The organism is Rhodococcus sp. D-6 (assembly GCF_040256695.1).
In the GTDB taxonomy this organism is placed as follows: Bacteria; Actinomycetota; Actinomycetes; order Mycobacteriales; family Mycobacteriaceae; genus Rhodococcus; species Rhodococcus pyridinivorans.
This window is the reverse complement of record NZ_CP132970.1, coordinates 401,013-513,248: the sequence shown is the minus strand read 5'-3', so window position 1 is coordinate 513,248 and position 112,236 is coordinate 401,013. Positions and strand designations below refer to the sequence as shown.

Below are 112,236 nucleotides of genomic sequence, written 5' to 3'. Positions count from 1 at the left end.
GTCCACCCTGAGCCGTGCGGTGATCGGACGGAACGGGATCACGCGGACCGTCCTGTGCGAGCGCGACATGGAGTTCCCGCGCATAGACGACCGGTCCACAACCCTCGGTCACCGCGTGGTAGCGACGATCGGCAAGAGCGGATCCTCGAATCTACCTCCTGGATCGGCCGATTCGTTGTGCTGGTTCGACGTACAGGCGGGTACGGAGTCGGTGTGGACGCACGACAGTCTCGCTCCCGGCGAGCCGATCCTGATGCCGGGAGACGCGGCGGACCACTGGGGCACCATCGCCACCGACCGCGCGGACATGTCGAGCTGGTTCCTGATCTTCCCCGCATCCGACCCGGCATCGGGCCCGATCGCGCGGGTCCGTCTGCCGATCCGTGTCCCGGCCGGCCTGCACGGAGCCTGGCTCCCGCCGGACTGAGCGTCGCTCCGGCTAGTTTGGATGGATGGGTTTCACACGAGCCGAACTCGAGTCCTTCCGCGATGCGGTGATCCCCGATCTCGTCGCGCCCGGTTGCCGCCTGTTGTTCGTCGGCATCAATCCGGGATTGTGGACCGCGGCGACGGGAGCCCACTTCGCGCGGCCCGGAAATCGCTTCTACCCCGCCCTGTTCCGTGCCGGCATCGTCGACCGGCCGATCGACGCGTCGTCCGGTATGAGCGACGCCGTCCGCGATCACCTGCTCGAGCGGGGTGTCGGCATCACGAACCTGGCGCCGCGTGCGACGGCCCGCGCCGACGAGCTCACCGACGAGGAACTGCGTGAGGGCGGACGCCATCTGGCGCACGTGGTGGCAGAGTTCCGCCCTCGCGCCGTGGCGGTCGCGGGCATCACCGCCTACCGCGCGGCCTTCGGCCGGCGCAAGGCGAAGGCCGGGCGGCAGGACGACACGATCGGCGACGTCCCGTTGTGGGTGGTGCCCAATCCGAGCGGGTTGAACGCCCACGAGACGGTGGAGTCACTGGCGCGGGCCTACGCCGAACCGGCCCGGGCGGCCGGCATCCTGTCCTGAACTACCGCTGAGCGCCGAACACCTTGTCGAGGAAGTGGGTGGCGCGGTAGCCGGGCGGTGTGCCCTGCACGACGACCGCCCATCCCTCGGAGTTCTCGGTGCGGAGCGGGAGGATCGCCTGGTACTCCGGGGATTCGTACCAGGACCGGGCACGGTCGACGTCGGGGAATTCGATGATCACGAGGTTCCCCTCGAAGGGTCCTTCCATCCCTTCGGGGTCGACGCCGTGGACGAGGAAGCGTCCGTCGTACGGGGCGAGGGTGTCGTCGATGGTCTCGATGTACCGGACGATGTCGTCGTTGAGGTCGACGTTGCGGAGATGAGCCACTGCGTATGCGTTCATGGGGACCACCCTGCGCCGCGTCGTGCACGGAATCGATTACCCCGGAAGTAAGCGCCCTGGCGAAACGCGGCCCGGCCCGGAGGCCCCCTTGATGGCGGGACCTGCGCGAACGCTCGACAGGAGATGACGCGGGCCGACCCGGCTCGAGCGCAGAGTGTGTCCAATCCGTGTCCACGGGGGCCGCTGTACGGAGCCAGCTCCGAACTGTACGGAGCCCGAGGTCCGTACACGGCTCCGAACACGACGAGGCCCCCACCTACTCCACCAACTCCACGAAAGGAGATCTCCCGGGCGAGGGACCAGTCCGCCCAGGTGAGGGGCCGTAGGGCATCGTCTGACCCCTCAATTCATCAAACCACCCAGGGCTCGCCCTCGGGAGGCAGACCCGGGGCCAAGGAGGCCAGCAGTCGCTCGGCCTGCTCGGGGTTCGGCTGCAGCGCTTCGAGCCAGTGGCCGCGACGGGCCGGGTGGACCCGGCCGTCCTTAATCGCCGCCGCGACGATCCGCTCGTGTCCAGCTCGGTTCGTCATGTCAGACCCCCGCCAAGCCCGTGAGCTTCTTGACACTGAGGGGACCGTTCACGGCGAAGGCCATGGAAACGAACGACTGCACCCAGTGCACCTGGTCGCGGTCGTCGAACCAAGTCTTGGTCTGCAGCGGCTCCTCGACGGCCGAGATGCCGACCGCTCCGGCCTGCACCACGTACGCGGTACCGGACGGGACCAGGTTCGAGGTCACCAGTTCGAGTCCGAACGACCCGAGCAGCTGCGACAGCCCGGACCCGTAGGCGGTGCGCAGGTGTGCGGCCTGGACGGGGTTCGTGATGATCGTGTCCAGGGTGACACCCATGTCGTCGCGGTCGGCGGCCAGCTGCGCGTTCGCGAAGTCGGCCTCGGGGCGCTCGTGGCTCGGGGTCAGCTCAGTCTCCGGACCGAGGGTCACCAGGGCCGACCAGTCGTTGCCCGGGACCACCGCGTCGGGGTTGTCCGCGATGGCGGCCTCGACTGCGGCGATGGCGGTTTCGTCGATGGCCCGCGCAATCCGGTTGGCCAGCTGCGTGGTGCGGGTGTTTATCGCGTCGACCGCGTCGCGCCGGACTTCCTCCCGGCTCAGACTGAATTTCCCCCCTTGATCGATGGTCGGCGCGAGCGCGAACTTCGGCTCCGGATTCGATACCACCGGGTACTCGCTGTAGGGCGCGCGATGCGAGATCGGACCCGACAGCAGGTCTTCGGCCGTCACGACCTGGTAGAGCAGAGCTCCACCTTCGAGGCGCTTCGACGGGTTCGCGAAGAACCGGGGCGCGACCAGCTTCGGCGCGACCAGCTCACTGATCCGGCGATTTACGCGTAGGGGCTGCTGGATTGCCTGTTCGACCGTCAGACGCTGGCCCGAAAGCGTGGGCTGCAGAAAGCTCATTTCATCCATCCTTCGTACTTCGTTGTTGCTCGTACTGCCGCAGAGACTCGATCTCGACGGCCCACCTCCCGCCGACCTTCGAGGCGTCGAGATGTCCTGCCCGGATCAACCAGCGGACGTTCTGCGGGCTGCACTCCAAAGAGGCTGCGGCGGTCGGGACGTCCACGAAATCGACCAGGCTCTGCGACGAGCAAATCAGCCAGTCGAGGTCCGTGGTTTGCGCGTTTGTGGCGACATCAGTAGGGGCGCAAACGGACCGGAGCTCGAGGATCCGGCGACCCACCGCGAACCCGTGCCTGCGACCCAGTGCGCGTAGTTGGTCGACCAGGGCCACGACGAGGGCGGCGTCCTCGTCAGTGAGGACGACCCCGGACACTCGGCCGGACCGGGGTTCAGACATCAGCGGTTCAGGCATCGTCGCCCTCCTGCTGGTCAAGGGGCGCTCCGGGTTCGTCGGGTTCGGGTTCGTCGGTGCCGAGGTCCGCGAGCTCGGCCAGCAACGCGGGGTGCGGGTCCGCGTCGATCCAGCCATCGTCAGCGGGGCCGCCGTCGACAGGTCGGCCGTTGAGGTATTCGCGGCTCACTCGGGCCGAGGGGCCATGGACCAACTGGGCCTGGAGGGTCTGGACGGGGTCGAGGTGCTCGAGGTCGGCCAACAAGGCGTCAAAATCGTTGAAGTCGTACATTCGTCGTGTTCCTTTGGGGTCGTTCTGGTGTCTCCGTTGGCTTCCTTCGGCCTAGTAGGACTTTGTTAGGTTGGGAAGGTGTGGTGGCAGGTCGGGCAGGTACCGATCCAATAGGCTAGTGCGCGTTGAAGTTCGCGCACGATTCCGTAGAGAGTCAGTCCTGCCCAATCGCTTTTGGGCCGGTCAGCCGCAGGGTGGTGATGAACAGGTGCGCGGCGGTGACGAGGGTGGCGTGATGATGCCACCCGAGCCAGGACCGGCCTTCGAAATGATCGAGTCCGAGTCCGGTTTTCAGTTCCCGGTAGTCGTGCTCGATGCGCCAGCGGATCTTGGCCAGCCGCACCAGCTCCGCGATCGGCGTGACGTCGGGCAGGGTGGCGAGCCAGAAATCGGTCGGTTCGGCAGCTCCGGTAGGCCATTCGGCCAGCAGCCACGCCTGCGGCAGCACACCGTCCTCATCACGGGGAATGGTGCGGTTGGCCGGGCGTATCCGCAGCGCCACGAACCTCGAGCGCATCGCCGCGGTCGGATTGGCGGGGCCGGTCTTGGTTCCGCGACGCCAGGTGACCTCGGTCAGCGCCGCGGTTCCGGCCGCCACGACAAGATCCCGGCAGGTGGCCGCCGCCGGGTAGCGTCGGGTCGGCGGCCGCCCGCGTCCGGAGTACGCGGCGGCGGCCGGGACCGCGTCGGCGGGGTGCGCGAGGGTGGCGCCCTTGACGGCGACGACGTAGACCAGATCGCGGTCGGTCAGGCCTTGCCGGAAGGTGGCCGAGTCGCCGTAGCCGGCGTCGGCGACGATCACCGGTGGGGTCCGGCCCCACGAGATCAGCTCGTCGAGCATCTCGAGGGCCTGCGCCGCCTTGCTGCGATACCGCTCCTCATCGGGAATCGCGTTGCGTCGCCGGCGGGCGGTGATCGAGGCAGCCGTCTCCGGATCCTGGGCGGCGGTGTCGTCCCAGCTCTCGGGCAGATACAGCCGCCAGTCCAGGGGTGCGGAGGCAGTATCGGTGGCGGCGTGCACGCTGACCGCGACCTGGCAGTTTCCGACCTTGCCCAAGGTGCCCGAATACTGCCGGGCCACGCACGGCGAGGCGTCGCCGTCCTTGGCGAATCCGGTGTCGTCGATGACCCATGCATCCGGTGCGATCAGATCACACGCTTTGCGGGACAGCGTTTTCCGTACCGGAACCGGATCCCATGGTGAGGTGGTGACGAACTGCTGTAGGCGTTGGTGATCGACCCCGAGTCGGTCGGCCATCGGCTGCATCGACTTGCGGCGCCCGTCGAGCATCAATCCCCGCGTATACACCCCTGCCGTCGCTCGCTGATCCTTGCGCTTGAGCGAGGAGAACACCTCGTCGATGAACACATCGAGGCGTTCACCGACATCGGTCAGGGCTGCGGCATCCACCTCGTTATCGTCTCGGAAACCCCGCCGAATCTCGAGTCCCCACCACAGGAAGTGGTGAACCTAACAAAGTCCTACTAGGAGACTGGAATCGGTATTTCAGGGGGGTGGAAACGGAGGAAAGGCCCGGGAAGTCTTAGGGGATATGGGGTGAAGACCCCATCTCGCAGCAAGTCTTGTTTTCTCTCCCCGTAACGACTCCGGGGTCTAATAAGGGGGTAACAGAGTAGTGCCGGCCCGGGTCCCTCGGGACCAGCACACGTGACGCGCTACCAGTCGAGGAGGGTCCACCGGGCGCGCTCGTCCGGATCCTCGTCCCGGCTGAATGGACGGTCCGTCAGCGCCGGTCGGCGGTCATCCCACGACCCGTCCCCGCGCTGGCTGTTGCAGGCCCCGTGCAGGAGCCGGGACGCCTTGATCCCGCCGTTCACCCGGGCCACGTCGTGGTCTGCGGCGAGGGCCAGGCCGTCCGGGTTGCTGGCCGCGTCGGCGTACATCGGTTCACCGCACCACCAGCAGGCGGACCCGTCCTGGTGCTTCGCCAGCAGACGCTTCCGGACCTGCTGGTGGGCGTAGCCGAGTTCCTGCTTTTTGTTGCGGGCCTTCGGCTTCGGTCTGTAGGTGCTCATTGAATATCTCCGATCTGTTGAAACGGGACTCTTCGTAGAGGAGGGGCCGAAGATCCGGCTCCCTTCGGTGCGTCGGATTCGCTCTCGCCTGCCCGGCAGGCGGCCTCCCAGTGGTCGTATTGGACGCGTGGACCCGGTCGGGTAGTAGAGGGAACTAACGGAAAGCCTGAGTTGGTCGCAGGTCGCGGGTGTGCGCACCCCGGGTTATTGGGCGACTTAACTAACGTTTCGTTTCAACTAACGCGCTATATGGTCGGGAGACCCGCTCAGCGGTTCACTTCGTTGTCCGTCCGGCAGTGTTCAATACCTGCATGGACGAGGACGAGCTCAACGAGAAGACACCGTTGTCCGACTGGATGCGCTCTCAGCTGCCGAAGGTCCCGGACAGTTTCAAAGAGAGCGTGTTGCCAGACTTCTCGGCCCACTTCCGCCAGAGCAGGGACCTCGAAGCACGATTTGCTCGGCAGCACGAGAAGGACATGCAGCTTTTTGAACAGTCGAGAATTGAGATCGAGAAGATCCAAGCCGAGAAAGCGGCGCAGAAGCGCGCCGACCACGAGGAACTCGCAGGGCTGAGCCGTGAACAGGTCGAGCGAATGAAGGAATACAAGAAGTCAGCCGACCAGCACATGCAGATTGCGGCGGACCACCTCCAGGTCGCTCAGGAACATCGCGCAGTTTCCGAGAAGCAGTTGGAGGAGGCAAAGAAACTTCACTCCACCGCTACCGAGCAGCTGGATGAGGCAAAGAAACTCTACGACGTGTCCGTGCAACAGTTGAAGGACGCGAAGAGCTCAGGGCGATGGGGATTCCGCGGCTTCTTGGTCGCGGTCGTTGCTGCGGTCATCGCACTAGCTGGTGCTGTTGCCGCATGGGTCCCTGTTCTCGACGAGGGTCCGGAGGACGCGCCCGCCCAGCCCACAATCGAAGCCCCGGCAGGGGAGGTGCCCGCGCCGGCCGAACAACTCCAGGACCCACCCGCTGGGGAGCGGCCCACCGAGTAGCGCGGCAGTTCGTCCTCGTATATCCAGGACGTGTCCTGAGGCGTTCTGGGAAGTAAATCCGTCGAAGGAGTACGGCGCCTCGGTTTGTGGTCCGGCCGGGAGGGAGGAGCGCCCCTCCTCTTGGTCTCGCGGCTGGATCAGCAGGGGGCGTCCGGGACGAGAGCGGCTCCGGAGACGCTCCCTGCTGGTCTGTTGGTCGGACCGCGTCGGAGGGGGGTGGAAGTACCGGAAGTACCTCCGGGGCAGGACCCGGCGGAAGTGCGCCCGGATGGCTTTTTCTTTTTCTTTTCCAAAGGAAGGGAGAGGGGTACTTCTAGTACTTCCAAACCGCTTCCGCACCCCTCTGACCTGCGGTGAAGGGGTGGAAGTACCCGGAAGTGAGGGGTACTTCCACGGAAGTACTTCGGTACTTCCACTTCCACTTCCAGGTACTTCCGGGAAGTACTTCGGGTACTTCCACTTCCGGTGTTGGAAGTACCTACCCCTCCTCGGGTACTTCCACTTCGGAGAAGGTCCAGCGGACGCCCTTGCTGCCACCCTTCGAGGTCTTCTCGACCTGCACTCCTACAGCCCGGAATTGGCGTTCCGACTCGCGCAGGCGGTTCCCAAGCTGCTTGGTCGTCACCGTGTCGCCGTCGAGGGTGAGCGTCTTCCCCATCCCGACCACTCGGTGGTCGCCGTGGAACTCCCCGAGGTTGGCCTGTCGCGCCAGGGCCGCCAGCAGGTCCGAAGGGCTGATTTCGGTCGTCTTCGACCCGGCCTCGCTCCGGAACCACTGGCGCACGAGCCGGACGATCAGGTTTTCCTCCGCGTCCGCCACGCGTGCGGTGCCCATCGCGTCCAAGTAGGCCGTCATCCGTGACCCTCCCGGCCATCCCTGGCTATCGAGGACGTGCAGCATGGACGCGTAGTCCTTGAGCCGCCCGAGGTCACGTTGTGCCGCCAGTTCCGGGCGGGGGGTGTCGTATTCGCCCAGCAGAACCACCAGCGCGTCCAAGACCACTCCGAGGACCTCCGACCGGAGCGACTCCGGCCAGCGCTGGCGAACTGCGGTCTTACCGGCCGGGTCGGCGTCGGCGGTCGCCCACTCGATCGCGACCAGTCGTTCCTTTGCGTCCTCCTTCATCGTGGGGACGTTGAGGCCGGTGAACATCGCGGGGGCCTTGAGCTTCCAACGGCTCACGCCGTTGGTGGTGTAGAGCTTTCGGCGCTTGGCCATGTAGCCCGTGACCAGCTTGCTGAACCAGTCCGAGAAGGTGTCGGTAAACGAGTTCCCGAGGTTGTCGAAAGTCACCACGTACGACTCGCGGCTGGTCACTTCGGCCGCCTCTGCCGTGGACACGCCGTCCAGCTCGTCGACCGGGTCCACCAACGACAGAACGAACTTCGACCGATCCGTCTTGCCGGACCCCGACGGGCCGTACATCCCGAGCCCGGGGCGGTCGAGGTCCGACAGAAAGACCAGGGTGGACCAGCCGGAGATCAGCAAGAACCGACTGTCGTCGACCCCGACCCCGAATGCCCTCGCCCAGGCCCGCACGATCCGGTCTCGGTCCTCGGGCGCGGTCCGCACCGGGCGCGGAAGAGGAGGGTTCTGGTTCTCCGACCGGGTGAAGATCACACCCCCCGGCCGATCCACGATCTCCCACCCGCCCGGGGTGATCTGGACGAACTCGTCGTCGTCGTTCTGCAGGTCGATAATCAGGGTCTGGTTTGCGGGGTCGTGGTAGGCCCGCAGTGCTACCGGAATCCGGTTCTGGTTCGGGCGTTGGCGTACTCGGCCCTTGGCGATACGCACTGCGGACGCCCAGGTCGTCGGCGGGATCGTGCGGTCTCCACGCAGTTCGTCATCGAACAGGGTGGCCGCTGCGTGGTCGTAGAACCGATCGTCGTCGAGGTCGTACTGGATCTTCGTGTTGCGCGGGTCGAGGGCGTAAATGTCCCCGTTGGTCGTCCACACGAGTTGGTGCCGCCTGCAGATATAGTCGACGATCTCGTGGACCGTGTAGGTCACGCGGTCGGGTTCGACTTCCGCCGCATGGGATTTCTTGGTCACTGGATAGCTCCTGCCGTGTGCTGCTCGGCCACCCAGTGGGCCAGCCTGCGGATGTCGTTCTCGTCTTTGCCGTGGACTTCGACGGCCGTACGGATGAGGGCCTCGATGGTCGGTTCGTGTCCGCCCAGGCGCTGGTGCACGCCGAACAGGTAGCCCTGCAGGGCGGCCCTGCGGCCGGACCCCGCCTGCCGGATCGCGAAGTGCCGCACGAGAGCCTGGCCCTCGCGGATGATCTCGATCTCGGAGAGCTCCGGCGCGGACGCCTTCGGGAACGCCCCATGCGGTTTGACCCGCGCAGGCCGCGCGAGGTGCTCGGCCCACGCGTCCGGCAGGGTCGCGACCGGGAGATCCCGGACCACGCGGTACACCCGGCCGGTTTTGGCGACCGAGCCCGGGGCAAGGACGTAGGACTTCGAAGACTTGCAGTCCAACCCCGGCAGTCGCGCCATCAAGGGGCGTCCCGAGAGTGCCGCCGGAACCTTCGCGTAGTAGTGGAAGCCTCCGGCGCGACCGGTTCGCACGGTCCGCGTCGGCGGGATCTCCAGACCGCGCTCGTCCATCCAGGCGCGGAACTGCTCCGCGTGGTCGAGGTCGAGCACAACGTGACCTTCCGAGGGCCGGAGGCCGATGTTGCTGTCCGGGTGCTGCCGAGCCCACCGCGCGACCACGGAGGGGTCGGAAGTGGCGTCGAGATGGCCGTGGCTTCCGGCCAGCGGTGCCTTCCCGCGAGGCGCGGTCGGGAACACCTCCCAGCCCTGCGTGGCCAGCGCTGGCGCGTGGCTTCTGAAGGGGTAGCAATGTAGCAATGTAGTACTCCTCAGTGAGGAGTCCTGGCATTAAACTGGCAGCGGACGCCCGTCCACCGAGAACCGCCAGGACTCGGGATTTTCGAAGGCCCCCTCGCTGCGAACGAGGGGGCCTTCGCCATGAAAGGGATCAGTTCGAAGCGCGGATCTTCGCGCGGACGGCCTCGCGGATGTGCTCCACCGCTTCCTCGAACCCGAACGTCTCGACAGGTTCGCCGTCCCGGTAGAGATCGAGGTCGCCGTCCGGCGCGAACTGCGCGTCGAACCGGATGCCGTACAGCGTGAGTCGGACTCCGGACTCGTCGGCATCGTCAGCCGCGTTGAGCGCTCGAACGAACCGTTTCACTGCGCGTCCGGCGAGGTGGCCGGGCGAATGTTTGCTCTTCACCGGGGTCGTCGCGGTCACTTGGGAACCTCCCGCACCGCCAGGATTCGGACGACCCGGTCGATCTTGTGCAGCGAACCGGTAATTCGGACACCATCGACGTCGATCTCGTACTGGTCGTCTTCCCAGGACAGCGCGCAAACGTGACCCTGAATCCGGAAGTCAATCGAGCTCTCACCACGCCCGCGCGCACCGGCCACCTTCCGGCGGACGGTGCGGGCTTCTTTCCAAGGTCCAGGGCTGCTCATGCCCCGGCCTCCTCGGCCTGCGCGGCCTTCGCGGCCTTCCGCAGGCGGTATCGCTCGTTCCGTCTGCGCTCGACCTCCATCTTGTGAGCGAGAAGCTTTGAGTCGGCCAGCAATCGGTCGAGGGCTTCTCTCGATATCGTCACAACCTCCATCGGAGGTCCTCCTTCAATCGGGTTCTGTAGAGGGGCACAACTCGGCCTCACGGACATCGAACCCTGCGAATACGTTTGCCAACAAGTCCAATTACGTAGGGTAGTAATGCTTTTCGTGTCCGGCCGTTCAAGAGGAGTCCCGGGCCACGCCGCCGGGAGCTCCCCTTTGCCTTGCCTCCACCACCCACACGACCCCGGTCGGACACAGACGAGACCGGCCCGCCTGCCACGAGGACGAACTCGCGTAGGCGGGCCGGGATATCAGGGCGTCTAGATTCGGAAGGTCACGTTTCGGCCCACCAGTCCGGGCGGCGGTATGGGCAGAATCACATGAGCGTGAGTGCCTCGGCGAGAGCAGCGCGGAGAACCTCGACCTCCGCGCAGTCAAGAGCGAACTCGGTACCGAGGACGTCGAATTCGAGCAGACCCGGGTGGGCTAGCAGGCGCAGGCCGTCGACGGGTTCGGTGTATGCGTCGGTGTGCAGGATGCTCATTCTGTCTCCTAAGCGTTGGTGTAGTCGGCGGTGGATGCGAACGCGGGCGACCGGAGGAACTGATGCAGGAGCTGATACAGCTCAGCCTCCCCTGGAGTAGCGAGCCAGGCTTCAATCCCGGCGATCAGGACCGCGTCGCGGTCGATTTCCTCCCCGGGCTCGGCCCCGTCCGTCTCGGTGACCCCCGCGATGGCCTCGTCGGAGTCCGCGTCCGGCCGGACGTAGGCGCAGGTGACGCCCCCGTCTTCGAGGTCGAAGTCGATAGCGGCCGGACCGATTCTGGCCGTCCATCCCGTCTCGCCCTTGGCCTCTCGCACGCGCCACTCAGCAACGATGGCGGTGATGGCCTCGACGGTCCAGTACTGCTCTCGGGCGGACCTCTCGCGCCATTCCTCGATACGGGCTTCGATGTCGGTGTAATTCATGGGTTCTCCTAAGCGCAGTATTCGGCGGTCGAGACGTAGCTCTGGGACAGGTACGCGGCGAGGTCGGCGCGGGCATACAGCACGCGGCGGCCGTGCCTGCGCCAGCGCGGCCCTCCGCCCCGGTACCGCATGGCCGCGAGCGCACCGGGCGTCGAGCGCAGCAGCGCGGCGGCCTCCTCTGTAGTGAGCAACTCGTGGGTCATCAGGTCAATGCGTAGGGCATCAGCGTTGGACATGCCTAATTGTCCTGGACTATCGGACGGAATGTCCAGTCGCATCGAATTGAGATATGTTGTCGCGGAGGGTATTTCGGAAGAAGACGACCCACACAGGGACGGCCGAAATCAGCCCCTGACGGCCACCGAGACGGCCTCGCGGGGGCAAATCGATACATCGAGACCCGCATCCACGCCGCGTCACGCTACAAGGAGGAAATCCGATGGCAGCAGCAGTGAAGTACGTCACATCGAAAGGTGAGCAACGCTGGGAGGTCCGCTACCGGGGACCAGACCGCAGAAGCACCCGTAAGCGGGGATTCCGGAGGAAGATCGACGCCCAACGCTTCGCCGATCAGGTCGCCGTCGACCTCCGGGCGGGGAAGTTCGTCGCCGCGTCCGCCGGGCGGGTCACGGTCGCAGAGCTGGTGGCCGCGCACATCGAACGACAGCGCGGCGTCGCCGCTCCCGCCTCGGTCCAGACCTGGGACTCGCACTACAGAAACTGGGTGCAGGGTTCGGCGTTCGGCGCGGCCCCGGTCGGCCAGCTCCGCCGGACTGCGGTGCAGGCATTCGTCGCGGAGATCGCCCAGCAGCGCGGCCCGGAGACCACCCGGGGCGTCTGGAAGCTCGTGTCGGCCACGCTTGAGAGTGCGGTCGAGGATGGCTTGATCGGAGCCAACCCGGCCCATGGCGTGAAACTCCCCCGGATCACCGCCGCGAGGAAGGCGGTCCTATCCGTGGACCAGGTGCTTGCGCTGGCCGACGAGGCCCCCGCCCCCTACCGCTCGTGGGTGTTGCTCGCCGGGTTCGGGGGCCTGCGGGCGGGCGAACTGGCAACCCTGCAGGCCGAGGACATCGACGGCCCCCGGGTCCACGTCCGGCGGAGCGCGTCCCGCATCGGCGGCGAGATGGTCGTCGGGCCGACCAAGGGGGGCCGGTCGCGGGTGGTGGTCGTCCCTCAGGTTGTAGCGGACGCTCTCGCGCAGCGGGCCACACAACTCGGCGGGACGGGCCTGCTCTGGCCAGCCCGCGACGGGGGGCCTCTCCGGCCGTTCGGCGGGGGCCGCTCCTGGCTCACTGCGGCCGTCGAACGATGCTGCCAACGTGACGCGGCGTTCCCCCGGCGGGTGAACCCCCACCTGCTACGCCACTCGGCCGCCTCCATCGCCATCGCGACGGGGGCCTCGGTCGTCGAGGTCCAGACGCTGCTCGGCCATGGGTCCGGGATGACCACCCTCGGCACCTACGTCCACGCGTTCGAGGGGGCCGGAGCGGCGCTGGCCGCACGCCTGGACGCGTCCATCGAGGGGGCCAAAACGGGGCCAAAACGGCTCCCGGACGTGCGCGCGGTGGCATGACCTGCGGGAACCGAAGCAGATCTATTACCCCGGAAGTAATGGTGACCGTTCCCCGCCGGCTCTACTGTCGGGTGCATGACCACGGTCGACACTCCCCACGCCGGCGCCCTGCTGCGGGCATGGCGCGAGCGCCGCGGCCTGAGCCAGCTCACCCTGGCCCATACCGCCGGCATCTCGTCGCGGCATCTCAGCTTCGTCGAGACCGGCCGGTCCCGCCCGTCACGCGCGACCGTGCTGAAGCTGAGCGACCGGCTGGACATCCCGCTGCGCGAACGCAACACCATCCTGGTCGCGGCGGGACATGCGCCTGTCTACCCCGAGCATCACCTCGGCGATATGCCGATGGCGGCGATCTCCGACGCGATCACGCGAATCCTGTCGTCGCACCACCCCTTTCCCGCACTCGTCGTCGACCGGCACTGGACGATGGTCGATTCCAACGACGCCGTCGGGGTGTTCGTCGAGGGGTGCGCTCCGGAACTGCTGGAACCGCCGATCAACGTGCTGCGACTGACTCTGCACCCGCGGGGACTGGCGCCGCGCATCGTCGATCTCGGGCAGTGGCGCGGTCATCTGCTCGCCCGGCTGCAACACCAGATCGGTGCGACCGCCGACCCTGTCCTGCTGCGCCTGTACGACGAACTCGCCGGTTATCCCTGCGACGATCCGGTGGAGGAGATCGAACCGCATTCGCTGGTCGTGCCGATGCGGTTGCGGACCGAGGCCGGCGAGTTGTCGTTCTTCAGCACGACCACCCTCTTCGGGACCCCGCTCGACGTGACGGTGTCGGAACTGGCGATCGAGGCGTTCTATCCCGCCGACGAGGCGACGGCCCGGGTCCTGAACGGATCGTGATCGCCGAATCGGCCGATCACGAACGGTTTCCGCGCTAACGTGGGAGGTGCGCGTCTGCCGAGCGGATCATGCGGAGGACACCGACATGAGCACTGCGAAATGGTGGGTTCTCGATCAGCGGGAGTCCGGCTTCGCCCTCGAACACCGCCCCAGCGGCGACCTCGTACTGATGAACACCGCGACGTCGGAAGAACACGTCCTGCACGGCTACGTGTGGAAGCACTGTCCGCACTTCGGCCTGCAGATCCAGAGCGAGGGCCCACCCCCGTACGGACCGTGGGTGGAGAACCCCGAGGAGTGAGTTTCCCTCACGGGATCATCCGTAGCGGCGTGTGCTCGCCGGTGGCGGTGTCGATCAGCACCGCGCGATCGAGTGTCGCTTCGATGGGCAGCACGTCGTAGACGACCGCGCCCAGACGGTCGAGTTCCTCGCGCCGGGTTCGGGGACTCAGCGAACAGTGCGGGGTCCAGCGTCCCGGGACGTAGTAGCGGTGCAGGTCCGCTCCCGTCGTCTCCACGACCCGCACGACGCGGTCCTGTCGCTGCACGAGTTCGGACGAGGGGGCGGGCACGAGCGACGCCCGGCCGCGCCGGAACAGCCCGAGCGTGTCGATGTAGACCGGGACCGGTCCCCCGTCGGGCATGTCCTCGAGGGCCGAGACGACGGCGCCCCGGTCGTAGGTCCGCAGTACCGCGTACGACAGGTGCGGCACGTGCTTGCGGTGCGTGTGGGTGAGCAGGGTCGGGATGCCGCTCTCCTCGAGCCGGCCCCACAGGCGCCGGATCGCGCGGTCGGTCTCGGTGTCGAACAGGAGACAGACCGCCAGCGCCATCAGTTGAGTGTGGCGTGCCAGACGAGCGCGGCGGCGAGGGCACCGGCGCCGTTGAGCGACCAGTGCAGGGCGATGGGCGCGAGGATGCTGCCGCTGCGACGACGCAGCCACGTGAAGACGAAGCCCGCGGCGGCGGTCGCGATCACCGCGCCGACGATGCCGGCGATCTGCGCGAGCAGCCCGGCACCGAGGAAGGCGCTGAGGCCGGCGTTACCCGCCGTGAGACCGAACGACGAGGCGACGTGCCACAGCCCGAACAGCAGGGATCCCGCGGCGAAGACCCCGCGTGCGCCCCACACTCGCTCGAGGGTTCCGTGGAGCACCCCGCGGAAGGCGAGTTCCTCGGGGATGACGGTCTGGAGCGGGATGATGATCATCGAGGCGACGAGGGCACCGGAGATCGTGGCGTAGCGCTCGGAGAGGAAGAACTGCCTGGTGAACGGCAGGGCGATGCCGATCGCCACCACCGCCAGGACGAGGGCCACGGCTGCTACCGAGTAGAGCGTCCCCTTCTTCCAGTGCCGGGGTGAGAGGCCGAGTTCCGACCAGCGCATGCCGCGTCGACGCATCATCGCGACCAGCACGCATGCTGCGATCGGCACGGTCGCGATCGACGCCCACGCCGTGGTGAAGTGGGCGATCAGGTTGGTGGTGACGAGCACCGCGATCACGACGGCGAGATCGATCCAGGCGTGGAAACGGGAAAGCCAGGCCAGCGATGGCAGGCGTCCGGTCTCGGGCGAGGGCAACCGTTCGATTTCTACGGTCACGTGCGATCCCTCCGGAAACTCTCGAACATCCGGTCAAGTGTACGGATCGGGGCCTGCCGGCCGCCGTGACGGCGAACACTCCGGCCTCGACTCCCTTGCGGGATTTCCGGTCGTCGGCGACATAAACACGCCGCCGAAATTCGCGAGACGCAGGTCACATCGAGTTTGCAGGTCGAGTCCGTCACATGCCCCGTTGTCAAGGCCTTGCGCCGGCGCCGCTAACGTGTACGGCGATCACCAGCCCTCTTCCAGGAGAAACAATGGCCGACTTCCTCTACGAGGACCTGCTGCCGATCGGGGAAGACCCCACCGAGTATCGGTTGCTGACCACCGAGGGGGTGTCCACCGTCGAAGGACCCGACGGCCGCACCTTCCTGAAGGTGGAGCCCGAGGCCCTGCGCCTGCTCACCGAGACCGCGCTGCACGACATCTCCCATTACCTGCGCACGGATCACCTGAAGCAGCTGGCGAGCATCCTCGAGGACCCTGAGGCGTCGAACAACGACAAGTTCGTTGCGCTCGACCTCCTGAAGAACGCGAACATTGCCGCCGGCGGCGTGCTGCCCATGTGCCAGGACACCGGCACCGCCATCGTCATGGGCAAGCGCGGCCAGCAGGTGCTCACCCCGGGTGACGACGAGGAGTCCATCGCGCGCGGCGTGTACGACGCGTACACGAAGTTGAACCTGCGGTACTCGCAGAACGCCCCGCTGACGATGTGGGACGAGAAGAACACGGGCAACAACCTGCCGGCGCAGATCGAGCTGTACGCGGACACCGCGAAGGGCCACGAGAACGCCTACAAGTTCCTGTTCATGGCCAAGGGCGGCGGATCGGCCAACAAGTCGTACCTGTACCAGGAGACGAAGGCCATCCTGAACCCGGACTCGATGATGCAGTTCCTCGAGGCCAAGATCCGGTCGCTCGGCACCGCGGCGTGCCCGCCCTACCACCTCGCGATCGTTGTCGGCGGCACCTCCGCCGAGTTCGCGCTCAAGACGGCCAAGTACGCCTCGGCGCACTACCTCGACGAGCTGCCCACCGAGGGTGCCATCACCGGCCGCGGCTTCCGCGATCTCGAACTCGAGAAGAAGGTCTTCGAGCTCACCCAGAAGATCGGCATCGGCGCGCAGTTCGGTGGCAAGTACTTCTGCCACGACGTCCGCGTCGTCCGCTTGCCGCGCCACGGCGCGTCGCTGCCCGTCGCGATCGCCGTCTCCTGCTCGGCCGACCGCCAGGCCAAGGCCAAGATCACGCCCGAGGGTGTCTTCCTCGAGCAGCTCGAGTTCAACCCCGGTCAGTTCCTGCCCGAGGTCACCGACAGCCAGCTCGACTCCGAGACGTCGGGCGTCTCGGGCACCGGCAAGGGTGCCGCGGTCAAGATCGACCTCACCCGGCCGATGCCGGAGATCCTCGCCGAGCTGTCCAAGCACCCGGTCAAGACGCGCCTGTCGCTCACCGGTCCGCTGGTCGTCGCGCGCGACATCGCGCACGCGAAGATCAAGGAGCGCCTCGACCGTGGTGAGGAGATGCCGCAGTACCTGAAGGATCACCCGGTCTACTACGCCGGTCCGGCGAAGACCCCCGAGGGTCTGGCGTCGGGTTCGTTCGGCCCGACGACGGCCGGTCGTATGGACTCCTACGTCGACCAGTTCCAGGCCGCCGGTGGCTCGATGGTGATGCTCGCGAAGGGCAACCGCTCCAAGCAGGTCACCGACGCATGCCACACGTACGGCGGCTTCTACCTCGGTTCGATCGGCGGTCCGGCCGCGCGTCTGGCGCTCGACTGCATCAAGAACGTCGAGGTCGTCGAGTACGAAGAGCTCGGCATGGAAGCGGTCTGGAAGATCGAGGTCGAGGACTTCCCCGCATTCATCGTCGTCGACGACAAGGGCAACGACTTCTTCGCGCACACCGGCGAGGTCACGCTCACGGTCGGCAAGCGCCCCGGTCTGTAGACCCGGCTCGCTGTAGACGCACTACTCCGAACGGCCCGGCAGGGTTCCAGCCGGGCCGTTCGTGATGTCAGCTCCGGGGTGCTGCTCCGGCCGGTTGCCGGATCGTGGCGTTGACCCGGTTCCACATGTTGATCGTCGCGATCTGCATGACCAGCGCGGCCAGCTGCTTCTCGTCGTAGATGTCGGCCGCGGCGTCCCACACCTCGTCGGAGACGGCCTCCGGCCGGTCGGCGATCCGCGTGACGGCCTCGGTGAGCGCGAGTGCGGCGCGCTCGGCCTCCGTGAATCGTCGCGATTCGCGCCAGGCCGCGACCGCCGTGAGCCGTTCGACGCTCTCCCCGTCATCCAGCGCTTCGCGCGTGTGCATCTCCACGCAGAAGCTGCACCCGTTGATCTGGCTGGCCCGCAGGTGCACCAGGTGGACCGTGAGGGCCGGGAGCCCGGTGTTCTCGTAGGTCCGGCCCGCGGCCTGCAACGCGTCGAGGGTGCCGGGCAGCACCATCACGGGATTGTTCATTCGTGCTTCCATCGCCTGCTCCTGTCACATCGGTTCTTCGGAATCCGTCACTTCCTTGACGGATCCCGACGGAAGAATGTGACGACCATGGACGAGGAATTTCTGGCGAGGGAGTTCGACGCGCACCGCGAGCGCTTGCGCGCGGTCGGTTTCCGGATGCTGGGGTCGGCTGCGGAGGCGGACGATGCGGTGCAGGAGACGTGGTTCAAGGTCGCCCGCGCCGACACCGAGTCCGTGGACAATCTCGGCGGCTGGCTCACCACCGTGATGAGCCGCGTGTGCCTCGACATGCTGCGCGCACGTTCGGCGCGTCACGAGGTCGTCGTCGGCGAACCCGTCGAACCGCCTCGACGGAGCGACAGCTCCGAGGCACCTGAAGACGAAGCAGTGCTTGCAGATTCGATCGGTATCGCGATGATGGTGGTCCTCGACGCGCTCGGTCCCGCCGAACGTCTCGCCTTCGTGCTGCACGACATGTTCGGCATGCCGTTCGACGAGATCGCGCCCGTCGTGGGCCGATCCGCAGCCGCGACGCGTCAGCTCGCCAGTCGTGCGCGGAGACGGGTGCGCGGTGCACGTACGACGTCAGCGGGGGCCGGGGATCCGCGTCGGGTGGTCGACGCCTTCCTCGTCGCGGCCCGCGAGGGCCGCTTCGAGGATCTGCTCGCGGTGCTCGATCCCGACGTGGTGCTCCGCGCCGACACTGTGGCGACAGCGAATTCCGAGACGGGCAGGCTGCACGGTGGCCCCGCACTCGAGCCGGAACTGCGCGGCGCCGACGCGGTGGCACACGCCTTCCACGGCCGCGCACGCGGCGCGGTGCCCGCGACGATCGACGGTGTGCCCGGGGCGGCGTGGGCGCCGGGCGGGATCGTGCGGTCGGTGTTCCGCTTCACCGTCGAGGACGGTCGCATCGTGGCGCTGGAGGTGATCGCGGATCCCGAGGCGATCACCACGTTCGACACGGCTCTGCTCTGACACCTGCTCCGATACGGGTCGAGCCCGGCGGGAGTGATCCCACCGGGCTCGAACGGTCGTGTGCTCGTCAGGCAGCGCAGGTATGCGTCCGCGCGAGCACCGCGGGCGACTGCACGACCACCTGCTGCAGGAAGTCGAGGACGATGCCTGGTGCCGGTTCGGCGCCGGGTGCGAGCACCGAGGCACAGTGCGCGGTACTGGTCGTCGCTCATCACGGGCGCGATACGGAAATGCGTGGTCATCGCGAGCGTGAAGTCGATCCCGAAGTCGCGGGCGCGGACCTGCAGCTGCGGGCCGTGCTCCCCCGCGATCAGGCAGACGTCGAAGACGGCCCGTCCGGCGGTGTGCTCGAACGATGCGGCCGGAACGTTGTTGCGGACCATCTGCCGGTAGAGAGGTCGCAGTCCGCCGAGCACGACCGGCGGAAGCGTCACTGCTCGAGGACGGTCGGCGGTGAACATGTGATCACTCCTTCAACCCTGCGACCCCACCCGGGTCGCCCACTTCTTCTGGAATAAATCCAATAACTGGAACTATTCCAGAAAAACGTTCAAGACGCAACCACCTCGTTGGCCGATCATCCAACCGGCGCACCCGCGGCGAACCGAACTCTGTAGCGCTTGCACCTCCCCCGCCGCACGCCCACCGGACAGTATCGAATGCACCGACGAAAGGAGGGTCCGTGCAGCTCACAACGGCCCGGTTCGATGCGATGCCCGAGGACGAGGCCGTCGCTCTGTTGCTCGACTGCTGTTCGAGCCGGACATGGGCACACTCCGTCGTCGCAGCGCGCCCGTTCGGTTCGCGCACCGTGCTGCTCACCGCCGCCGCTGCCGCGGCCGAGAACCTCGACGGTGACGACCTCACCGACGCCCTCGCCGGCCACCCGCGCATCGGCGAACGCAGCGAACACGCTGCTTCCCGTCGCGAGCAGTCCGCCGTCGCCACGGCCGACGCCGACATCCTCGACCGGCTCGCCGCCGGCAACCGTGAATACGAGGAACGGTTCGGGCACGTCTACCTCGTCCGCGCCGCCGGCCGCACGGCGCCGGAACTGCTGGAGATCCTCGAGCGTCGCCTCGACAACGACCCGGAGAGCGAGAAGGCCGAGATGCGTGCGGCGCTCGCCGAGATCACCCGACTCCGCCTCGAGCGGATCGTCATCGAGACCGCAGGGAGCCGCGCATGAACACCCTGAGTACCCACGTGCTCGACGCGACGGCCGGTGCCCCCGCGGTGGGGTTGCGCGTCGCCCTCACCGATACGCACGGAACCTCGTTGGGCGCCGGTGTCACCGACGACGACGGTCGTCTCACCGGTTTCACCGATCCATTGCCCGAGGGCACCTACCACCTGACCTTCGCCACCGGTGACTGGTTCTCGCGCCGCGGAGTCGCGTCCTTCTATCCGGAGGTGACCGTCACCTTCCGTATCCCGGAGGGCAGCAGCCACTTCCACGTGCCGCTCCTCCTGTCGCCCTATTCGTATTCCACCTACCGCGGGAGCTGACCACCATGACCGAACTGACCGGCAAGATCGTCCTCGGACCGCACCGCTACGGCAAGGCCGAGAATCGGGTGGTGCGCATCGTGCGCGACACCGACCGGCACGAGATCCGCGACCTGAACGTCTCGTCCTGCCTGCACGGCGATTTCGACGCCGCACATCTCGAGGGAGATCAGGGCACGGTGCTGCCCACCGACAGCCAGAAGCAGACCATCTACTCCTACGCCAAGGAGAAGGGCGTCGAGTTCGTCGAGGAGTACGGCCTCGCGCTCGCGCGGCATTTCGTCGACGACGTCGAACCCGTCCGCTCGGCGCGCATCGAGATCGAGGAGTACGCCTGGGAGCGGGTCGTCGTCGACGGCGCCGAGCACGACCACACCTGGACGCGCAAGGGATCCGAGGTCCGCACCGCCGCGATCACCGTCGAGGGCACCGGGACCGACCGACGCGAATGGGTGGTCGGCGGCCTGAAGGATCTCGTCGTCCTCAAGTCCACCGGCTCGGAGTTCCAGGGCTTCCTCACCGACCCGTACACGGTTCTCGAACCGGCGGAGGATCGCATCATGGCGACGAGCCTCCAGGCGCGCTGGCGGTTCGCATCGACCGACGTCGACTGGGACACCGTCTACGCGGGCGTGCGCGCCACCCTCCTCGAGGTGTTCGCGAACCTGCATTCGAAGGCCCTGCAACAGAGCCTGTACGAGATGGGCCGCGCCGTGCTCGAGCGGTACCCATCGATCGCCGAGATCCGCCTGTCCGCACCGAACAAGCACCACTTCCTCTACGACCTGGCACGTTTCGGAGTCGAGAACGCCGGTGAGGTCTTCCACGCCGACGACCGGCCCTACGGACTGATCCAGGCGAGCGTGCTGCGCGAGGACGCCCCCGATGCCGGCATCTCCTGGGAGCCCTACACCGGCGCCATGTGACCACTCACGCGGCACGACAACGGATACCGCTCACGCGAGAGCGGGTTCCAACGAACGCAGCGCGAGATACAGATCGAAGCGGTCACCGGTGCGCGCGAGGGAACGCCCGGTGAGCGCTTCGACTCGCCCGATGCGGTAGCGGACCGTGTTCAGGTGCACGTGCAGTCGATCGGCCGTGCGCCGCCACGATCCGTCGCAATCGAGGAATGCCTCGAGGGTCGCGAGCAGACCCGCGTCGGTGCGTCGGTCGTGTTCGACGACGCCCCCGAGCAGCCGGTCGGCGTACGCGCGACGCAGTTCGTCGGGCAGGGTCGACAACAGGTCGAGCGCCGAATCGAGTTCGGCACGTCGCACCGCCACCGGACCCGGATCGTTGTGTGCTGCAGCGCATGCCGATGCCGCCGCGCGGACCGCGCCGGCCGGGTCGTCGTCAGAACTCTGCCCGCCGACACCGACGAACATCCGGTCGCCGCGCAACGCCGGCGCGAGACGCCCGAGGCGTCGGCTCAACAGCCGTGCCACGTCGACGTCGCTGCCGATCGCCGGGGCGACCACCCTGTTCGCCGCGTCGATCGACGTGACCGCTCCGTCCAGGACGTCCTCGACGAGACCGCGTAGGACGTCCGGCGAGATCCGGCCCTCGGCTTCGGCCACCACCGCGACCCGCGAGTCCGCAGCGCGCACGGTCGGGGTCCGGTCGGTGATCTCCCATGCCACCCGGCGCCGTTCGTCGCGCCGGATCCGATCGAGAGCGACCACCGCGGCGAGTTCGGAGAACGCCTCGACGCACTCCGGTCCGCTCTCGTCGTGCCGGATCACCAGGAACCACGCGTCGATCCGGTCCGTCAGTCCGCGTCCCACCGGCAGGACGGTGAAGTCACCGTCGAGCCGCAGTGGAAAGCGGTCGGCGGTCAACGCTGCTGCGGTGATCCGGTCGAGTTCGGCGTCGTCGAGCTCTGCACCTCCTGCGACCGTCACGCCTGTGGAGGTGATCAGCGCCGATTCCACCCCGAGCTGCTGCGCGAGTCCGTCGAGCAGCTCCCCCACACTCCGACCGTCGGCGACGGCGGCGAGCCATTGCCGCTGCCGTGCCAGTCCCGTCTGCAGACGATCCATCCGGGCTCCGGCCATATGCCCGGTCATGTATTCGATGACTCGGCTGAACGGCACCTCGTCGGGCACGACCAGCAGCGGCATGCGATGTCGTGCACACGCCTCGATCACGTCGTCGGGTATCCGGCCGTGCAGGGCCTCGCCGGCGGCCATCGCCGTCACCCCCGCTCGGACGAGCCGTTTGACGAACAGGTCGGAGTCCTCGGCGGAGCGTCGCCACACCAGGCCGGTGAACACGAGCGAGCCTGCGCTGACGTAGCGCGTGGGGTCGGGCATGTCGGTGGTGCACGCGCGCAGCACGGGACGGCTCAGGGCCTCCGCGTCGCCGTGCAGTACACCGATTCCCAGCCCCGGCGCCTCCACCACATCTCGAAGAAGCACGATGTTCACCTCCTGGTGACGGTCTTGGACGATCGCACAGTACGAGCCGCGGATTTCCGAGGTGTTTCGTGCGTGCTGCCGCAGAGGTACATCTGTTCGGCGCAGTTGACTGAAGACTCCCGACGATCCGAGGAGTCGACTATGCACGCGCATCCCACCACCCGGCCGCTCCTCATCCGCGGCGCACATGTGGTGAGCATGGACGCCGCCCGCGCCGAACACCGCGACGGTTATGTCGTCGTCTCCGGCAACCGGATCGTCGCGGTCGGGTCGGGCGAACCGACCGGCTACGACGATGCGCAGATCGTCGACGGCACCGGTTGCGTGCTCACCCCCGGCCTGATCAATACCCACCACCACCTGTACCAATGGATCACGCGTGGGCTCGCCGCCGACCACACCCTGTTCGAATGGCTCACCACCCTCTATCCAGTCTGGGGTGGCATCGACGCCGACGCCGTGCACGTCGCGGCCAAGGGCGCACTCGCGCATCTGGTGCGCACCGGATGCACGACCAGCACCGACCACCACTACGTCGTGCCCCGCGAGGGCGGTGACGTCTTCGGCGCGGAGATCGCCGCAGCGGCCGAGGTCGGTATCCGCTTCCATCCCTGCCGCGGGTCGATGGACCTCGGTGCGAGCGCCGGGGGTCTGCCGCCCGATCACATCGTCGAGGACATCGACGCGATCCTCGAGGGCAGCCGCGAGGCCGTCGACCGCTGGCACGATCCGTCGTTCGATTCGATGTTGCGGGTCGCGCTCGCGCCGTGCTCGCCCTTCTCGGTGACCGGTGAGCTGCTGAAGCAGTCCGCGTTGCTCGCCCGCGATCTCGGGGTGCGGCTGCACACCCATCTCGCCGAGACCCTCGACGAGGAGGACTTCTGCCTCGAGAAGTTCGGATGCAAGCCCGTCCAGTACATGGAGTCGCTGGGCTGGACCGGACCCGACGTCTGGTACGCGCACGCCGTGCACCTCGACGACCGTGACATCGGTGTGCTCGCCGCGTCGGGTACAGGTGCGGCCCACTGCCCCACCTCGAACGCCCGGCTCGGTGCCGGCATCGCCCGCGCCGCCGACCTCTACGCCGCGGGCGTGCCGCTCGGCCTCGGCGTCGACGGTGCCGCGAGCAACGAGTCGTGCTGCATGCTCGAAGAGGCACACCACGCCGCACTGTTCGCCCGTGCCCGCAGCGGCCCCCGCGCCATGACGGTGCGGCAGAGCCTCGAGCTCGCCACCATCGGCGGCGCCCGGGTCCTCGGACGCGAGGACGAGATCGGATCGATCGAGCCCGGCAAGCTCGCCGATGTGGCGTTGTGGCGGATCGACGGCCTCGCCCACTCCGGCATCGCCGACCCGGTCGCGGCCCTCGTCCTCGGCAGCACACCGCCTCTCGAACTGCTGTTGATCAACGGCCGTGAGGTGGTCGTCGGCGATGAGGTCCGGACCGTCGACGAGGACGTCGTGGCACGGCAGGTCGCGGCGGAACACGCCGCGCTGGTCGCCAAGGCGGGGTGAAGGCGATGGATCTGCACAACATCACCGCCTACGACATCGCCCGCGACCGCACCGATCTGACCTTCGAGGAGGGCGCGGCCCCGCTCGGCGGTGGCACCTGGTTGTTCTCCGAACCGCAACCGCACCTCCACCGACTCGTGGATCTGTCCGGTCTCGGCTGGCCTGCCGTGACCCGGCACCCCGACGCTCTCGAGATCGCCGCGACCTGCACGGTCGAACAGATGGCCGCACTCTCGGACGAGGCGGAACATCCTGCGGCACCGCTGTTCCGGCAGTGCGCCGAGGCACTGTTGGCGTCGTGGAAGATCTGGAAGCGCGCCACGGTCGGCGGCAACATCTGCCTGTCCTTCCCCGCCGGTGCCATGATCTCGCTGGCGACCGCACTCGACGCGGACGCGGTGATCTGGACGATCGACGGCGGTGAACGGCGGATCCCGGTGGCCGACTTCGTCCTCGGAGTCGCCTCCAACGCCCTCGCACCCGGAGAGATCCTGCGGAGCATCCGGATTCCTCTGCGGGTTCTGAATTCCCGCACGGTCTTCCGCAAGATCGCCCTCTCTCCGCTGGGACGTTCGGGGGCCGTCGTGATCGGACGCCGCGACGACGACGGCAGTGTCACGCTGTCGATCACCGCGTCGACGGTGCGTCCCTGTCTCCTGCGGTTCACGGAAGTCCCGTCGGCACAGGCGTTGTCCGACGCACTGGCCCGTCTCGTCCCGACGACGAGCTACTACACCGATGCGCACGGCGCCGCCGACTGGCGACGTGCCGTCACCGCGGTTCTCGCCGAAGAGATCCGCACCGAACTGTCGAACACTGCACTGCCGAAAACGGAGGTTCAGCCGTGAAACTCACCGTCAACGGCCGCGAACGCGACGTCGACCCCCGGCCCGGCCAGTGCCTGCGTACCCTGCTGCGCGAGACCGAGCACTTCGAGGTCAAGAAGGGCTGCGACGCCGGCGACTGCGGCGCGTGCTCGGTCCTGCTCGACGGCGAACCCGTCCACTCCTGCGTGGTCCCGGCCGTGCGGGTCGAGGGTCGCGAGGTCACCACGGTCGCCGGACTGGGAACCCCCGACGACCTGCATCCCGTCCAACAACAGTTCGCCGACGCCGCCGGTTTCCAGTGCGGCTTCTGTACCGCAGGCATGATCGTCACCGCGTCCACCTTCACCGACGAGGATCTCGACGACCTGCCGAAACGCTTGAAGGGCAACCTGTGCCGGTGCACCGGCTACCGATCGATCGAGGATGCCCTGCGGTCGCGCACCAACGTCGAACAGGTCGATGGCCCGTCGTGCGGCCGCTCGCAGCGCGCACCCGCCGCGACGCGGGTCGTCACCGGCACCGAGCCGTACACCCTCGACACCACCGTCGAGGGTCTGCTGCACATCGCCGTCCTCGGCAGCCCGCACACCCATGCGCGGATCCTCTCCGTCGACGTCTCGGCCGCCGAGGCGTTCCCCGGTGTCCACGCGGTGTTGTACCACCGCGACGCCCCGGCCACCGCCTATTCGACCGCTCGCCACGAGAACCGCGACGACGATCCCGACGACACCTACCTGTTCGACCGGGTCGTGCGCTTCCGGGGACAGCGGGTCGCCGCGGTGGTCGCCGAGAGTCCGGCGATCGCACACCGGGCGCTCGCGTCGATCCACGTCGAGTACGAGGAACTGCCCTTCGTCCTCGATCCCGACGAGGCCCGGAAGCCTGGGGCTCCCCTGCTGCACGCCGACAAGTCCGCCGACGCGCGCATCGCCGATCCCGGACGCAACGTCGTCGCCGCGATCCACGGCAGCAGCGGGGACGTCGACGCGGCGGTCGCGTCCGCTGCGGCGGTGGTGCAGGGACGCTGGCAGACCCACCGCGTCCAGCACACCCACCTCGAAACACACGGAGCCATCGGTCATCTCGACGAGGCCGGGCGGCTCGTCATCCGCAGTTCCACACAGGTTCCGTTCCTGGTGCGCGACGAGCTGTGCCATATCTTCGGACTCGACCGGGACCGGGTGCGCGTGCACACCGCCCGGGTGGGCGGGGGTTTCGGCGCCAAGCAGGAGATGCTGGTCGAAGATGTCGTCGCGGCGGCGGTCCTGAAGACGGGGCGCCCGGTGCAGTGGGAGTTCACCCGCTCCGATCAGCTCACCGTCGCTCCGTGCCGGCATCCCATGCGGGTCGACGTCACCCTCGCCGCCGACGCCGACGGTGTCCTCACCGCCCTCGCGATCGACGTGCTGGCCGACGCGGGCGCCTACGGCAACCACAGCCCCGGGGTGATGTTCCACGGCTGCACGGAGTCGATCGCGGTGTACCGGTGCCCGAACAAGCGGGTCGACGCCGAATCCGTGTACACGAACAACCGGCCGTCGGGCGCCTTCCGCGGTTACGGCCTCGGCCAGGTGATCTACGCCGTGGAGTCGGCCATGGACGAACTCGCCGGCAAGCTCGGCATCGACCCGTACGAGTTCCGGCGCCGCAACATCATCGTGCCGGGAGAGCCGCTGGTCGCGGCGCATCCCGAGGGCGCCGACCTGACGTACGGCAGCTACGGACTCGACCAGTGTCTCGATCTTGCCGAACGGGCGATGGCGCGCACCGGCGGCCGGCCCGCGCCGACCGGTAATCACTGGCGGATCGGCGAGGGAATGGCGCTCGCGATGATCGCGACCAACCCGCCCAACGGGCACATCTCCGAAGCGTCGATCGAACTTCTGCCCGACGGCCGGTATCTTGCCCGGGTGGGCACCGCGGAGTTCGGCAACGGCACCACCACCGTCCACACCCAGATCGCGGCCACCGCGCTCGGCACCACTCCCGACCGCATCGTGGTCCAGCAGTCCGACACCGACGTCACCACCCACGACACCGGCGCCTTCGGGTCGTCGGGCACGGTCGTCGCGTCGAAGGCCCTGCTGGCGGCCTCCCACGAGTTGCGACGGCGGATGGCCAAGGCCTCCGCGGAGCTGACCGGCCTCGACCCGGAGCAGGCCGAGCTGCAGGCCGACGGCGTGCGGTGCGGCGATCGTCTCGTCACGCCTGGTGAGCTGCTGGAGGTCGCGGGTGGCCGGTTGCGCGCCGAGGGCCGGCACGGCGGTCTGCCGCGCTCGCTGTCGTTCAACGTGCAGGCCTTCCGCGTCGCCGTCGACACCCGTACCGGTGAGGTGCGGATCCTCCGTTCGATCCAGGCCGCCGATGCCGGCACCGTCCTCAACCCCGAGCAGTGCCGCGGGCAGATCGAAGGCGGCACTGCGCAGGCGCTCGGTGCGTCGATGTACGAGGAGATCATCACAGACGACGCCGGTCGTGTGACGACAGATGTGTTACGCAACTACCATATTCCGCAATTCGCGGACGTCCCGCGCACCGAGGTCTACTTCGCCGACACCTACGACGAACTCGGGCCGATGGGCGCGAAGTCGATGAGCGAGGCCCCGTTCAACCCGGTGGCCCCGGCGTTGGCGAACGCCGTGCGCAACGCCATCGGGGTGCGGCCGCACGAGCTGCCGCTGTCCCGCGACCGCATCTGGCGCCTCATGCAGTGAGACCCACCCATCAAGACCGATGTTGTGTGCGATTTCCGGCCGGATTTCGCACACGACATCGGTCTCGTTCGTTGTACGGCCGAGTACGCAACGCAGCCGTAACACGAAGTTGATGCGGCGGGGGCGATTCGACCCATCGCGTTGTGTAAAGTACTGAACCACATCGGGAATCGAACCGATGATGTCCGTCCGGCCCAGGGCCGGTGAACGATCCGGAGCTCCCCTCCGGAGGAGGACTCTCCGGTGACGGGCGCGAGGGCCGTCGCAGACGAAGCACCCCACGTCCCCGGAGGTTTCCATGCGATGTTCCCCGACACCGAGCCCCTTCCACGGCCGGCGCACCCACTGCTGACATGTGCGGCACGATCTCGTCCACCCTCACGCTGGTAGGACGATTCGATCCGGGTGCCATGGCGCACTTCGTCGCCGCCCGCGCCGATCTGCTGCAGGTACGTGCCACCGTCGTCACTGCGACCCGGCATCGCATCGAGCTGCGCACCGAGGGCGAACCCGACCTCGTCGACGCCCTCGAAACGGCCTGCGCTCTCGCCCCCGGCACCAATGTCGTCCTCGATCTCACTTCGACCGAGAGGAACCCGACCCCATGACCGTCTGGACTCCCGTCGCTCTCGCCCGCGACATCGAGCCCGGCACCGCGACCGGCACCACCGTCGACGGGGACTCCGTCGCGCTGTGGCGCGGCACCGACGGAGCCGTGCACGCGTGGGCCGACCGTTGCCCGCACCGCGGCATGCGCTTGTCCTTCGGATTCGTCCGCGAGGACCGCCTCGTCTGCCTCTACCACGGGTGGCAGTTCGACGGGGCCGGCGCGTGCAGACACGTCCCTGCCCACCCGCGGATGGAACCGCCGAAAACCGTGAAACCGCAGCAGGATCGGACCGTCGAGAGCGCCGGCCTCGTGTGGGTCGCACCCACCGATGCCGACGGCACACCCGACGTTCCCGACACGGCGATCACCCCGGTGCGATCGGTATGGATCGACGGTGACCGGGACACCGCCCTCGCCCTCCTCGGCTTGGACGGAACCGGTGCCGTCGCCACCGGCACGATCGACGGAACCGACGTGATCGCCGGCATCCAGACGATCGACGCGCACACCACGGCCGTGCACGTCGTCGCCGCCGGCGTCGTCCCGGCCGACACCGTGAACGCCCTCGTCCACCGACTGCACGAACTCCGCGACTCCGTGTCGTCCGCGCGAGAGGTAGTGGTCTCGTGAGCATCCCGGTCCTGCACGACTTCCCGCTCGACCCGCGGTGCTACTCCGTACGACTGGCACTGGCGCTGCTCGGCGTCGAGCATCGCGTGCAACCGGTCGACGTGTTCCCCGGTGGCGCCCACCTCGAACCGCCCTACCGCGAGCTGACCCCCACCGGCGAACTTCCGGTGTTCGAGACCGGAACGGCGACCCTCGTCGGATCGATCGACGTCCTCGTCCACCTCTCCGACGGAACCGCATGGGCCGCACCGTTCGACGACTGGATCGACTTCGCGACCGGACCGCTCGAACAGTTCTACTCCTGCCGGGAACGATCGCTGTACACGACGGATCCCGTCGACACCACGGCCGCTCGCGCGGTGGTGCAGTCGCTCGACGACCTGCTCGTGTCCCGCACGACGGACGACGCGTGGGTGGCCGCCGACCGGCCGACCGTCGCCGACATCGCCCTGTTCCCCGCCGCTGCCCTGAGCCGGGACATCGCAATCGACCACGACCGCTACCCCGCCCTGCGCAGCTGGATCCGGCGCATCAAGCAGCTTCCCGGCTTCGTGGAGATGCCCGGAATCCCCGTCTTCCCCTGATCTTTCCGACTACCCACATTCCGAAAGGACGCCACATGCAACAGTCCACCGTTGACGCGGTGATCCGCGGCCTGGAGAAGGCCGGCGTCACCACCGTGTGCTACCTGCCCGACTCCTTGTTCAAGGAGCTCTACCCCGCCCTCGACGCGCACCCCACGATCCGCACCATCCAGGTCACCAACGAGGGCGAGGGCGCCGCGATCTGCGGCGGAATCTCCCTGTCCGGCAAGCGTGCCGCGCTCATCATGGAGAACTCCGGCCTGCGTGCGTCCGTCGAACCCCTCGCCCGCATGGGCCTGGGTGCCGGTATCCCGGTGATCATGCTCATGAGCTACCGCGGCGAACTCGGCGAGAACAACTGGTGGGCCGTGCCGCACGGCATCACGATGGAGCCGATCCTCGACGCCCTGCGCATCCCGTACCGCATCGTGCGGGAGGAGGACGCGATCGAACGCGCCATCCACGACGCGTTCGAGTGGTCCTACTCCGCCTACCACCATTCCGCCATCGCCCTCGGAGGAGGACTCGTCCGATGACCACCATGCGCATGACCCGATTCGAGTGCATGCAGGCACTCGCCGCTCGGCTCGAGAACGAGCTCGTCATCCTCTCCCTCGGCGCAAGCGTCGACGAGTGGTACAACGCCGCCCCGCACATGCGCGAGGCCAGCCTGTTCCAGCAGCAGCTCGGCTGCGTGACCCCGCAGGCGTTCGGTCTCGCGGTGGGCCTGCCGCACCGCCGGATCGTCTCGCTCGACACCGACGGCGGCATGCTGTTCAACCTCGGCATCCTCGCAACCCTCGCCAACGAGCAGCCCCGCAACCTGTTCACGGTGGTGTGGGACAACGAGTGCTACCAGTCCATCGGTGGGCCGCCGACCCACACGGCGAAGGGCAAGGTCGACATCGCCGCGATCGCCCGCGGAGCGGGAATCGAGAATGCCTACACCGCGGAGACTCTCGAAGAGTTCGACAAGCACTGCGTCGCAGGGCTGTCCGCCGACGAACCGTACGTGCTCGTCGCGAAGGTCTCGAGCGTCGTGCAACCGGGCATCAAGCGCAAGCACAGCGACGGCCGGGAGGACAAGTACATCTTCGTTCGCCACGTGGAGGCGACGGAGGGCATCACCATCATGGGTCCCAGTGAACACAACTGAAGTGAACACAACCGACGGCTTCGACTACGTCGTCGTCGGCGGCGGGTCGGCGGGGTGCGTCCTCGCCGCCCGCCTCACCGAGGACCCCGACACCACCGTGCTGCTCCTCGAGGCCGGACCGGACCACGCCGGTCTCGCCCCGATCGACGCGCCCGCGACCTGGGCGGGACTGCTCGGCGGCGACTACGACTGGGGGCACAGCTACGCCCCCAACCCGTTGCTCGACGGTCGCGCCGTGCCCATCCCCCGCGGCCGAGTTCTCGGCGGATCGAGCAGCATCAACGCAATGCTCTGGTATCGCGGGCACCCCTCGGACTACGACGCGTGGGAGACCGCCGGCGCGAAGGGCTGGAACTTCGCGTCGCTGCTGCCCTGGTTCCGCCGTGCCGAGGACTGGGAGGGCGGCGCCACCGCCTTCCGTGGCGCCGGAGGCCCGGTGCGCATCACCCGACCCGCCGACCCGCATCCCATCGCCACCGGATTGCTCGGCGCCACAGCCGAGCTCGGCATGACCGTGCTGGACGACTGCAACGGTCCGGACATCGAGGGTGCCTCCCTGGCGAACCTCACGATCGACGACGGCCACCGCGTCAGCACAGCTCGTGCCTATCTCGATCCGGCGCGGACCCGGCCCAATCTCACCGTGCGGACCGACGTCGCGGTGTCGGGATTGGTGTTCGACGGCGACCGGTGCGTCGGTGTGCGGTACGGCAGTGAAGGCACGGACATCGTGGTCCGTGCCGACTCCGAGGTCCTGCTCTGCGCCGGTGCGATCTCGAGCCCGCACCTGCTGCTGCTCTCCGGGATCGGCGATCCCGCGCACCTGCAGGAACACGGAATCCCCGTGCACACCGCACTTCCCGGTGTCGGACGCAACCTCCAGGACCACCCCCTGCTCATGGGCGTGAACTTCCGCGCCCGCAACCCGCTCGGACCGGCCCGCGACAACGGCGGCGGGGCAATCCTGAACTGGCGCTCGGACCCGTCGCTGGACCTGCCCGACCTGCACGCCTTCGTCGTCCAGGGTGCGCACGCCACCCCGGAGGTGGCCGCACGCTACGACGTCACCGGCGACGTCTTCGCGATCTCCCCGGGTCTCATGCGCTCCTACAGCGTCGGACAGCTGAGCCTGCGGTCCGCGGATCCGGGCACAGCACCGATCATCGATCCGCGCTATCTGTCCGATCCCCGCGACCTCGACGCTCTCGTCGCCGGCCTCGACCGCATCTTCGACCTCGCCGAGACCTCCGCGTTGCAGGGCCTGGTCGAGGCACCCGTTGCACCGGACCGTCGTCTCGGCCGCGCCGACGCCGAAGCCTTCGTCCGTGCGAGCTGCGCGACCTTCTTCCACACGGGCGGCACGTGTGCGATGGGCGTGGGACCCGACGCCGTCGTCGACCCGGACCTGCGCGTCCACGGCGTGGACGGACTGCGCGTCGTCGACGCCTCCGTCATCCCGGTGCTCCCGTCGTGCAACACCAACGCCCCCGTGATCGCCCTCGCCGAGCGCGCGGCCGCGCTGATCACCGGAACCAAGAGGAGACTGTCGTGACGACCAGCATCACCGCCCGCTGCGACGACCCGGTCGTGCTGAACCAGTGGTATCCGGTCTGTTCCGAACAGGAGGTCGCCGAGGCCGTCGTGCACACCCGACTGCTCGGCGCCGACATCGAGTGCAGCGTCGACGCGGACGGCGAACCGACGGTGCGCGACGGCGACGCCGTGCTTCCAGTGCAACGCCGATACGGTTTCGTGTGGACCACGCTCGGCGCCCCCGAGAAGGACGTCTTCCCCATCGACGAGGCCGACGAACCCGACCGGCGCTACGTGCCGTGCGGGTGGGTCACGCTTCGGTCGTCCCCCGGCCGGGTGGTCGAGAACTTCCTCGACATGGCGCACTTCCCGTTCGTGCACACCGGCATCCTCGGAGGCGAGGCAGCCACGGAGGTCGCACGCTACAAATGGGAGATCCGCCGGGAGACGGACGAGGTGTGGGCCACCGACTGCACGTTCTTCCAGCCGCAGATCTCCGCGGCGTCCGAGGGCACGTTCGCGCAACTGACCTACCGCGTCCCGAATCCGTATCAGGTGATGCTCTACCGGGTCTCGCCCTCCGATCCCACCCGTCTCGACGCGATCGCCCTGTTCATCCAGCCGATCGACGAAACCCTGTGCCGCGCACAACCGGTGATGTACCTCGTCGACCCGGATTCCACGCACACCGAACTGGTGCAGTTCGAGCAGGTGATCTTCCTGCAGGACCGCATCATCGTCGAGAACCAGCGTCCGCTGCTACTGCCGCTCGATCCGCGCGACGAGATCCCCACCCGCGCCGACGCCTCGTCGGTCACCTACCGGCGCTGGCTCAAGGCCAAGGGACTGCGTTGGGGCGCCCTGCCGTTCCGTCCCGTCCATCCCCGAGGAGCAGACACGTGATCACCGCCGCCCTCCCCCGGTACTGTGCCGACTTCCTCCGCGACAGCACGAAATCGCTGCTCGTCGACGGCCGGTGGATCCCCGGTTCCGGCAAGCCCTTCGAGACGAGCGACCCGGCCACGGGCGTGCCGCTCGCGACACTCGCGTCGGCGGGAGCCGGCGAGGTGGACACCGCGGTCGACGCCGCGCGCCGCGCCCTGCAGAACGAGTGGGCCTCGTGCACGCCCGCGGCCCGCGCTCGCGTGTTGTGGCGGATCGCCGAGGCCATCGACGCCCATGCCGACGAACTCGCCGAGCTCGAGACCCTCGACCAGGGGAAGTCCTGGGCGACCTCTCGTTTCGCGGAGATCCCCTCCGCGGCGGAGCAGTTCCGCTACTACGCGGGTTGGGCCACGAAGATCACGGGGACCACTGTCACGCCCTCGATCACCTACGCGCCGCCGGGACGGAAGGTCGTCGCGCACTCCGTGCGCGAACCGGTCGGTGTGGTGGCCGCGATCGTGCCGTGGAACTCGCCGCTGCTCATGGCGGCGATGAAACTGGCGCCGGCGCTCGCCGCGGGATGCACCGTCGTGCTCAAGCCGGCCGAGGACACCTCGCTGACCGCCCTGCGGTTCGGTGAACTGCTCGCGGAGAGCGGAATTCCCGACGGGGCCGTCAATATCCTCACCGGTGGCGGCGAGGTCGGGCGCATGCTGGCCGAGCACTCGGGGGTGGACAAGGTGACGTTCACCGGGTCCACGGAGGTCGGGAAGAAGCTCGTCGCATCGGCCGGAGCCCGCAATCTCTCGCGGCTCACCCTCGAACTCGGCGGCAAGTCCCCGGCGGTCGTCTTCGGCGACACCGATCTGCCGCTGACGATCCCCGGCCTAGCGCGCGGCATCTTCGCCAACTGCGGCCAGGTCTGCGTTGCCGGTTCCCGGATCTACGCCGAGCGTGGCATCTACGAGCAGGTCGTCGACGGTCTCGCCGCTGCTGCGGACACCCTGCGGCTCGGCCACGGACTCGACGACGACACCGATCTGGGGCCGCTGGTGAGCCTGCGGCACCGCGAGACGGTGGCGTCCTACGTCGACGACGGAGTCCGCGCGGGGGCCACGGTGGTGACGGGTGGTCGCATGGTGGGCGAGACGGGCAGCTTCTACGAGCCCACCGTGGTGGTCGACGCGGCCCCGGATCTGCGGATGATGCGGGAGGAGATCTTCGGCCCGGTCGTGACGGTGACACCCTTCGACGATCCCGACGAAGTGATCGCCTGGGCCAACGACACCGACTACGGTCTCGCGGCGAGCGTGTGGACATCGGATCTGTCGCGTGCTCACAGGGTGGCCGACGCGATCCGCGCCGGCACCGTGTGGATCAACTGCCACTCCTACTTCTCCCCCGAACTGGTCAAGGGCGGCCACAAGCAGTCCGGCTGGGGTTACGAGAACGGCGCCGCCGGGCTGGAGAACTACTTGGAGACCAAGACGGTGTGCTTGTCGATCTGACCGTCGGTCGGGGCCCCGAGGTACGCGTGCGTCGCTTCGAACCGCGATTGCAGGTACTCGCCGGCCCCGATCGGTGGATGGATCGGCTCCGCGTCCGGTTCGACACAGGTCGGGATTGCCTCGATCACGGCGTGGTAGTCCGGGGTAACGAAATAGGGCAGCGAATAGCGGTGCCCGCGCGTGGGATTGAGCACACGATGACGGGTGGAGACGTAACGGTGGTTGGTCCACCGCGCGATCATGTCGCCGAGGTTGACGATCAACGCGTCGGGCGGGGTCACGACGTCGATCCACCCGCCACCTCGCGCGGCGACCTGCAACCCGCCGATGTCGTCCTGGGCGAGCAGCGTCAACGAGCCGTAGTCGGTGTGAGGCGCGATGCCGAGTGCGGTGTCGCCGACGGGAACGGGTGGGTAGTGCAGCATACGGAGCGACGCGAGCGGGTCGGTGAACATCGGCACGAAGGCGTCGGCGTCAAGACCGAGAGCGAGAGCGAGACCGCGCATGAGGTGGGCGTTGATGTCCAGGCACGCCTTCGCATACCCGTCGGCGACACTCTTGAAGCCGGGCATCAGCGAGGCCGGCCACTGCGCCGGACCGTGCAGCGGCGTGCCCGCGACCACCTCGGGATGATCGGCCGCGCGGTCGGTGGTGATGTCGAAGGCCTCCTTGCCGTCGGCTCCGACGGTGGGGTCGAGTGTCTCGGTCTTCGGCGGCACGTATCCGCTGTGGCAGGTGGATTTCGCGATGGCGATCTCCATCTTCTCCTCGAAGGGCAGCGCGAAGAAACGGCGTGCCTCCTCCATCGTCGCCGCCCGGAGGTCGGGGTCGAGTCCGTGACCGGTGACGACGAAGAAACCGAGGTCGGTACACGCGGCGTCGAGCGCGTCGGCGACGGCGTGCGGGTCGCTCCCGTCGCGCAACGGACGCAGATCGATGAGAGGCAGGGATTCCATGAGTGACTCCTGGCAGGAACGGACCGATGATCGCTCTGAGTTAATTCCTGCGATGCTGCGGGCCCGTCTCGCTGCGGTGAGGACCGTGTTACGGATCCTGGGAACGCGCTCCGACGCAGAGCACCAGGCGAGCCGGCACCGAACTCCGATGGCGCCACTGCATCTCGGTCCCCGCCGCAGCGAACAGGCAGTCCCCCTCCGCGAGTTCGACCGCCGGGCGTCCGCGTACCTCCACCTCGAGCCGTCCACCGGTCATCACCAGCACGAGATCGTCCGAGCGACGGAACCAACCGGCGATGTCGTCGTCCGGCCCGATCTCGTACTGGTACACCTCGGCGATCGCTCCGTTGCCGCGGGCCATCCAGGTCACCGGTGCCGCAGGGGTTCCCGTCACCGCCCGCGCGAGGCGCCCCTCGGCACGTACCACCAGCACGTCGTCGGCAGGCGCCGGATCGAGGAAGTCCGACGGCGACCGTCCGAGCGCGTCGGCGATCCTGTACAGCGTCGCGAGCGAGGGCGCGTTGAGGCCCCGTTCGACCTGACTGAGGAACGCCTGGCTGACCCCGGCGCGCGAGGCCAGCACCCGCGCGGTGAGTCCCTCCTGTCTGCGAACGGCGCGGATGACGCTGCCCACCCGGGCGACGCGATCCTGTTCCGGCCCTGCACTCTCCGTCGGCATCACGAATTTCATCCCCTCCCGCCGCCCGAAACACAATCGTCATGAATCGGACACGGCCGCTCAATTACAAACCTGGATCGTCTCGACTTAACACAGAGCGATTACTCGGAAGGTCCCACCGTATGGTGACAGCAACTTCGCCCGCGAGCATCACCACCGCTGCGGGAGCGACAGAATCGGTTCCCGCCGAGGGCGTCCTGATGCGCGGTATCCACCGGTCCTTCGGTGAGAACACCGTCCTGCGCGACGTGTCGTTGCATGTGCGGCCCGGCGAGGTCTACGCGCTGCTCGGGGAGAACGGCGCCGGCAAGTCGACCCTGATGCGCATCCTCACCGGGTTGCTCCCGCCGGACTCCGGTTCCATTGCAGTGGACGGAAAGTCGCTCGCCGACGGAGGACGGGAGCGGATCGCCATGGTCCACCAGCACTTCATGCTCGTGCCGAGCATGACGGTCGCCGAGAACTTCCTGCTCGGCCGGTCCCGCGGAGTGGTCGGCCGGAAACGTCTGCGGCGCACCGAAGCCGAGATCACCGCCCTCGCGGAGGACACCGGCCTCGCCTGCGACCCCACCGCACGCGTGGAGAACCTGTCGGTCGGCGAGCAACAGCGCGTCGAGATCCTGCGCGCCCTGCACCTGGGCGCCGGCTACCTGCTGCTCGACGAACCGACCGCGAATCTGGCGCCGGCCGAAGTGCATTCACTGCTCGCACAGGTCCGCCGACTCGCCGCCGAACGCGGCGTCGGGATCGTGCTCATCACCCACCATCTGGAGGAGGTCCTCGAGGCCGCCGACCGGGTCGGTGTACTGCGAGGAGGACGACTCGTCGCCGAACGCCCCATCCGCGGGGACGGCGCCGAGAGCGTCACCACCGCCGAACTCGCCCGCGACATGGTCGGCCGCGAGGTCGGGCTCGGTATCCGCCGTGCGGCCACCGAACCGGCCGGGAGTCGAATGCTCGAATTGGTCGGTGTGTCCGTCCCCGGTCAGTTGCACGACGTGACCCTGCGGGTCGCATCCGGGCAGCTCGTCGCCGTCGCCGGAGTCGAGGGCAACGGCCAGTCCGCCCTCGAGGACGTCCTGTCCGGACTCGCCCCCGACTCCACCGGCGCGGTGGTCGTCGCCGAACGAGAGATCGACGCCTCGTCCCCCCGCGCGATGCGCGAGGCCGGTGTCGGCATCGTCCCCGCCGACCGCTACACCCGGGGACTGATCAAGTCGCTGGGAATCGACACCAATCTCGCGATCGACAGCTACACCGATCCCCCGCTCGCCCGTCGCTGGGGCCGCCTGTCGCGGGCAGCCGTCCGCGAACGCGCCGAGCGCATCATCGCCGCCCTGTCGGTCAAGGCCCAGAGCCCGCGCACGCTCGCCGGCACCCTGTCCGGTGGGCACGCCCAGCGCGTGGTGCTCGGCCGGGTCCTCGACGGTGAGCCGGACGTCCTCGTCGTCGCCCAGCCCACCCGCGGTCTCGACATCGGCGCCACCGAGTTCGTCTGGGACACGCTCGTCGACCATCGCTCCCGGGGCGCCGCGATCCTGCTCATCTCGTCCGATCTCGACGAGATCTGCAGCCTCGCCGACAGGATCGTCGTGCTCTACCGCGGACGGATCGTCGCCGAGTTCGACGAAGGCCCGTTCGACCGCGAAGCCCTCGGCTCGGCCATGGGCGGATTCCAGGAGGCCGCAGCATGACCGCCACGCTCAGCCCACCGGTGACGACGCCACCCGAGCCGCCCACCGCGTCGCGGATCCGGAGTCTCACGACCACTATCGGGGTGCCGCTACTCGCCGTCGCCGTCGGTCTCGCGGCGGGCGGGATCCTCATCGTCCTCGCGGGCGGTGATCCGGGGCAGGCCTACGCGACGATGCTCGACGCCGCTCTCGGCGGCGATACGCAGCTCGGCCGCCTGCTCACGGGTATGACGCCGCTCGTCCTCATGGGTCTCGGCTACGCGATCGCGTACCGCACCGGCTTCATCACCATCGGCGCGCAGGGCCATTACGACGTCGGCGCGATCACCGCGACGGCCGTGGTGCTGAGCATGCCGTTGGGGACGAGCTGGATCGCGATCCCGATCGTCGCCGTCACCGCCGCGGCCGCAGGTGCGTGCATCGGCGGCATCGCAGGCGTGCTGAAGGCGCGGCTCGGGGTAAACGAGATCATCTCGTCGCTCATGCTCAACTACCTCGTCTTCTACACATTGGCGTGGGCGGTGCGCAAACCCCTCGCCAATCCCAACGGTTTCACCCCCGAGTCCGAACGCATTCCCGACTGGGCCGCACTCGCGACGATTCCCGGCACCCGCATCCACATCGGTGTGTTCGTCGCGATCGCGGCGGTGCCGCTGGTGTGGTGGCTCATGCGTTCGACCCGGTTCGGTTTCGCGTCGCAGATCGTCGGTGGGAGCCCGAGCGTCGCCGAGGCCAATGGCATCTCCGTCGCCCGCACCGTGGTCACCTCCGCTCTGATCAGCGGCGCACTCGGCGGTATCGCCGGCGCGATCATGTTGCTGGGCAGCGAGTTCCGACTGTCGCTGGCGATCTCCTCCGGGATCGGGTTCACCGCGATCGTGGTAGCACTGCTCGGGCGTCGCAATCCGTTCGGCATCGTGCTCGCAGCAGCATTGGTCTCCGGGCTGACCCTCGGCAGTCAGGCGGTGCAGCGTACCCAGGAGATCCCCGCGTCCATCGGCACCGTCGTCCAGGCAGTGATGATCCTGACGGTGCTGCTCGCCAACCGAATCGTGGAGCGTGCTCGATGAACTGGTCCGATGTCCTGGGCGCCGGTGCGCTCGTCCCGCTGTTCACCGCTGCGCTGCGGCTGGCGGTGCCGATCATCCTCGCCGCCGCCGGCGCGTGCCTCGCCGAGCGCTCGGGGCTGATGAACCTCGGTATCGAGGGACAGATGATGGTCGGCGCGATCATCGCGTTCGTGACGGTGTACTACACCGGGCAACCGATGCTCGGCGCCGCCACCGGCGCCGCCGCGGGCCTCGTGATCGCCGCGATCGTCGGCTACCTGACGATCACGATGGCCGTCGACCAGATCATCACGGGGATCTCGGTGGTGATCCTCGGGACCGGACTCGCGTCCTTCCTGTACCTGCAGGTGTTCGGCATGACCGGTACACCGCCGCGAATCCAGGGCACCATTCCCCTCGACCTTCCGGTGCTGTCCGACCTGCCGGTGCTCGGCCCGATCGTGTTCTCGCAGTCCCCGCTCGTCTACCTCGCGCTCGCACTCGTCGTCGCCCTGTGGTGGGTGCTCACCCGCACGGCCTTCGGCCTGTCGATCCGCGCGGCCGGGGAAAGCCCCGAGGCCGCCGACTCGGTGGGCGTCTCCGTCCCCCGCACCCGATGGAGCACGCTGCTGATCTCCGGCGCCGCAGCAGGTATGGCCGGCGCGCTCGTCATCGACAGCCTGGGCTTCTTCCAGGACGGCATCACCGGTGGTCGCGGCTGGATCGCGCTCGGTGTCGTCATCCTCGCCCGGTGGAATCCGCTCGGCGCCATCGTCGGTGGCTTCATGTTCGGTCTCGTCGACGCCTTCCAGCTGCGCGTACAGGCCGCGTCCGGTGGACAGGCCACGTCGGTACCGTACGAGCTGTTCCAGGCCATGCCGTACGCGGTGACGTTGCTCGCGGTTATCGCCACAACCGTGTGGTTCTCGCGCAGCAATTCCCCGAAGGCGCTCGGCATCCCGTTCGTGCCCGCGAAATAGCTTTCCGTCAGCTTTCCCGTCAGTCCTGGGGTTCGCAGTCGCGAGCCCTCCCTTCCCCGAGGAGAACCACGTGAAGAAATTGGGTACCGCTGTGGCGGCCGCCGCCGTCGTCGGAGCCGCCGTGACCGGGTGTTCGAGTTCCGACCCCGGTGGGAGCGGCTCGGCCGACGGGGTCGTCAAGGCCGCGATCATCACCTCGGGTCCGGTCAACGACGTCGGCTGGAACCAGGGCATGGTCGAGGGCGCCGAGAAACTCGAAGCGGAAGGTCTTATCGACCTGACCGTGGTGCAGCAGGATTCGGGCGCGACCTCGGAGCAGATCGCCCAGATCGTCACCGACCTCGCGGAGGACGGCAACCAGCTCATCGTCGGCCACTCGTTCAATTACGGCGAACCCATCAAGGGCATCATCGCCGACTACCCCGACGTGCTGTTCGCCTATCCCGGCGGCTTCGGCGACATCACCGCCAACCTCGCCGACTACAGCCAGCCGTTCTATCAGGGTTCGTTCCTCACCGGCATCCTCGCCGGCGACCTGACGGAGACCGGCATCCTCGCCGGCACCGCCGGTTTCGAGATCCCGGTGTGCAAGGCCCAGATCGAGGCGTTCGCCGACGGCGCGCGCCTGACCTACAAGGGCCCCGGTGAGATCCAGTTGCGTCCGTCCTACATCGGCGGATGGTCCGACGCGGCGGCCCAGACCATCGAGGCCGTCAACGCCCTCGTCGACCAGGGCGCCGACCAGTTCTCCACGTGCGGTGTCGACGCGGCCACCATCGAGGGCGCCAAGCAGCGCGGTGTCGGCGTCGCCGGCTACACGATGGATCAGACCCCGCTGGCACCCCAGAACGTCGTCTCCTCCGTCGTGTGGAATCTCGACGAGGTCCTCCGCGCGATGATCGCCGACGTCGAGGCCGGCAACGTCGACCCGGCGAAGTACTACGAGGTGGACATCACCGAAGGCGGCCTGGACGTCGTCATCAATCCGGCCTTCGCCGACAAGATCTCGCCCGAGGCGATGGCGCTGTTCGAGGAGTACCGCGAGAGGATCATGGCCGGCGAGTTCGAGGTCGAGTACAAGGGCGGCGACTGACCCGGAGCACCTCCTGTAGAACGAACGAGACCGACCTTGTGCGCGATTTCCCACCGGATTTCGCACACAACGTCGGTCTCGTTCCGTAGCTTCGACCTTTGTGAAGATCCGACCTATGTTCGGACGCGCTCCGCGCACCACTCCACCAGCGCCGCCGCGAGGTCGTCGCGGGCGGACAGCTGTGGCGCATGGTCGGACTCGAGCGACACGACCTGCGCACCCGGGGTGAGGCGTTGCATCCCCCGTTGGGTGACGAGGGGAACCGAACGATCCAGTGTCGCTTCGACGTACAGGCGTGGCAGGCGCCCGAATCGTTCCGGTGTCCAGCTGGGCGCCATGAGCCGGGTGGTCTCGAGTTGCGGCACGAGTCGGCGCGCGGCCCCGATCGCGTCGGCCGAATCCGCCTCGTGGAAGAACACCGCCGCACCGGCCTCCGGGGGCACGATCGTCCCGCGACCGTCCTCGGTGGGTTCGAGCCATCGCGAGATGCCCACCGGCGATTCGAGACCGATTCCGTCGCAGAGCATCCCGAAGTCGACCCCGGACGGAAGCATCATTCCCGCCACATAGGCGACCCCGGCGACACGCTCGGGTAGCATCTCCGCGACCTGCGTGACGACGATGCCGCCACCGGAATGGCCGACGAGGATCACCGGACCGTCGAGTCCGGCAACGTGGTCGGCCACGACCGCGGCGACGTCGTCGAGCGTCACGTCCTCGGCACCCCACGATCCGACACCGGGAAGCCCGAGCGGGTGTGGGACGTGCCCGGCCCGACGGAGCGGTTCGAGCAGTGTGTCCCACACCCAACTTCCGGCCCACGCGCCGTGCACGAGCACGACATGACTCACTCGCGGTTCTCCCCCGTCGCCGCCAGCACCCGGGCGGCTTCCCGCACAGCAGCGGTGTTGGCCTTACCGTGCCGCGACCCGGCGAGCTTCGCTTTGATGTGATCGCGGATCAGGATGGGTTCATAGGGTTCCGGGCCCGCATATTCGGGCAACGTGGAGACCACCGCGTCGACGTTGCCGTCGTGGAAGAACGCCACCGAACGACGGCGCCGGATCCTGCCGTCGACGATCGGCGGCTTGACGCGGTGCAGCGTCGACATCCACCGGTCGTCGGTGATGCGGGCGGTGAGATCACCGAGATTGACCAGCAGAGCGCCGGGCAGCGGTTCGACGTCGTGCCAGATGCCGTCGGAACCGAGCACCTGCAGGCCCGCAACCCGGTCTGCCCACAGCACGGTGACGATCCCGAAATCGGTGTGCTCGCCCATGCCGGTGAGGTCGCCGTCGAGGTCGACGGTGCCCTCGGGCAGCGCGTAGTTGTTCATACGCAGCACGTCGATCGAGTGGTCGGTGAGCCGTTCGAAGTAGTCGGGGGCCTGCCCGAGTGCGTCGGCGAAGATCCGGGTGAGGGTCCGCGCGACCCGCGAGGCCTCGGTGAAATAGGTCTGCACGCGGTCCTCGAAGCCGGGGACGTCGGGCCAGACGTTGATTCCGTAGTCGTCCTCCGACAGGTCCAGGTGGGGGAACGACCGGGCCTCCACGCCGACGTTGTAGGCCTCGAAGAAATCGTTCATACGGCTGGCGGATTCGACGCCGAGGCTCAGGCTCAGCGACTCGCTCTTCGGCGGGCTGTACCCGCGGTTCGCGCCGACCACCCGGTACTGCTGCTTGTCGTCCATCGGCAGACCGAAGAAGTCGTCGAGGGCACCGGCGAGACCGTCGACCACCGGATCGGGGATGCCGTGTCCGAGAATCTGAACGAATCCCACACGGCTGCAGGCTTCGTCGATCTCACGGGCGACACGAGCGCGTTCGGCATTGTCGCCGGCCCGGACGTACGGGCCGATGTCGACGGCAGGAACGACGAAGGCGTCAGACGGCGACTGGTTCATGGGCAACTCCGTGGGGAGAGGTGGTGCCGGCCGAGGTGACGGGGGCCGGTGTGCCGGACCGGGACGCGCGAGCCAGTGTCCCGAGACGAGTGTGGTTGAACAGCAGGTTCAACGAGAACGCCGCGACCGCGGCGAGGGTGATGCCGCTGCCGAGCAGGATCTGCGCCGCGGACGGGAAGCGCTCGAACATGCCCTCGGCGAGTTCGGGCAGCAGACCCACACCCACCGCGACGGCGGCGATCGTCGAGTTGATGCGGTCGGACAGGTCCACCGAGCGCAGCGTGTTGATGCCCACGAGGGCGACGGTGGCGAACAGGATCAGGCTGACACCGCCGACCACCGGCTTCGGCAGCGCCGCGACCACCGAGCTCACCTTGGGCAACGCCCCGAGGACCACGAGGATCGCACCCGACGTGGCGGTGACGTAGCGGCTGTAGACCCGGGTGGTGGCGACCGCACCGACGTTCTGGGTGAAGACGGTGTCGACGAAGGCGTTGAAGACACCCGCGAGCACAGCGGACGCTCCGTCGCCGGCGAGTCCGCGGGCGATGTCGCCCTTGCTGACGCGCTTACCGGTGATCTCGGCGACGGCGAGCATGCTCGCGGTGGACTCGGCGAAGACCACGGCCATGACGATGCTCATGGCGACGACCGCGGTGATGGGGAATTCCGGTGCACCGAAGTGGAAGGGCGCGGGCAGACCCACCCACGACGAACCGGTCACGCCGCCGAGGTCGATCAGGCCGAGCGGGACCGCGACGACCGTGCCGACGGCGAGGGCGATCAAGACCCCGAGCTGGGCCCAGATGCCGCGACCGAGGCACAGGAAGGCAACGGCGACGCCGATCACCAGCACGGCCAGGGCGATGTTGGTGGGCGAGGCGAAGGTGGGCGACGACGGGTCGGTACCGACGATCAACCCACCGGCCACGCCGATGAGCGAGATTCCTACGACGGTGAGAACGGCACCGGTGACGAGCGGCGGGAAGAAACGGATGATCCTAGCGAAAGGCCAGGCCAGGGCGAGACCGACGATGCCGCCGATCAGCATGGAGCCGTAGACGGCCTGCAGGCCGTATTCCTGCGCGATGAGGATCATCGGCGTCAGGCCGGCGAAGGTCGCACCGCAGACGATGGGTAGGCGGACACCGATGAGTTTGCCGACACCGAGGCTCTGGACGATGGTGATCAGACCGGCGATCAACAGGTCGGCGCTGATGAGCATCGCGATGGTGTCGCGGTCGAGTCCGACGGCCGCGCCGAAGACCAACGGGACGGTGATGCATCCGGTGTACATGATCAGGACATGCTGGAGGCCGAACGCGAACTGCCGGAGGAACGGTAGTCGCGCGTCGACGGGGTGCGGTGAGGTCATGTGATCGCTCCCATTTCGGATGCAGTGCTGTATACGGTGCCGGATACAGCTTGGGGGCCGAAGTTTTCGGGCTCGAGTCATCGTGTTTCGCGCGGGTAAGAAACCGCTCACCGCACCCGCATCGGAGCTAGGTCAGTCGTCCGTTCACGCGCAGACGGGCGATGCCACCGTCGGGATAGACGTCGAGCCGCACGAACTCCACCGGCGTCGGCGAATCGACGCGGAAACGGTGCCGGCAGTCCGGCAGCAGTGCGGTCCGCGGGACGAGTTCGACCCAGGACGATTCGTCGGACATCGCGTCCCCGCTGGGGATTCCGCTCAGGCGCGCCGCTCCCGGTGCGTTGCCGACGAAATAGGAGGTGTCGACCTCGACGTGGTCGACGCATCCCTGCCCGGCGAGACGGATCACCACGTAGTCGTTGCCGTCGTCGCGGCGCCGGGCGTTCTCCCAGCCCTCCCCCATGTGCCGCGAGCGACCGAGGCCGATGATGTTGCGCGGCGACGAATAGAAGCGGTTCGAGCACGCGACGACGTCGCCACCGTTCTCGAGGGCCGCGAGATCGATCGTGCCCGTGAGGAAGGCCGGGTCCGGGCGTGCATATCCGTGCACCCGGAAGCGGGCCACACCGCCGTCAGGAAAGATGTTCAGGCGCAGGTGCGTCCAGCGCCGGTCGTCTTCCACCGCGAAGGCGTTCGCGGTGTCGCCCTTCAGGGCCACGCGCTCGAGGACCGGTTCCCACGGCGCGTCCAGCAACTCCTGATCGGTCGGGTAGCCGTCGAGGTTCACCCCGTCGACGGACGCGAAGGGCGGGTAGTTGCCCGTGAACCAGGCGGTGTCGATCACGACACCCTCGACGACACCGGGAACGCCTAGCCGGACCACCGCGAAGTCGTGCCCGGGTTCGCGGCGACGCCGGGTCTCCCACCCGTCGTAGACCTTTCCCTTGTGCCCGAACTCGGAAGGATCGAAATCGGGTGCGCCCGGCGAGATCAGGTTCTCGCGACTCGCGAAGAACTCGTCGTTCGCGTACACGACGGCTCCGCCCAGCGATCGCGCGGCGAGATCGGGCAGTTGCAGGAAATCTGCTTCGGTCAACGGTTTTCCTTTCGGGAGAGCAGCGCACCACGCGGTGCGGGGTCGGTGGCGCCGAGGGTGACGGTGAGTGGTTCACCGGCGAGCCAGGTCTGCCGCACGACCCCGGCCAGTGCACGTTCGGCGTAGGGCGTCACCGCGTTGCGGTGGTGCAGTCGCTCCGGGAAGACCACGAAGGCGTCGTCGGGCGCGAAGACGCACAGGTCGGCACTGTTGCCCACGGCGATGGCACCGCGGTCGGCCAGGCCCACGAGGTCGGCGGTGCGACCGGCCATCCAGCGCACCACGTCGACGAGTGTGTGCCCGCGCTTGCGCGCCTCCGACCACACGATGGGCAGTCCGAGTTGCAGCGACGAGATACCGCCCCACGCCTCGCCGAAGTCGCCGGTGACGAACTTCTTCAACTCCGGCAGGCACGGCGAGTGGTCGGAGACGATGCAGTCGAGTGTGCCGTCGGCCAGGCCGCGCCACAGCGCTTCCCGGTTGCGGGCCTCGCGAATCGGTGGGCAGCACTTGAAATGCGTGGAGCCGTCGAGGATCTCCTCGCTGAACAGCGACAGATAGTGCGGGCAGGTCTCTGCGGTGACGGGCAGCCCCTCGGCCTTCGCCGCGGCGACGAGCGGAAGGCTTCCCGCATCCGACAGGTGCAGGATGTGCACGCGGCATCCGGTCTGTCGCGCGCCGTCGATCACCTGGGCGACAGCGCGGGACTCGGCGACCGGTGGTCGCGAGTACAGGAAGTCGTCGTAGCGCGGTCCGGCGGGCGGGTCCTGCGCGTCGAGGGTCGGTCCGTCCTCCGCATGCACGATGAGCAGACCGCCGAAGCCGGCGATCACGCGCATCGCCTCGATCATCTGCTCGCGGTCCAGCGGTGGGTACTCGTCGAGACCCGAATACGCGAGGAAGCACTTGAAGCCGTACACCCCTGCGTCCCACAGCGGTTCGAGCTCGGCGAGGTTTCCGGGGATCGCGCCGCCCCAGAATCCGACGTCGACGGTGACCTGCTCGGCCGCGACCTTCTGCTTCACCTCGAGGGCCGCCACGTCGACGGTGGACGGGATGGAGTTGAGGGGCATGTCGACGATCGTCGTCACTCCCCCGGCCGCGGCGGCACGAGTGGCCGTCGCGAAACCCTCCCATTCGGTGCGGCCGGGTTCGTTGACGTGGACGTGCGTGTCCACCAGGCCGGGGAGCAGCACCTCGTCGTCGGCGAGGACGATCTCCCGCGCACCGGCCGGAGCGGCACCGTCGTACTCCTCGATCGTGACGATGCGGCCGTCGCGCACATGGACGGCGCAGCTGCGTTCCTCGTCCCCCACCACGGCGCGTCGCGCGCGGATCACGGTGGTCATCGCGTCACCGCCGTCGGTCGACCCGCAAGCCGGGCCAGGTGGTCGAGATTCGTGCCGGTGCGATCGCATACTTCCTTCTCGGTGAGGGCTCCGCAACTCGCTCCCCGCAGGAGGAAGGCGGCGAGAGCACGGGCGGTGGCGGGTTCGTCGAGATATCCCGACGACAGGGCCGGGTCGATGTAGGCCGCGATGCGTCCCGCGGCGGTGGACAGCGACCGGCGGTAGAACGCGAAGGTCGCGGCGTAGCGGGTGGGCAGTTGCGCCGGATGCAGGTCCCATCCCTGGTAGAAGCCGCGGCGCAGCGACCGGTCGATCAGGTGGGCGTGCAGCCCCCATGCCGCGCGGATCTCGTCGCGGGTGCCGACGGGAAGGCGGTTGGTGGAGCCGTCGGACAACCGCACCCCCGTGCCCGCTGCCGCAACCTGCATCGTGGCCTTGGCGTGGTCGGCGACGGGGTGGTCCATCGCCTGGTACTCGGCGGCGATGTCGCACGCGGCCGAGTAGTCATAGGTGCCGTAGTGCAGTCCCGAACAGCGGCCCCGGGCCGCTCGGATCATGGTGGCGACGGCAGCGGTGCCATCGGGTCCGCAGATCGCCTGCGGCGTCTCGATCTGGATCTCGAACCGCAGGGGCGCGGCGAGCGGGTAGGTGGACTCGAGATGCTCGCAGACGGTCACCATAGCGGCGACCTGTTCGGGCGCGGTGACCTTGGGCAGCGTGACGACGAATCCGTCGGGGAGAGAGCACTTTCCGGTCAGTTCGGCGACGAAGGAGTCGAGCGTGCGCAGTCCGCGGCGCCGGGTGGCGGCCTCGAAGGACTTGAACCGGATGCCGACGAAGGGTGTCGCGGTGGGATCGGTCGCGAGCGCGGCGGCGGCGCGGGCGACGTGGGCGTCCTCGTCGGCGTCACGTTCGTGCTCCGGAATGCCGGGGCGGGTGAACCCGTCCTCGAAGTCGATGCGCAGATCCTCGATCGGTTCGGTGCGCAGTTTGGCCTCCACGAGAGGGAGGACGGCGTCGGCCAGTTCGGGTTCGATGCCGGTGACCGCGGCGAGGTCCGCGGGACCGTCGATGTGGGTGTCGAGGACGTCGAGCGCGTCGGCTCCCCATCGTGCCGCGATCCCGGCGTCGTAGCGGTCGGCCGGGACGTAGACGGTGTGCACTGGTTGGCGGGCACCGTCGGTCCCGGGATAGGTCGCAGTGTATGCCGCGTCGGTGCCCGCGAGCTGCGCGTCGAGCGCAGCCGCAAGCCTGTGCAATCCTGTCGGCACCCGAACTCCTGTCCTGAATCCACGGCTGTATACGTCGTGGTGCGCCGACGTTATCGGCGCCAGGTCATGTGCTCGGTTAACTGCGGTTACGGGCCCGTTACACATCCGGCAGGGCGATGTTCGTCCTCGGCAGAACCCGGCCCGATGCCGCCGGATCGACGGCACAATGGTCGGCATGGAGCCGGAGCAGGGTCGCGTGATCGATTTCGCCACTGCCGCGAAGGCGGCACGTGTGACTGCCGCGAAGGCGGCACGTGTGACTGCCGCGAAGGCGGCACGTGTGACCGCCGCGAAGTCGGCACGGACTCCCGGGCGGGGAGCCGACAGCACCGAGCCCCGGCTGCTCCGCCAGATCTACGGCGAGATCCTGCGCGACGAGCGTCGCGATCAGGACCGCAGCCTCGAGGACGTCGCCCGCACGGTCGGGATGTCGAAGCAATATCTGTCGGAGGTCGAACGTGGGCGCAAGGAGGCCTCCTCCGAGATGCTGCGGTCCGTGTGCGATGCGCTGGAACTTCCGATGGAGCAACTGCTCGCGCGCGGGATCCGCCGGATGACCGCGCATCGCACACTTCGGACCACGGGTCACGCCGGCGTCGAGTTGTGCGCGGCATGACGGTATGACTGCGTCACAGTGTGACCACGTGACTGCGTGACGGGTCATCCGTCCCGATCGACGACGACGTGATCGGCCAGGCCGTAGGCCACCGCCTCCGTCGGTGAGAAGATCCGGTCCCGGTCGGTGTCGCGGCGCAGTCGGTCGATGTCACGTCCGGTGTGCGCGGCGAGGATCTCCTCGGTCTGGGCCCGTACCCTCATCACCTCCGCTGCCTGCAGGGCCAGATCCGAGATGGTGCCCTGCCCCTGCGCCGACGGCTGGTGCAGCAGCACCCGCGAATGGGCGAGCACGTGCCGACGGCCGGGCGCTCCGGCCGCGAGCAGCACGGCGGCCGCCGAGGCGGCCTGTCCCATGCAGTAGGTCGCGACCTTCGGGCGCAGGAATTGCATGGTGTCGTAGATCGCGAGCATCGCGGTGGACGATCCGCCGGGCGAGTTGATGTAGAGCCCGATCTCCCGATCGGGGGATTCGGCCTCGAGGTGCAACATCTGAGCCATGACGACGTTGGCGACCCCGTCGTCGATCTCGGTGCCGAGGAAGACGATGCGTTCGTTGAGCAACCGGCTGAAGACGTCGAACGACCGCTCCCCCGCCGGTGTGCGTTCGATGACGTTGGGGATCGTGTAGGTGCTCATCGTCCCAGTCCCATCTGCCGTCCTGCGGCGAACGGCGCCAGTTCGGCGAGCGACCCGACGACGGTGTCGACGATGCCGTACTCGCGCGCCTGTTCGGCGGTGAACCACCGGTCGCGGTCGCTGTCGCGTTCGATCTCCTCGAGTGAATGCCCGGTGGCGTCCGAGAGGATCTGCTGCGACTGCAGTTTCATGTATTCGAGATTCTCGGCCTGGATCGCGATGTCGACGGCCGTCCCCGAGAATCCGGCCGACGGTTGGTGCATCATGATCCGGCTGTGGGCAAGGCTCGCGCGTTTGCCCTTGGTGCCCGCCGCGAGCAGGACCTGCCCCATACTGGCGGCGAATCCCGCTGCCACGGTGACGATGTCGTTGGGAACGAGTTGCATCGTGTCGTAGATGGCGAGGCCGGCGAAGACGGATCCGCCGGGTGAGTTGATGTGCAGGACGATGTCGCGCCGGTCGTCGGCGGAGGCGAGCAGGACGAGTTCCGAGCAGACGCGCTCGGCCATCTCGTCGTCCACCTCTCCGGTCAGTCGCAGGATGCGCTGACGGAAGAGTCTGTCGGCCAGTTGGTCCCGGTACGAGAGTGGTTCGGTGGTCGTCATGCAGCCAGCCTGACCCCCGGCGGGCACGAACCGGCGGTTCGTCTGCTCACGGCAGACGGACCGGTCGTTCCGGCAGATCAGTCCCCCGCGGACCGGAAGGCGCTGATCACCGCTGCGACGAGGACGGCCAGCAGAAGGAGCACGAGCAGGACCGGCCCGAGCAGCAGCACCAGCGTGATCACGACGGCCAGGCCGATCTTCGCCTTGGTGCTGAGTCCGGAAATCAGCCCGCCCAGCGCGGCGAGGGCCGGATTGCGACCCTCCAGCGCGGCTCGGATGCCGGCGAGGACCGCCTGCAATCCCACGCCGCCGCTGGTGACCTCGCCGAGGAGCGAGTCCACCCATCCGCGGATCTTCCGGATCAGTCTCGCCCCGAGTCCCCGGAGTTCGGCCAGTGCGCTGCGGACACCGGCCCGCAGCGCATCCTTCAACCTCTCGAGGAGCGATGTGGGTTCCGGCTGTGCCTGCTCGGGTCGGGTCTGCTCGGATCGTGTCCGCTCACGTCCGGGGCGGGTGGGTTTCCCTGCCCGGGCGTCGTTCGCCGGCGGACGCGGTCGTCGTCTCTCCTTCGGAGGCGCCGGCTTCACACGAGAGCGGGGCGTGGCGTCCGAACGGGTCGATGTCCGAGTGGTCGATCGGGATGAGGTTCGGGTCGAGGTGCGCCGCGAGCCGGTTCCGGGGTCGCGGTCCCGACGCCGTGCAGCGGGTTCGGGTTCGCGGGTGCGACGCCGCGCGGTGGGCTCGGGCTCGCGAGGTCGACGGCTGCGCGTCCGCACAGGCTCGACGGGAGTCTCCGTCTCCGTGGCCCTCGCGCGCGTCGCGGTCGGCCGCCGCGCCGGACGGGAGGTTCGGCGGGCTTCGTTCTGCCGAGCACTCATACCACTCGCCTTCTCTCGTGGACGAGCACGGTGCCTCTCAGTGAACGCCGGATTCCGGGTCCGGTCAACGGCAGACGGAGCGTTCAGCCGGTACGGAAAAGGGGTGGACCCTGTTCAAGATCGGTAACGGCTCTTGGAAGAATGGTCATCGCCCTCACAGCACACGGGGAGGTGTGCGCATCATCGTTCGCGATGGGGAGTGCGCGCGCGACGTAATCCGAAGGAGCACCGACAGACGTGACCGAGCAATTCAGTTTCGAAACACTCACGCCCACGGCATTTCTCGACCGCTCGGCCCGGGTCTTCCGTGACGACCTCGCAGTGGTGGACGGCGACATCCGTCGCACCTATGCCGAATTGCGCGATCGGTGCCTGCGACAGTCGGGCATGCTGCACGCTCTCGGTGTCGAGCCCGGCGACCGTGTCGCAGTACTCGCGCCGAACACCTCGCTGATGCTCGAGGCGCACTACGGTGTGCTCTACGCGGGCGCCGTGCTCGTCTCGCTCAACACGCGCCTCACCGCGCCGGAACTGCGGTTCATTCTCGAGCACTCGGGCAGCCGGGTCCTGCTCGTCGAGGAGTCGCTGGCCGACCTGGCCCGCGAGGCCACGGCCGATCTGCCGTCGATCACGGTCGTCGGCGACGACTACGAGGACAAGCTCGCCGCCGCCCGTCATCGGTGCGTGCCGCTCGCCGACGAGCGCACCATGATCGCCCTGAACTACACGTCCGGCACGACGGGTGATCCGAAGGGCGTGATGTACCACGCGCGCGGCGCCTACCTGCAGGCCCTGGCGATGGTCGCGCACTTCGGGCTCGACAGCGGATCCACCTATCTGTGGACGCTGCCTATGTTCCACTGCAACGGCTGGACGTTCACCTGGGCCGTCACAGCGGCCGGTGGCACGCACGTGTGCCTGCCCAAGGTCGACCCCGAGCGGATCTGGGATCTCGTGCGCACCGAGAACGTCACGCACCTGTGCGGCGCGCCGACCGTTCTCGCGTCGCTGGTCGACGCCCCGAATGCGGGCGGCATCGACCATCGTGTCGTCGCGGCGATCGGTGGCGCACCGCCGGCGCCCGCCCTCATCGAGCGGTGCACCGCGCTCGGACTCGACATCACGCACCTGTACGGGCTCACCGAGACGTACGGCCCGGCGGCGATCTGCGAGTGGCGTTCGGAATGGGACGTCCTCCCCGAGGACGAGAAGGCACGGCTGCGCTCGCGGCAGGGCGTGGGCAACGTCGTGGCCGGCGAACTCCGCATCGTCGACCCGATGGGATCCGACGTTCCCGCCGACGGTGAGACGACCGGTGAGATCGCGCTGCGCGGCAACAACGTGATGCTCGGTTACTACAACAACCCGGACGCGACCGCCCGCGCCGTGCCGGACGGCTGGTTCCGCACCGGCGACATCGGCGTCATGCATCCGGACGGCTACATCGAGATCCGCGACCGCGCGAAGGACGTCATCATCTCCGGTGGCGAGAACATCTCGTCCGTCGAGGTCGAAGCGGCACTCATCAGCCATCCGGCCGTTCTCGAGGCCGCCGTCGTCGCGGCGCCGAGCGAGAAGTGGGGCGAACGTCCCGTCGCCTACGTGGCACTGCGCAGCGGCGCGAGTGCCGACGAAGCGGAACTGCGCGCGCATGTGCGTTCGCAGCTCGCCGGTTTCAAGGTTCCCGACAGCATCGTCTTCGGTGCCCTGCCGAAGACCGCCTCGGGCAAGATCCGCAAGGTCGAACTGCGCGAGCGTCTCTGAGCACCGGCCGGGGCGGTTCCCGACGTCACCTCTCGTCGAGAACCGTCCCGGCCCGCTCGGGCAGCGTGAATGCCGCGACCGCGGCGACGACGAACGATGCCGCGAACGCACCGAAGACGAGACCGTTGCCGCCGGCGCCCAGCAGCACCGGCACCAGCAGCGGCGCGATGATCGACGCGAGCCGCCCGAAGGCTGCCGCCGAACCGGTGCCCGCGCCCCGCACCGGCGTGGGATACAGCTCGGGTCCGATCGCGTACAGGGCACCCCACGCGCCCAGGTTGAAGAACGACAGCGCCATACCCGCCGCGACGATCGTCGACGGAGTCTCGGCGAGCCCGAACAATCCCGCCGAGACTGCCGACCCTGCGAGGAAGACCCCCAGAGTCAGGCGACGTCCCCACACCTCGATCAGCCACGCCGCGACGCCGTAGCCCGGTAGCTGGGCGAGCGTGATGAGCAGCGTGTAGCCGAACGAGGTGACCAGGTCGAAGCCCTGCGCGACGAGCAGGCTCGGCAGCCAGATGAACGCGCCGTAGTACGAGAAGTTGATGCCGAACCACACGACCCACAGCGCCGCGGTGCGGCGGCGTAGGTTCGGCGCCCATACCGATCCCCGGGGTACACGCTCGACTTCGGCGACAGGTCGGCCGGGTTGTTCGTCATCGTCCGGCACGGAGGTGACCCCGGCCGAACGCTCGTAGTCGCGCACGATCGCCTCGGCTTCCGCGTGCCGTCCGCGACTCTCGAGATAGCGCACCGATTCGGGTAGGCCGAACCGGACGACGAGGGCGTAGGCAGCCGGGACGAGCCCGACGGCGAGCGCCCACCGCCACCCGTTGTCGCCGGCAGGAACGACGAGATAACCGACGAGAGCGGCCAGGAGCCAGCCGACCGCCCAGAACGCCTCGAGGGCCACGACCACGCGTCCTCGCACCTTGCGGGGCGCGAACTCACTGACCAGCGTCGACGCGACCGGCAGTTCGGCGCCGAGACCGAGTCCGACGACGAACCGCAGGACGATGAGCATCGCCACCGAGGTCGACAGCGCCGCCGCGCCGGTCGCGAGACCGTAGACGAGCAGCGTCGCGGCGAAGACCTGCCGGCGTCCGATGCGGTCGGCGAGCAGACCACCGAGGGAGGCACCGATCGCCATGCCGACGAAGCCGATGGATCCGATCCACGAGAGCTGCGTCGACGACAGATCCCACTGCACGGCCAGGGCTGCCATGACGAACGAGATCAACCCGACGTCCATGGCGTCGAGGGCCCAGCCCACGCCGGAGCCGGTCAGCAGGCGGCGATGTCTGCCGGTGAACGGCAGGTCGTCGAGCCGCTGGGTGCGAGTGGTCATGCACCGAAACGTACCGCAGCGCTCGGGCGCCGATCAGCCGCGCGCGGCGGCCTCCAGCACCGACACGTCGATCCGGCGCATCTTCATCATCGCGGCGGTCACGCGCTTCGCGACCTCCGGATCGGGGTCGGCGAGCAGTTCGTTCAGCCGTTTCGGTACCACCTGCCACGACAGGCCGTACTTGTCCTTCAACCATCCGCAGGCGGATTCCTCGCCGCCGTCGGCGGTCAGCGCGTACCAGTAGTGGTCGGCCTCCTCCTGATCGGCGCAGTCGATCTGGAAGGACACCGCTTCGGAGAACCGGAACTGCGGTCCCCCGTTGAGTCCGTAGAAGACCTGACCGTCGAGGAAGAACTCGACCGTCATCGGAGTCCCCGGCGGGACCGGGATGTCGCCTCCGGTGGACTCTTCGGTGTAGCGGGTGATCTCACCGATCTCGGAGTTGGGGAAGATGCCGATGTAGAAGTTCGCGGCCTCCTCGGCGTTCATGTCGAACCACAACCACGGAGTGATCCTGGGCATCGTGACTCCTCGTGTCGTCGAAAGTGTTCCACTGTCACGAAGGCAGACCCTGTCCGGCCCGGATTCTCATCGCCGTGCGCACTCGCAGGCCGAGCCGCAGGGCTCTCGCGCTCGTAGGGGGAAAGCATGTCCACGACGGTCATGACCGGAGACACGTCGGGTTTCGGGACGATCACCGCCGAACGGATCTCGGGTGCGAACGGGGCACGCCTCGGACGACGCAGTTCGAGCCGGACGGATCACCGCGGTCGCCTTCGATCCCGGCCAGGTCTTCGGAACCGGTCTGGCACGAGCACTCCCCACTCCGATGCGACTGGCGTGGCGCGGCCTCGGGACGCGGGCCGGCATGTTCCTCCGCATCGTGCAGGACACCTTCAACACGCAGACCGAAGCCGGGAACACGCTCGCAGACCTCGTTCTCGGTGACATCGACGTTCCGGACGGCCGGGGGTTATCTCGCACTGCGCCGCGGCGAACCGTCGGTGCTCGCTCGCAGCGACGAGCAGGCCGAACGGTCGTGGCGCGAGAGCGCACGGCTCGTCGGACTGCCCGACCGTTAGGTGTAGGTCCCCCGGGCGTAGTATCGGGGGGCATGGGGAGCGCCTCGCGGTCCTCACGGCCTCTCAGCGATCGTCTCGCCGCACGGGCGGTGCTCGACGATCAGCAGCTCCTCTGGGAGCGGTTCACCGAGGCGTTCGGTTTCCGGCCCGGTGGGCGGGAGCCGACGCGGCCGGTGATCGTCGAGCCGGCGCCGTCGATCACCGTCGATCTCACCGTCCCCGACGATCGGGTGGGGGTGTGGCGCAGCCGCGTCGATGCGGTCAACGCCGAGGCGTTGCGGTGTTTCGTCGCCGAGTTCGCCGAGGATCCGATGTGGGTGGTGTTGGTCCGGCAGGACTTTTGTTATCGGCTCGATGCGGCCGTGCACGCGGCCACCCGTCACCCCGACTGGCGAGTATCGGCGTACCCCCAGGGGGACTACTCGATTTTTCTGCGTGAGGACTTCAGTGACGGCATCGTCGGGCAGCCGTGGGAGCAGAGCCTGTGCGTATTCGGTGAACGTCTCGTCGGGTCACTGGGCCGGACCTTGGCGACGTGGCTGCCCGTCATCCGCATCGATGGTCGACCCGTGGGATCCGTGTAGCTGCCGCGACCAGCACTGGTTCGTCGGTCAGGGCTGGTGGGGTTCGACGCGGGTGGCGCAGTAGCGGTAGCCGTCCTGGTCGGTGACCTGCCTCCAGGACACGATCACCGTGGCCCCTGGCTCTAGGGTCTGGAATCCGTCGACGGCGAGGTGGCTGAAGTGCGCCCAGCATCCGCCGGGGGGTGTGCGGCGAGTCGATCACACCCCACCCTTCGTCGTCGTTCCACAGGCGCACGACGCCGGTCGTCTGCCCATCGAATGCCGCTGCGGGCGAATCCTGTTCGGGTGCGGCGACGGTGAGCGTGTCGGCGGTGCCGTCGGCGCGGATCGTCCACAGTCCGGTGCGGAACACGTGCCGGTCGCGGGTGGCGGGTTGTTGTTCTGCGGGCCAGGCTCGGGTGCATTCGTAGGCGTAACCCGAGGTCGGGTGCTCGAGCCGATGCCACTCGAAGTCGACCGGCTCGCCGGGGTTCAGTGCGGGAAATCCGTCGACTGCGACCGCAGCGAAGCGTACGAGGCAGCCGCCGGGCACGTCGTCCCCGTCGATCACTCCGTGCATGCGTTCGAGGTCCCAGCTGCGGACCACTCCTCGGCTCGTCACTGGCTCATTATTTCCTACGGTCATCGCTGGCCACTGCACTCCGACCATCCACAACCCAGCGTGCGGGGGGATGTGTAGGCTGGCTCTCTTCGTCACACTGGCGGGCGGAGTACCCGGGAGCTATGCCGATGACCGACCACCCCACGCAGATGCGTCCGCACCGGCAGGTGCGGCTGCTCGCAGGCCAGGACGCCATCCTCGACGGCCAGATCCCCCGGCCTACCGTCGGGCAGGTCGGGGTGTTCTGGCTGCTGTTCGACGAAGTACCCGCTGACCCTCACGATCCGACGCTGTCGACGATCGACGCCGACGCCGAACCGCTCGCACCCCCGCGCCTCGAACCCGCCGTCGACGCGCCCGCCACGATGCCGCGCTCGTGGGTCTGGCGGATCCTGCTGCGCGGCGACGGCTGGTCGGCGACCTGGTACAGCCGACGTCCCGCCACCGGCTGTGTCCGCCTCACCGGTCGGTTCGTCGGCGACTTCGCCTACGCCACCACCGGCTCGGTCCGCGGCCGCGTCACCTCGGCACGGAACATGAACGAGGCGGCCAGTGCCGGGCGGCACGAACCCGGCATCCTCGCCGACCTCGACCTCGACGATGTGCCACCGCTCCCGATCCGCCCCTCGATCATCCCGCGGGCTATCTCCGCCGCCGGGCGCATGCTGTGGGCCGCCGACGAACAACTCCCCCTGATCGCGCGCATCGACCTCGACCATCCCACCGAGGCGCGCCCGTTCGTGCTGCCCGCCCCGATCGCCCCGCAACCCGGTAGTACCCCCTGGCGGCTGCATGCCGACCCGGAAGGATGCTGGATCGCCGGCTGGTACGGCATCTTCCGGATCAGCACCACCGGTGCGGTGCAGCGCCGCGACGACCGCCGCGTCGATGCCTCGGCCGCACACGAGGGAACCCTGCTGACCTGCACTCACGAGAAGACCGCCACACGCATCGGCCTGTGGCACCCCGACGGGCAGTCCCACCACGACGACACCACCGTCCCGGCCGGGACCATCAGCGCGGTCACCGCCTATGACGACGGCTTCCGCATTCTCATGCGCCAGCGCGACACGTGGCCGATCACCACCGTCGTCGTCGCCGCCTACCTCGACGGACACGTCACCGTCGGTCCCCCTCTCGACGAGATAGACGACTACGCCGTCCTCACCCCCGAGCCGGCCGCCATCATCGACCTACGCGGCACCATCCGCACCCTCCACCCCGACCTGCACACCGAACCCCCGGCGCGCTGGCCGCTGCCCGGTCTGTCCGGCGGCACCGTCGGCACCCACATCTGGGTCGAACACCACGACCCCGACCGCGACCTCCACGACAACCGCCGGTACTGGCTGCTCAGCCTCACCGACTCCACCGGAAAAGTTATCTCCCGCACCGAAATCCACACCCCCACACCCGATGTCACCCTCGACGGTCACGGCACCGTGTGGATCACCGACAACCACGCCATCATCGCCGTGCACACCCCCACCGGCACCCTCCCGCCACCCATCACCCTCGCCGAACTCCTCACCCATCACCAGGCAGATCCACCACGTCCCCAGTGAATTTCGGCGACCACTGCACACCGAACTGCGCTAACCCTGCATGCGGAGGTTCCAGGATCTCGACTGCGCACTCGACCGGCGAGGGGGACGTATCCCCGGCGTGCCCTGCTGCCGGGCGAGTCACGGCTCGTGACAGATCTACTCGGTGCGCAGCCGTGCAGCGATGTCGAGTTCGACGAGTGTGCCGGCAGGATCGAGGAGAAGCACGTCTTTCTTGGTAGCCACCCACACCCTTTCCTGTTCGTCGATCGTCACTGCTGGTTCCGGATCGTCGATCGCCGCCACCACGACGACCCGATACATGGCGGGATGAGGCGGCAACAAAGGTGCATTCGCTCCCACATCGTCAGCAACAAGATCATCAGCCACATGGGCACTCTGCCCGACGTAGATAGTGCATACATCGCCGACCCACACCATAGGCTGCTCGTCGTGAGCCACCACGACCTCGACTCGCACACGATCCGGCAGATCCTGCTGGCCGCGGACAGCGACGACGTGCATCGGCTGGCGACCTCGACTCCACCCACCTCCATAGAGCGTCAGTGGAATCGACTGCGCCCGCTACTGACGACAAATCTGCGGGTGGAGTATGTCGGTGCCTCAGCCGAGGACGTTGCCGTTGCCGAGGACGCGACGTGCCCGTGGCCGGCGGAGGTCCGTGAGCTGTACCGACACGTGGCCGCCGCCGATGATCGACGAGGAATGCTGCTGCTCCCGCCCGGTTTCGAGCTGCTGTCGCTCGAGCGAGTGGTGCGGGTACACGCACTGTGGCAACGCCTGGCCAGGGAGCAGATGCACGAGGCGGGAGATGGCATCGCCGAGGAGATGGCACAACCGGCGGGTTCACCCACGGCGATCATGCTGCCCGGGTTCATTCCGTTCGCCCGCAGGGATGCCGACACCCTGTTCGTCGACACCCGGTACGGCCCGCTGCACGCAAGCGTCAACCTCTGGCCGGACCAGGACTGGGTTCACCGGCTGCCGCTGTGGCGATCGCTCAGCGCGATGCTCGATAATCTCGCATCCTGCCTCGAACGCAATGCTCCGATGGCGATGCGCATGTCCGAATGGGCGAGATATCAGCCGTACATCGAAGACGATCGGCTGGTATGGGAACCGGTGCCCTGAACGATGCCGTCCTCATTCTGAAACGAGCAGTAATGCCTGATCAAGCCAGTCTCGAGAAACAACTGTTGGCTGAACTCCGTGAGATGCGTGACTGGGTGTCCATCGCGGGCGTGCTGCACCTACTAGGAACATCATCCTGGGTGGCTGGGCGGGAGGCTGTCCGACCGGTTCTGGAGTGTATCGACACCAGCACTCGTCTCCGCATCGGTCGCGTCGACAGTCAGTACCGGGAAATACCCAAACCCCTCCCTGTGGAAGAGCTCCTCGACCGCATCTTCACCATCGATGATGCTGCCGACCGGTCCTTCGAGATGATGCAGTTGTTCATCGACGCCACAGACACTTCCGCTGACGACGCGCCCGGCCGTTGCTGACCGTTCACTGCGATGATCTCACCGACGTCGTCGTACGCAACCTGTCCACGTCTCTCGACGGCCATTGCGCGCCGACGAGCATCGGTCCGGGTGCGGCGGGGAGACAGGATCTCGACCCCACACCCGACGGGCGGGGCAGATCTACTCGGTGCGCAGCGGTGCAGCAATATCGAGTTCGACGAGTGTGCCGGCAGGATCGAGCAGGTACACGCCCCGAGCGGTGGCCACCCACACCCTTTTCTGTTCGTCGATCGTCACTGCTGGCTCCGGATCGTCGATCGCCGCCGCCGCGACGACCCTGTGCGTGGCGGGATCGAGCAGCACCAGCAGCCACCGCCCGTGCTCGCGGGCCGGAAGCTCGTGCGGGCTGTTGAACGGCCACCATCCTGTTTTTCCGGTGCCGTCGGGACGGTGGGTGGTCATCCACAGATAGTCCCCGGCTCCGCCGAGCATCAGCGGCCGAGCTGGGAGAGCGGGCACAGGCGTGCTCGTCAGATCCGCACCGATCGATACCGCCACACTGCGGCGATCGTAGATGGCCATCCGGTCACCGGTGGAGCCGACACGAACAGGAAACGACAACGGCATCTGCGGTCCGTCGGTGACCGTGCCGTCGACATCGATGCGCACCATGCGATAGGTCCGTGGGAACGCCGCCGCCCCGCCCTCGGGCACGGTCGGCACCACCGCGATGAACCCTTCCGCGGTAGCCGCCACCCATCGTGCGGTCGGCAACTCCACCCTCAGCGGTTCGATATCGGGGTGCAGCAGGAACACGCCCGCGCCGGCGGTGAGCAGCACCGAGCCACAGGCCGCGGCCGCTGCCATGCGGTGGCCCAGATCGATTCGGTGCACTTCGAGGGCGCCGGCCATGTCGAGGGTGCAGCGCAGTACCGTCTGCTCGGCGACGATCCAGCAGCCCGACGCGTCGGCAACCACCTGCCCCCGGGGCGGTGAGCCGGCCGTGGCGGCGATCGAGAGGGGCAGAAGATGCTCGGTCACTGCCGCGGTGCCGGCGGGGTCGTCGATCTGCAGCAGGACCGGCAGTTGCCGGTCGAGCACCCACAACATCCCGCCGTGGCTGCTGATGACACCGGGACGCACCCGCGGCCGCAATGAGGCGGGTTCGGCGGCATCGAGATCCAGCTCGATCAGCACCCCCAGCTGATGCACGACACCATGGCCAGCGGGAGGGGGGTCCGGTGGGTCGGGGCGCTCGAACCACCGCGGCGAGGCGTCGATGTCGGTGTACCGGATGTCCTCGTCCGCCACCGCTGCCCAACTGCGGGTGTGGGGATCGAAGGTGGTCTCGCCGGTCATCAACTGCACCCGCCGCACCAACCCGCGGGCGGTGCCGCTGCCGCGCTCGGTATGGGCGAAGAACATCCCGGTGACCTCGACATGCTCGATCAGCGGCCGTTCCGATTGGCACACGGCGCTCCACCCGTCCCCGCGCAGCATCATCGTCCACCACCACCGCCCGTCACTGTCGACGATCGGCGGCGCGTCCGCCTCGAGCGGTTGCGCCCAGGCTCGCACCGTGCAGGTCCGCGGATCGGCCGGATCCGGTGTGTACCGGTGGAACTGCAACGCCACCGACACCGTGTTCCCCACCTTCGGGGGCACGATCGATCGGTCTTCGACCACCCACCCGTCGACCACCACCGTCAACAGACGCCGCGGCGTAGGCACAACCGAGGAAGTCTCCAGATCCTGGGGGCGGGAGTGTTCGTTGTCGAACGACATGACTATCTCCGTGCACTCGGCAAATCCGAGAGGCGACGCTCTCGGGCACGGAGTCACCGTGCACACTCTAACCGCGACGGACACGCCAGTTCACAAACCCACCCGAGTCCGCGGAGCGCGTCGTGTGGCACCCGTCTGTCAGGGCGCACCCGTCTGCCCGGGCGAACAAGCCCCGGTGCGAGGTTCTCGGGTCGGAGCAGGGTGTGGACCTCGATCGGCGCGGGGCGTCCGGATGCCCGGATCCGTTGAGGGTCGTCTGCTCTGGTCGCGACCGGTATCTCGAGCCCCTTCTTTCTGCGGGTTCAGTCGTGCAGGTTCGGATACCTGCTCGATGCCTGCGCGTGCTCGGTGGTGCCGGCGGCGTAGAGGTGCGAGAAGAGTCCCTCGAAATGCAGCCCCGCGTCGTGGTGGGCGTGGACGAGGTGGTCGCCGAGTTGATTTTCATCGCCTGAGCCGCGGATCCCGATGCGGATGTGCCACAACTCGTCGTCCGGGGCGAGTGGTTGCGGTCGGTGCTGGGCGTTGACTCGGGCATCGCCCATCACCCTGGGATCGGTGATCCGGTGGGGGTCGCTGATCTGCCAGCGTCCGATAGGTGCAAGAAGGTCGGTCAACACCGTTCGGAGGGCGACGAGGTAGCCGACTACATCGGCGGTGACAACGTGCAGGGTGTACTCGAGCAGGTCGTCGGGGTGGAACGGGCGTGGGGGATCCGGTTCGGCATCCCAGACGCTGCCACGGTAGATGCCGATTCCGCCGACCGGCGGAAGGTCGGTGGCACGGGTTTCGATCAGACACAGCATGGGATGGCCGTACAAGCCGGCCAGGCGTGCCTGTCGGGCGAAATTGTCGAGAAGCACGTGCGCGGTGCGAGGATCGAGGCCGAGCAGAGTGTCGAATCCGGCGATCGCCAGGACCGTGCCGGTGGTGGCGGGGTCGCTGCCGAACAGATAGGTGCCCACATCGGCGAACACATCCGCGAGCGCGTCGAGGCTCCCGCCATAAGAACGGCGGTAGGACAAGGTCTCAGCGAGAGCGTCGTACATGTCGCCGGTCGAGGTCCACGGGTGCGCGTCGATGCGGTGCACGAGATATCCCACCCGAGTTAGGACATTTGGCTTAGTGTCCCGATTCGAACCCGAGACGGGTGAGAATCTCCTGTTCAGCGGCCGAGATCTGCGGTGGGAAGTCCTGGACGGCGCCGTTGATGGCGATGGTGGAGGTGCGTAGCGGCCGGAGTTGTTTGACCAGCCTTGCAATCGCGATGCCGGTCTGGTCCTGGACACAGCGAGCGACCGCAAGAGCAGCGAAGACGATGGTCAGGTGCGCTTCGATTGCGTCGCGGGGGCGGTGGAACATCGGCCGTGCCCGCAAATCGGTCTTCGACATCCGAAACGACTGCTCGACATGCCATAGGTCGTGGTATTTGCCAATCACCTCACCGGGTTCCATGAGCGTGGCCGGGATGTTGGTGACATAGCCTTTGAGCCCGACCAGGGACCGGGCCCGGGCCAGAGCGGCGTCCTCGAGTTGCTGCCCGGCGGTGGTGGTCCTGACGAATCGGGTGGCCTTTGCCCTGTGAGTGCCGTCAACCACCGCCCGCGCCCGTGCTTCCTGCGCGTTCAATGTCTGGTTGTCGCGGACGGCACGTTTGCGGGTGTACTGCCAGATCGCTCGCCACGAGGTGGTGTCCCGAGTCGGGTTCCAGATCGGTTCGGCTCGTTTGTTCACGGCGAGAAGTTCGGGATGCCCAACTACGGCCCGATCACGTTCATCCACCGGGCCGGCCGACTGTGGGGTGGCCTGTTCCGTGGTGCCAACGCGTACGCGAGCGTCATGGCGGCCGAGGAGATCCTCGACATGATGCAGCGCGACTTCATGAAGACGAACGCGTCCAACCGATTACACGCACCGTCAGCAAGATTCACGTTCTCGAGGAGGCGCGGCACATCCGCTTCGCCCGTGAAGAGGTCACACGCCGCCTGCAGGGCGCTTCCCGTGCCCGCCGCGCGTTCGAGCGCGTCAGCACCGCCGCGACCGTCTACTTCGTCATGAAGAGCATGATTCACCCCGACGTGTGCGTGAACGCCGGTCTCGACAAGGACCGGGCGCCCGAGGTCGCGCGCACCAACAAGCACCACCACGACAAGATCCGCACGTCGGGCTCGAAGCTCATGAGCTTCCTCGACAGCGTCGGTCTGGTCGGCGGGCCGTCCAAGGTGCTGTACAAGAAGGTCCACCTACTCTGACGGGCAGGGTCACGGCGCGAGTGCGCGGTGTGCGAGCAGGGGGAGGTCCCGCGCACCGCGCATTCGCGTCTTCCGGGTCGATTGCCGTCCCGCGGCGGGCCGAGTACATTCACCCGAGCCCGCCTGACGTGACCGAGACGCGCCGCCGCTCGTTACGGTGACATTTCCGGTTCGCCCACCGGACCGACGGTCGTGCCCAGCACGCCACCTCCCGTCGATACTCGGCTCCTCTCAACGGGTTCACCGCACCCGACTCACCGAGACCTGGAGCCGCCATGACGACAGAAAGCCCACCCACCCCCGAGTGTCTCGCCGTGACCTCCGCGAACGGCGTCGCCACCGTCACGATCGATCGGCCTCCCGCCAACGCGTTCGATCCCGCGTTGATCGCCGAATTGCTCTCCGTCCTTCCTCCGCTCGTCACCGATCCCGACGTGCGCTGCATCGTCGTGCGCGGGACGGGTCGATTCTTCGTCGCCGGTGCCGACATCCGCGTCATGCGTGAGCTCACCGAGGAGACGCAGCGCGCGATGCGGCCGTGGACCGACGTGCAGAAGCTCCTCGAGGCCGCACCGAAACCCGTTGTCGCAGCACTGAACGGACATGCGCTCGGCGGCGGTGCGGAACTCTCGCTCGCGTGCGACGTCCGGGTGATGGCGCAGTCGGCGACCATCGGCTTCCCCGAAATAGGACTCGGGCTCTTCCCCGGTGCCGGTGGTAGCCAGCGACTACCCCGGCTCCTCGGAGCGCATCGCGCGAAGCTCCTCATGATCCAGGGGGCACGGCTCTCCGCCACCGAGGCCCTGGGTATCGGCCTGGTCGACGAGGTCGTTCCGGACGACCGATTCGATTCCCGCATAGACGAACTCGCGACCGAGTTGGCCGCGAAACCGACGCGCACGATCGGGATGCTCAAGCACATCGTCGAAGCGGGCCGCACGCTTCCGCTCGACGAAGCGCTCGATGTCGAATTCGCCGCCGTTCTCGAACTGATCCGCACCCGCGACACCGCCGAAGGACTGCAGGCCTTCCTCGACAAGCGGGCACCGTCGTTCACGGGCCGCTGAGCGCGCACCGATCCCCCCACCACGAAGGAAACCCATGACATCCAGATTCCGGCGCCGCGCACTGGCCGCCGTCGCGGCACTCGCCGCAGTCACCGTCGTCGCCACCGCATGTTCCCGGCCGGCGTCCGAGTCGGCGGCGTCCGCTCCCGACGGGCTGGTCCGCATCTCGGTCGGCGTCGATCCGTCGTACGCACCGTTCTTCGTCGCCGAGAAGGAAGGCCTGTTCGAGGCCGCCGGCCTGAACGTGCAGATCATCCAGACCGAGGGCGGCGCCGCGAGCGCCCAGAATGTCGTGGCCGGCACCTCCGAGATGTCCGGCAACGCCGACTCGACCGCGTTGACGGTGATGGCCGCCAACCCGTCCCTGCGCGCACTCGGTGTCTACGAGGAATCCGACCGCTACTTCCAAGTGGTGCTCCGCCCCGGCGTCACGCCGCAGTCGATCAAGACGATGGGCGTGTTCCCCGGTATCGGCCTGTACTTCACCGACGCGTACCTGGGCAGTGTGGGCCTCGACCCGGCGGCCGTGAAACTGGTGAGCACCAGCCCGCCGGAACAGCCGGCACTGCTCGCCCGCGGTGATATCGATGGCTTCATCTCGTTCGATCCGTGGGTCGCGCAGGCCGTCGCCACCGGGGGCCGCGTCGTCGGCACCAGCGGCGACTTCGGCGCCCGGTACTCGCAGTGGCTGCTCACCTCGGAGTCGTGGCTGGCCGCGAACGAGGATCTGGCGGCTCGAGTCTTTGCGGTGGTCGCCGACGCGGCCGCGATCGTGAACTCGGATCCCGACCGCGCGGCCGCGGCGATCTCGTCGGCGATCCAGATGGACCCGGCGGAGGCGAAGCGCACAGTGACCCAGATCGACTTCGTCGGACGCGACTTCACCGCCGACGACACGGCCCGCGCCGACGACCTGGTCACCTTCTTCCGCGGCCAGGGCAAGATCACCGGTTCTGTCGACACCGACACCGTGATGCTGCACGGCTGGGTGTCCGAGCACACCGACACCGAATGATCGATCCGTTCTGCCGGCCGGATCGCGCCCGGTTCGGTCAGCAGAACGGAATCGTTTCCCGGGGCCCGGCATCGCCATAGTGTCGGCGCACTCACCGAAGAACCCGCGTCACCGATTGGAGCAGCCGTGGTCGAATCCGCAATCCGGGTGGTCGAACTCTCGAGCCCCTTCACCCGCTTCGCCGGACGGATCCTCGTCGGCCTCGGCTACGACGTCGTGCTCGTCGAACCGGCCGACGGCGATCCCAGCCGGCACGAGTTCGGTGGGCACGCGTACGGCCACTGGCACGCCGGCAAGAAATCCGTCGTACTCGATCTCGGGTCGGACGCCGGACGCGGTGATCTCGCACGGTTGGTCGCCGCATCGGACGTCTTCCTCGACGGCAGCGCCCCGGGCGCCGAACCGGTCTCGGTGCCCGCCGATTCGACCGTCCATGTGCGGGTGACCCCGTTCGGCGTCGACGGACCGCGCAAGAGTTGGGCGGCAACGGATCTCACCGTCGCCGCACTCGGTGGCATGCTGGCCCAGGTGGGCGACCCGGAAGGCCCTCCTCTGCTGCTTCCCGAGGGACAGGCCGAGCAGCTGGCGGGCGTGAACGCCGCGATCGGCGCACTGCTCGGTCTGCGCGCGCGTCGACTCGGCCCGGTACCGGCGATCGACGTCTCCGCTCAGGAGTGCGTCGCCGCGAGCCTCGAGGCGGGGACGCTCGCGTATCTGCACGAGGACCGGGTGCCGCCGCGCCCCGGACGGGTGCACCCGCTGGTGCCGCACGGGTTGTTCCGTGCCGCCGACGGCTTCCTGGGCGGCGGGCTGGGCGGCAGCCCCCGCATGTGGGACGCGCTGCTGGCGTGGCTCGTCGAGGAAGGCGCGGCCGACGACCTCACCGACCCCCGCTGGGGCGATCCGGTGGAGCGAAAGCGTCACCAGGAACACGTCTTCGAGGTGGTACAGCGTTTCCTCGACAAGTGGACGAAGGAGGAGTTCGCGGTCGCGGCACAGTCGCGCAAGCTGCCGTGGTCGGCCGTCGACCGGCCGGACGAGTTGCTCGTCAACCCGCAGCTGAACGACCGAGACTTCTTCGTCGACGTGGTCTCACCCGACGGCGTGACCCGCGATCTCGGCTTCGGGTTCGCGTTCCCCGAGGGGGCGCGCGCCCGGGATCTCGTGGTGGCGGAGCCGGGTGAGCACCAAGCCCTGCTCGACGACTGTCGGGTACCAGAAGATTCGGCGCCCGAGCAGAATTCGAGCACCCTGCCGCTCGACGGCATCAGAGTGCTCGACCTGACCTGGGTGCTCGCCGGGCCATATTGCACCCGCATCCTCGCCGATCACGGCGCCGACGTCGTCAAGGTCGAGTCGCTCGGCCGGCCGGATCCGACGCGGTTCGCGCCGTTCATGCACCTGTCCCGCGGACCGCACGACGACCCGGACACGAGCGGGTACTTCAATGACGTCAACCGCAACAAGCGCAGCATCACCCTCGACACCCGCTCCCCCGCCGGCCTCGAGGTCCTCGCCGACCTGATCGCGCAGAGCGACGTCGTCGTGGAGAACTTCAGTTCCACCGTCATGGAGAAGATGGGCGTCGGGTACGAGCGACTGCGCGAACTGCGCCCCGACATCGTGTACGTCTCGATGTCCGGCATGGGCCACACCGGACCGCGCAGCGGCTGGGTGTCGTACGCCGACATCGTCTCCGCCGCAACGGGCTTGACTGCCCTCACCGGCTGGAACAGCGACCAGGTGGTGGGCGTGATCTACGGGCACGGCGACATCGTGGCGGGACTGCAGGCCGCGACCGCCGTCCTCGCCGCACTCGAGCACCGGGACCGCACAGGCCGGGGCCAGCACGTCGACCTGTCGCAGTTGGAGGCCATGGCCTCGCACATGGGCACCAGCGTCGTGCAGGCGACCGGCACCGGACGATTCCCGGTCCCGATCGGCAACTCGCACCCCACGATGTCGCCGCACGGGGTCTTCCGATGTCTCGGCCCGGACCGCTGGTGCGCAATCGCCATTCGCGACGACACCGACTGGCGACACCTGTGCGACGTGCTCGGACGTCCCGACTGGGCCGACGACGACAGGTTCCGCACCGCGGCGGGACGCCGCGAACATGGAACCGAGATCGCCGACGCGATCGCGGCGTGGACGGCACCCCTGCCCGCCGAGACGGTCGCCGACGGCCTCCAGTCCGCCGGAGTTCCCGCCGGTGTCGTCCAGAACGGCCGCGACCTGGTCGACAGCGACCCACACCTGCGGGCACGCGGGTACTACGTTCCCGGCGACCATCCCAAGGTCGGTCGCTTCCTGCACGAGGGCGCACCGGTGCGGGTGGGCGCCGCGGTGACCGTCCGCCGTGCGGCGCCCCTGCTCGGCGCGGACACCGACGACGTGCTGCGCGACGTCGCCGGGTACCCGCCGGAGACCATCGCCCGCCTGCGCGCCGACGGCGTGCTGACCTGACCCGACGTCCGATCCACCCGGTCCGCCGACCGGTTCACTGCTCGAAAGATCCAAGAAGGACTCTCAATGATGGTGTCAAGCCACAGCGGGATGGTCGACGCTGAATTCTCGGCCGTCACGCAGCAGTGCCCACAGGACATCGACCAGGCGCCGAGCCAGGGCCAGTAGGGCTTGGGTATGAATCTGCCGTTCGCCGCGTTTACGGTCGTAGAACCGCCGCGACGGCCCGTTCTCGTACCGCAGACTGAACAGGGCTGCCATGTAGAACACCCTGCGCATGCGCCGGTTGTAGCGTTTCGGGCGGCGCAGGTTCCCGGCGACCCGACCGGAATCACGGGGAACGGGTACCAGCCCGGCGTAGGACGCCAAGCGTCCAGCGCTGGCGAAGCCGGCCAGATCGCCCCCGGTGCCGACAACAAACTCGGCGCCCAGTCCCGGTCCCATGCCGGGCAGGGATTCGATGATCCGCGCCCCCGGGTGCTGTCGGAATCGGGTGGTGATGAGCTTGTCGGTGTCCTTGATCTCGCGATCGAGATCGAGGAGCTTGCGGGCGATGCGCTTGATCAGCATCGCGGTGTCGGCTTCGCCCGGCAGGGTCAGCGTCTGCCGCTGCGCCGCCTCGACCGCCGTGGCCGCGGTTTTCGCGATGGCCGGCTTCCAGGCGCCGTGGTCAGCAAGATGTGTTGTGACCCCTACCGTTCCGGCATCGCGGATCTCGGTGGGGGTGCACATACCGGCGACCAGGATCAGTGGAGTGCGGGTCGAGTAGTCGAACGCGGCTTCCAGTGCCGGGAAGATCGATCCGAGCAGCGACCGCAGCCGGTTGATTCCGGCGACCCAGTCGGCTATCAGGTCGGTGCGGTAGCCGGTCAGTTGGGTCAGTCCGACCACCAGTTCGTCGGGCATGGTGACCTGGTTCAGGTCTCGGCGCAGGCGGGCGGTCTCGGCGATCACCTTCGCGTCCTTGGCATCGGTTTTCGCTTCGCCGCGGAATCCGTGGGTCATCGTGTTGACCACCCGGCCGGGCACATAGGTCACCGTCTGGTCGGCGGCGAGCAACACGCTGATCAGCAGCAGTGCCATCGGGCTGGTCAGATCGATCGCCCACCGCACCTGATCGCCGATCCGGCCGGCGCGGGCGATCACCGCTTCGATCGCGGCCTGGTCGTTGTCGACCTTCTGGCTGAAGACCGTCGTGCCTGCATTGTCGACGGCGCACGCGTGATGCGCTGTCTTGCCGACGTCGATCCCGACCCATATCTCTGGCCGAGTTGTCATCTGCGTGCTCCTGACCTCGCAGTTCGTGCCCGTGGACAACCCCGCCGACAGATCCCTAAACAGCGACGATCCGCAACAAGCTCTCAATCAGCAGCCGGAGGCGTCCAGCGCGGCGGGGCAGCCAGTCCTTCCGAGCCTCGACCGAAGCAGAAAACCATCAACTACACCCCACCGCTCTGGGCATCCAGGGCACCAACCCCAGACACCTACAAACTTAGGGAGAACCATGCGCGCCGCCCGGCTCCACAGTTTCGGACAGGCCCCCGTGGTCGACGACGTCGACGTGCCCGCCCGGGAAGCCGGCCAGACCCTCGTCCGGATCGATGCGGCCGCACTCGGTCACCTCGACATGACGGTCGCGAGCGGCAACTTCGACGTCCGTCCTCGACTGCCGCACATCGGTGGCACGGACGGTGCCGGCACCGTCGTCGAGTCCGACACCTTCGAGCCCGGGACCCCGGTCCTGGTGCGCGGCGGCGGCGTCGGTTTGTTCAAGAACGGCTGCTGGGCCGAGTTCGTGGTGGCCTCGGACAAGGCGTTCACGCCGTTCGATTCGGGACTCGACCCCGCGGTCGCGGCGACCTTCCTGCTGCCGAGCACCACCGGCTACGTCGCCGTTCACGATGTTGCCGACGTCCGAGTGGGCGAACGCGTGATCGTCGCGGGAGCCTCCGGTGCGGTGGGGGCGATGGCCGCCCAGTTCGCACAGCTGGCGGGGGCGTCCGAAGTGATCGGGGTGGTGCCCCGCGAGGATCAGGTCGCGCTGCTGCCGGAGGGCGTCCGGCCGGTCGTCGGGCGCGGCGCGGAGGTGGCTGATGCGCTCGGTCCGGATCCGGTCGCGGACGTCCTGATCGACACGCTCGGCGGGGACGCGTTGCCGCACCTTCTCGCCCGTGTCGTGCCGGGCGGGCGAGCCGCACTGATCGGCTACACCCTCGGCACGCAGCTCACGATCGACCTGCCGAACTGGCTGCTCAGTGACGTTGCGATCCTGCCCGTCAACATGATTCGCAAGACCGCCCGCCAAGCCGAGCTCGCCCCCGACATGATCGCCCGCCTCGTGGCCGGCGACATCCGCCTCGCGGTCCAGCAGTTCCCGCTCGACGACATCGCCGACGCGTTGCATCTGATGCGCGAGGGCAAGGTCGCCGGCCGTGCCGTCGTCGTCCCGTGACCATGTGACCGGGGCACTGCCGCTGCCGGGCCCGATGACGATCCCGGCGCTGCTCCTCGACCGTGCCGCCCGGCGCGGAGGCCACACCGCGCTGCGGGCGGGCGACGTGCGAGTGACCTACCGCGAACTGGTGGACCGCGCGGGCGCCATGGCCGGGTCGCTCGCACGTCGCGGGATCCGGCGTGGTGATCCCGTCGCCGCGATGACCACGAACCGCGTCGAGGCGATCGATCTGATCCTCGGGTGCGCCTGGCTCGGCGCCGTCGCGGTGCCGCTGAACACCGCCTTCCGCGGCGACGCGCTGCGTCATGTCCTCGCGGTGTCGGGTGCCCGGCACGTACTGGTTGAACCCGAGTACGTCGCCCGCGTCGAGGGAGCGGGCTTCCGAGGCGAGCTGTGGATCGTCGGCACCGAACGGGCGCCGCAACCGAATTCGCGGCCGTTGCCACCGGCCGAAGGGCTGTCGGCCCTCACCCCCGCGGCAGTGCTGTTCACCTCCGGCACCACGGGGATGCCGAAAGGCGTGGAGTGCCCGCACGCACAGTTCCTGTGGTGGGGAAAGGGTGTGGGCGCTTCACTCGGCCTCGGCCCGGACGACGTGCTCTACAACGGGTTGCCGCTGTTCCACACCAACGCCATCAATGCGTTCTTCCAGGCCGTGGTGACGGGCGGCACCTTCGTTCTCGGCCGGCACTTCTCGGTGCGGGAGTACTGGCGCCGCGTCGCCGACGCCGACGCGACCGTCGTGTATCTGCTCGGCGCGATGGTCGCCATGCTCGCCGGTCGTCCGCCGTCCCCACACGATCGCGCACATCGGGCGACCCGTGCGCTCTCCCCCGCGACACCCGAGCGGCTGTGGCGGCCGTTCCGGGAACGGTTCGGTGTCGAGCTGATCGACGGATTCGGAACCACCGAGACCAATCTGGTGCTCGGGACCGTTCCCGGTGACCGGCGCGCGGGCTACCTCGGCACGGTCATGCCGGGATACGACGCGCTCGTCGTCGACCCGGCCGGGGGCCCCGTCCCGGACGGCATCGCCGGCGAACTGCTGGTGCGCACCGAACTCGACGGCGCCTTCGCACTCGGCTACCTCGGTGACCCGCCCGCTGCGCCCGGAGCATGGCTGGCCACGGGCGACCGCGTGGTGCGGGAGGCCGACGGCTGGTTCCGGTTCGTCGACCGGATCAAGGACGTGATCCGGCGGCGCGGGGAGAACATTTCGTCGACCGAGGTCGAGGACGTGCTCGCGCAGCATCCTGCGGTTGCGCAGGTGGCGGTGTTCCCGGTGCCGTCGCAGTTGGCCGAGGACGAGGTGATGGCGGCGGTCGTCGTCCGGCCCGGGCACCGCGTCGAACCCGCCGAGCTGTGCCGGTTCGCCGAGCCCCTTCTCGCGTACTTCGCCCTTCCCCGGTACATCGACGTCGTGGAGGCGCTACCGCTCACGGAGACGGGCAAGGTACGCAAGGCGGCACTGCGGGAACGCGGCGTCGGGCCGAACACGTGGGACGCGGAAGCGGCCGGGATCGCTCCCGGCCGCTGACCGCGTCACCTACTTACCGCAACCGTTGAACGAACACATCGTGGGGCTGCAGGCCATCGCCTGGTCGGCAGGCGAATGCGTGCACTTCATCGCGTGCAGGGCGCGGCTGATACCCATCCCCGCCGTACGCAGCGCACCGGTCACCCGGCTGACGTTGAGCCGGACCGTCGGACCTGTCACCGACAGCGCCCCGGCGATCGTGGTGGGACCACTGAAGACCGGGACCGCGACGCTCATGTAGCCGAGGCGTGTCTCCTCGACCTCGACCGCTAGCTGTTCCTTGCGCATCCGGTCGAGCTGCTGACGCAGGACCGACACCGACATCGTCGTCCGCGCGGTGAGCGCGGTGAAGCCCTGCTCGACCACCTCGTCGAACACCGACTGCGGCGAGAACGCCAGGATCATCTTCCCGGTGGCCGTGCAGTACAACGGGAGTCGGCCCGCGACGCGGGACTGCTGGTTGAGCCCGCGGTGGCCGATGATCTTCTCGATGTAGAGGACGTCGATGCCGTCGCGCACCGCGAAGTGCACGGTTTCCTGTGTCGCGAGCAGCAGGTCCTCCATGTACGGGAGCGCCGCGTCACGGAGGATCCGTTGCCGGGGCACCAGCTGCCCCAGCTCGAACAGACGCAACCCCAGGCGGTACTTCGTGCCGGCCCGCTCGAGCAGACCCCACTCGACCAATTCCCCCGCGAGACGGTGCACCGTGGCCTTCGCGACCCGACTGCGGCGCGTCAGTTCGGTGAGCGAGAGATCGCTGTGGTCGCTGTCGAAGGCGTCGAGGATCGAGCGGGTCTTTCCCAGCACCGACGACATCTCACCGCCCTGTCCTCGCGCCGCCTGGATCGGCACCACCGAACCGAGATCGACCGATCGCTGCATCGCTGTCGTCACTGCGGCCTCCTAACACTCTGGGGTTCTCTCCGACTCGGAGGCCCGAGCGGTGTAACCCTGTCGGTGCCACTGACGCTAGGGACCGAAGTCCCGAGACGCACGTCACACGTTCCGTCCAGCGGACCGGTTTCACAGAGTTTACAAATGCCGCGCGACCAGGGTGTCCGCCGTCACCGGCGGGGCGGTGGTGTTCACATTCGCCAGAAACTCGCACACCGCTGTCGCGACCCGATCCGCGTGCCGTTCGACGAGGGCCACGGTGCCGTCCTCGATCACGACCTGCGTCACCGACGGTGCGGCCGTCAGACCGGTTCGCAACTTCGGGAGGGCCGGCATCGAGAAGGGGTCGGCACCCGCACCGATCAGCAGAACCGGCACCGTGACGGAGCCGATCCGATCCTCCATCCGGTACCGACCGCACGCACGGTGTCCCTCGGCCGGGTCCACCCCGAACGAGAGAGCGTCGTGAACGAACCGGTCCAGCAGGTCGGTGACGGGGTCCGGATAGTACGGACGACGCAGATCCCACAGCACCCGCAGGTGGGCGCCGTCCGGGACGCGCTCGGCGCAGTCCACCCCGCCCGCGCCCGTGTGACCGGCGCGGTACTCGGCGTCCGCCCACGGGCACGACGACAGCACGACCGCGTCGAGTCGTCCACCGTCCGCCGCCGCCATCTCGAGCGCCACGGCCGCACCAGTGTGGTGCCCCAGCACGGTGGCCCGGTCGACGCCCAGGGCGTCGAGCAGCTCCCACGCCCCCTTCGCGAAGTCCTCGATGGTCTGCGGGGCGGGAAGCGACGCGCTCGCACCGAAGCCCACCATGTCCATCGCGATCACCCGGAAGTTGCTCGCCAGCAACGGAATCAGCTCCCGGAACTCGTCCCACGAGCGCGGAGTCTGGTGCAGCAGCAGTATCACCGGCCCCCGCCCCTGCTCGGCGTAGTGCAACTGGCCGAACGAGGTGTCCGCGTAACCGAACCGCACGCCCATCAGTACGCCGCCACCATCGGGGTGTCGACGCCGATCACATCGATCTTGGCGGCGCCACCCGGATTGCCGACGGGCTCGGCCCGGGTCGGCAGGATCTCCAGGAAGAACCGCTTGGCGTCCTCCTTGAACTCGGGATCGGCCTTGCGATCCACAGTGATCGCCTCGACCGGGCACGCGAGTTCGCATGCACCGCAGTCGATGCACTCGTTCGGATTGATGTAGAGCTTGCGCTCCCCCTCGTAGATGCAGTCGACCGGGCACTCCTCCATGCAGGACCGGTCCATGTAGTCGATGCATGCCTCGCCGATGACGAATGCCATTGTTCAGCCCTCCTGTTCGGTGGAATGTCCGGGGAAGATCTCCGCGTCGGGGTCGATCACCGCGGCCGCGTTGTTGACCGCCGTCGCGGCCTCTCCGAAGCCGACCGCGATGAGTCGGACCTTGCCGGGGTAGTCGGTGATGTCGCCGGCGGCGTACACGCGCGGGACGGTGGTCTCCATGCGGGTGTTCACGACGATGTGGCGCGAGTCGATCTCGAGTCCCCACTCGGTGAGTGGTCCCAGATCCGCGGTGAAGCCGAGCGCGGCGATGATGGACTGTGCGGGCAAGGTGCTGGTGCTCTTCTCGAGCTTGTGTACGACGTCGACCTCGGAGATCCAGCCGTTGCCGCGGACCGCGGACACGTCGGCGTTGACGATCATCCGCACACTGCTCTGCCGAACCTTCGTGACCGTCGCCGCGTGAGCACGGAACTTGTCGCGGCGGTGCACGAGCGTCACCGACGACGCGATGGGCTCGAGGTGAACCGCCCAGTCGAAGGCGCTGTCGCCGCCCCCGACGATCACGACGTCCTTGCCGGCGTGGGCCGACAAATCCGGGACGAAGTAGCTGAGCCCGCGATCGAGGAAGTCGAGTCCCTCGGCGAGCGGGCGGGGTGTGAAGGTGCCGATGCCGCCGGTGACGATCACGGCTCCCGCAGTGACCTCGCGGCCCTTGCTCGTTCCGACGACGGCGCGACCGTCCGCGAGGTGCGCCAGGGTCTGCGCCTGCTCCCCGAGCAGGTACAGCGGATCGTACGGCGCGGCCTGCTCGAGCAGCCCGTCGATCAGATCGCGCCCCTTCACGGACGGAAATCCGGCGATGTCGAGGATGGCCTTCTCCGGGTACATCGCGCTCACCTGACCGCCGGGCTCGGACAGCGCGTCCAGCACGGCCACCCGGAGGCCACGGAAGCCGGCGTAGTACGCGCCGTAGAGACCCGCCGGGCCGGCGCCGATGATCAGGATGTCGACCTCGAGTTCGGTCGGGACGTTGGACGAAGCGTTCATGTCGGCAACGCTAATGACGTTGGTGCCCTTGGCATATGAAACCGGTCCGGTCAGCAGACTGTGTTCGGTCCGAATCACCGGTGCGCACACACGCCGAAAGGCGGGCCCACCGGCGAAGGGGAGGTCTGCCGGTGAGCCCGCCGGACGGGGCGCCGCGAGGTCAGCCGAAGATGTGGGGTTCCTCGACGGCGATCTTCTGGATGATGGTCGAGTACGCGAACCAGCCCACCTTCTCGGTGCCGACGGCCTCGTACGTCTGCAGGGCGACGTCGTGTTGCAGCGCAACAGGATCCCCCGCGGCACGAGCCGCGAGCTCGGCCTGCATCGATCGCTCCATCGACACGTACCACCACACGGCACTCTCGACCGATGTGCCGACCGTGAGGTGCCCGTGATTGCTCAGGACGACCGCCTTGCCAGACCCCAGCGCGGCCGCGATGCGCAGTCCTTCCTCCTCGTCGAGCGCGACACCGTGGTACTCGTCGTAGATCGAGTGGTCGTCGTAGAAGGCGCAGGCGTCCTGCGTGATCGGGCTCAGCAGACGGTGCAGCGACGAGAACGCCTTGCCCTGGAGCCCGTGCGCGTGCACGGCACCGACGACGTCGGGTCGCGCCGCGTGCACCTTGGAGTGGATGACGAACGCGGCCCGGTTGAGCGGCCCGTCGCCCGACAGGATGGTGCCCTCGGAATCGACGTGCAGCAACTCGTCCGGCCGGACCTGGGAGAAGTGCCGGCCGAACGGCGCCGTCCAGAACGTGTCGGGACGCTCCGGGTCGCGGGCCGTAATGTGCCCCGAGATGCCCTCGTCCAGACCGAAGCGCGAGAGGATCCGGTAGCCGCCGATCACGGCGATCTTGCGGCGTCGTCGTTCGCTCTCGACGTCGTCCGACTCGGGTCGTCCGGGGATCCCGGCCAACTCTGCGATGGTGGGTGCGTGAGTCATTGTGTCCCTTCTGGTTCGACGGATGGCGTGGTCTACTTGACGCCGTAGCGGGCGAGGTACCGCGTCGAGAGCAGGCGCAGGATCCGGTCGAACACGAAGCCCATGATGCCCAGCACGATGATGCCTACGAAGGTCCAGTCGATGCGGCCGTAGTTGCGCGCCTGCCAGATCATCGATCCGATGCCGTGGTCGGCGGCGACGATCTCGGCGGAGACGATCGTCAGGAAGCTGTTGCCCATCGCGAGGCGGGCACCGGTGATGATGCCGGGCACCGACGACGGCAGCACCACCGTCTTCATGAGCTGCAGCTTGCCCGCCCCCAGGTTCGTCGCGGCCTGCAGTTTGTTGTCGCTGATCGAGACCGTGGCGGCGATCGTGCTGACGGTGACGATGAAGACCGAGGTGTAGAAGATCAGTACGACCTTGGACGTCTCACCGATGCCGAACCACACCACCGCCAGCGTCACGAATGCGATCGGCGGGATGAAGCGGAAGAACTCGATGTACGGGTCGAGCAGCTGTCGCACGATGTTCACGCGACCCATCAGGATGCCGATCGGCGCACCGATCACGACACCGAGGCTCCAGCCGATGAGGATGCGCTGCGCGGACGCCCAGATCGACGTCCACAGCACGCCGCTCTCGGCCAGTTCCTTTGCCGCCGCCCATACCTCGACCGGGGAGGCGATGGTGGTGGGTCCGTACCACCAGGCCAGGAACGACCACACCGCCAGACCGATCGCGGCGGACGCGATCCCCAGGAGTGCGGTGCGAGCGGCGACGGTGGATGCGCCGGCACCGCGACGGCGGGTGCGGGATGTGCGCGCGGCGCGCACGGTGGTGGGGGTGTCGGCTACGGCGGTCACAGCTGGTCCTCCTCGATGCCCTGGTTGCGCAGCGACGCCACGACCTCGGCGCGGATGTCGTCCCGCAGTTGCTCGTATAGATCGATCACCTCGGGGTGGGCACGATCGCGCGGTCGCGGCGCATCCACCTCGTAGATGCTCTTGATGCGCGCTTTCGGTCCGGCCGACATGACGACCACGCGGTCCGCCAGGGTGAGCGCCTCGTCAATGTCGTGCGTGACGAAGACGACGGTGCAGCCGGTGTGCCGCCAGATCTTGTCGAGTTCGGTCTGCAGGACCTGACGGGTCTGGGCGTCGAGCGCACCGAACGGCTCGTCCATCAGCACGAGCGACGGCTGGTTCGCGAGGACGCGCGCGATCTGCACGCGCTGACGCATACCGCCCGAGAGCTGGGCCGGGAACTTGTCACCGGCGTGCGGCAGGCCGACCATCGCGAGATACTCGGCGGCGATCCGCGCCTGGGCCGCCTTGTCCGCGCCGTGCATACGCGGTCCGTACGCCACGTTCTGGCTCACGGTCATCCACTCGAAGAGGGCCTCCGAGCTCTGGAAGACCATGCCCGCGTGCGGGTTGCTCCCGTAGACCTCGTCACCGTCGCACACGATCTCGCCGGCGGACGGCTTCACGAATCCCGCCATCGCCGAGAGCAAGGTCGACTTGCCGCATCCGCTCGGACCGAGCAGGCACACGAACTCGCCCGGTCGAACGTCGAGGCCGATGCCCGAGACGATCTCGGCGGCACCGAAACTGATGCCGAGATCGCGGACGTCGATCGGGACGCCCTTGGTGGTGGTTGTCGCTGTCACTGCTTGTCCTCCTGGTACCAATCGAGCAGCATCGTCGAGGTGAGGTCGGGCTGCTCGGAGAGAACGCCGATCTTCTTGTAGAAGTCGACGATCGACTGTGCGGACTCCACGTCCTTGTCGGTGAGATTCTCGACACCGAAATCGATTTCGCTAACTGCCGTGACGGTCTGGTCCTCGGCCACGTTGACGGCCTTCTTGGTCGCGGCTGCCGCCGTCTGCGGGTCGGACTCGACCCGTTCGCTCGCCTGGGCGAGCACCTTGGCGATCTTGCGGGCGGTGTCCTCGTTCTGCTCCAGCCAGGGGGCCGTCGTGATGGCCCAGTGGTGGTAGAGCCAGTCGTAGTCACCGGTGACGGCAACGACGTGCCCGCTGCCCTGCGACAGCGCGGTGGCCGGCCACGGCTCCCACAGCACGTAGCCGTCGATGTCGCCGCGACTGAGGAGCGCGGGCATGTCTGTCGGTGTGGCCGAGACCATCTCGACCGCGCCCGGGGCGATTCCGTTCGCCTCGAGGTACTTGTCCGTCGAGATCTGGCTCAGCCCGGGAACGATACCCATCTTCTCGATACCGGCCGCAGTGTCGACTCCGTTGCGCAGGACGACCTTGATGTAGTCGCCGGAGACCTCGTACGAGTACATGGCCCGCAGCGACGGATTCTGTCGCAGCTGGGCGATGGTCGTGGTGTCGGAGCTGCCCGCCACCTGGACCTGACCGGTGGCCAGTGCATCGACAGCCTCGCCGCCACGGCCGAACTGGACCAGTTGGACGTCGAGACCCTCGTCCGCGAACATCCCCTCCTGATCGGCCACAAAGAACGGCGCGTAGGACGCGTCGATGCCCACCGCGATCCGGAGCGGGCCACCGCCGCTGTCGGCCGTGCTCTGCGTTGCGGGCCGGCTGCACGCCCCCGCGGCAACCGTGAGAACAAGTGCTGCTGATGCAAGGGTCACCTTGCCGAATGTCGATCGCCAGGCCATGTGTGCACACCTTCGTTCCGTGATCTGCGCCGCATTTGCGGGGTCGTGGTGAAGAAACCTAACGGCGGGGGGCAGCGGCGAAAACCAACGCGGTCCATCGTGCGGACCGGGGCCGGATAACTTACCGGCGCGCAACATCGCACCTGGTCCGAGAGGATTGTTCGAAATACGAAGGAAACAAACTCGACGTGGTCACAGCGTCCATTCGGGGGCGCCGCCGTGGCACACGCGGGCGACGTTGGCCGCCGTCATCTCGTAGATCCGGCGCCGCGCGGTGGCGCTACCACCCGCGACGTGCGGACTGAGCAGGACCCGGTCGAGCCGGCGCAGCTCGCTGTCCGCTGCCAGCGGTTCGCGATCGAAGACGTCCAGCGCCGCCCCGCCCAGACGTCCGGAGCGCAACCCGGCCACCAACGCATCCGTCCGGACGACCGGGCCGCGGGCGACGTTCACGACGATCGCTCCCTCCGGCAGCCGGGCCAGCTCGGACGCACCGATCAGTCCGCGGGTCGACGGCGTCAACGGCACCGCGAGCACGAGGACGTCCGACACCGCGAGCAGGTCGTCGAACGGGAGATGCCGCGCCGACGCGTCGGACCTCGGGCGGCGTGCGGTGTACGCGACCTCGCAGCCGAACGCCGCGAACAGACCTACGCACCGACGGCCGATGTCCCCGAACCCGACGATCCCCACCCGGCGCTCACCGAGGTCGCGACAGTCGTGGTCCAGGATCCGCTCCTGCGGCCAGTCCCCGGCGCGGAGCCGGTCGTGCGCCCATCCCATCGACCGACTCAGGCTCGCGGTCGCGACGACGGCCCACTCCGCCACCGAGGCCGCGTTGGCGCCGGGGGTGTTGGCGACCGGCACCCCCGCCTGCCGCCACGCGTCCACGTCGATCCAGTTCACACCGACGCCCGGTTGCTGAAGCAGCCGCAGATGCCCACCGATCTCGGCTTCCGCTGCGCCCAAGGGCAATCGACCGCTCCAATCCCCGACCACGATGTCGACGTCGGGCAGCAGGGCACGCAGCTCGTCCCGGGATCGGGTGACCGGTCGGATCACCTCGACACCGGGGGCGGCACCGCGCAGCAGACCACCGAGGAGGTCACGCTCGTCCGGCGCCAACAGCAGTGTCCGCATCGCACACCGTCCTCTCGATGCGTGGAGCCCGCCGCACGATGCGCGGCCGGTTCCACGAACTGTGTTGCGGGAAGTCGACTCAGGCGACGCTGCGCGCGTGCGCGGACGCCTTCGCCAGGAACTCGAGGCTCAGCGGGTTGTACAGTGCCGCCTGCTCGTGCTGCGGCCAGTGGCCGCACTCGGGGTAGAGCTGCAGCTGCGCGCCGGGGATGTCCTCCGCCATCTTCTTGGCCTCCGGCACGTCACCGAACGGATTCTCGTGCCCCCACACCACCAGGGTGGGGGCCTGGATACGGGCGAGACGATCGGGACGCAGCAGGTTTCGCTGACGGGTCTCCATGTCCTGCAGAGACAGCAGGTTGTGGATGTTCGCGACGAAATCCGGCTGGTGGTAGATCCGGTGCCGCGCCTCGACGAGTTCCTCGGTGGCATCGACGGGATCGTGCATGAGCAGCCGCAGGCGTGCCCGGGTCAACTCGACGTTGTCGCTCTGCACCGCCTTGGTCGTCGAGGTGCGGATGCGCTCCATGATCTCCGGGTTGGCGACGGTGCCACCGGCCGCGAGCAGCTGCAGCGACAGCACCCTCTCCGGCTGTTCGCTGGCCAGGTGGGCAGCGACCCATCCGCCGAGTGACTCGCCCACCAGATGAACCTTGTCGAGTCCGACGGCGTCGAGGTAGTTCACGAGATGCTCGACGTATCGGGGGATCTCGTACGCGTAGTCCGGCTTTCCGGTGTAACCGTGGCCGAGCATGTCGATGGCGTGGCACTCGTAGTGCGCGGCGTGTACCGCGATGTTCCGCGCGAACGCCTCGAGGTGGCCGCTGGTGCCGTGCAGGAACACCACGGCCTCGTCACCGGAGCCGGCCTGCAGCGATCGGGTGGGGATGCCCGCGGCGTCGACGGTCTTGACCGCGAAGTCGATGCCGGCCAGTTCGTTCCAGATTGTCATGAGTGTGTCCTTTGCAGAAGAGATGGGAGGGGAAGTCAGTGCGCCGCCGGTGCCGCCGCGGGATCCAGGACGACGACGCCCATACCGGTCAGCCATTCCGGAACCGACTCGTAGGCAAGCCGTTCGGCGGGGATGTAGTCCATCATCGCGGCCATCATCAGCCAGGTGCGCAGTTCCTGGGCACCGTTGCCCGCCTCGGCTTCGATGGCCGCGCTCGTGTAGCCCGCGAGTTCACCGGCCTTGCCGACGGCGAACAGGTCGAGAATCCGGTCGTCGAACTCGGGTGAGATCGCAGCCTCGGCGGCCCGGATGATCTGGCGCCGGCGGACGTCGTAGTCGGACCAGTTCTCGCGACCGTCGAGCCAGGCCTGGACCATGAAGTCCTCGTCCTCGCCGTGCGGATCCCGCCAGTCCGGCCACGGCAGCCGGTGTGACAGCCCGCCCGAGGCGATGACGGCCACCCGCGTATCGCCGGGGTACGACGCGATCGCGTCGCGCAGTGCCAGGGCGAGCCCTTCGCACCGCCCGAACGTCGGCAGAGGAGGCGCGAACACGTTGACCACGAGCGGGACGATCGGGACGTCGAGCCCGGCCAGCAGGTACTGGATCGCGTGCGACTGTCCGTGATCGATCTGCAGACGCGCCGAGAACGCCAGATCGAACCTTCCGCCCTCCACCACCTCGTCGGCGAGGTGGCGGGCGAGGTCGACATCGACGTTCTGCGGGCCTTTCGGCGTGCCCGACTCCCCGCTCGCGATGCACTCCCCGACCCCGAGCGTGAACGGGGGGATCAGGTCGAGCCAGAAACCGCGAAAGTGGTTGGATCCTAGCAGGACGACGACGTCGGGTCGCGCGGCGGCGATGCGGTCGCGCGCCGCCCCCAGCGCGGCGCGGAACCGCTCGGCCTCCGCCTTGTGCGTCGTCTCCTCCCAGTGCGTGTTCATGAGGGTGCTGTGCGATGCACCCACCCCCAGCACCAGTTTCGCCATCAGTCGATCCCCACTTCCTCGAGAGTCCGGGTCACGGTGTCGACGGCAACCCGGATCAGGTAGCGCGTGAGGCGTTCCGCCTCGCGCAGGTCCACGGTGTTCATGCCCATCGCGAAGTCGACCTCGAACGGGGCGTCGACCACCTTCGGCATACCGACCCGCACGGTCGGAATTCCGCGGCCGCGCAGGATGTTCGCGTCGGTCGCGCCACTGGCGTCGTGCACCCCGTCGTGCGGACCGCCCTCGAACGCCTCCCATGCCTGGATCGCGCTGCGACACAGCCACATCTGCTCGTCTGACGACTCTCCCGGGATCGCCAGGATTCGTTCGACATCGATCCGCGCGTCCAGATCGGCGGCGATGGTCCGTACCGCTTCCGTCAGTTCGCGCCCGGCCGCCGACGGTGTGGTCCGCGGGCTCAGCCGCAGATCCACCGTCATCCGCACCTGTCCCGGCGTGAAGGACGCGGTGCGCTCCCAACCACCTCGGATGTTCGCGACCATCCCCTGCGGCAGCACCAGCCCGTCCCCGTGCCGGTGCGAGTACTGCGGGAACCACTCCTCGAGCTGCAGCGCCACCGCACCGGCCAGCGCGACCGGATTCCGGTAGGGCAACCGGTGCCGCGAACCGACGTAGGTGTGGGTGCCGTGCACGGTGATCTCGAACCACGCGAGCCCCACCTCCTCCCACGACACCGTCCAGCCCGGCTTCGCGATGAGTGCGAAATCCGGCCACACGCCCTGCTCGAGCAGGAACGAGCAACCGACTCCCTGGCCGGTGTTCGTGCGCGGATTACCCACGCCCGGCCGAGCGTTGGTCGGCATGCCGCCGGCGCCGAAGCCGGCCAGTAGGTCGCCTGCCAGCGGGATCTCCGCGGCCCGGATCGCCTCCACAGCGGCTATGACGCAGGCCGCGTGCCCCTTCGGATTCGACGCCCCCAGACCGATGACGTAGTCGCCGTCGACGGCGGCCTCGGCGCGCAGATCCGGTCGCAGCGTCTCCGCGGCCCACGGCACGTCCTCGGCGGCGTCCCCGCTCGTGACCGTGTCGATCGGCGCGTACAACATCAGGTCCGGTCCGGTGCCGGTGCCGCGCACCCGGGCCCACGAGTTCGCCTGCCGATCGTCGAGGTACATGGTGTGCGCCTCGACCCCGCCAGTCGCCAACGTGTCCGTGATGTGTCGGGCGAGCGGTGCCTCGTCGCCGGTCGGGCTCGCGATGTCCACCAGCCCGACCGTCAGCTCGCGCAATCGCTCGCGATCCACCTCGCCCCATGCCCTCTCGACCCAGCGGCGGCGCTGTTCGTCGAGACCGGCGAGAGGGTCGGCGGTCCCGGAGGTCACGAGTTGACCTGGTGTACCTGGGTATTGCTGCGGGCCGCGACGAAGCGCCAAGCCGGCCGCGCACCCACGGCGAGCAGGACTCCGACCGTCACGCTCACGAGAGTCTTGAACATCGTCTTCTCCTCTAGTCCGAAGCGGCCGGGGTCCGCGGCGCCGGTTCGGCGCCGTTCGACTCGGCGGCAGGGGTGGCAGGGGTGGCACGGCGTCGCTCCCGTGCCGGGCGCGCCGGTGGCTGCGGGGTGTGTGCCACCGCGGCGGCGATCTTCTCGGCGTACTCCTCCTCGGCGAGGTTGCGCCACGCGGTGAGCGAGATGTCGGGGCGGTAGAGCTTCTCCGGCGGCGCGTCCGTCACCCGGACCATCCACTCGTCCTGGCCGGAGAACTGGCCGTGGAACAGCCAGCGGATCGCGCCCAGGTACTTGGCGTAGAAGCCGAGCTTCGCCGCGCCGGTGACGAAGTTGACCATGAGACCCACGTACTGGTGGTTGTCCTCGTCGACGGGGACGTAGAACTCGTAGTGGATGAAGTTGGGGTATGCGATGCGCAGCACCCCGGGCATGGACAGCGACGCGAAGCCCGGGAACTTCTGGGCCTCGATCACCGGATTCACCTTCAGGCCGGCGCCGACGTTGCCGATCTGCGAGATCTGGCTCTCGTCGGGCTTCTTCTTCCACCAGCGCTTGTTGGTCCACTTGCCGACGCCGGGGAAGTCCGCCTCCCAGTACACCTCCTCCTGCACCCGGAAGAGCCACCGCCCCTCGGGCACGATGCTCGTGATGTTCCACGTGGGCATCGGCTTGAACAGCCGCCACAGCGCGGTGCGGTGCAGGTACTTGGCGTGGCCCTCGTCGAAGCCGTTCTCACACGCGAATCGCCAGTTGCCGCCGCGCGGTTGGATGCGGCCACCGACGATGCCCTCGTTCTCGACGAGTTCGCGGGGCAGCTGCTCGTCGATCGGCGGCGCGGGCTCCTCCGCGATCGGAATGTAGACCCACACCAGACCGAGCCGCTCCTCGACGGAGTACGTCCGGACGGAGAGCTTCCCGCAGATCTTCGAGTCGGGTCCGTCGGTGATGACCGCGGCGAGCTTGCCGTCGTTCAACCGGAACGTCCAGCCGTGGTACGGGCAGCTGACGGTGCCCGGGAACTGCTGATCACCCTCCGACAGCGGAACGCCGCGATGCGGGCAACGATCGTGCAGCGCATACACTTTGCCGCTGTCACGGATGATCGCGAGCTTCTCGCCGCAGATCGTGTAGCTCTTGGGGTCCTTGGTGATGTGGCTGGACCACGTCACCGGGTACCAGTAGCCCCGGTAGCCGCTGCCGGCCTCGTTGTATCGGGGCCACGCCGTCCAGTCCTGCCGACCGGCCGCACGCGGCCTCCCCGGGAGCGCCTGTGCGGCGTCCAGCGCCTCGACACCAGTCATGTGAAGTCCTCTCGACACGAGATCTTTGGTACGCAGATCTTCCTACGATTCCGTCGCTCTTCCAACGGATCCGGTTCGCTCAGCAGACCCGGTTCACCGCCGGGCCACGACGGCCTCACCGGCGGCGCACAGCGTCCCGTCGGAGTCGCGCTCCGCGAGGTCCAGAACGATCCGGTCGTCGTGGACCTCGCGCACGGTTCCTGTGACCGTGAGCGTCGTCCCGACGTATGCGGGCGCACGGTTCCGCCACCCGACGGACAGCACCGCATCCGGATCGCCGACGTACCGGGTGGCGGCACGGAAGAACAGGATGCCGTGCAGCTGCGCCATCACGACCCGGTCGGCCAGCCCCTCCGATCGCGCGTATGCGGTGTCGTAGTGGATCCGGTGGGCGTTGTGCGTGGCCGCGCCGAAGCGCTGCACGCGGTTCGGATCGGTTTGCAGCACAACAGGTTCGATTGTTGCTCCGACGACTGGGCCGGCATCGCCGATCATCGGACGATGAACCTCTCTGTGACGGTCGCCAGCGCACCGGCCGCGGCGGCGCGGTAGGTCTTGACGACGGTGATCAACAGGAACCGGGCGTCGCCGCCCCCCTTCCACTCGATCCGGTCGACGACCCGATCGGCGCCGATCCGCTCGCCCAGCGGCGTCGGCCGATGGAAGTCGACGTCCTGCCCGCCGGCCATGAGTCGGACGTCCAGGCCCGACGTCCCGGGCACCTCGTCCGCGAACATTCCGTCGGGTCGATAGTCCTCGTCCCGCGCGTCGCTCGGCCCCCGGAGCAGGCTGGGCACGTACATGGGGTGCACAGCGAAGTCCGGACGGTTCGGTTCCAGATAGCGGGGGTCGTCCTCCGCGCATGCGCGCGCGAAGGCGACCGCCTCGGCGGGGCGGACCGATCCGAGGTCGCGATGCTCGCGGGTGCCGATCGTCGCCGACACCCGCTCGTGGACGATGTCCAGTGGAGTTCTCATGCGGCGACGCTAGGGGCAGCACCACCTGCATTGCCACAGACCGGGACCGCCTGACGGACCGCGATCCTTTGCCCGCGCGCGGAGATCGGGTCAGGTATGCGCATGACGAATCGACCGAACAGCTTGTACGCCACCGCAGCCGGTGTGAAGTTCCATTACCACGACCTCGGTGAGGGTTCGCCCACCATCTTCCTGCACGGTGGCGGCCCGGGATGCACGGCGTGGTCCGACTTCAGCCCCGTCGCACCACTGTTCGCGCAGGACCGGCGCGCGATCCTCGTCGACATCCTGCAGTACGGTCTCTCGGACAAGTGCACGATCACCGGCCCGATGTGGGACTTCCACGCGGCAAAAGTGGTGGCCCTCCTCGACGAACTCGGCATCGACCGCGCCGACTTCGTGTGCAACTCGTGGGGCGGCACCATCGCACTGAACCTCGCGGCCAAGTACCCGGAGCGGGTGCGTTCGCTGGTGATCACGGGCAGTATGCCGGTGTTCTACGGGCCGCTCGCACCGCTCCCCGAGGACGGCCGCCGGGGACGGAACGCGCGGGACATCTACTACGGCGGGGAGGGCCCGACGCGGGAGAAGATGCGGCAGCTCATCACCAAGCTCGAGTGGTTCGACGGCGACCGCCTGCCCGACGAGACCCTCGACATGCGATACCAGCAGAGCCTCGACCCCGACGAGATGGCGCTGGCAGCGGCCTCTGACAACCCCCGCGGCGACTGGCAGGACCTCACCACGGAACTCGGAATGATCAAGGCACCGGTACTTTTCGCGTGGGGCATGCACGACGCCTTCCTCACCCCCGACTACCCGCTGATGCTCGCCCGGATGATCGAGCACGGCCACCTCTACGTGATGGACAAGGCGTCGCATCACCTCCAGGAGGAGCGGCCGCACGACTACTACACCGTGGTGACCGGGTTCCTGAACCAGCAGCATCCGTGACAGCCGACGCGACGACCGACGCGGTCCGGGACGGTGCCCGCGTCGCTGAGCCCGAGGGCTGGAGCCGGATCCGGCTGGTCGTGATCCTCGGCCTGCTCACCGCCCTCGGGCCGTTCACGGTGGACATGTACCTGCCGGCACTGCCCGCGATCACCGAGGACTTCCTGACGTCGGACGCCGCCGTGCAGCTGACACTCACCGGGACACTACTCGGCCTGGCCCTGGGCCAGTTGGTGATCGGGCCGCTCTCCGACGTCTTCGGACGTCGACAGCCACTCGTCCTCGGCACGTCGCTGCACGTCGCAGCGTCGGTGGCCTGCTGGTTCGCTCCGTCGATCGCGGTCCTCGGCGCGCTGCGCGCACTGCAAGGGCTCGGCGCGGCCGCGACCGGGGTGATCGCGATGGCCGTCGTCCGAGATCTGTTCGAGGGCAGGGACGCTGCCGTCGTGATGTCGCGACTGATGCTCGTGATGGGCGTCGCCCCGATCCTGGCTCCCTCGATCGGGGGCGTGCTGCTGACGGCGGTCTCGTGGCACGGTGTGTTCCTCGTCCTCGCCGGCCTCGGGCTGGTGATGATCGTCCTCGGCGGGGTCGCGATGCCCGAGACGCTGCCACCGTCCGCGCGCGTCGGGCGCGGCCTCGGGCCGGTGCTCCGCACGTACGCGACGTTGACCCGCGACGGACACTTCATGGTGCTCGTACTGGTGTGCGGACTGGGCCGGGCGGTGCTGTGGGCGTACATCGCCGGATCGTCGTTCGTGATGCAGGACCAGTTCGAGCTGGCACCCGAGGTCTACGGCATCGCGTTCGCGGCCGGAGCTGTCGTGCTGATCGGCGCCTCCCAGCTCAACGTCGTGTTGCTGGGACGCTTGACGCCGTTGGGCATCTGCGTGACATCGCTTGCGGTGAGCACCGTGCTCGGCGCCGTCGCGATCGCGTTGGCGGCGACCGCCACCGGGGGCTTCCTCGGCTTCGCGCTCCCGGTCCTGGCACTGCTGTGCGCGACCGGCTTCGTGATGCCGAACGCGCCGGCGCTCGCGCTGTCCCGGCACGGCGAGGCCGCCGGGACCGCGGCGGCGATGGTGGGATTCGCACAGTTCGGGGCGGCGGCGGTTATCTCCCCGATCGTCGGACTGCTCGGCAACACGTCGCTGGCGATCGCCGTCGCCATGACCGGATCCGCGGTCCTGGCGCTGCTCGCGCTGGGGACGGTCGTCAGGCCGTCCGCGCGATCTCGTGCAGCGCTCGACTAACGCCCTGTCCCGCGGTCCGCAGCGGGCCCGAGATCCGGGCGAGGTTCATCCGGGCCGTGCTGGTGGAGACACTGACGGCGCCGACCACGGTCGAACCTCCCGAAAAGATCGGGACCGCCGCGCTGGCCGTCCCGAGGCGGACTTCCTCCGCCTCGACCATCATCGCCTCGCTGCGAGCGCGTTCGAGTTGCCGCCGCAGCATCGCCGCCGACGCCACCGAGCGATGCGTGAATTTCGCGAGCCCGCGGGCGACGACCTGCTCGAACACCGCCGGCGACGAGAAGGCGAGCATGACCTTGCCGGTGGCGGTGACCTCGACCGGCAGTCGGCCGGCGACGCGGGACGGCACCTCCACCGACCCGTGGCCGGAGATCTTGTCGATGTACAGCACGTCGAGGCCGTCGCGGATCGCCAGGTGCACGGTCTCTCGGGTGATCGCGTGCAACTCCTGCAGGAACGGCAGCGCGGCCTCGCGCAGAATCCGCTGTGTCGGGACGAGCTGCCCCAGTTCGAATAGCCGCAGGCCCAGCCGGTAGTCGGTTCCGATGCGCTCGAGCAGTCCCAGTTCGACCATCTCGGCCGCGAGTCGGTGCACCGTCGCCTTCGCGACGCCACTGCGCCGCGACAGTTCCGTGAGCGACAACGAACCCGACTCGGCGTCGAAGGACTCGAGAAGTAGGCGCACCTTGCCCAGCAGCGATGTCATCATCCGGTGCCTCCTACGATCGCCGTCCCACCCAGCGGGGCCGGTGCGCAGAGCCTACCGAGAATCCGTCGAACGCTTGTTTCGATGCCGGTGGCGCCGGAAGGCCGACGGGATTCTCAGCCGATCGTCCACAGCGGATCGTCCCCGCGGCACGCCCGCGCGACGTTCTCCGCGGTCATCGCGTACATCCGGGCCAGCGCCGTCGAACTGCCTCCCGCGATGTGCGGGCTGAGCAGCACGTTGTCGAGGTCGAACAGCGGGCTGTCGGTCTCGATGGGCTCCCGCGCGAAGACGTCGAGTGCCGCACCGGCCACCGTGCCGGACCGGATCGCGTCGGCGAGCGCCGTCTCGTCCACGACCGGTCCGCGGGCCACGTTCACCACGAGCGTCTCGCGAGGCAGCAGTTCGAGCTCGCGTGCCGAGATCAACCCTCGGGTGTCCGCGGTCAACGGGACCGCGACCACCACGACGTCCGACGCCGCCAGAAGGTCGTCGAGCGGCAGGTGTGGCACCGGCGCGGCCGGCGCGAGTGGTAGGCGACCTCGCACCCGAACGCCGTGAACAGTTCTGCACAGCGGCGATTGATGTCACCGAACCCGACCAGACCGATCCGACGATCGCCGAGATCCCGGCAGTCCCGCTGTCGGACCGACGTCTGCGGCCACCGCCCACGGCGCATCTCGGCGTCCGCCCAGCCGATCGACCGGCACAGGTTCGCGGCGGCGGCGACCGCCCACTCGGCCACCGACGCCGCATTTCCTCCGGCAATTTACGCCTATCACCCCGCATCAACCATGAGTGACCATGGCCCGGAGCGCTTGGCTGTCCGATTCAACCGTTTTGTAGGTTGTCGAGATGTAGCGAAGATTGACGAGATAGGCCGGGCGGATTAACTACGCCCCCGAGGCTTATACGCGGCCGACCTGCGCTTTCCCGGGTGTTGCAAATAGGCCACGGCTTGGCGTAGGAGCGGAGGCCCGCCGAACGACTGGTCTGCCGTGCGCGGCACGGTGTGAAGGATTCTACGGACGCGGCCGGATCAGTGTCTGGCTGCGTGCGTACACGGACCTGCGCCGCGTGGGTGTTCGGCTACCGGAGGCGGGAGCGGTCGAGGAGTTCGGCGACATCGAGCAGTTCCGGTGGGTTCATGTGCTGGCGCGGCAAGGCGTGCACCCCCGCAGCGGTGACCCACACGGTGCCGGCTCCGTCGATGGTGACGTCTGGGTGGGGACTGCGGATCGGGGTGCTCGAGATCGGCTCCCAGGTGACCAGATCGAGGCGGGTGAACAGCCAGTATTGGTGGTGATCGGCGGGATACACGGCAGGTCCCGGCAGTGGCCACCACCGCCCACGGCCGGAACCGTCCGGGGGATGGCCGACGATCCAGAGCAGGTCTTCGATCTGTCCGCCGCAGAGGACATGATCAGGCAAGGGATCCAGCTGGGCGAGGGTGAGATCGTCGAGTATCCGGTATGCGGAGGTGCCGTCGACGATCGTCGGTGGAAGGCCGGTCAGAAACGGCCGATAGGACATCACCGCGGTCTCCAGCGGCGGACCGACGGTCACGGCGGCGTGCAGATCGACCCGGACCAGGCGCGCCGCTCCGAGCGCGCCGGTGCTCGGGTCACGCCAGCGAAACAGCAGGACAAACCCACCTTCGCAGGTGGTCATCGATTCGAGGTCGCCCCACTGCTCGGGTCCATGCCTTACCAGGTCCTGTCCCGGGCGAGCGAGGATCAGCTCGGCGGTGCCGCGGTCCGGGACCGCCACGGCGAGCAGCGTCTGGGCATGGGCTGCGCCGTCTCGAATCGGTGTGTCGGTGATCGCCTCGACGGTGCCGCCACGGGGGCAGTGGAAGATTCCGTCCCAGCCGCCCACCCAGCAGCCGTCGGCGTGTGCCCATACCGAGCGGGTGCGATCGGCCGGCGGAGCATCGAAGATCTGCCCGGGCACGATGTATTCGCGCACGCGCCGGTCGGCGTCGAGATGCACGACCAGGGGCAGTTCACGGTCGGCGATCCACAGGTCGCAGTCGTGCGCGGATATCGCGGCGGGGATCACGCTCGGCCGCAGCGGCGGTGGTGGCACATCGGTCAGGTCGAGATCCACCAGCACGCCCACCTCGTGAGTGCGTTCGATCTGCGGGTCGGGGCCGGTGGGCCGGGGAACCTGGGCGAACGATCGTGGAGAGGTGGTGACCTGCCGATAGCGACGGGTGCCGGGCACCGGCCTGAACGGCGAGTGCGGCTGATCGACCTCGCGCCGGTACCGATCGGATGCGACGTGGATGCGCCTGACCCGGCCGCGGATCCGCCCGGTGGTGGCGTAGGACAGATCACCGATCAGCCGGCCGGTGACCTCGACCTGACCGAGCACCGGACGACGGGTGTACCAGGTGGCCGTCCACCCCACACCGCGCAGCAGCACGGTCCAGTCCCACCATTGCCGTCCGTCCCCGGGGCCGCTGCAGCGCGGGCTTTCCCGAGTGCAGGGGCTCGGCCATAGCGCGAAGCGTGACGATCGACGGATCGGCCGGATCGGCGGGCGTCTCCTCGAACAACAGCGGAAACACCGCGATGGCACCGACTTCCGGGGGCGGTGTCTCCCCGTCTTCGATCGACACGGCGGTCACCAACACCGGCAGCTGAGTCTGCGGACGCCACACCTGGTCAGGCTCTGTCACCCTGCCAGCGTGCCCGACACGCTGCCACCGCGCACGATCGGCGATGCGCCCGGTCGAGCCGTGCATTTGCACGAGTACTGCCGACACCCCCGGGATCTGTCAATGTTCAGCGGTGTGTCCGGTCAGTCTTCGCTGCATCTCTACAGCTGTGTAGGTTCCGTCGGAACGTTGTCATTTCTAGATTCCGTTTCAGTAGGGGCCCCTCATCTCCGCGTTTTCCCCAGTTCAGGGGGTGAGCGCAGCGAGACGGGGTCGGAATTTCTGAGGATTCCGACAAGTTCGTTCTCGATCCACGGGTAGTCGCGGAGCACCCAAAAGAAATCCGATGCCGTTACGGAACACAGAATCGCGATCACCTCGGTATTCGGAAGAGATGATGCGTAACGGATCGTCGGGGACGGTGCGGTTCGGTATCGGACTCACCTGATCACCCCTGACCCGAAAACCACTGGCGTTGCGGCAGACTGTCCGAATGCTGTTGACCATCTCCGCTGAACGCTCACCGGCACTCGACATGCCGAGTGACTTGGGCTATCTGCTGCACAAGCACCCCGATCGGGTCCAGTCGTTCAGCGTGTACGGGGGGACAGCGCACGTGTTCTACCCGGAGATCAGCAGCGAGAAGTGCACAGTCGCACTGGTCCTCGAGGTCGATCCGGTCGCGTTGGTTCGTGGACGGTCCGGTTCGAACGACGGTTTCGCGTTGGGCCAGTACGTCAACGATCGACCCTATGTCGCGTCGTCTTTGATGTCGGTGGCACTGTGCAAGGTGTTCCGGTCGGCACTGAACGGACGGTGTGCCGGCCACGAAGAACTCGTTGATTCGGCGCTGGACCTGACGATCTCGCTGCCCGCCGTGCCCGGCGATCCCGACCTGGTGCGACGGTTGTTCTCCCCCATGGGATGGGACGTGGTTGCGACACCGATCAGGCTGGACGCCACCCGGCCGGATTGGGGCGATGCACCATTGGTGTCGTTGACCCTCGTCGGGTCGGTGCGTCTGGTCGACGCGCTGAACCATCTTTACGTGTTGCTGCCGGTGCTCGACGACACCAAGCACTACTGGGTCGGCGACGACGAGGTCGACAAGCTGATACGGGCCGGCGCGGGCTGGCTGGGTACCCACCCTGAGCGGGACGTGGTGACACAGCGGTATCTGGCTCACCAAGGTGGACTGAAGGCCGCCGCACTACAACGACTCGCCGAGCTCGATGACCGACCGGTCGACGACGCGGTCGACGATGAGGAACCCGTCCGTGCCCGGCCGCTGGTCCGTCTACGTCACGATGCTGTGCTCGAGGTCGTGCGCACCCTTCGCCCCACCTCCATCGCCGATCTGGGGTGCGGGTCCGGTGCCCTCCTGGCATCGCTGCTCGAGGTGCACGGTGTGGCTCGGGTGATCGGCACCGAGGTCTCCGATGCGTCGTTGTCGAAGGCCGCCAAGCGTCTCCACGTCGCCCGGATGACCGAACGGCAGTCCGACCGGTTGATGTTGTTGCTGTCGTCGTTGCAGTACGAGGATGACCGCTTGAGTGATCTCGACCTGGTGATTCTCATGGAGGTCATCGAGCACATCGACCCGGAGCGGTTGCCGGCGGTTGTGGGAAACGTCTTCGGGGCGATGCGACCGCGTCATGTCGTGTTCACCACACCGAACAGCGAGTACAACGTGCGGTACCCCGCGCTGGCCCGGGGTGGCTTCCGACATCCGGATCACCGCTTCGAGTGGACACGCGAGCAGTTCGCGGCGTGGACCCACGGCGTGGGTGACTCACACGACTACGAGGTCGTCCTGCAGCCGGTGGGAGACTGCGACCCGCAGGTCGGATCACCCACTCAGATGGCAGTGTTCAGTCTGCGCGGACAATCGGAGGACGCAGCGTGAGCGAGTTGAGCATTCCCGAGCTGTCGCTGGTCGTGCTGATCGGTGTCAGTGGATCGGGCAAGTCGACGTTTGCGGCGACGCATTTCGCTGCGACCGAAATCGTCTCCAGTGATGCATGCCGGGCGATGGTCTCGGATGACTCGAACGATCAGGGTGCGACGACCGATGCCTTCGAGGTGCTCGAGTTCATTGCCGGTAAGCGTCTTTCTCGCGGCCGGCTGACCGTCATCGACGCGACCAACGTGCAGGCGTCAGCGCGTCGGTCGCTGCTGGCGTTGGCCAAGGCACACGATGTGCTGCCCGTGGCGATAGTGCTGGATCTACCGGTAGGACTCGCTGGCGAGCGCAACGCCGCACGTCCGGATCGCAATTTCGAGGCTCATGTCATCAAACGCCAGCACGACCAATTGCGTCGGTCGATGCGCGGTCTCAAACGCGAAGGGTTCCGCGCCATCCATGTCCTGGACTCGATCGAGGCCGTCGAGCAGGCCTCGATTGTGCGCACCCGCCTGTTCAACGACCGGCGGGACGAGCACGGACCGTTCGACGTGATCGGTGATGTTCACGGTTGTCGGGAAGAGCTGGAGATGCTGCTCGACCGGTTGGGATATGTGCTCGTGCGTGATGGTGAAGGTCGAGCGGTCGACGCCGCGCATCCAGACGGCAGGCGGGCGGTGTTCGTTGGTGATGTGATCGACCGTGGCCCGGACTCGCCGGGTGTGTTGCGTCTGGTGATGGGCATGGTGGCAAACGCGAATGCCCTGTGTGTGTCCGGCAATCACGAGGCCAAGCTGGCCCGGGCGCTGGGGCGGGGGGACGTCAAGGCCACGCACGGCCTGCAGGAGACGCTCGAGCAGCTCTCGCGCGAAGACGAGGCCTTCGTCATCGAGACACGGCAGTTCTGTGACGCGCTGGTGGCACACTACGTCCTCGACGACGGCAAGCTTGTGGTCGCACACGCAGGTCTGAAAGAGAAGTACCACGGTCGGGCCTCGGGTCGGGTCCGTGCGTTCGCCCTCTACGGCGATACCAGTGGGGAGACCGATGACTTCGGCCTTCCGGTCCGATATCCGTGGGCCGAGGACTACCGCGGGTCGGCCACGGTCCTGTATGGGCACACCCCGGTACCGGAGGTCGAATGGATCAACAACACGATGTGCCTGGACACCGGCTGTGTGTTCGGTGGCAGCCTGACCGCGTTGCGCTATCCCGAACGTGAGATCGTCTCCGTGCCGTCCCTGCGGATGTACTACGAGCCGATCCGCCCGTTGGCTCCGCCCGAGCGTGATCCACAGGTCTTGAAGCTGTCTGATGTGCTCGGTCACCGCGTGATCGAGACCGAACACATGGGTCGGATCTCGTTGCGGGAGGAGAACGCGGCCGGGGCGCTGGAGGTGATGAGCAGGTTCGCCATCGCGCCGGCCGATCTGCTCTACCTGCCGCCGACGATGTCACCGGTCGACAGCTCACCACGAGACGGACTGCTCGAACACCCCGACGAGGCATTCGACCATTACACCAAACACTCCATCGCTCAGGTGATGTGCGAGGAAAAGCACATGGGATCGCGGGCGATCGTGCGGGTGACCGTCGACGGGACCGGTGTCATCCATTCCCGCACGGGCCGTGCGTTCTTCGAGGCAGATCAGCAGTCGGCTGTGCTGTCTCGCATCGCCGATGCTCTCGCCGCGGCAGGTGTGTGGGCGGACCTCGGTGCGAATTGGTTACTGCTCGATGCCGAGATAGTGCCGTGGACCGCGAAAGCCGAGGCGATGATCCGCGAGCAGTACGCGAAAGTCGGGGCTGCGGCCACAACCTCCCTGCCGGCGACCGTCGCGGTGATCGAGGCAGCCGCAGCGCGAGGCGCCGACGTCGCCGACCTGCTCACCAGAACACGTTCGCGGGCCGCCAACGCCGAACTTTTCGTGGACTCCTATCGCCACTACGTGCAACCGATCGACAACACGCTGGGCATCCAGGTGGCACCTTTCCAGATTCTGGCCGGCGACAGTGCTACCTACGAAAGGCATAACCATCAGTGGCACCTGGATCTGGCCGACCGGCTCGTCGCCGCAGATCCCGAACTGTTCCGGCCCACCCGCAGACTCGTCGTCGAGACAGCCGACGAGGCGTCTCGTGCCGCGGGGGTGAGGTGGTGGGAGGACCTCACCGCCGGCGGCGGTGAAGGCATGGTTGTCAAGCCATTCGACAATCTGGTCCGTGGACGAAAGGGGCTCGTGCAGCCGGGTCTGAAGGTGCGCGGGCGTGAATATCTGCGGATCATCTACGGCGCCGATTACACCGACCCGTCGACGTTGGCCCGGCTCAAGCAGCGCAACCTCGGCACGAAACGATCGATGGCATTGCGTGAGTACGCTCTCGGCCTCGAGGCTCTGCGCCGTGCTGGCAGCGGCGAGCCCGTCTGGCGTATCCACCAGTGTGTGTTCGGTGTGCTCGCCATGGAATCCGAACCCGTCGATCCGCGCCTGTGAACGATTCGACCCTCACACAGCACACCCGAAGTCGGCCGGGCGCCGATCGCATCCCGCGGGAGCCAGCCGCCGAACCGTCCTGTTCGACCACCCTGCACGCCGGTCTCGTAGACCCACCCGACCTCGGTCGTCGAAGCGCACGTCGCCGCGCAACGGTGGCGTGACAGCACCACGAAACGTGCGACCGCGTCACGCCGAACTCAGCGATCGAGGACAAGTCCGTGGTCTCGATCGCGTTCGGGACCGGCGGTGCCGTCATCCTCAACCGGCTGACGTCGTCCGCGAAGATCACCGCAGCATCGACCGGACACTGCGCGGATGCGCGGTTGGGTGTGGTCACCGCGGCGGAACGTCAATCGAGCACAGCCCTGTAGTCCTTGGTCGAGGACTCGTCCACCTGGTGCGCCGTCCTCGGAACGGTCCGGGCCGTTCGGAGCCTGACGACCTGCAAACCATGCGGTGAGGTGAGGTGGGGTGTCAGCCGGACTGCTGCTCGACTCGGGTGGCGCGGTACCGGTAGCCGTCCTGATCGGCGACCTGTTCCCAATCGAGGACCACGGTGGCTCCCACCGCTACGGTGCGAAAACCCTCACCGACGATGGTGCTGTAGTGCGCCCAGCATCCGCCGGGGGTCCGGTCGGACTCGATCACTCCCCAGCCCTGTTCGTCGTTCCACTGCCGGACCGTGCCGACGGTTTGGCCGGTCACCCGAGGTGGGACCGGTACGGGTGCGGAGGGTTCGCCTACGAAGTGCTCTTCCTCGATGCGGCCGTCGGGATGGACCGACCATGCGCGCGCCCCGAATCCGGCAGGACGACGGACGGGTTGTTGCCCGGCCGGCCATGCCCGTACACACTCGAATTCGAATTCGACACCCGCTGCCGGGTTCTCGAGGCGGATCCATTCGAACTCCACCTCGTGGCCCGGTGTGAGAGCGGGAAACCCCTCCACCGCAACGGCTGCGAAGCTGACATGGCATCCACCGGGAACCTCATCGCCGTCGATCACACCCTGCATGTGCTCGAGGTCCCAGCTGCGGACCACACCTCGACTCGGCACCGCGCCGTGATCTCCCGTCCCGGTCACGGCGACACTATCGCCGGCAACGGCAGCATCCGGGCCGGATACGGCACCGACGGTCCATACCCCCACGGCCACTGCCGCAGTGAGGACCACCGCGGCGGCAGTGGCGGCCCGTACCGCTGTGCGCACCACGTCTCCTTCCGCCTCGGTGATCGCCGCATCCTGACACTGGCGACGACTGCGGTGCGGAAAGCCCGGGTGTGCACCACCGGACTTCCCGCCGGCCCACGCACAACGGGGAGGAATGCGCGGACCCAGCGGCCCCACCGCTCCGAGGAGGGAGAAAAAGCAGGGACCACCGACAAACACATATGGACTTTCGCCTCTAGCGTTACATTTCGGCCACGCACCCGAATAAGGGCGGTGTCCGCCGTGTCGTGGGTGCCGGGTGGCGGTGTGACACCGGCAGTGCGCCGCTCATCAACGGCGCCGGCCGGAGGGGGAACGTGCGGTGATCCCTCCAGCTGGTTGGTGAGATGCGGCAAAGATCGACAAGCCTGACCGCCGGGATCGACGACGATCACTCGGACCGACCGCCCGTACCTGTGCTTGTTCGCACGAAGAGCAGCCAGCGAGATCTACTTTCTGTCGAAGTAGCCTGTCGATCGCCCCGCTGCTTCCGGATGCACCGGATCGAGATCGCTGCTTCGATACAGCTGCGATCATCGGCGTGGACCCGCATGGTTGTCGGGTAGGCGTGTCAAGATCACCGGCATGAACGCACAAACGAGCCCGATCCTGGAATCGACGGTGGTGCTGGCGATGGATTACGGGCAGTTCTGCCTCGACGGCGGACTCGGGGACATCGACAACGAGATCGAGCTGCTCGAGCAGGCCCAAGCGGAGCAGCCCAGCGCCGGCGACGGCACGATGATTGTGGTGGTGTGCCCGCATCAGAACAACTTCGAGATGAGCGTGGACGTGCAGGTCTTCGACCGCCGTCCCGCCGCCGATCGCTCGGAGTGGCAGCAGGTCAGCGAAGACCGCCTCGAAGTCGACGCGCCCGGGGTGCTGAGCCTGTCGTCCCCGACCACCGAGCCGGTCACCGTCGCGGTGCCGCCCGGGCAGTACGTGGTGCAGGTGTCCGGGCGTGGTTTCGTCAACTACGGCTGGCCCGGTTCGACCACCCCGGGGGATGTGTGGCGCCTGCGGCTGTGGCCCGACGACGACAGCGTCCTCGAACCCGCACAACTGTGGGAGATGCCCGGCTACGGCATCCCGGAGAACACCCCGTCCTCGACGCACGAATCCGGCGGCTCGGTGACGGACGGATCGTGAAGCCGCGACCGAGGTCGACGATTGTCGGTGACCTGCCGCTCACCGATCCGTCTGCAGCGACGATCAGCGAGGTGGACCGTACGGACTTCCCGTTGAGGTGGCGTGAGATCGGAAGAGCATCATGGTGATCGAAGCCGAACTCTATGTCCAATACGGATCCACCTTGCCCTTTCAGCAGGTCGGCATGCCGATGCCGGATCTTCCTGCCGCGACCGGCGACATCCTCACGTGGGATGGCGCCCAACGACTCCTGGTCGTAGCGACGGCGTCCTCGTTGGGGGCGGTCGCATTTCGCTCCGAGATAGTGACTGTCGAGCCTGCGATAGACGGTGCCGGATGGGACGAATGGCAGGAGGTATCGGTCCAGTTCGACAGCGGCGATGTCCGACTTCGGGATCTCGACGCCGACACCGTACTCCTCGACGCAAGCCTTGTTTCCCTACCGGGTCGGTACCGAGCCCGCCTCTACGCCACAGGTCGCGACTGCGCAGTTGAACTGCAGGAAGCCGGCGAGGATCTCGTCGAACGCTATCTCATGCAGCTATGGCCCGAAACCGCGCCGAGACCGCCGACCCCGGTGATGAAGGTCGATCGACGGGCTCGGTAGCACTGTGTCGATGATCCACCGGCCGTGCCTGGGTCACATGTAGTACGGCATGCTGTCGACCGAATAGCCGAACATGCCCATGCACAGGCCGGTCAGCAGAAATGCCACGAGAAAGCCCGCGAGGGCCAACCGGGCACGCCGCCACACCAGGAACGCGACCGCGCCCACTGTCGCCACTGCGACAAGCGGAGCGGCCCAGCACAGCCAGTAGTCGACGCCGCCGGGTGGAAAAGACGGCACGTCGAACGCGCGCTGCATGGCCATCACCGCCGGCCAGTAGCTCAATGCGCAGACGAGGATCCCGGCGAAGGCACTCCACCACAGCAACGCCAATCGGTATTCGCCACGCCTCTCGGACACCTCGTCAGCCTAGAAGAGTCGCGGTCCCGACAGCCGGTGGACACCGATGCTCTCCGTCCACCTGCCGGAACGAGCATCGAATAATGTCGCAGCATGCGCATACCCGGCTCGGAGATCGGTTCGCGGTGGGACATCGAGTTCACCTTCGAACCCACCGATCACATTCGGGACGTACTCGTCTCCGCGTTCGCCCGGCTCTCCCGCGACACGCTGCGCTTCGAGGCGATGAACACGTTCGATCCCGGGGTGTGGCGCATCGACATCCGACTCGAGGTCGTCCCCGTGCCGGGGTTGGTGTGCTCCCTCGTCGTCGGCGGCACGCCGCACAGCGGTTTCGGTATCTCCAGCGCGGTGGAGGACGTCGCAACCACAGTCGAGATCGCCTCCTACTTCCAAGACGTCGACGAATGGCTGCAATGGCCCACGCTGCCCGACGGCCGGCATCTGACACCCAGAATCGTCGACGGTCGAGCTGTGTGGGGACGGTACACAGGGGAGGTCGTCGCGCCGATCGGGGAACTCACCGACTACCTTGACCGCCTGCACCACTGAGCGCAGCCGGCATCGTCCATGCGGTGCGCTCCGGGCAGGGTCATTCATCTTCGAGGAAGGGCTCTTCCGCGTCGAGCAGTTCGGCGTCTTCGGGAGACAGGTTCTCGCCCGGTTGCACCGTGCGGGTCAGCGAGCCGTCTCGATCGAATCTCTCCGGTGCCTGGACGATCTGCAGACCCCGCACCAGTGTTTCGACCTGGTCCTCATCGGCACCGGCTCCCTCTGCGAAGAACGCTGCTGCGACCGCATCGTGGGCCAGCGCCTGCGCAAGCGACCAGTCCCGGATGTACTCGTCCAGAGGATCCGTGGGATCGCGCCTGCTCAACGACTCGGTGATGCACCGCTCGCAATATCAGTTTCAGATGCCTCCGTGCTGGCCCCGTCGAGGTCTCCATTCTGGGGCATGCCTATAAAAATCCTCAGTTCCCGGCCGTACCCGCTCAGAGTCGAGTCTGCACCGATGATGTCTTCCCGGAGCACCGGATCCTTATCAAGCGTCCATTCTGCAGCAATGATCCGGCAAAGTTGGTCCAGGAACCTCAACACGCTGCTGAAACATGTATCGAGGAGACGGCTCAGGTCAGCGACCAGATGACCTGAACCGCCGAGTTCTCGTGCATGCCAGTACTCAAGTCCCCCACCAGATTCGTCCCTCACTGAATCGACTGTTTCGGGAGGGATTACCAAGTCGAGACGACTGGCACTGAGTGCGGAAAGCCCATGTTCGCTCACAGTCAAGGACGCGATCGCTGCAAGAGTCCGACTATGGATCGAGTTCCGAAGGCTGAAGACCACAGCGAGATGCTTCTGGAGGGCATCAAGCAGATCCTTATTTGCAACATCGGCGTAAAAGGACATCAGCTTCCTGTAGCCGTCGAGGCGGTGAAGTTTCGCGTTACGTTCGTGCCCCGAGATCTGTAGTGCCGTATGAAGTGAGCGTCCAAGCACGTCCACTGCTCCGCACAGGGATACGAGCACGTGATCGAGCGCGTCAGCACCATCATCAATGACGTCATCGGTTTGTAGAGCACCCACTGAGGCAATGAGTTCGTCTCGAGCCCTGAGCGCGCGCGCCAACCGATCGATCAGTGATTCGCAGTCTGCGACAAACCGACGGCTGGATGGCACAAACAGCGCGGAACGTCGGCACTTTGTGAGCCAGTGCCAGATACCGGGCGCGAGCGCTGCCACGGTCTCCATGTAGTAGCCCTTGCGATTGATCGTCCCGCGGCCTATAGGATTGATGACGTAGATCTGCTGTCGGCGCATGTAGTGGGCAATGATCGGCAGCGCATCGGCACGCGTGACCACATTGGATCGGTCGTTGGCGGGAACGTCTCGACGGCCAGTCGTCTTCGTCTCCGAGATGATCAGGTCGTAGTCGATCGCGCGGGCAATCTCGGTCAGGAGAACCGCTCGTTCGATGTCGTCGGCTGTGATGCCTTCACGTTGTTCATCAGAGAAGCTGTTGTACGCAGCCAGTGAACGGAAGAGTTCGGGTTGGGGAGAGATGCTGCCGCGCTGCCCAAGAGTTTTCGATCCGTCGAATTTCGGACGTTCGGTGTCGATGCTCCAGCCGTAGCAGGAGCCGGGGTATGAGAAGGAGCCCTTGTGTTCGGTGACGTCTCGGACCCGAACGAACCCGACTTCATGAGAGTCTTCGTGATCGGTCAACTTGACCTGGCTCATCCGAACCTGGAGGACCTCGATGTTCTCGTATCTCATGAACCCATGCAGCAGCTCATCGATAAATGGATGGTCAGCGGTCCATGCCTCAATATCGATGAGGATGCGGAGTTTTCGGGGGCTCGGGCGGAGCGTAAACAGATCTCCCTCGTCTTTGGTCGGACTCGCGCCTCTGCCCCGCGCCGACCGCCGGTGGGGATCGTCATGGGTGAGTTCGCGGTACAGCTCCATCGCAGCCTCCTGCTCGAGTTGATCGCGCATCAAGCTATGGCCGCCCACCGACAAACTCGGGGACGACCTGGATGTATCCGGTCTATGTCCCAGGCAGGACCGGCACACGACATAAGAGCCGATACCGCCCGTGACAACACGGAGACGCGAGACGTGTCCGAGTGGGCGGGGTCCCACCGAAGTCCGTGTCACCGGTGATGCCGATGTCGGGTTTCAGGCAACAACCCGAGTCAGCAGATCGAGTAGACGCACATCGGTCAGGATCGCGATCCGGCGAAACCGTTCGGTCTCGGACTGCGCCAAGCGCCGGCGGGACAACGAAAGGGCACCGCTGTCGAGGTTGGTGCACACGTCGTCGCGGACGGCCGCCCAGAACATGGCTCGCCTGCCGCGGCGAGGTGGGGGGCAACGGCGGAACGAGCATGAAGCCGGTAGAACCTTCGGGTCGAGGATGGAGAACAATCCGGGCGTTTCAGGTGAAGCACCTTGCTGATCTTGGTTACCCCCACGTGTGGGGAGCTGCGGTGCGGAAAAGGGTCGTAGAGAGCTTCGGCACGGCCGTCGAGGTCGCCGCTGACGTTCGGGTCGGCGCCGGAGGCACGCCACTCTCGACCGGCTCGACGACTCTGAGGACGTCTGCGGCTTCTCCCACTCACATGACTGTCCGCAAGGTATGCGCAGTGTTACAGCAGGTACCGCCCGAGCTCTTCCGAATAATCGAACTTCTCACCAAACCGGGTCGGCGGGCAGGCCAACGCCGTCGTCACTTTCTGGAACATAGCCTCGTACTCGTCCATCGGCCATCGACTCTGGAACCGCAGACGTTTGGCACCAAGATCTACCGAACTCCGCTTCGGCAGCGCAAAAACCTCGTGCCACGGCAGCGGAGACACCTCGTGCCGCACCACGAACGTTGCATGCCGTCCGCGGGCGGGACTGATCGCCACAGCGTCCTGGCCACCCGAATCCTGGTCGATCACCAGCACGAGGTAGTCGTCGGTGATGTTCTCGCCGCCGAACGAGCGAACGTCGGCGATGCTGTCACCGCGGTACAGCATGCAGCGCTGCCGCCCCGCCCACCCGGCCAGCCGTGTAAGCACCTCGGTTCGACGGGGATCCGCATCGAACCTCGCACCCGAAGGACGCACCGCATGAAACCGCACCCGCTCAGCGATGAAACCCGAGATCCCCGTGTCATCCGGAAGAATCGTGAACGTCAGTCGCGCTGTTGCTATCTCACCAACCGTGTCTGCGTTATCCTCGACATCTTCCTCTTCGAGCCCGATCCCGCGCTGTTCATCGAGCCAGCAGAATTTCTCCAGGAAGGCATACCGACCAAAGTGCAACTCTTCGAGGTCCCGACGCATCCGCTCCCGGAATCCCTCCGGGTTCTGGCCGTGTGCGGAAAAGAGTCCGGCCGCGAGGAGATGAGATTCCTGCGCCAAGTCGGGATAGAGATGGGTGACGTGTGGATGCCGAAGTATTTCAAACAGGCTACGCCGGTTGTCGGAGGTTCCGCTGAGCAGCGCTAAGACTGTCGCCGTCTGGAATCCTCGCGTGACCGCAAGCCCCGCCTCGAGGTACTTCTCCCAGTGGTCGGTGGAGCTACGGGCCTCCGCCACAGAAGAGAATCCCAACCGACCTGGAAGAACCCGCTGTAAAAGGCCGGCAATCATCGTCGATGCATGAAGGCTCGCGAGGTCCGGCTCGTAGAGGACGGTGTCGAGGTCGACATGGTGATCCGGAACTTTCCCCAGGGTGTATCGCTGGACAGCAACCCTGCCCAAGGCATACAAGGACGAGTCTACCGAGGACTCGAATCCCAGCTGCTGGGCAGCACGAAGATTCTGTTTGAAGCATCCCGCAAGGTAAGCCGGTTCTGCCGTACGGCGGTCGATGTTGAACGGTGCCAGCCGACGGCAGAGCTCCGGCAGGTCCGGCAACGCTCGTTCGGAAGAACGATCGTGCTCCTCATATATGAACTGCGCCAATATACGCAGCATGTCCGATGGTGCCGTCATGTCTCTTTCGACTACGTGCGAACCCCAATGATGAGGTCTGGATAGGTGTTCGAACGCGAGCTAGCGTTGCCAGAGGGTGAGGTTGATCGAAAACCGAGCCGGATCGGCGTCGGACAGCAGTGCCGGCTGCGCGCCGGGCTGGCCTTGGAACGTCGGACCACTACCTGCATAGGTCTGCGCGAGTGCTACCAGATAGCGCTCCCACAGCGTGGTCCGCAGCTCGTGTATGTGAGCTGCGAAGCGTTGAACCAGATCGCCACCGACTGGACCGATCGCGGGCGCTACGACGACCTCGATCTTCACAAGCGCACCGGCGTCGTCGAATTGCTCGACCAGATCGACCTTCTCGAACTCTCCTCGTCGACGATGCGCTACATGACCGTGCCGCCAGCCCAGGATCCGATCGTGGGTCTCTCGATCGCCTGCCACGCTGAGAAGGTCGTCGAAGTCGACCTTCCTTCCCCTATTGCTCATGGTCATCCGCCCGTACGCGATCACCGCGGCCTCCCACAGTGATCGACGGACAAAGACTGTGGAGGGCGTGTTGGGTGTTTCCCTTAGTCCCAGGAGCGTCATGTCGACGTGCAGTAAGTCCGCCCACAATGATGCCCATTTGCGCAGTTCAGCAACAATCTGTGGGGCGTTATCCTCCGTCACAGCGTCTCGACGATCTTCATGGTCTCCACTGCCACTGTGGTCACCTTCTGGATCAGCTCGACGACGTACCGCGGATCGTCGTGCTCGTCGCACCAATCGTTCGGGTCGTTGACGATCCCTGAGGCTTTGTCGGTCTTGACCTGGTATCGGTCGATGATCCATGCCAACGCAGATCGGGAACCGAGCATGTAGCGCTCAGCGTCCTCAGGGATGCCGGTGATAGTGACCAGTGGGTTGTAGACAATGACGCTACGGTCATCGATGTTCTTGCCCGATTCGGGGTCCTTCTTCTTGCCCCACTTCATCTTCGACACCCGCCACGTCTCACGGTCCTCGGCGGATACGCCCTTCTTGAGCTGGATGTCCAGCGGGTACGGTTCCACCGACTCGTAGTTCACGTGCAGTTCGGCCAACCCCCGGCCGGCGCTCGTGAGCTGCTCGAACCGATCCCGGGTCTCCGGGGTGGGGATATGCGGGAGCATCTTCTTCAAATCTGCCGCGTAGGTTTCCCGGTAGGCGGGGTCGTGGAGCAGGCCGTAGACATAGAGGTTTTCTCAGTAGCGTCCTGAATGCTCAACCTGGGTGAGAACGAGCGCTGCTTTGACAATGTCACCGATCCGATTGGGGCACAGCGTGATCCTGTCGAGAGCCTTCCATCGCGTAGTGAGCAACGCGGCGGCACGCTCTCCGAGGCATCCCAAGCGGGTCAGCAGCGCGTTGCGGCAGGCTGTGTCGGCATCGAGAGTGTTGCCGTCGGTCGGCATCTTGGTGGGCGTGTGAATTCCGATGCCCACGCCTTGATAGCCCTGGTCGGCGAGGGTCGGCAACCCCTGGGACGCGGCGGCGTACAACGCTCCGGTGATCCCGTGTACACGGGCTGCGGTCAGGTCGTGGGTACTGCCCGGCAGCGACGACGACACCCACAGTGGGAAGCCGTCCTCGGACGCGAGGAACTGGATGTTCGCGCCGAATCTGCGGTGTTTTCCCGAGTACCACAGGTGAATCGGCGTGCCGTGTTTGCCGGTGGTGGTTTCTCGGACCCGGTCGGTGGGGATCAGGGTGCCGTCGAGGATCACGTGGGTGCGGCCGGTGGCGAGTCGGTGGCGGAGTACGTCAGCCAGTTCCGGGGCTTGTGCAGCAAGGACGTCGATGCCTTCGTGGAGATAGCGGTACCCGGTGGCGATGGAGATGCCCGCGTCGCGGGCCAGCGTTGCCAGTGGGGTGTCCTGTCGGAACCAGCGCAGGACGAGGACGGCGTGGTGGAACGGGGTCAGGGCGCGTCGTCCGCGTCGGCTGCCGCGTTCGAGGCGGTTGACCTGGAGCAATGCGGCGAGGTGTTGGGCGAGCGGGCGTGGGACGTCGAGCGTGGCAGAATAGGTGATCACGTGGAGCCTCTGGTTCTTGGACTTGGTCTTCGCAAATCCAGTCCTACCAGGGGCTCTGCGTCTCTTCGTGTTTCGGGTGTTCTGCTGCCCAGTCAAGATCAACTTACTGAGAAAACCTCAATATGAGGGCAGAAGACAGATGGCCTCGCGGTCGAAGGAATGTTCTCGTGTCAGCGCACAGTCCTTGCCCGCTTCTGGATAAACACCATGCCGGTAGACAGCATCTCTGCATGAAAACATCGCTAGACGGCTGTGACCGACAGCGCGAATAGGTGGTCGCGCTTACCGCACATCTGTTGAGGGACAGAGATTCCTGTAATACTTGCCCAATGAACAGCTTCGATGATCTTGTTGGGCGAGAACTGGCACATCGCAAGGCCACCGAAACTGAACAACGGGAGATGCGGGCGCGTGCTGACGTTGCCGCCGCAGAAGGTGCCGCTGCGATTTCCGCACTGCTGCGTGAACTCGCCGAGTTCCTAAGCTCTCGACTCGCGCCACGTCCCGTCTTCCTAGAAAAGGGACCGTGGTACGGGCGCGACAAAGTCACTCCCGCAGGTTGGATCCTGAAATACTCCGCAGGCAGAGGGGCACGTTGGTTTCAGCTCCTGCTGCCCAATGGCGACCTTTGGCACTACGACAACCGTACCCACCTTGCCGGTCCGACCGGGACAGCGAATATCGAAGCTGAACTACGCACGAGACAGTACGTACACGTCGGCGATTACATCGTTGCCTGGGGGCAAGACGCCTTCGGCCCTTCTTATGAAAAGAGGTCAGACGTACAGGACGGAGTCTGGGCCGCCTGGTACTCGTACTTTGCGCAGGATAACCCCGACCCGCCCGATGACGCACGAACAGTGCTGGCGAAGCTGGCCTCCACCATCATCCAGTCCGGCGACAACAACTACCGGAACTACCGGTAGTTGTTGTCGCAGTGAGGTGGATTCTGCAAGTTGCATCGCCCCGCTCTCCCTGAGAAGAGCACCGGCCGACACAAGGGGGCCGTCGTGGTGACGCCAAGTTCGGGGCTACCAGCCGTACTCGCAGTCGCGGCATCAGCGCTCCGAAGCACCTATGCCGGATCGCAACAGCCCTACCGAAAGACAGGACAGCCCTGATCGGTGACCTAGAATGCTCGGATCTCGACTCGATCGTCCCACGAGCTCACCGTCGGGTACCCGAGGACAGCTAGAGCTTCAACCGACAACCACGTCCCCCCAGTGCAGGTCGAGTCCTGGACGGTATCGGCGCATCATCACTGGCGCTCCGTACACGGCCAGCCGGTTTGTGTGCCGGTCATCATCGTCGGTGCGCAGCACGACAACCGGGGTGCGGGTGACGTGCCCGGTCGAACCGGGAGGCCGGACCCGCTCGATGGACGTGTGGAGGATCCCCGCGGCGATTAGGTGTCGCACCACGAGCGCCACCCGACTGAACAGATCACCCCGCCGGTCGTACACCGGAACGTCGAAGCTGAACTGACCCTCGGTCTCGTGTGGATCGCCCGTCTCGGAGGCCGCCCACACCTGCGGGTGCAGACGCTCGGCGTCGAGCATCAGGGCGGGCAGGGCCGCACCCCCGTACGCGCGGGCGGCGGCGTCCGCGCGACCTGCCTCATCAGTGGTGAGGGTGTCGTACGTCGAGATCCAGTCGGCGACGCGGAATCCTCCCCCGTCGGGCCACCAACTCAGCGCGTGGATGGTCTCGGTCGCGGCGTCGTCACCGTCGGCGGTGACCGTGAACGGAGCGGAGAAGGTCAGGTGGCCCTGCGTGTACGGCGGCTTCACGGCCTGCACACCGAGCGCCGCGGCGTCGTCACTGGTCAGCGCCTGTGCGGCAGCGATTGCGACCGCACCTGCGGCCGGTGAGGCGATGAGCAGCGGCATCTCGGCCAGTCGATCGGCGCGATCGGTCAGCCACTGGCCGACCATCGGCATCTCCGCGCCGGCAGCGAGGTCGCCGGTGGGCACGGCGGCGACGTAGCCGTAGGCGTGAGCGAGCCAGGCCGCCAAGCGCACACCGGTGGACTGCAGATCCGGATTCCAGGCCGCGGCCAGGTCCACCTCGACATGGGAGCGGAGCGCGGCTGCAAGGCGGTTCCGCAGCCACGCGACCGCTTCGGCGTGGTCGGTGACCGCGCTGGCGGCGGCGAGTCGGGCGTCCCAGGTGGGAAGCGCGTGCATGGTCATCGTGGGTGAGCTCCTCGATTCGGAGGTTGGACAGCGTCCGGGACGGCCGGACACCTGAGCAGGGGGAGTGTTGTGCCGGTGGCGAGGATGCGGCGCTGGCGGGTGATGTCTCGAGTGCTCGCTTGGTGGGCAAGCACTACTGCGGCGGCGAGAGCCGCGAACAGCACGGTGAAGGCACCGACGACGAGCGCCACCATGGTGAACGGGAAGCTGGCGTCGGTCCACGTGAGGGACCAGGCTGGATCCCCGGCACCATCTGGTGCGGCGAGGCGGTCGAGGCGGTAGGCCACGCGCATGAGGATCCATCCGACTGTGGCTCCGGTGAGGGCGGCCGCGGCGATGGCTGTGGCGGCGACAGCGTGTGGGGAGGCAGGACGCAGGGCGGTCATGGTGGCGGCGACGGTAGCTGGCGGGTTCACCGCTTCACCGCGTCGGTCGCTGCCTCCCGGATCGGCTACTGGCCCGCCGGTCCGAACCGGTGTGTCACGTAGTTTCCGCCACCGCCTTCGTAGGTGGTGTCTCGGTTGTATTCGTCGTTGCCGACGATCACGCCGCCGGTACCGCGGGTCCAGGTGACGTCGTTGAGATATGTCAGTGCAGCCTGATACAAGCCGGTGACGGCGGCGTGGTCTCGGGCGTGGTTGTTCTGGGGGACTTCCCAGTGGAGGGTGCGTCCTTCGAGTGTCAGGCCGAACTCGCTCTCCCCCCATTCGCGGGTCCGAGCGTTGGGGATGGGAAACGCGGCGGCGATGACCGCCCTAGTCGGCTTGCGTCCGCCGTTGGATTTGACGATGGACTGTGCGCGCATCCGGGCATCGGCACGGCGATGCGTGTGCACGTCGTCGTACGACACCGGAATCGACACTCCGTAGGGGATCGCGGCAACCCGCTTGGCCAGGGGCAGGGTCTTGCCGTCGTTCCACACAGCGTCGATTTCAGCCACGACGAGTGCCCTGTAGGTGATCGCGGAGGCGTTGAGTGCCTTGCGTAGACCGGGCACCGCGGCCGCTGGCAGGGCGATCGTCCCAGCCTCCGATTCGTAGCAGCTAATCTCTCGAAATCCTTTCGTGCGCTGGCAGATCGGACTTCTCGATCGTCTCGATAGAGGAAACCGGTGTTGCAAACCGTGGTCGCCACACGAGACGCCGGCACCGGTCGGGCATGACGACGGACAGCACTGCGCTCGCCGACACCGCACTGCAACACCGCCACCACAGTCTCCGAACGATCGCTGGTGTCACCGCACATCGACCTGGGAGGTTTCCCGTGACCCCGTTGACGATCAGCTACGAGCGTTGCGTGCTCAACGCGCTGCTCGATGACCCCGACTCCTCGTTCGCCGAGCAGTTCGCGAACCTCGACTTCCACGACGCCGAAGACGAGCGCACATGCCTGGAATATCTGCGGTCGCTGCTCGAGTCGCTCACCGAGTACGCGGCATGGAAGTCCAGCACCGAGGCGCGTGTGAGCGTCTACGGCGAGTTCACCTGCGACGGCGAGGGGTTCCCTACAGGAAACGGCCTGACGATGCAGGTCTTCCTCGATAGCTTCGGCATCTGCGATGTCGGGATCGACTCGGTATGGCAATTGCCGCTGCGCGAGGAGTTCACTGTCTTCGATCTGATCGACGGCACCGTCGCCTACTTCAACGAGTTGGTCCGCAGGTTGACCGGGCTGCTGTGTCCACCCCCGGCGCGGTCGCTCGCACTGTCGGTGTTCCCGCCCGATGTCGTGCGCAGCGAAGCCACCGAGGATCCTCACCTCAGCGACATCGAGCGTGCCCGGCTGCGCGCGGCGACCGATGAACAGATCGCCAACGCGATCAACCAGGCGTGGCCTGCCGTGGAGGACCGTTGGTACGCGATCCATGACGAGCTGCAGCACGCGGCGGTGCGCGCCCTCGTGCACGAGTAGAACACGCCCCTTAGGCGGGAGGGCGGGGCCAACGGGCGACGTCCTCCCACCCGGGGGTCAGCGTCGGCTCGGCCGGTCGAGGTCGAGATACTGGCGTCTGGCTTCCTCGACCAGCCAAGGGTAGGCCCGCGCAATCTCCACGAGCACCCGCTTCTTGATGACGGTGCCGGCGATGTCGGACAGCTGTTGCCCGCCACTGCTGCGGACGCCGTTGCGGTGCGCGTCGTAGTTCGATCCGATGTGCCGCAGCCAATTCACGCACAGCCGTTTGAGGAACGCTTCGCTCGAGGTTGTCTCGGCCGGACGCTTGCCGGGCGCGAGGCGAGCGTTGTAGTGCGCGATCGCGCGGCGGACGAGCACCGGCGGCGCGAGCTGGACGACCTGCACATCGACTCGGGTGGCCGCGGTCATCGCCTTGGTGTGGTCGGGCGGGGTCATCGCGTGATCTCCGGGGCCGGATTGAATGCGACTGCTGCCTGCTGCGCGAGATGGTCTGCGGTGCCGGAGTCCTCGGCGGTCGCGCAGGAGCGTTTGAGGACCACGCCATCGATGTCGAGGACGCAGGTGACGTGCATGTCGGTGCCGGTCCCTGACACGCTCGCCGGGGTGAGACCGCGCCAAGCCTGCCGTTGGGTACTCATGGTCACTCCCCCCTGCGGTGCCCGCGTGGTGCTCGTCGGTGGGGTGGTCGGGGTTCGGGACGTCGAGGCCACCGGTATCTCCTGGGCGTAGCTCGGCGGCCCGGGGTCGGGTCCGGTCTGGGGAATGACAACGATGGTCCGCACCAGGTCATCCTTGGTGGACGGGCAGCGCTGGTTGCTCGCGCTGATGTCCTGCCACACCGATTCGCGGTCGTCGCGACCGACAATCGCTGCGGTGACGATCACGTTCGTGGTGGCGGAGGGGTCGAAGTTGTCCCAGGACGTTGCCTTCGCGCCGGCTCCGGCATCGGCGGTGGTGTCGTCGGAGACGAAGATCCGCGAGGACTGCCACCGCATCCCGTCCGCCTCGGCGCCGGCCGCCGGCCGGGTGCCACCGCACGCCAACGATCGCGCATCGGCGGCGGACAGGCTTCGGGTGGTCGCGTCGGTGGCATCAGCACCGTCCGTCCACGACCGAAGGCTCACGCCGGGGATCGACTGGTTGGCCGGAAGGACCGATGCGGCGACGTTCGGCAGCTCCTGCTCGCGAAAGTCCGGTGCGCCGGTCATCGCTGCCGACAGCGCCAGCCCGCCTGCGACGGCGATGACCACCACGCTCGCGCCGACACCACCGAAGAGTGCGAGGGTGCGTTTGGAGATTCCGCCGGGCGCGGGTTCGTCGTCCGCGTCGGTGTCGGTGATAGGGCGGGGTCCCGGATCGTCGGTGCTGTCGATCGCTGCAGCGGCGAAGGTGAGGGCACCGCGGCACAGCACGTGCTGGGGATGAGCCATGACCTTCACGAGGCCGTGAACCCGCGCAGCGGCGGGTACGGCCGGGTCGTAGGCCAGTCCACCGCTCAGCATCAGTCGGTGACTGATCGGTTCGGTGGCGTTCTCGTCGAGCCGCGTCAGCAGCTCGCTGAATCGGTGGGCGAAGTACTGTGCGCCGGTCGCGTCAACGTCCTGTTCGGACAGCGTGATCCGTCCGACGGGCCGGGGCAGATGGACGGTGACGGCGTCGCTGTCCGCGAGCGCTTCTCGGGCAGCGCGTACCCGGGGGACGCCGGCGAAGCCCCATCGGGCATCTAGGGCCTGGTCCGGGAAGCCGGCGTCGGTGAGTGCGTTGGCGAGGAGGAATCGGTCGAAGATGTCTCCGCCGCTGTCTGATTGGGCACGTCCGATGATCCGTGGGCCGCGCTCACCACCGACGACGGCGATCGCTGACAGGTCGGTGGCTCCGCAGTCCACGGCAACGATCCCGGCCCCGACCGGCAGCGCGGGGAGGGCGTAGGCGAGGGCCTTGTCGGAGGGGATGAGGGTGACGGTGCGGGTCAGTGCAGCATGCACGATCCGTTGGAAACGGCGCCGCAGTTCAGGGGTCCACGTCGAGGGCACGACGAGCACGATCTTCGGGGTCGTCCCGAGCTGGGCGATGGCCGTCTCCAGCACCGGGCGCAGCAGCAACCCGGTCAGGGACTCGATCGACCAAGACACTCCGTCGATGACGAGAGACGGCACGTCGAGGCGGTCGACCAGCGGTCCGAGCTGCGCCAGCGTCACCGGGTCACCATCGCGGGCTGGCCGAGGTTGCCCGGCCTGCACGACCAGCCGTGCCGGCGGGGTGGTGGTGCCACCGATCGCGAGCGGGGTCACACGGCCGCTGGTGTCACGGACGGCCGCGGAGAGAGTGCACGCTCCGACATCGATGGCCAGGACAGGGTTGGGCATGCGGCCGATGATCGCGGTTCGCTTCTCCAGCTCAGTGGTACTCGATCTCACGCGCGCTGATCAGGGTGACAGCGGACTGGAGCGGCACGTCGAGGCGTTGGCCCGGGCGCGACGCGTGTTCGTCGGTCGCGATGCCGAACTCGAGATCGTTCGCTCCGCACTGGACTCCCCCGAACCCTCGATCGCCGTGCTGTACCTGTACGGTCCGGGAGGCATCGGCAAGACCTGCTTGCTCGGCGCGATCTCCGATCTTGCGGAACGGAGCCATCGCGCGGTGACTGTGATCGACGGGCGCAACACGGATGCGTCGCCCGGCTCGGTCCTCGCGTCGGTGGATCGCCACATCGGCGACCGGCCGAGGGTGCTCCTCCTGGACTCGTACGAGCGGCTACGCGTGCTCGACGACTGGATCCGAACCGATTTTCTTCCCGGCCTTCCTGCGACGACGCTGACGGTGATCGCCGATAGGTCACCGCCCTCCGCGGGATGGCGCACCGATCCGGGTTGGGGTGATCTGCTCCGGATCGTGTCTCTCAGGAATTTCGACCCCGCTACGAGCGCTGCCTACCTCACCCCTGCGCGGGTTCCCGAGGAACTGCACGACGAGATCATCGGGGCAACGCACGGACATCCGCTCGGGCTCGGTCTGCTCACGGATGTCTTCGTCCGAGGA

115 protein-coding genes and 5 pseudogenes (2 of these 120 running past the window's edge) are annotated in these 112,236 nt (G+C 67.5%); 50 read left to right on the top strand and 70 right to left on the bottom strand.

All coding sequences use genetic code 11. From position 1 onward, the window contains the following. Positions 1-427, top strand: partial view of a carotenoid oxygenase family protein gene (locus tag RBB84_RS02570; RefSeq protein ID WP_024103413.1) — the final stretch only. Its footprint begins 959 nt before the window's first position; the window shows 427 of its 1,386 coding nt (coding positions 960-1,386); its start codon lies off the left edge, out of view; the stop codon is at positions 425-427. A 25-nt stretch (positions 428-452) separates the two neighbouring features. Then, a complete protein-coding gene (gene mug / locus RBB84_RS02565) occupies positions 453-1,019 on the top strand; it encodes a G/U mismatch-specific DNA glycosylase (RefSeq protein ID WP_064255862.1) in 567 nt (188 codons plus the stop codon). Between the two features lies 1 nt (position 1,020). Here the strand turns inward: mug and RBB84_RS02560 are convergent, their stop codons facing one another. From RBB84_RS02560 to RBB84_RS02530, 7 genes are all read right to left on the bottom strand, one after another. After that, entirely contained in the window at positions 1,021-1,362 is a 342-nt protein-coding gene (locus RBB84_RS02560) for a DUF1330 domain-containing protein (protein ID WP_006550595.1), read from the bottom strand. Positions 1,363-1,712: 350 nt separating this feature from the next. Further along, positions 1,713-1,892 (bottom strand): hypothetical protein, encoded by a 180-nt coding sequence (locus RBB84_RS02555; protein WP_064255863.1) that lies wholly within the window; start codon positions 1,890-1,892, stop codon positions 1,713-1,715. Position 1,893: 1 nt separating this feature from the next. Further along, a complete protein-coding gene (locus RBB84_RS02550; RefSeq protein ID WP_064255864.1) occupies positions 1,894-2,781 on the bottom strand; it encodes a major capsid protein in 888 nt (295 codons plus the stop codon). Between the two features lies 1 nt (position 2,782). Further along, positions 2,783-3,196 carry a helix-turn-helix domain-containing protein gene (locus RBB84_RS02545; protein WP_156666062.1) on the bottom strand — a complete coding sequence of 138 codons (414 nt, stop codon included), beginning with the start codon at positions 3,194-3,196 and terminating at the stop codon, positions 2,783-2,785. Next, complete coding sequence (locus tag RBB84_RS02540; protein ID WP_064255866.1) at positions 3,189-3,467, bottom strand: hypothetical protein; 279 nt, start codon at positions 3,465-3,467, stop codon at positions 3,189-3,191. The genes RBB84_RS02545 and RBB84_RS02540 overlap by 8 nt, the downstream gene beginning before the upstream one ends. A 154-nt stretch (positions 3,468-3,621) precedes the next feature. Next, positions 3,622-4,878, bottom strand: coding sequence for an IS701 family transposase (locus tag RBB84_RS02535; protein WP_350247120.1), 1,257 nt, complete (start codon positions 4,876-4,878; stop codon positions 3,622-3,624). 266 nt (positions 4,879-5,144) lie between these two features. Beyond that, positions 5,145-5,504: a hypothetical protein gene (locus tag RBB84_RS02530; protein WP_064255867.1), complete on the bottom strand. Its 360-nt coding sequence runs from the start codon at positions 5,502-5,504 to the stop codon at positions 5,145-5,147. Between the two features lie 311 nt (positions 5,505-5,815). On the opposite strand from RBB84_RS02530, the gene RBB84_RS02525 reads away from it, so the two are divergent. Continuing rightward, entirely contained in the window at positions 5,816-6,508 is a 693-nt protein-coding gene (locus RBB84_RS02525; protein ID WP_156666063.1) for a hypothetical protein, read from the top strand. 478 nt (positions 6,509-6,986) lie between these two features. On the opposite strand, the gene RBB84_RS02520 is transcribed toward RBB84_RS02525, so the two are convergent. From RBB84_RS02520 to RBB84_RS02485, 8 genes are all read right to left on the bottom strand, one after another. Further along, entirely contained in the window at positions 6,987-8,564 is a 1,578-nt protein-coding gene (locus RBB84_RS02520; protein ID WP_064255869.1) for a hypothetical protein, read from the bottom strand. Next, positions 8,561-9,310, bottom strand: a complete 750-nt coding sequence (locus RBB84_RS02515) for a bifunctional DNA primase/polymerase (protein ID WP_197481808.1) — start codon at positions 9,308-9,310, stop codon at positions 8,561-8,563. The genes RBB84_RS02520 and RBB84_RS02515 overlap by 4 nt, the downstream gene beginning before the upstream one ends. A gap of 190 nt (positions 9,311-9,500) precedes the next feature. Continuing rightward, complete coding sequence (locus RBB84_RS02510) at positions 9,501-9,776, bottom strand: hypothetical protein (protein WP_064255871.1); 276 nt, start codon at positions 9,774-9,776, stop codon at positions 9,501-9,503. Beyond that, positions 9,773-10,003: a hypothetical protein gene (locus tag RBB84_RS02505; protein WP_156666065.1), complete on the bottom strand. Its 231-nt coding sequence runs from the start codon at positions 10,001-10,003 to the stop codon at positions 9,773-9,775. Before RBB84_RS02505 ends, RBB84_RS02510 begins: the two co-directional genes overlap by 4 nt. Continuing rightward, complete coding sequence (locus RBB84_RS02500) at positions 10,000-10,155, bottom strand: hypothetical protein (RefSeq protein WP_156666066.1); 156 nt, start codon at positions 10,153-10,155, stop codon at positions 10,000-10,002. The genes RBB84_RS02505 and RBB84_RS02500 overlap by 4 nt, the downstream gene beginning before the upstream one ends. Before the next feature lie 326 nt (positions 10,156-10,481). Beyond that, a complete protein-coding gene (locus RBB84_RS02495) occupies positions 10,482-10,649 on the bottom strand; it encodes a hypothetical protein (protein ID WP_156666067.1) in 168 nt (55 codons plus the stop codon). Between the two features lie 8 nt (positions 10,650-10,657). Then, positions 10,658-11,074: a hypothetical protein gene (locus RBB84_RS02490; protein ID WP_064255873.1), complete on the bottom strand. Its 417-nt coding sequence runs from the start codon at positions 11,072-11,074 to the stop codon at positions 10,658-10,660. Between the two features lie 8 nt (positions 11,075-11,082). Further along, on the bottom strand, positions 11,083-11,310 hold the full coding sequence (locus RBB84_RS02485) for a helix-turn-helix domain-containing protein (protein ID WP_064255874.1): 228 nt from the start codon (positions 11,308-11,310) through the stop codon (positions 11,083-11,085). A 203-nt stretch (positions 11,311-11,513) separates the two neighbouring features. Here RBB84_RS02485 and RBB84_RS02480 point away from each other — a divergent pair, with 203 nt between their 5' ends. The 3 genes from RBB84_RS02480 to RBB84_RS02470 all read left to right on the top strand — a co-directional run bounded on the left by RBB84_RS02480 (position 11,514) and on the right by RBB84_RS02470 (position 13,806). After that, positions 11,514-12,650 (top strand): tyrosine-type recombinase/integrase, encoded by a 1,137-nt coding sequence (locus RBB84_RS02480; RefSeq protein WP_064255875.1) that lies wholly within the window; start codon positions 11,514-11,516, stop codon positions 12,648-12,650. A gap of 75 nt (positions 12,651-12,725) precedes the next feature. Next, positions 12,726-13,505, top strand: coding sequence for a helix-turn-helix domain-containing protein (locus tag RBB84_RS02475; RefSeq protein WP_006550596.1), 780 nt, complete (start codon positions 12,726-12,728; stop codon positions 13,503-13,505). Positions 13,506-13,590: 85 nt separating this feature from the next. Continuing rightward, on the top strand, positions 13,591-13,806 hold the full coding sequence (locus RBB84_RS02470; RefSeq protein WP_026061451.1) for a hypothetical protein: 216 nt from the start codon (positions 13,591-13,593) through the stop codon (positions 13,804-13,806). A gap of 7 nt (positions 13,807-13,813) precedes the next feature. Here the strand turns inward: RBB84_RS02470 and RBB84_RS02465 are convergent, their stop codons facing one another. Together RBB84_RS02465 and RBB84_RS02460 are read right to left on the bottom strand one after the other, a co-directional pair. Then, positions 13,814-14,338, bottom strand: a complete 525-nt coding sequence (locus RBB84_RS02465; protein ID WP_024103411.1) for a 2'-5' RNA ligase family protein — start codon at positions 14,336-14,338, stop codon at positions 13,814-13,816. Next, positions 14,338-15,087, bottom strand: coding sequence for a CPBP family intramembrane glutamic endopeptidase (locus tag RBB84_RS02460; RefSeq protein WP_228045102.1), 750 nt, complete (start codon positions 15,085-15,087; stop codon positions 14,338-14,340). Before RBB84_RS02460 ends, RBB84_RS02465 begins: the two co-directional genes overlap by 1 nt. A 281-nt stretch (positions 15,088-15,368) precedes the next feature. Between RBB84_RS02460 and RBB84_RS02455 the strand changes: the two genes are divergently transcribed. Next, on the top strand, positions 15,369-17,066 hold the full coding sequence (locus RBB84_RS02455; protein WP_019288028.1) for a fumarate hydratase: 1,698 nt from the start codon (positions 15,369-15,371) through the stop codon (positions 17,064-17,066). A 67-nt stretch (positions 17,067-17,133) separates the two neighbouring features. On the opposite strand, the gene RBB84_RS02450 is transcribed toward RBB84_RS02455, so the two are convergent. Further along, the gene (locus tag RBB84_RS02450) at positions 17,134-17,595 is read right to left on the bottom strand and encodes a carboxymuconolactone decarboxylase family protein (RefSeq protein ID WP_024103409.1); all 462 of its coding nucleotides are present in this window, start codon (positions 17,593-17,595) and stop codon (positions 17,134-17,136) included. A 75-nt stretch (positions 17,596-17,670) separates the two neighbouring features. Between RBB84_RS02450 and RBB84_RS02445 the strand changes: the two genes are divergently transcribed. The 4 genes from RBB84_RS02445 to pucL all read left to right on the top strand — a co-directional run bounded on the left by RBB84_RS02445 (position 17,671) and on the right by pucL (position 20,996). Beyond that, positions 17,671-18,561, top strand: a complete 891-nt coding sequence (locus RBB84_RS02445) for a sigma-70 family RNA polymerase sigma factor (RefSeq protein ID WP_064255876.1) — start codon at positions 17,671-17,673, stop codon at positions 18,559-18,561. Between the two features lie 682 nt (positions 18,562-19,243). Next, a complete protein-coding gene (gene uraD, locus RBB84_RS02440) occupies positions 19,244-19,750 on the top strand; it encodes a 2-oxo-4-hydroxy-4-carboxy-5-ureidoimidazoline decarboxylase (RefSeq protein WP_006550602.1) in 507 nt (168 codons plus the stop codon). After that, complete coding sequence (uraH, locus tag RBB84_RS02435) at positions 19,747-20,070, top strand: hydroxyisourate hydrolase (protein ID WP_006550603.1); 324 nt, start codon at positions 19,747-19,749, stop codon at positions 20,068-20,070. Before uraD ends, uraH begins: the two co-directional genes overlap by 4 nt. 5 nt (positions 20,071-20,075) lie before the next feature. Further along, on the top strand, positions 20,076-20,996 hold the full coding sequence (pucL, locus tag RBB84_RS02430) for a factor-independent urate hydroxylase (protein ID WP_006550604.1): 921 nt from the start codon (positions 20,076-20,078) through the stop codon (positions 20,994-20,996). A gap of 30 nt (positions 20,997-21,026) precedes the next feature. Here the strand turns inward: pucL and RBB84_RS02425 are convergent, their stop codons facing one another. After that, positions 21,027-22,490, bottom strand: coding sequence for a PucR family transcriptional regulator (locus tag RBB84_RS02425; protein WP_231911970.1), 1,464 nt, complete (start codon positions 22,488-22,490; stop codon positions 21,027-21,029). A 141-nt stretch (positions 22,491-22,631) separates the two neighbouring features. On the opposite strand from RBB84_RS02425, the gene RBB84_RS02420 reads away from it, so the two are divergent. The 11 genes from RBB84_RS02420 to RBB84_RS02370 all read left to right on the top strand — a co-directional run bounded on the left by RBB84_RS02420 (position 22,632) and on the right by RBB84_RS02370 (position 34,452). Further along, complete coding sequence (locus RBB84_RS02420; protein ID WP_064255877.1) at positions 22,632-24,005, top strand: 8-oxoguanine deaminase; 1,374 nt, start codon at positions 22,632-22,634, stop codon at positions 24,003-24,005. 5 nt (positions 24,006-24,010) lie between these two features. Next, positions 24,011-24,853: an FAD binding domain-containing protein gene (locus RBB84_RS02415; protein ID WP_064255904.1), complete on the top strand. Its 843-nt coding sequence runs from the start codon at positions 24,011-24,013 to the stop codon at positions 24,851-24,853. Further along, complete coding sequence (locus tag RBB84_RS02410) at positions 24,850-27,546, top strand: molybdopterin-dependent oxidoreductase (protein WP_064255878.1); 2,697 nt, start codon at positions 24,850-24,852, stop codon at positions 27,544-27,546. Before RBB84_RS02415 ends, RBB84_RS02410 begins: the two co-directional genes overlap by 4 nt. Positions 27,547-27,899: 353 nt before the next feature. Next, positions 27,900-28,154, top strand: a complete 255-nt coding sequence (locus RBB84_RS02405) for a hypothetical protein (protein WP_016693646.1) — start codon at positions 27,900-27,902, stop codon at positions 28,152-28,154. Beyond that, complete coding sequence (locus RBB84_RS02400; protein ID WP_024103400.1) at positions 28,151-28,786, top strand: Rieske (2Fe-2S) protein; 636 nt, start codon at positions 28,151-28,153, stop codon at positions 28,784-28,786. Before RBB84_RS02405 ends, RBB84_RS02400 begins: the two co-directional genes overlap by 4 nt. Continuing rightward, positions 28,783-29,370, top strand: a complete 588-nt coding sequence (locus tag RBB84_RS02395; RefSeq protein WP_064255879.1) for a glutathione S-transferase family protein — start codon at positions 28,783-28,785, stop codon at positions 29,368-29,370. The genes RBB84_RS02400 and RBB84_RS02395 overlap by 4 nt, the downstream gene beginning before the upstream one ends. Before the next feature lie 35 nt (positions 29,371-29,405). After that, a complete protein-coding gene (locus RBB84_RS02390) occupies positions 29,406-29,906 on the top strand; it encodes a thiamine pyrophosphate-binding protein (protein WP_064255880.1) in 501 nt (166 codons plus the stop codon). After that, on the top strand, positions 29,903-30,526 hold the full coding sequence (locus RBB84_RS02385) for a thiamine pyrophosphate-dependent enzyme (RefSeq protein WP_051424893.1): 624 nt from the start codon (positions 29,903-29,905) through the stop codon (positions 30,524-30,526). Before RBB84_RS02390 ends, RBB84_RS02385 begins: the two co-directional genes overlap by 4 nt. A gap of 1 nt (position 30,527) precedes the next feature. After that, positions 30,528-32,078 (top strand): GMC family oxidoreductase N-terminal domain-containing protein, encoded by a 1,551-nt coding sequence (locus RBB84_RS02380; protein ID WP_064255881.1) that lies wholly within the window; start codon positions 30,528-30,530, stop codon positions 32,076-32,078. Further along, entirely contained in the window at positions 32,075-32,962 is an 888-nt protein-coding gene (locus RBB84_RS02375; RefSeq protein WP_041803589.1) for an aromatic ring-hydroxylating dioxygenase subunit alpha, read from the top strand. The genes RBB84_RS02380 and RBB84_RS02375 overlap by 4 nt, the downstream gene beginning before the upstream one ends. Next, the gene (locus tag RBB84_RS02370; RefSeq protein WP_064255882.1) at positions 32,959-34,452 is read left to right on the top strand and encodes an aldehyde dehydrogenase family protein; all 1,494 of its coding nucleotides are present in this window, start codon (positions 32,959-32,961) and stop codon (positions 34,450-34,452) included. The genes RBB84_RS02375 and RBB84_RS02370 overlap by 4 nt, the downstream gene beginning before the upstream one ends. Here the strand turns inward: RBB84_RS02370 and RBB84_RS02365 are convergent. Continuing rightward, positions 34,416-35,408: a 2-oxoglutarate and iron-dependent oxygenase domain-containing protein gene (locus RBB84_RS02365; protein ID WP_024103393.1), complete on the bottom strand. Its 993-nt coding sequence runs from the start codon at positions 35,406-35,408 to the stop codon at positions 34,416-34,418. The two genes, RBB84_RS02370 and RBB84_RS02365, sit on opposite strands and share 37 nt — an antisense overlap. Before the next feature lie 88 nt (positions 35,409-35,496). Further along, the gene (locus RBB84_RS02360) at positions 35,497-36,087 is read right to left on the bottom strand and encodes a helix-turn-helix domain-containing protein (RefSeq protein WP_080678602.1); all 591 of its coding nucleotides are present in this window, start codon (positions 36,085-36,087) and stop codon (positions 35,497-35,499) included. 122 nt (positions 36,088-36,209) lie between these two features. Here RBB84_RS02360 and RBB84_RS02355 point away from each other — a divergent pair, with 122 nt between their 5' ends. From RBB84_RS02355 to RBB84_RS02340, 4 genes are all read left to right on the top strand, one after another. Then, positions 36,210-37,781: an ABC transporter ATP-binding protein gene (locus tag RBB84_RS02355; RefSeq protein WP_041803586.1), complete on the top strand. Its 1,572-nt coding sequence runs from the start codon at positions 36,210-36,212 to the stop codon at positions 37,779-37,781. Then, positions 37,778-38,851 (top strand): ABC transporter permease, encoded by a 1,074-nt coding sequence (locus RBB84_RS02350; RefSeq protein ID WP_006550610.1) that lies wholly within the window; start codon positions 37,778-37,780, stop codon positions 38,849-38,851. The genes RBB84_RS02355 and RBB84_RS02350 overlap by 4 nt, the downstream gene beginning before the upstream one ends. Continuing rightward, complete coding sequence (locus RBB84_RS02345; protein ID WP_006550611.1) at positions 38,848-39,810, top strand: ABC transporter permease; 963 nt, start codon at positions 38,848-38,850, stop codon at positions 39,808-39,810. The genes RBB84_RS02350 and RBB84_RS02345 overlap by 4 nt, the downstream gene beginning before the upstream one ends. A gap of 70 nt (positions 39,811-39,880) precedes the next feature. Beyond that, positions 39,881-40,903: a BMP family protein gene (locus tag RBB84_RS02340; protein ID WP_228044946.1), complete on the top strand. Its 1,023-nt coding sequence runs from the start codon at positions 39,881-39,883 to the stop codon at positions 40,901-40,903. Positions 40,904-41,016: 113 nt separating this feature from the next. Here RBB84_RS02340 and RBB84_RS02335 read toward each other — a convergent pair whose 3' ends face one another. From RBB84_RS02335 to RBB84_RS02310, 6 genes are all read right to left on the bottom strand, one after another. Further along, positions 41,017-41,754: an alpha/beta fold hydrolase gene (locus RBB84_RS02335; protein ID WP_064255883.1), complete on the bottom strand. Its 738-nt coding sequence runs from the start codon at positions 41,752-41,754 to the stop codon at positions 41,017-41,019. After that, positions 41,751-42,806 (bottom strand): 2-oxoglutarate and iron-dependent oxygenase domain-containing protein, encoded by a 1,056-nt coding sequence (locus RBB84_RS02330; protein ID WP_064255884.1) that lies wholly within the window; start codon positions 42,804-42,806, stop codon positions 41,751-41,753. Before RBB84_RS02330 ends, RBB84_RS02335 begins: the two co-directional genes overlap by 4 nt. Next, complete coding sequence (locus tag RBB84_RS02325) at positions 42,787-44,181, bottom strand: nucleobase:cation symporter-2 family protein (RefSeq protein WP_064255885.1); 1,395 nt, start codon at positions 44,179-44,181, stop codon at positions 42,787-42,789. Before RBB84_RS02325 ends, RBB84_RS02330 begins: the two co-directional genes overlap by 20 nt. 127 nt (positions 44,182-44,308) lie before the next feature. Then, positions 44,309-45,277 carry an allantoicase gene (gene alc / locus RBB84_RS02320; protein ID WP_039586345.1) on the bottom strand — a complete coding sequence of 323 codons (969 nt, stop codon included), beginning with the start codon at positions 45,275-45,277 and terminating at the stop codon, positions 44,309-44,311. Continuing rightward, positions 45,274-46,626: an allantoinase AllB gene (gene allB, locus RBB84_RS02315; RefSeq protein WP_064255886.1), complete on the bottom strand. Its 1,353-nt coding sequence runs from the start codon at positions 46,624-46,626 to the stop codon at positions 45,274-45,276. Before allB ends, alc begins: the two co-directional genes overlap by 4 nt. Further along, positions 46,623-47,897: a hypothetical protein gene (locus RBB84_RS02310; RefSeq protein ID WP_064255887.1), complete on the bottom strand. Its 1,275-nt coding sequence runs from the start codon at positions 47,895-47,897 to the stop codon at positions 46,623-46,625. Before RBB84_RS02310 ends, allB begins: the two co-directional genes overlap by 4 nt. A gap of 175 nt (positions 47,898-48,072) precedes the next feature. On the opposite strand from RBB84_RS02310, the gene RBB84_RS02305 reads away from it, so the two are divergent. After that, entirely contained in the window at positions 48,073-48,513 is a 441-nt protein-coding gene (locus RBB84_RS02305) for a helix-turn-helix transcriptional regulator (protein WP_231911971.1), read from the top strand. A gap of 44 nt (positions 48,514-48,557) precedes the next feature. Here the strand turns inward: RBB84_RS02305 and RBB84_RS02300 are convergent, their stop codons facing one another. The 3 genes from RBB84_RS02300 to RBB84_RS02290 all read right to left on the bottom strand — a co-directional run bounded on the left by RBB84_RS02300 (position 48,558) and on the right by RBB84_RS02290 (position 50,187). Next, a complete protein-coding gene (locus tag RBB84_RS02300) occupies positions 48,558-49,151 on the bottom strand; it encodes an ATP-dependent Clp protease proteolytic subunit (RefSeq protein ID WP_006550620.1) in 594 nt (197 codons plus the stop codon). Further along, positions 49,148-49,756 carry an ATP-dependent Clp protease proteolytic subunit gene (locus RBB84_RS02295; RefSeq protein WP_024103381.1) on the bottom strand — a complete coding sequence of 203 codons (609 nt, stop codon included), beginning with the start codon at positions 49,754-49,756 and terminating at the stop codon, positions 49,148-49,150. Before RBB84_RS02295 ends, RBB84_RS02300 begins: the two co-directional genes overlap by 4 nt. Positions 49,757-49,833: 77 nt before the next feature. Further along, entirely contained in the window at positions 49,834-50,187 is a 354-nt protein-coding gene (locus RBB84_RS02290) for a hypothetical protein (RefSeq protein WP_024103380.1), read from the bottom strand. Positions 50,188-50,833: 646 nt separating this feature from the next. On the opposite strand from RBB84_RS02290, the pseudogene RBB84_RS02285 reads away from it, so the two are divergent. Continuing rightward, positions 50,834-52,398, top strand: a pseudogene (locus RBB84_RS02285) (acyl--CoA ligase family protein). Between the two features lie 25 nt (positions 52,399-52,423). Here RBB84_RS02285 and RBB84_RS02280 read toward each other — a convergent pair. Continuing rightward, entirely contained in the window at positions 52,424-53,749 is a 1,326-nt protein-coding gene (locus tag RBB84_RS02280; protein ID WP_064255889.1) for an MFS transporter, read from the bottom strand. A 33-nt stretch (positions 53,750-53,782) separates the two neighbouring features. Beyond that, positions 53,783-54,271: a VOC family protein gene (locus tag RBB84_RS02275; RefSeq protein WP_006550625.1), complete on the bottom strand. Its 489-nt coding sequence runs from the start codon at positions 54,269-54,271 to the stop codon at positions 53,783-53,785. Between the two features lie 422 nt (positions 54,272-54,693). On the opposite strand from RBB84_RS02275, the gene RBB84_RS02270 reads away from it, so the two are divergent. Together RBB84_RS02270 and RBB84_RS02265 are read left to right on the top strand one after the other, a co-directional pair. After that, the gene (locus tag RBB84_RS02270; RefSeq protein ID WP_024103377.1) at positions 54,694-54,831 is read left to right on the top strand and encodes a hypothetical protein; all 138 of its coding nucleotides are present in this window, start codon (positions 54,694-54,696) and stop codon (positions 54,829-54,831) included. Between the two features lie 32 nt (positions 54,832-54,863). Beyond that, positions 54,864-55,415 (top strand): DUF2716 domain-containing protein, encoded by a 552-nt coding sequence (locus RBB84_RS02265; protein ID WP_051424892.1) that lies wholly within the window; start codon positions 54,864-54,866, stop codon positions 55,413-55,415. On the opposite strand, the gene RBB84_RS02260 is transcribed toward RBB84_RS02265, so the two are convergent. After that, positions 55,378-56,016 carry a hypothetical protein gene (locus RBB84_RS02260; RefSeq protein WP_197481809.1) on the bottom strand — a complete coding sequence of 213 codons (639 nt, stop codon included), beginning with the start codon at positions 56,014-56,016 and terminating at the stop codon, positions 55,378-55,380. The two genes, RBB84_RS02265 and RBB84_RS02260, sit on opposite strands and share 38 nt — an antisense overlap. A gap of 128 nt (positions 56,017-56,144) precedes the next feature. On the opposite strand from RBB84_RS02260, the gene RBB84_RS02255 reads away from it, so the two are divergent. After that, the gene (locus RBB84_RS02255) at positions 56,145-57,581 is read left to right on the top strand and encodes a hypothetical protein (protein WP_156666068.1); all 1,437 of its coding nucleotides are present in this window, start codon (positions 56,145-56,147) and stop codon (positions 57,579-57,581) included. 138 nt (positions 57,582-57,719) lie between these two features. On the opposite strand, the gene RBB84_RS02250 is transcribed toward RBB84_RS02255, so the two are convergent. Continuing rightward, complete coding sequence (locus RBB84_RS02250) at positions 57,720-58,022, bottom strand: hypothetical protein (protein WP_144376978.1); 303 nt, start codon at positions 58,020-58,022, stop codon at positions 57,720-57,722. On the opposite strand from RBB84_RS02250, the gene RBB84_RS02245 reads away from it, so the two are divergent. Together RBB84_RS02245 and RBB84_RS02240 are read left to right on the top strand one after the other, a co-directional pair. Next, a complete protein-coding gene (locus tag RBB84_RS02245; protein ID WP_024103372.1) occupies positions 58,014-58,712 on the top strand; it encodes a hypothetical protein in 699 nt (232 codons plus the stop codon). The two genes, RBB84_RS02250 and RBB84_RS02245, sit on opposite strands and share 9 nt — an antisense overlap. Continuing rightward, positions 58,694-59,086 carry a hypothetical protein gene (locus RBB84_RS02240; RefSeq protein ID WP_024103371.1) on the top strand — a complete coding sequence of 131 codons (393 nt, stop codon included), beginning with the start codon at positions 58,694-58,696 and terminating at the stop codon, positions 59,084-59,086. The genes RBB84_RS02245 and RBB84_RS02240 overlap by 19 nt, the downstream gene beginning before the upstream one ends. 141 nt (positions 59,087-59,227) lie before the next feature. Here RBB84_RS02240 and RBB84_RS02235 read toward each other — a convergent pair whose 3' ends face one another. The 3 genes and pseudogenes from RBB84_RS02235 to RBB84_RS02225 form a co-directional block, all read right to left on the bottom strand. Continuing rightward, positions 59,228-60,832 carry a hypothetical protein gene (locus RBB84_RS02235; protein ID WP_064255892.1) on the bottom strand — a complete coding sequence of 535 codons (1,605 nt, stop codon included), beginning with the start codon at positions 60,830-60,832 and terminating at the stop codon, positions 59,228-59,230. A gap of 302 nt (positions 60,833-61,134) precedes the next feature. After that, positions 61,135-61,932 carry a barstar family protein gene (locus RBB84_RS02230; RefSeq protein ID WP_024103369.1) on the bottom strand — a complete coding sequence of 266 codons (798 nt, stop codon included), beginning with the start codon at positions 61,930-61,932 and terminating at the stop codon, positions 61,135-61,137. A 19-nt stretch (positions 61,933-61,951) separates the two neighbouring features. Continuing rightward, positions 61,952-62,563: pseudogene (locus RBB84_RS02225) on the bottom strand (IS1634 family transposase); the annotation flags it as partial. On the opposite strand from RBB84_RS02225, the pseudogene RBB84_RS02220 reads away from it, so the two are divergent. The 4 genes and pseudogenes from RBB84_RS02220 to RBB84_RS02205 all read left to right on the top strand — a co-directional run. Beyond that, positions 62,564-63,081 (top strand): annotated as a pseudogene (locus RBB84_RS02220) (diiron oxygenase); the annotation flags it as partial. 275 nt (positions 63,082-63,356) lie between these two features. Continuing rightward, positions 63,357-64,148 carry an enoyl-CoA hydratase-related protein gene (locus RBB84_RS02215; RefSeq protein ID WP_041803580.1) on the top strand — a complete coding sequence of 264 codons (792 nt, stop codon included), beginning with the start codon at positions 63,357-63,359 and terminating at the stop codon, positions 64,146-64,148. Positions 64,149-64,182: 34 nt separating this feature from the next. After that, entirely contained in the window at positions 64,183-65,163 is a 981-nt protein-coding gene (locus RBB84_RS02210) for an ABC transporter substrate-binding protein (protein ID WP_064255893.1), read from the top strand. Positions 65,164-65,289: 126 nt separating this feature from the next. Continuing rightward, on the top strand, positions 65,290-67,629 hold the full coding sequence (locus RBB84_RS02205) for a CoA transferase (protein ID WP_064255894.1): 2,340 nt from the start codon (positions 65,290-65,292) through the stop codon (positions 67,627-67,629). 75 nt (positions 67,630-67,704) lie between these two features. On the opposite strand, the gene RBB84_RS02200 is transcribed toward RBB84_RS02205, so the two are convergent. Then, complete coding sequence (locus RBB84_RS02200) at positions 67,705-68,907, bottom strand: IS110 family transposase (RefSeq protein ID WP_024103362.1); 1,203 nt, start codon at positions 68,905-68,907, stop codon at positions 67,705-67,707. Positions 68,908-69,133: 226 nt separating this feature from the next. On the opposite strand from RBB84_RS02200, the gene RBB84_RS02195 reads away from it, so the two are divergent. Further along, positions 69,134-70,081 (top strand): zinc-binding dehydrogenase, encoded by a 948-nt coding sequence (locus RBB84_RS02195; protein WP_024103361.1) that lies wholly within the window; start codon positions 69,134-69,136, stop codon positions 70,079-70,081. A 34-nt stretch (positions 70,082-70,115) separates the two neighbouring features. Next, complete coding sequence (locus tag RBB84_RS02190) at positions 70,116-71,621, top strand: AMP-binding protein (RefSeq protein WP_024103360.1); 1,506 nt, start codon at positions 70,116-70,118, stop codon at positions 71,619-71,621. 9 nt (positions 71,622-71,630) lie between these two features. On the opposite strand, the gene RBB84_RS02185 is transcribed toward RBB84_RS02190, so the two are convergent. The 15 genes from RBB84_RS02185 to RBB84_RS02115 all read right to left on the bottom strand — a co-directional run bounded on the left by RBB84_RS02185 (position 71,631) and on the right by RBB84_RS02115 (position 85,255). After that, positions 71,631-72,515 carry an IclR family transcriptional regulator gene (locus tag RBB84_RS02185; protein ID WP_024103359.1) on the bottom strand — a complete coding sequence of 295 codons (885 nt, stop codon included), beginning with the start codon at positions 72,513-72,515 and terminating at the stop codon, positions 71,631-71,633. Positions 72,516-72,653: 138 nt separating this feature from the next. Next, positions 72,654-73,505 carry an alpha/beta hydrolase gene (locus RBB84_RS02180; RefSeq protein WP_024103358.1) on the bottom strand — a complete coding sequence of 284 codons (852 nt, stop codon included), beginning with the start codon at positions 73,503-73,505 and terminating at the stop codon, positions 72,654-72,656. After that, positions 73,505-73,825 carry a ferredoxin family protein gene (locus tag RBB84_RS02175; protein WP_005517222.1) on the bottom strand — a complete coding sequence of 107 codons (321 nt, stop codon included), beginning with the start codon at positions 73,823-73,825 and terminating at the stop codon, positions 73,505-73,507. Before RBB84_RS02175 ends, RBB84_RS02180 begins: the two co-directional genes overlap by 1 nt. A gap of 3 nt (positions 73,826-73,828) precedes the next feature. Next, positions 73,829-74,833: an NAD(P)/FAD-dependent oxidoreductase gene (locus tag RBB84_RS02170; RefSeq protein WP_024103357.1), complete on the bottom strand. Its 1,005-nt coding sequence runs from the start codon at positions 74,831-74,833 to the stop codon at positions 73,829-73,831. 160 nt (positions 74,834-74,993) lie between these two features. Next, positions 74,994-75,776, bottom strand: a complete 783-nt coding sequence (locus RBB84_RS02165; protein WP_024103356.1) for a class II aldolase/adducin family protein — start codon at positions 75,774-75,776, stop codon at positions 74,994-74,996. 32 nt (positions 75,777-75,808) lie between these two features. Continuing rightward, positions 75,809-76,642, bottom strand: coding sequence for an ABC transporter permease (locus tag RBB84_RS02160; protein ID WP_024103355.1), 834 nt, complete (start codon positions 76,640-76,642; stop codon positions 75,809-75,811). Further along, positions 76,639-77,448: an ABC transporter ATP-binding protein gene (locus RBB84_RS02155; RefSeq protein WP_005517218.1), complete on the bottom strand. Its 810-nt coding sequence runs from the start codon at positions 77,446-77,448 to the stop codon at positions 76,639-76,641. The genes RBB84_RS02160 and RBB84_RS02155 overlap by 4 nt, the downstream gene beginning before the upstream one ends. Beyond that, complete coding sequence (locus tag RBB84_RS02150; protein WP_024103354.1) at positions 77,445-78,425, bottom strand: ABC transporter substrate-binding protein; 981 nt, start codon at positions 78,423-78,425, stop codon at positions 77,445-77,447. Before RBB84_RS02150 ends, RBB84_RS02155 begins: the two co-directional genes overlap by 4 nt. A gap of 192 nt (positions 78,426-78,617) precedes the next feature. Then, the gene (locus RBB84_RS02145) at positions 78,618-79,565 is read right to left on the bottom strand and encodes a 2-hydroxyacid dehydrogenase (RefSeq protein ID WP_024103353.1); all 948 of its coding nucleotides are present in this window, start codon (positions 79,563-79,565) and stop codon (positions 78,618-78,620) included. A gap of 79 nt (positions 79,566-79,644) precedes the next feature. Then, entirely contained in the window at positions 79,645-80,517 is an 873-nt protein-coding gene (locus RBB84_RS02140) for an alpha/beta fold hydrolase (protein WP_024103352.1), read from the bottom strand. A 35-nt stretch (positions 80,518-80,552) separates the two neighbouring features. Continuing rightward, a complete protein-coding gene (locus RBB84_RS02135) occupies positions 80,553-81,506 on the bottom strand; it encodes a 3-carboxyethylcatechol 2,3-dioxygenase (RefSeq protein WP_024103351.1) in 954 nt (317 codons plus the stop codon). Further along, positions 81,506-82,849, bottom strand: a complete 1,344-nt coding sequence (locus RBB84_RS02130) for a hypothetical protein (RefSeq protein WP_064255895.1) — start codon at positions 82,847-82,849, stop codon at positions 81,506-81,508. Before RBB84_RS02130 ends, RBB84_RS02135 begins: the two co-directional genes overlap by 1 nt. A gap of 124 nt (positions 82,850-82,973) precedes the next feature. Continuing rightward, the gene (locus RBB84_RS02125; RefSeq protein ID WP_024103349.1) at positions 82,974-84,278 is read right to left on the bottom strand and encodes a Rieske 2Fe-2S domain-containing protein; all 1,305 of its coding nucleotides are present in this window, start codon (positions 84,276-84,278) and stop codon (positions 82,974-82,976) included. 93 nt (positions 84,279-84,371) lie between these two features. Further along, a complete protein-coding gene (locus RBB84_RS02120; protein WP_024103348.1) occupies positions 84,372-84,773 on the bottom strand; it encodes a MaoC family dehydratase N-terminal domain-containing protein in 402 nt (133 codons plus the stop codon). Continuing rightward, complete coding sequence (locus tag RBB84_RS02115; RefSeq protein ID WP_041803576.1) at positions 84,770-85,255, bottom strand: MaoC family dehydratase N-terminal domain-containing protein; 486 nt, start codon at positions 85,253-85,255, stop codon at positions 84,770-84,772. The genes RBB84_RS02120 and RBB84_RS02115 overlap by 4 nt, the downstream gene beginning before the upstream one ends. Before the next feature lie 102 nt (positions 85,256-85,357). On the opposite strand from RBB84_RS02115, the gene RBB84_RS02110 reads away from it, so the two are divergent. After that, entirely contained in the window at positions 85,358-86,209 is an 852-nt protein-coding gene (locus tag RBB84_RS02110) for an alpha/beta hydrolase (protein WP_197481811.1), read from the top strand. Then, on the top strand, positions 86,206-87,462 hold the full coding sequence (locus RBB84_RS02105) for a multidrug effflux MFS transporter (RefSeq protein ID WP_024103345.1): 1,257 nt from the start codon (positions 86,206-86,208) through the stop codon (positions 87,460-87,462). The genes RBB84_RS02110 and RBB84_RS02105 overlap by 4 nt, the downstream gene beginning before the upstream one ends. Here RBB84_RS02105 and RBB84_RS02100 read toward each other — a convergent pair. From RBB84_RS02100 to RBB84_RS02090, 3 genes and pseudogenes are all read right to left on the bottom strand, one after another. After that, the gene (locus RBB84_RS02100; protein ID WP_024103344.1) at positions 87,425-88,171 is read right to left on the bottom strand and encodes an IclR family transcriptional regulator; all 747 of its coding nucleotides are present in this window, start codon (positions 88,169-88,171) and stop codon (positions 87,425-87,427) included. The two genes, RBB84_RS02105 and RBB84_RS02100, sit on opposite strands and share 38 nt — an antisense overlap. Positions 88,172-88,284: 113 nt before the next feature. After that, positions 88,285-88,847: pseudogene (locus RBB84_RS02095) on the bottom strand (NAD(P)-dependent oxidoreductase). A gap of 410 nt (positions 88,848-89,257) precedes the next feature. After that, positions 89,258-90,595 (bottom strand): hypothetical protein, encoded by a 1,338-nt coding sequence (locus RBB84_RS02090; RefSeq protein ID WP_231911972.1) that lies wholly within the window; start codon positions 90,593-90,595, stop codon positions 89,258-89,260. A gap of 728 nt (positions 90,596-91,323) precedes the next feature. Between RBB84_RS02090 and RBB84_RS02085 the strand changes: the two genes are divergently transcribed. The 3 genes from RBB84_RS02085 to RBB84_RS02075 all read left to right on the top strand — a co-directional run bounded on the left by RBB84_RS02085 (position 91,324) and on the right by RBB84_RS02075 (position 95,602). Then, the gene (locus tag RBB84_RS02085; RefSeq protein ID WP_064255896.1) at positions 91,324-92,736 is read left to right on the top strand and encodes a 3' terminal RNA ribose 2'-O-methyltransferase Hen1; all 1,413 of its coding nucleotides are present in this window, start codon (positions 91,324-91,326) and stop codon (positions 92,734-92,736) included. Next, positions 92,733-95,228 carry a polynucleotide kinase-phosphatase gene (locus RBB84_RS02080; RefSeq protein ID WP_064255897.1) on the top strand — a complete coding sequence of 832 codons (2,496 nt, stop codon included), beginning with the start codon at positions 92,733-92,735 and terminating at the stop codon, positions 95,226-95,228. The genes RBB84_RS02085 and RBB84_RS02080 overlap by 4 nt, the downstream gene beginning before the upstream one ends. A gap of 221 nt (positions 95,229-95,449) precedes the next feature. After that, positions 95,450-95,602, top strand: coding sequence for a hypothetical protein (locus RBB84_RS02075; RefSeq protein WP_156666069.1), 153 nt, complete (start codon positions 95,450-95,452; stop codon positions 95,600-95,602). Between the two features lie 103 nt (positions 95,603-95,705). On the opposite strand, the gene RBB84_RS02070 is transcribed toward RBB84_RS02075, so the two are convergent. Next, positions 95,706-96,440: a cold shock domain-containing protein gene (locus RBB84_RS02070; RefSeq protein ID WP_242411694.1), complete on the bottom strand. Its 735-nt coding sequence runs from the start codon at positions 96,438-96,440 to the stop codon at positions 95,706-95,708. Between the two features lie 585 nt (positions 96,441-97,025). On the opposite strand from RBB84_RS02070, the gene RBB84_RS02065 reads away from it, so the two are divergent. Both RBB84_RS02065 and RBB84_RS02060 read left to right on the top strand, forming a co-directional pair. Further along, the gene (locus RBB84_RS02065; protein WP_051424956.1) at positions 97,026-97,589 is read left to right on the top strand and encodes a hypothetical protein; all 564 of its coding nucleotides are present in this window, start codon (positions 97,026-97,028) and stop codon (positions 97,587-97,589) included. A 121-nt stretch (positions 97,590-97,710) separates the two neighbouring features. Further along, positions 97,711-98,196 (top strand): hypothetical protein, encoded by a 486-nt coding sequence (locus RBB84_RS02060; protein WP_024103338.1) that lies wholly within the window; start codon positions 97,711-97,713, stop codon positions 98,194-98,196. Positions 98,197-98,229: 33 nt separating this feature from the next. Here RBB84_RS02060 and RBB84_RS02055 read toward each other — a convergent pair whose 3' ends face one another. Continuing rightward, the gene (locus RBB84_RS02055; RefSeq protein WP_024103337.1) at positions 98,230-98,556 is read right to left on the bottom strand and encodes a hypothetical protein; all 327 of its coding nucleotides are present in this window, start codon (positions 98,554-98,556) and stop codon (positions 98,230-98,232) included. Positions 98,557-98,649: 93 nt separating this feature from the next. On the opposite strand from RBB84_RS02055, the gene RBB84_RS02050 reads away from it, so the two are divergent. Continuing rightward, a complete protein-coding gene (locus RBB84_RS02050) occupies positions 98,650-99,108 on the top strand; it encodes a hypothetical protein (RefSeq protein WP_024103336.1) in 459 nt (152 codons plus the stop codon). Between the two features lie 40 nt (positions 99,109-99,148). On the opposite strand, the gene RBB84_RS02045 is transcribed toward RBB84_RS02050, so the two are convergent. The 7 genes and pseudogenes from RBB84_RS02045 to RBB84_RS02015 all read right to left on the bottom strand — a co-directional run bounded on the left by RBB84_RS02045 (position 99,149) and on the right by RBB84_RS02015 (position 105,088). Continuing rightward, positions 99,149-99,433 carry a hypothetical protein gene (locus RBB84_RS02045; protein ID WP_024103335.1) on the bottom strand — a complete coding sequence of 95 codons (285 nt, stop codon included), beginning with the start codon at positions 99,431-99,433 and terminating at the stop codon, positions 99,149-99,151. Next, positions 99,430-101,055, bottom strand: coding sequence for a hypothetical protein (locus RBB84_RS02040; RefSeq protein WP_156666059.1), 1,626 nt, complete (start codon positions 101,053-101,055; stop codon positions 99,430-99,432). Before RBB84_RS02040 ends, RBB84_RS02045 begins: the two co-directional genes overlap by 4 nt. Before the next feature lie 183 nt (positions 101,056-101,238). Beyond that, positions 101,239-101,403: a hypothetical protein gene (locus RBB84_RS02035; protein ID WP_024103333.1), complete on the bottom strand. Its 165-nt coding sequence runs from the start codon at positions 101,401-101,403 to the stop codon at positions 101,239-101,241. Positions 101,404-101,708: 305 nt separating this feature from the next. Continuing rightward, a complete protein-coding gene (locus RBB84_RS02030) occupies positions 101,709-103,046 on the bottom strand; it encodes a hypothetical protein (protein ID WP_144376975.1) in 1,338 nt (445 codons plus the stop codon). 60 nt (positions 103,047-103,106) lie between these two features. Next, complete coding sequence (locus RBB84_RS02025; protein ID WP_197481802.1) at positions 103,107-103,703, bottom strand: hypothetical protein; 597 nt, start codon at positions 103,701-103,703, stop codon at positions 103,107-103,109. After that, a pseudogene (locus RBB84_RS02020) lies at positions 103,700-104,248 on the bottom strand (type ISP restriction/modification enzyme); the annotation flags it as partial. The pseudogene RBB84_RS02020 and the gene RBB84_RS02025, both read right to left, overlap by 4 nt. A 9-nt stretch (positions 104,249-104,257) precedes the next feature. Continuing rightward, positions 104,258-105,088, bottom strand: coding sequence for a transposase family protein (locus RBB84_RS02015; RefSeq protein WP_024103329.1), 831 nt, complete (start codon positions 105,086-105,088; stop codon positions 104,258-104,260). 329 nt (positions 105,089-105,417) lie between these two features. On the opposite strand from RBB84_RS02015, the gene RBB84_RS02010 reads away from it, so the two are divergent. Further along, positions 105,418-106,014, top strand: coding sequence for a hypothetical protein (locus RBB84_RS02010; RefSeq protein WP_144376974.1), 597 nt, complete (start codon positions 105,418-105,420; stop codon positions 106,012-106,014). A gap of 273 nt (positions 106,015-106,287) precedes the next feature. Here RBB84_RS02010 and RBB84_RS02005 read toward each other — a convergent pair whose 3' ends face one another. From RBB84_RS02005 to RBB84_RS01995, 3 genes are read right to left on the bottom strand one after another with little or no spacing between them, the layout of a single operon-like run. Then, a complete protein-coding gene (locus tag RBB84_RS02005) occupies positions 106,288-107,280 on the bottom strand; it encodes a hypothetical protein (RefSeq protein WP_064255794.1) in 993 nt (330 codons plus the stop codon). After that, positions 107,277-107,699, bottom strand: coding sequence for a hypothetical protein (locus RBB84_RS02000; protein ID WP_024103326.1), 423 nt, complete (start codon positions 107,697-107,699; stop codon positions 107,277-107,279). Before RBB84_RS02000 ends, RBB84_RS02005 begins: the two co-directional genes overlap by 4 nt. 35 nt (positions 107,700-107,734) lie before the next feature. Beyond that, positions 107,735-108,223 (bottom strand): hypothetical protein, encoded by a 489-nt coding sequence (locus RBB84_RS01995; protein WP_144376973.1) that lies wholly within the window; start codon positions 108,221-108,223, stop codon positions 107,735-107,737. A 323-nt stretch (positions 108,224-108,546) separates the two neighbouring features. On the opposite strand from RBB84_RS01995, the gene RBB84_RS01990 reads away from it, so the two are divergent. Next, positions 108,547-109,194, top strand: coding sequence for a hypothetical protein (locus tag RBB84_RS01990; protein WP_024103324.1), 648 nt, complete (start codon positions 108,547-108,549; stop codon positions 109,192-109,194). Positions 109,195-109,251: 57 nt separating this feature from the next. Here the strand turns inward: RBB84_RS01990 and RBB84_RS01985 are convergent, their stop codons facing one another. After that, positions 109,252-109,632, bottom strand: coding sequence for a hypothetical protein (locus RBB84_RS01985; protein WP_024103323.1), 381 nt, complete (start codon positions 109,630-109,632; stop codon positions 109,252-109,254). After that, a complete protein-coding gene (locus tag RBB84_RS01980; protein ID WP_024103322.1) occupies positions 109,629-111,563 on the bottom strand; it encodes a hypothetical protein in 1,935 nt (644 codons plus the stop codon). The genes RBB84_RS01985 and RBB84_RS01980 overlap by 4 nt, the downstream gene beginning before the upstream one ends. Here RBB84_RS01980 and RBB84_RS01975 point away from each other — a divergent pair. After that, a protein-coding gene (locus RBB84_RS01975) for an ATP-binding protein (protein ID WP_331712445.1) crosses the window boundary here: on the top strand, positions 111,562-112,236 show its 5' portion. Its footprint extends 120 nt past the window's final position; 675 of the gene's 795 nt are visible here — the first part of the coding sequence; its start codon is at positions 111,562-111,564; its stop codon lies beyond the right edge, outside the window. The genes RBB84_RS01980 and RBB84_RS01975 overlap by 2 nt on opposite strands.

Excerpts from the sequence above, each read along its gene's own strand:
- RBB84_RS02525 (WP_156666063.1), top strand. The coding sequence starts at position 5,816 with ATGGACGAGGACGAGCTCAACGAGAAGACACCGTTGTCCGACTGGATG.
- RBB84_RS02555 (WP_064255863.1), bottom strand. The coding sequence starts at position 1,892 with ATGACGAACCGAGCTGGACACGAGCGGATCGTCGCGGCGGCGATTAAG.
- RBB84_RS02040 (WP_156666059.1), bottom strand. The coding sequence starts at position 101,055 with ATGCGCGATCAACTCGAGCAGGAGGCTGCGATGGAGCTGTACCGCGAA.
- RBB84_RS02330 (WP_064255884.1), bottom strand. The coding sequence starts at position 42,806 with ATGAACCAGTCGCCGTCTGACGCCTTCGTCGTTCCTGCCGTCGACATC.
- RBB84_RS02420 (WP_064255877.1), top strand. The coding sequence starts at position 22,632 with ATGCACGCGCATCCCACCACCCGGCCGCTCCTCATCCGCGGCGCACAT.
- RBB84_RS02365 (WP_024103393.1), bottom strand. The coding sequence starts at position 35,408 with ATGGAATCCCTGCCTCTCATCGATCTGCGTCCGTTGCGCGACGGGAGC.
- RBB84_RS02470 (WP_026061451.1), top strand. The coding sequence starts at position 13,591 with ATGAGCACTGCGAAATGGTGGGTTCTCGATCAGCGGGAGTCCGGCTTC.
- RBB84_RS02300 (WP_006550620.1), bottom strand. The coding sequence starts at position 49,151 with ATGAGCACCTACACGATCCCCAACGTCATCGAACGCACACCGGCGGGG.
- RBB84_RS02505 (WP_156666065.1), bottom strand. The coding sequence starts at position 10,003 with ATGAGCAGCCCTGGACCTTGGAAAGAAGCCCGCACCGTCCGCCGGAAG.
- RBB84_RS02180 (WP_024103358.1), bottom strand. The coding sequence starts at position 73,505 with ATGGGCGTGCGGTTCGGTTACGCGGACACCTCGTTCGGCCAGTTGCAC.
- uraH (WP_006550603.1), top strand. The coding sequence starts at position 19,747 with ATGAACACCCTGAGTACCCACGTGCTCGACGCGACGGCCGGTGCCCCC.
- RBB84_RS02400 (WP_024103400.1), top strand. The coding sequence starts at position 28,151 with ATGACCGTCTGGACTCCCGTCGCTCTCGCCCGCGACATCGAGCCCGGC.
- RBB84_RS02465 (WP_024103411.1), bottom strand. The coding sequence starts at position 14,338 with ATGGCGCTGGCGGTCTGTCTCCTGTTCGACACCGAGACCGACCGCGCG.
- RBB84_RS02005 (WP_064255794.1), bottom strand. The coding sequence starts at position 107,280 with ATGACCATGCACGCGCTTCCCACCTGGGACGCCCGACTCGCCGCCGCC.
- RBB84_RS02500 (WP_156666066.1), bottom strand. The coding sequence starts at position 10,155 with ATGGAGGTTGTGACGATATCGAGAGAAGCCCTCGACCGATTGCTGGCC.
- RBB84_RS02295 (WP_024103381.1), bottom strand. The coding sequence starts at position 49,756 with ATGACGACCACCGAACCACTCTCGTACCGGGACCAACTGGCCGACAGA.
- RBB84_RS02085 (WP_064255896.1), top strand. The coding sequence starts at position 91,324 with ATGCTGTTGACCATCTCCGCTGAACGCTCACCGGCACTCGACATGCCG.
- RBB84_RS02445 (WP_064255876.1), top strand. The coding sequence starts at position 17,671 with ATGGACGAGGAATTTCTGGCGAGGGAGTTCGACGCGCACCGCGAGCGC.
- RBB84_RS02390 (WP_064255880.1), top strand. The coding sequence starts at position 29,406 with ATGCAACAGTCCACCGTTGACGCGGTGATCCGCGGCCTGGAGAAGGCC.
- RBB84_RS02545 (WP_156666062.1), bottom strand. The coding sequence starts at position 3,196 with ATGCCTGAACCGCTGATGTCTGAACCCCGGTCCGGCCGAGTGTCCGGG.
- RBB84_RS02480 (WP_064255875.1), top strand. The coding sequence starts at position 11,514 with ATGGCAGCAGCAGTGAAGTACGTCACATCGAAAGGTGAGCAACGCTGG.
- RBB84_RS02145 (WP_024103353.1), bottom strand. The coding sequence starts at position 79,565 with ATGCGGACACTGCTGTTGGCGCCGGACGAGCGTGACCTCCTCGGTGGT.
- RBB84_RS02100 (WP_024103344.1), bottom strand. The coding sequence starts at position 88,171 with ATGATGACATCGCTGCTGGGCAAGGTGCGCCTACTTCTCGAGTCCTTC.
- RBB84_RS02265 (WP_051424892.1), top strand. The coding sequence starts at position 54,864 with ATGGGGAGCGCCTCGCGGTCCTCACGGCCTCTCAGCGATCGTCTCGCC.
- RBB84_RS02170 (WP_024103357.1), bottom strand. The coding sequence starts at position 74,833 with ATGAACGCTTCGTCCAACGTCCCGACCGAACTCGAGGTCGACATCCTG.
- RBB84_RS02190 (WP_024103360.1), top strand. The coding sequence starts at position 70,116 with ATGACGATCCCGGCGCTGCTCCTCGACCGTGCCGCCCGGCGCGGAGGC.
- RBB84_RS02175 (WP_005517222.1), bottom strand. The coding sequence starts at position 73,825 with ATGGCATTCGTCATCGGCGAGGCATGCATCGACTACATGGACCGGTCC.
- RBB84_RS02200 (WP_024103362.1), bottom strand. The coding sequence starts at position 68,907 with ATGACAACTCGGCCAGAGATATGGGTCGGGATCGACGTCGGCAAGACA.
- RBB84_RS02140 (WP_024103352.1), bottom strand. The coding sequence starts at position 80,517 with ATGACAATCTGGAACGAACTGGCCGGCATCGACTTCGCGGTCAAGACC.
- RBB84_RS02550 (WP_064255864.1), bottom strand. The coding sequence starts at position 2,781 with ATGAGCTTTCTGCAGCCCACGCTTTCGGGCCAGCGTCTGACGGTCGAA.
- RBB84_RS02060 (WP_024103338.1), top strand. The coding sequence starts at position 97,711 with ATGGTGATCGAAGCCGAACTCTATGTCCAATACGGATCCACCTTGCCC.
- RBB84_RS02450 (WP_024103409.1), bottom strand. The coding sequence starts at position 17,595 with ATGGAAGCACGAATGAACAATCCCGTGATGGTGCTGCCCGGCACCCTC.
- RBB84_RS02110 (WP_197481811.1), top strand. The coding sequence starts at position 85,358 with ATGACGAATCGACCGAACAGCTTGTACGCCACCGCAGCCGGTGTGAAG.
- RBB84_RS02455 (WP_019288028.1), top strand. The coding sequence starts at position 15,369 with ATGGCCGACTTCCTCTACGAGGACCTGCTGCCGATCGGGGAAGACCCC.
- RBB84_RS02255 (WP_156666068.1), top strand. The coding sequence starts at position 56,145 with ATGACCGACCACCCCACGCAGATGCGTCCGCACCGGCAGGTGCGGCTG.
- RBB84_RS02405 (WP_016693646.1), top strand. The coding sequence starts at position 27,900 with ATGTGCGGCACGATCTCGTCCACCCTCACGCTGGTAGGACGATTCGAT.
- RBB84_RS02495 (WP_156666067.1), bottom strand. The coding sequence starts at position 10,649 with ATGAGCATCCTGCACACCGACGCATACACCGAACCCGTCGACGGCCTG.
- RBB84_RS02560 (WP_006550595.1), bottom strand. The coding sequence starts at position 1,362 with ATGAACGCATACGCAGTGGCTCATCTCCGCAACGTCGACCTCAACGAC.
- RBB84_RS02050 (WP_024103336.1), top strand. The coding sequence starts at position 98,650 with ATGCGCATACCCGGCTCGGAGATCGGTTCGCGGTGGGACATCGAGTTC.
- RBB84_RS02530 (WP_064255867.1), bottom strand. The coding sequence starts at position 5,504 with ATGAGCACCTACAGACCGAAGCCGAAGGCCCGCAACAAAAAGCAGGAA.
- pucL (WP_006550604.1), top strand. The coding sequence starts at position 20,076 with ATGACCGAACTGACCGGCAAGATCGTCCTCGGACCGCACCGCTACGGC.
- RBB84_RS02235 (WP_064255892.1), bottom strand. The coding sequence starts at position 60,832 with ATGTCGTTCGACAACGAACACTCCCGCCCCCAGGATCTGGAGACTTCC.
- mug (WP_064255862.1), top strand. The coding sequence starts at position 453 with ATGGGTTTCACACGAGCCGAACTCGAGTCCTTCCGCGATGCGGTGATC.
- RBB84_RS02125 (WP_024103349.1), bottom strand. The coding sequence starts at position 84,278 with ATGACTGGTGTCGAGGCGCTGGACGCCGCACAGGCGCTCCCGGGGAGG.
- RBB84_RS02350 (WP_006550610.1), top strand. The coding sequence starts at position 37,778 with ATGACCGCCACGCTCAGCCCACCGGTGACGACGCCACCCGAGCCGCCC.
- RBB84_RS01985 (WP_024103323.1), bottom strand. The coding sequence starts at position 109,632 with ATGACCCCGCCCGACCACACCAAGGCGATGACCGCGGCCACCCGAGTC.
- RBB84_RS02120 (WP_024103348.1), bottom strand. The coding sequence starts at position 84,773 with ATGATCGGCGATGCCGGCCCAGTCGTCGGAGCAACAATCGAACCTGTT.
- RBB84_RS02240 (WP_024103371.1), top strand. The coding sequence starts at position 58,694 with ATGGGAACCGGTGCCCTGAACGATGCCGTCCTCATTCTGAAACGAGCA.
- RBB84_RS02485 (WP_064255874.1), bottom strand. The coding sequence starts at position 11,310 with ATGTCCAACGCTGATGCCCTACGCATTGACCTGATGACCCACGAGTTG.
- allB (WP_064255886.1), bottom strand. The coding sequence starts at position 46,626 with ATGACCACCGTGATCCGCGCGCGACGCGCCGTGGTGGGGGACGAGGAA.
- RBB84_RS02035 (WP_024103333.1), bottom strand. The coding sequence starts at position 101,403 with ATGTTCTGGGCGGCCGTCCGCGACGACGTGTGCACCAACCTCGACAGC.
- RBB84_RS02415 (WP_064255904.1), top strand. The coding sequence starts at position 24,011 with ATGGATCTGCACAACATCACCGCCTACGACATCGCCCGCGACCGCACC.
- RBB84_RS02030 (WP_144376975.1), bottom strand. The coding sequence starts at position 103,046 with ATGACGGCACCATCGGACATGCTGCGTATATTGGCGCAGTTCATATAT.
- RBB84_RS02150 (WP_024103354.1), bottom strand. The coding sequence starts at position 78,425 with ATGGCCTGGCGATCGACATTCGGCAAGGTGACCCTTGCATCAGCAGCA.
- RBB84_RS02210 (WP_064255893.1), top strand. The coding sequence starts at position 64,183 with ATGACATCCAGATTCCGGCGCCGCGCACTGGCCGCCGTCGCGGCACTC.
- RBB84_RS02385 (WP_051424893.1), top strand. The coding sequence starts at position 29,903 with ATGACCACCATGCGCATGACCCGATTCGAGTGCATGCAGGCACTCGCC.
- RBB84_RS02490 (WP_064255873.1), bottom strand. The coding sequence starts at position 11,074 with ATGAATTACACCGACATCGAAGCCCGTATCGAGGAATGGCGCGAGAGG.
- RBB84_RS02065 (WP_051424956.1), top strand. The coding sequence starts at position 97,026 with ATGAACGCACAAACGAGCCCGATCCTGGAATCGACGGTGGTGCTGGCG.
- RBB84_RS02360 (WP_080678602.1), bottom strand. The coding sequence starts at position 36,087 with ATGCCGACGGAGAGTGCAGGGCCGGAACAGGATCGCGTCGCCCGGGTG.
- RBB84_RS02540 (WP_064255866.1), bottom strand. The coding sequence starts at position 3,467 with ATGTACGACTTCAACGATTTTGACGCCTTGTTGGCCGACCTCGAGCAC.
- RBB84_RS02325 (WP_064255885.1), bottom strand. The coding sequence starts at position 44,181 with ATGACCTCACCGCACCCCGTCGACGCGCGACTACCGTTCCTCCGGCAG.
- RBB84_RS02475 (WP_006550596.1), top strand. The coding sequence starts at position 12,726 with ATGACCACGGTCGACACTCCCCACGCCGGCGCCCTGCTGCGGGCATGG.
- RBB84_RS02345 (WP_006550611.1), top strand. The coding sequence starts at position 38,848 with ATGAACTGGTCCGATGTCCTGGGCGCCGGTGCGCTCGTCCCGCTGTTC.
- RBB84_RS02195 (WP_024103361.1), top strand. The coding sequence starts at position 69,134 with ATGCGCGCCGCCCGGCTCCACAGTTTCGGACAGGCCCCCGTGGTCGAC.
- RBB84_RS02215 (WP_041803580.1), top strand. The coding sequence starts at position 63,357 with ATGACGACAGAAAGCCCACCCACCCCCGAGTGTCTCGCCGTGACCTCC.
- RBB84_RS02135 (WP_024103351.1), bottom strand. The coding sequence starts at position 81,506 with ATGGCGAAACTGGTGCTGGGGGTGGGTGCATCGCACAGCACCCTCATG.
- RBB84_RS02115 (WP_041803576.1), bottom strand. The coding sequence starts at position 85,255 with ATGAGAACTCCACTGGACATCGTCCACGAGCGGGTGTCGGCGACGATC.
- RBB84_RS02010 (WP_144376974.1), top strand. The coding sequence starts at position 105,418 with ATGAACAGCTTCGATGATCTTGTTGGGCGAGAACTGGCACATCGCAAG.
- RBB84_RS01980 (WP_024103322.1), bottom strand. The coding sequence starts at position 111,563 with ATGCCCAACCCTGTCCTGGCCATCGATGTCGGAGCGTGCACTCTCTCC.
- RBB84_RS02165 (WP_024103356.1), bottom strand. The coding sequence starts at position 75,776 with ATGACTCACGCACCCACCATCGCAGAGTTGGCCGGGATCCCCGGACGA.
- RBB84_RS02280 (WP_064255889.1), bottom strand. The coding sequence starts at position 53,749 with ATGACCACTCGCACCCAGCGGCTCGACGACCTGCCGTTCACCGGCAGA.
- RBB84_RS02355 (WP_041803586.1), top strand. The coding sequence starts at position 36,210 with ATGGTGACAGCAACTTCGCCCGCGAGCATCACCACCGCTGCGGGAGCG.
- RBB84_RS02305 (WP_231911971.1), top strand. The coding sequence starts at position 48,073 with ATGGAGCCGGAGCAGGGTCGCGTGATCGATTTCGCCACTGCCGCGAAG.
- RBB84_RS02275 (WP_006550625.1), bottom strand. The coding sequence starts at position 54,271 with ATGCCCAGGATCACTCCGTGGTTGTGGTTCGACATGAACGCCGAGGAG.